This is a genomic window from Pseudomonas sp. NFACC13-1 (assembly GCF_900104425.1).
Taxonomy (GTDB): domain Bacteria; phylum Pseudomonadota; class Gammaproteobacteria; order Pseudomonadales; family Pseudomonadaceae; genus Aquipseudomonas; species Aquipseudomonas fluorescens_AA.
Genome location: NZ_FMXV01000004.1, coordinates 173,015 through 288,357 on the forward strand (window position 1 = coordinate 173,015; position 115,343 = coordinate 288,357).

The 115,343-nt window shown below is 59.9% G+C and carries 103 protein-coding genes, 2 tRNA genes and 1 pseudogene (2 of these 106 running past the window's edge); 50 read left to right on the plus strand and 56 right to left on the minus strand.

Annotated elements, in window-relative coordinates; genetic code table 11:
• A protein-coding gene (locus BLQ55_RS07480) for a methyl-accepting chemotaxis protein (protein WP_092253169.1) crosses the window boundary here: on the plus strand, positions 1–759 show its 3' end. It extends 1,158 nt beyond the left edge of the window; the window shows 759 of its 1,917 coding nt (coding positions 1,159–1,917); its start codon lies off the left edge, out of view; it ends in the stop codon at positions 757–759.
• A 535-nt stretch (positions 760–1,294) separates the two neighbouring features.
• On the opposite strand, the gene BLQ55_RS07485 is transcribed toward BLQ55_RS07480, so the two are convergent.
• A complete protein-coding gene (locus BLQ55_RS07485) occupies positions 1,295–1,732 on the minus strand; it encodes a VOC family protein (RefSeq protein WP_092253171.1) in 438 nt (145 codons plus the stop codon).
• 525 nt (positions 1,733–2,257) lie between these two features.
• On the opposite strand from BLQ55_RS07485, the gene BLQ55_RS07490 reads away from it, so the two are divergent.
• From BLQ55_RS07490 to BLQ55_RS07510, 5 genes are all read left to right on the plus strand, one after another.
• Positions 2,258–3,670 carry a phenylacetate--CoA ligase family protein gene (locus tag BLQ55_RS07490; protein WP_092253173.1) on the plus strand — a complete coding sequence of 471 codons (1,413 nt, stop codon included), beginning with the start codon at positions 2,258–2,260 and terminating at the stop codon, positions 3,668–3,670.
• Positions 3,671–3,672: 2 nt separating this feature from the next.
• A complete protein-coding gene (locus tag BLQ55_RS07495; RefSeq protein WP_092253175.1) occupies positions 3,673–5,136 on the plus strand; it encodes an ATP-binding cassette domain-containing protein in 1,464 nt (487 codons plus the stop codon).
• A gap of 78 nt (positions 5,137–5,214) precedes the next feature.
• Positions 5,215–6,225, plus strand: coding sequence for an ABC transporter ATP-binding protein (locus BLQ55_RS07500; RefSeq protein WP_092253177.1), 1,011 nt, complete (start codon positions 5,215–5,217; stop codon positions 6,223–6,225).
• Between the two features lie 2 nt (positions 6,226–6,227).
• Positions 6,228–7,016, plus strand: coding sequence for an ABC-2 family transporter protein (locus BLQ55_RS07505; RefSeq protein ID WP_092253179.1), 789 nt, complete (start codon positions 6,228–6,230; stop codon positions 7,014–7,016).
• Positions 7,017–7,787, plus strand: coding sequence for an ABC-2 family transporter protein (locus tag BLQ55_RS07510; RefSeq protein ID WP_092253181.1), 771 nt, complete (start codon positions 7,017–7,019; stop codon positions 7,785–7,787). It abuts the gene before it with no gap.
• A 214-nt stretch (positions 7,788–8,001) separates the two neighbouring features.
• Here BLQ55_RS07510 and BLQ55_RS07515 read toward each other — a convergent pair whose 3' ends face one another.
• Together BLQ55_RS07515 and BLQ55_RS07520 are read right to left on the minus strand one after the other, a co-directional pair.
• Positions 8,002–8,937 (minus strand): NAD(P)-dependent oxidoreductase, encoded by a 936-nt coding sequence (locus BLQ55_RS07515; protein ID WP_092253183.1) that lies wholly within the window; start codon positions 8,935–8,937, stop codon positions 8,002–8,004.
• Positions 8,934–10,124 (minus strand): aminotransferase class I/II-fold pyridoxal phosphate-dependent enzyme, encoded by a 1,191-nt coding sequence (locus BLQ55_RS07520; protein WP_092253185.1) that lies wholly within the window; start codon positions 10,122–10,124, stop codon positions 8,934–8,936. The genes BLQ55_RS07515 and BLQ55_RS07520 overlap by 4 nt, the downstream gene beginning before the upstream one ends.
• 507 nt (positions 10,125–10,631) lie before the next feature.
• Between BLQ55_RS07520 and BLQ55_RS07525 the strand changes: the two genes are divergently transcribed.
• Complete coding sequence (locus tag BLQ55_RS07525) at positions 10,632–11,618, plus strand: RHS repeat-associated core domain-containing protein (protein ID WP_092253352.1); 987 nt, start codon at positions 10,632–10,634, stop codon at positions 11,616–11,618.
• Positions 11,619–12,146: 528 nt separating this feature from the next.
• Positions 12,147–12,488, plus strand: a complete 342-nt coding sequence (locus tag BLQ55_RS07530) for a DUF6124 family protein (protein ID WP_092253187.1) — start codon at positions 12,147–12,149, stop codon at positions 12,486–12,488.
• 125 nt (positions 12,489–12,613) lie between these two features.
• Here the strand turns inward: BLQ55_RS07530 and BLQ55_RS07535 are convergent, their stop codons facing one another.
• Complete coding sequence (locus BLQ55_RS07535; protein WP_092253189.1) at positions 12,614–13,762, minus strand: PheS-related mystery ligase SrmL; 1,149 nt, start codon at positions 13,760–13,762, stop codon at positions 12,614–12,616.
• Between the two features lie 478 nt (positions 13,763–14,240).
• On the opposite strand from BLQ55_RS07535, the gene BLQ55_RS32435 reads away from it, so the two are divergent.
• Positions 14,241–14,750, plus strand: a complete 510-nt coding sequence (locus BLQ55_RS32435; protein WP_256326547.1) for a CgnE/CgnB domain-containing protein — start codon at positions 14,241–14,243, stop codon at positions 14,748–14,750.
• Between the two features lie 231 nt (positions 14,751–14,981).
• Here BLQ55_RS32435 and mdoH read toward each other — a convergent pair whose 3' ends face one another.
• The 17 genes from mdoH to hutC all read right to left on the minus strand — a co-directional run bounded on the left by mdoH (position 14,982) and on the right by hutC (position 36,648).
• Positions 14,982–17,552 (minus strand): glucans biosynthesis glucosyltransferase MdoH, encoded by a 2,571-nt coding sequence (gene mdoH, locus BLQ55_RS07545; protein ID WP_092253191.1) that lies wholly within the window; start codon positions 17,550–17,552, stop codon positions 14,982–14,984.
• Positions 17,545–19,317: a glucan biosynthesis protein G gene (locus tag BLQ55_RS07550; RefSeq protein WP_092201394.1), complete on the minus strand. Its 1,773-nt coding sequence runs from the start codon at positions 19,315–19,317 to the stop codon at positions 17,545–17,547. Before BLQ55_RS07550 ends, mdoH begins: the two co-directional genes overlap by 8 nt.
• A 320-nt stretch (positions 19,318–19,637) precedes the next feature.
• Complete coding sequence (gene dtd / locus BLQ55_RS07555) at positions 19,638–20,075, minus strand: D-aminoacyl-tRNA deacylase (protein WP_092201114.1); 438 nt, start codon at positions 20,073–20,075, stop codon at positions 19,638–19,640.
• Positions 20,072–21,043: a prolyl aminopeptidase gene (gene pip / locus BLQ55_RS07560; protein WP_003196909.1), complete on the minus strand. Its 972-nt coding sequence runs from the start codon at positions 21,041–21,043 to the stop codon at positions 20,072–20,074. The genes dtd and pip overlap by 4 nt, the downstream gene beginning before the upstream one ends.
• A gap of 105 nt (positions 21,044–21,148) precedes the next feature.
• Complete coding sequence (locus BLQ55_RS07565) at positions 21,149–22,060, minus strand: alpha/beta hydrolase (protein WP_256326548.1); 912 nt, start codon at positions 22,058–22,060, stop codon at positions 21,149–21,151.
• A 153-nt stretch (positions 22,061–22,213) separates the two neighbouring features.
• On the minus strand, positions 22,214–23,161 hold the full coding sequence (locus BLQ55_RS07570) for a choline ABC transporter substrate-binding protein (protein ID WP_092253193.1): 948 nt from the start codon (positions 23,159–23,161) through the stop codon (positions 22,214–22,216).
• Positions 23,162–23,411: 250 nt separating this feature from the next.
• The gene (gene hutG / locus BLQ55_RS07575) at positions 23,412–24,215 is read right to left on the minus strand and encodes an N-formylglutamate deformylase (protein ID WP_092253356.1); all 804 of its coding nucleotides are present in this window, start codon (positions 24,213–24,215) and stop codon (positions 23,412–23,414) included.
• 11 nt (positions 24,216–24,226) lie between these two features.
• Positions 24,227–25,429 carry an imidazolonepropionase gene (hutI, locus tag BLQ55_RS07580; protein WP_092253195.1) on the minus strand — a complete coding sequence of 401 codons (1,203 nt, stop codon included), beginning with the start codon at positions 25,427–25,429 and terminating at the stop codon, positions 24,227–24,229.
• A 109-nt stretch (positions 25,430–25,538) separates the two neighbouring features.
• Positions 25,539–27,071: a histidine ammonia-lyase gene (gene hutH, locus BLQ55_RS07585; RefSeq protein ID WP_092253197.1), complete on the minus strand. Its 1,533-nt coding sequence runs from the start codon at positions 27,069–27,071 to the stop codon at positions 25,539–25,541.
• Positions 27,072–27,199: 128 nt separating this feature from the next.
• Entirely contained in the window at positions 27,200–28,723 is a 1,524-nt protein-coding gene (hutH, locus tag BLQ55_RS07590; protein WP_092253199.1) for a histidine ammonia-lyase, read from the minus strand.
• A 170-nt stretch (positions 28,724–28,893) separates the two neighbouring features.
• The gene (locus BLQ55_RS07595) at positions 28,894–29,724 is read right to left on the minus strand and encodes a quaternary amine ABC transporter ATP-binding protein (RefSeq protein WP_092253201.1); all 831 of its coding nucleotides are present in this window, start codon (positions 29,722–29,724) and stop codon (positions 28,894–28,896) included.
• A complete protein-coding gene (locus tag BLQ55_RS07600) occupies positions 29,721–30,572 on the minus strand; it encodes an ABC transporter permease (protein ID WP_003196893.1) in 852 nt (283 codons plus the stop codon). The genes BLQ55_RS07595 and BLQ55_RS07600 overlap by 4 nt, the downstream gene beginning before the upstream one ends.
• A gap of 71 nt (positions 30,573–30,643) precedes the next feature.
• The gene (locus BLQ55_RS07605; RefSeq protein ID WP_092253203.1) at positions 30,644–31,612 is read right to left on the minus strand and encodes an ABC transporter substrate-binding protein; all 969 of its coding nucleotides are present in this window, start codon (positions 31,610–31,612) and stop codon (positions 30,644–30,646) included.
• Positions 31,613–31,682: 70 nt separating this feature from the next.
• Positions 31,683–33,149 carry a purine-cytosine permease family protein gene (locus BLQ55_RS07610; protein ID WP_092253204.1) on the minus strand — a complete coding sequence of 489 codons (1,467 nt, stop codon included), beginning with the start codon at positions 33,147–33,149 and terminating at the stop codon, positions 31,683–31,685.
• A gap of 150 nt (positions 33,150–33,299) precedes the next feature.
• Positions 33,300–34,988 carry a urocanate hydratase gene (gene hutU / locus BLQ55_RS07615; RefSeq protein ID WP_092253206.1) on the minus strand — a complete coding sequence of 563 codons (1,689 nt, stop codon included), beginning with the start codon at positions 34,986–34,988 and terminating at the stop codon, positions 33,300–33,302.
• Between the two features lie 383 nt (positions 34,989–35,371).
• Positions 35,372–35,941: a HutD/Ves family protein gene (locus BLQ55_RS07620; RefSeq protein WP_092201132.1), complete on the minus strand. Its 570-nt coding sequence runs from the start codon at positions 35,939–35,941 to the stop codon at positions 35,372–35,374.
• On the minus strand, positions 35,938–36,648 hold the full coding sequence (gene hutC / locus BLQ55_RS07625) for a histidine utilization repressor (RefSeq protein WP_170842365.1): 711 nt from the start codon (positions 36,646–36,648) through the stop codon (positions 35,938–35,940). The genes BLQ55_RS07620 and hutC overlap by 4 nt, the downstream gene beginning before the upstream one ends.
• Before the next feature lie 143 nt (positions 36,649–36,791).
• Here hutC and BLQ55_RS07630 point away from each other — a divergent pair, with 143 nt between their 5' ends.
• Positions 36,792–38,156, plus strand: coding sequence for a formimidoylglutamate deiminase (locus tag BLQ55_RS07630; protein WP_092253208.1), 1,365 nt, complete (start codon positions 36,792–36,794; stop codon positions 38,154–38,156).
• A 120-nt stretch (positions 38,157–38,276) separates the two neighbouring features.
• Here BLQ55_RS07630 and BLQ55_RS07635 read toward each other — a convergent pair whose 3' ends face one another.
• Together BLQ55_RS07635 and BLQ55_RS07640 are read right to left on the minus strand one after the other, a co-directional pair.
• Entirely contained in the window at positions 38,277–38,846 is a 570-nt protein-coding gene (locus BLQ55_RS07635) for a lipocalin family protein (protein ID WP_092201136.1), read from the minus strand.
• A gap of 31 nt (positions 38,847–38,877) precedes the next feature.
• Positions 38,878–39,132 (minus strand): hypothetical protein, encoded by a 255-nt coding sequence (locus BLQ55_RS07640; RefSeq protein WP_003186715.1) that lies wholly within the window; start codon positions 39,130–39,132, stop codon positions 38,878–38,880.
• A gap of 283 nt (positions 39,133–39,415) precedes the next feature.
• On the opposite strand from BLQ55_RS07640, the gene BLQ55_RS07645 reads away from it, so the two are divergent.
• Complete coding sequence (locus BLQ55_RS07645; RefSeq protein ID WP_218130102.1) at positions 39,416–41,308, plus strand: methyl-accepting chemotaxis protein; 1,893 nt, start codon at positions 39,416–39,418, stop codon at positions 41,306–41,308.
• Positions 41,309–41,420: 112 nt separating this feature from the next.
• On the opposite strand, the gene BLQ55_RS07650 is transcribed toward BLQ55_RS07645, so the two are convergent.
• From BLQ55_RS07650 to BLQ55_RS07670, 5 genes are all read right to left on the minus strand, one after another.
• Positions 41,421–42,017, minus strand: coding sequence for a DUF924 family protein (locus BLQ55_RS07650; protein WP_092253211.1), 597 nt, complete (start codon positions 42,015–42,017; stop codon positions 41,421–41,423).
• A 3-nt stretch (positions 42,018–42,020) separates the two neighbouring features.
• Positions 42,021–43,031 carry a class 1 fructose-bisphosphatase gene (locus BLQ55_RS07655; RefSeq protein WP_092173410.1) on the minus strand — a complete coding sequence of 337 codons (1,011 nt, stop codon included), beginning with the start codon at positions 43,029–43,031 and terminating at the stop codon, positions 42,021–42,023.
• Positions 43,032–43,266: 235 nt separating this feature from the next.
• The gene (locus BLQ55_RS07660; protein WP_092253213.1) at positions 43,267–44,649 is read right to left on the minus strand and encodes a DUF3999 domain-containing protein; all 1,383 of its coding nucleotides are present in this window, start codon (positions 44,647–44,649) and stop codon (positions 43,267–43,269) included.
• Positions 44,646–48,269 (minus strand): DUF2339 domain-containing protein, encoded by a 3,624-nt coding sequence (locus BLQ55_RS07665; RefSeq protein WP_092253215.1) that lies wholly within the window; start codon positions 48,267–48,269, stop codon positions 44,646–44,648. The genes BLQ55_RS07660 and BLQ55_RS07665 overlap by 4 nt, the downstream gene beginning before the upstream one ends.
• 288 nt (positions 48,270–48,557) lie before the next feature.
• Positions 48,558–51,008 (minus strand): glycogen/starch/alpha-glucan phosphorylase, encoded by a 2,451-nt coding sequence (locus BLQ55_RS07670; RefSeq protein WP_092201146.1) that lies wholly within the window; start codon positions 51,006–51,008, stop codon positions 48,558–48,560.
• A gap of 252 nt (positions 51,009–51,260) precedes the next feature.
• On the opposite strand from BLQ55_RS07670, the gene BLQ55_RS07675 reads away from it, so the two are divergent.
• Positions 51,261–51,698 (plus strand): YkgJ family cysteine cluster protein, encoded by a 438-nt coding sequence (locus BLQ55_RS07675; RefSeq protein ID WP_092201148.1) that lies wholly within the window; start codon positions 51,261–51,263, stop codon positions 51,696–51,698.
• A 226-nt stretch (positions 51,699–51,924) separates the two neighbouring features.
• Here BLQ55_RS07675 and typA read toward each other — a convergent pair whose 3' ends face one another.
• Positions 51,925–53,745, minus strand: coding sequence for a translational GTPase TypA (typA, locus tag BLQ55_RS07680; protein ID WP_003186725.1), 1,821 nt, complete (start codon positions 53,743–53,745; stop codon positions 51,925–51,927).
• A gap of 138 nt (positions 53,746–53,883) precedes the next feature.
• Entirely contained in the window at positions 53,884–55,338 is a 1,455-nt protein-coding gene (gene thiI / locus BLQ55_RS07685; protein ID WP_092253217.1) for a tRNA uracil 4-sulfurtransferase ThiI, read from the minus strand.
• A 328-nt stretch (positions 55,339–55,666) separates the two neighbouring features.
• Between thiI and glnA the strand changes: the two genes are divergently transcribed.
• The 6 genes from glnA to ntrC all read left to right on the plus strand — a co-directional run bounded on the left by glnA (position 55,667) and on the right by ntrC (position 61,862).
• Entirely contained in the window at positions 55,667–57,073 is a 1,407-nt protein-coding gene (gene glnA, locus BLQ55_RS07695) for a type I glutamate--ammonia ligase (RefSeq protein WP_092253219.1), read from the plus strand.
• Between the two features lie 120 nt (positions 57,074–57,193).
• Positions 57,194–57,757: a chorismate mutase gene (locus BLQ55_RS07700; protein WP_092253220.1), complete on the plus strand. Its 564-nt coding sequence runs from the start codon at positions 57,194–57,196 to the stop codon at positions 57,755–57,757.
• Between the two features lie 194 nt (positions 57,758–57,951).
• A complete protein-coding gene (locus BLQ55_RS07705) occupies positions 57,952–58,470 on the plus strand; it encodes a DUF4124 domain-containing protein (RefSeq protein WP_092253222.1) in 519 nt (172 codons plus the stop codon).
• Positions 58,467–59,090: a DUF4124 domain-containing protein gene (locus BLQ55_RS07710; protein WP_092253224.1), complete on the plus strand. Its 624-nt coding sequence runs from the start codon at positions 58,467–58,469 to the stop codon at positions 59,088–59,090. Before BLQ55_RS07705 ends, BLQ55_RS07710 begins: the two co-directional genes overlap by 4 nt.
• Before the next feature lie 253 nt (positions 59,091–59,343).
• Positions 59,344–60,429: a nitrogen regulation protein NR(II) gene (gene glnL, locus BLQ55_RS07715; protein ID WP_053117539.1), complete on the plus strand. Its 1,086-nt coding sequence runs from the start codon at positions 59,344–59,346 to the stop codon at positions 60,427–60,429.
• A complete protein-coding gene (gene ntrC, locus BLQ55_RS07720; protein ID WP_060739603.1) occupies positions 60,426–61,862 on the plus strand; it encodes a nitrogen regulation protein NR(I) in 1,437 nt (478 codons plus the stop codon). The genes glnL and ntrC overlap by 4 nt, the downstream gene beginning before the upstream one ends.
• 550 nt (positions 61,863–62,412) lie before the next feature.
• On the opposite strand, the gene BLQ55_RS07725 is transcribed toward ntrC, so the two are convergent.
• Positions 62,413–62,853, minus strand: coding sequence for a hypothetical protein (locus BLQ55_RS07725; protein WP_092253226.1), 441 nt, complete (start codon positions 62,851–62,853; stop codon positions 62,413–62,415).
• On the opposite strand from BLQ55_RS07725, the gene trmL reads away from it, so the two are divergent.
• The gene (gene trmL, locus BLQ55_RS07730) at positions 62,852–63,307 is read left to right on the plus strand and encodes a tRNA (uridine(34)/cytosine(34)/5-carboxymethylaminomethyluridine(34)-2'-O)-methyltransferase TrmL (protein ID WP_053117534.1); all 456 of its coding nucleotides are present in this window, start codon (positions 62,852–62,854) and stop codon (positions 63,305–63,307) included. The genes BLQ55_RS07725 and trmL overlap by 2 nt on opposite strands.
• Positions 63,308–63,466: 159 nt before the next feature.
• Here trmL and secB read toward each other — a convergent pair whose 3' ends face one another.
• The 3 genes from secB to BLQ55_RS07745 are packed head-to-tail and all read right to left on the minus strand — an operon-like array spanning position 63,467 to position 64,658.
• Positions 63,467–63,949, minus strand: coding sequence for a protein-export chaperone SecB (gene secB / locus BLQ55_RS07735; RefSeq protein ID WP_060739605.1), 483 nt, complete (start codon positions 63,947–63,949; stop codon positions 63,467–63,469).
• A 39-nt stretch (positions 63,950–63,988) separates the two neighbouring features.
• Complete coding sequence (gene grxC, locus BLQ55_RS07740; protein ID WP_092201159.1) at positions 63,989–64,243, minus strand: glutaredoxin 3; 255 nt, start codon at positions 64,241–64,243, stop codon at positions 63,989–63,991.
• 1 nt (position 64,244) lies between these two features.
• Positions 64,245–64,658 (minus strand): rhodanese-like domain-containing protein, encoded by a 414-nt coding sequence (locus BLQ55_RS07745; protein WP_092201161.1) that lies wholly within the window; start codon positions 64,656–64,658, stop codon positions 64,245–64,247.
• Between the two features lie 152 nt (positions 64,659–64,810).
• Here BLQ55_RS07745 and gpmI point away from each other — a divergent pair, with 152 nt between their 5' ends.
• The 4 genes from gpmI (at position 64,811) to BLQ55_RS07765 (ending at position 69,977) form a co-directional block, all read left to right on the plus strand.
• Entirely contained in the window at positions 64,811–66,340 is a 1,530-nt protein-coding gene (gpmI, locus tag BLQ55_RS07750) for a 2,3-bisphosphoglycerate-independent phosphoglycerate mutase (protein WP_092201163.1), read from the plus strand.
• A 214-nt stretch (positions 66,341–66,554) separates the two neighbouring features.
• Positions 66,555–67,847: a murein hydrolase activator EnvC family protein gene (locus BLQ55_RS07755; RefSeq protein ID WP_092253228.1), complete on the plus strand. Its 1,293-nt coding sequence runs from the start codon at positions 66,555–66,557 to the stop codon at positions 67,845–67,847.
• Positions 67,848–67,879: 32 nt separating this feature from the next.
• Entirely contained in the window at positions 67,880–69,196 is a 1,317-nt protein-coding gene (locus BLQ55_RS07760) for a S41 family peptidase (RefSeq protein WP_060739610.1), read from the plus strand.
• A gap of 1 nt (position 69,197) precedes the next feature.
• Entirely contained in the window at positions 69,198–69,977 is a 780-nt protein-coding gene (locus BLQ55_RS07765; protein WP_092201167.1) for a divergent polysaccharide deacetylase family protein, read from the plus strand.
• 293 nt (positions 69,978–70,270) lie between these two features.
• On the opposite strand, the gene BLQ55_RS07775 is transcribed toward BLQ55_RS07765, so the two are convergent.
• From BLQ55_RS07775 to BLQ55_RS07805, 7 genes are all read right to left on the minus strand, one after another.
• Positions 70,271–71,017, minus strand: a complete 747-nt coding sequence (locus BLQ55_RS07775) for a substrate-binding periplasmic protein (protein WP_092201169.1) — start codon at positions 71,015–71,017, stop codon at positions 70,271–70,273.
• A 63-nt stretch (positions 71,018–71,080) separates the two neighbouring features.
• Positions 71,081–71,851, minus strand: coding sequence for an imidazole glycerol phosphate synthase subunit HisF (hisF, locus tag BLQ55_RS07780; RefSeq protein ID WP_003196830.1), 771 nt, complete (start codon positions 71,849–71,851; stop codon positions 71,081–71,083).
• Positions 71,852–71,860: 9 nt separating this feature from the next.
• Positions 71,861–72,598 (minus strand): 1-(5-phosphoribosyl)-5-[(5-phosphoribosylamino)methylideneamino]imidazole-4-carboxamide isomerase, encoded by a 738-nt coding sequence (gene hisA / locus BLQ55_RS07785; RefSeq protein ID WP_092201171.1) that lies wholly within the window; start codon positions 72,596–72,598, stop codon positions 71,861–71,863.
• A gap of 42 nt (positions 72,599–72,640) precedes the next feature.
• A complete protein-coding gene (locus tag BLQ55_RS07790) occupies positions 72,641–72,895 on the minus strand; it encodes a DUF2164 domain-containing protein (RefSeq protein WP_092201172.1) in 255 nt (84 codons plus the stop codon).
• Entirely contained in the window at positions 72,895–73,533 is a 639-nt protein-coding gene (hisH, locus tag BLQ55_RS07795; RefSeq protein WP_092253232.1) for an imidazole glycerol phosphate synthase subunit HisH, read from the minus strand. Before hisH ends, BLQ55_RS07790 begins: the two co-directional genes overlap by 1 nt.
• On the minus strand, positions 73,533–74,126 hold the full coding sequence (gene hisB, locus BLQ55_RS07800) for an imidazoleglycerol-phosphate dehydratase HisB (protein ID WP_003186751.1): 594 nt from the start codon (positions 74,124–74,126) through the stop codon (positions 73,533–73,535). Before hisB ends, hisH begins: the two co-directional genes overlap by 1 nt.
• Before the next feature lie 297 nt (positions 74,127–74,423).
• Entirely contained in the window at positions 74,424–76,085 is a 1,662-nt protein-coding gene (locus BLQ55_RS07805; protein ID WP_092201176.1) for an OFA family MFS transporter, read from the minus strand.
• Positions 76,086–76,501: 416 nt separating this feature from the next.
• Here BLQ55_RS07805 and BLQ55_RS07810 point away from each other — a divergent pair, with 416 nt between their 5' ends.
• The 10 genes and pseudogenes from BLQ55_RS07810 to BLQ55_RS07855 all read left to right on the plus strand — a co-directional run bounded on the left by BLQ55_RS07810 (position 76,502) and on the right by BLQ55_RS07855 (position 85,048).
• Positions 76,502–78,727, plus strand: coding sequence for an AsmA family protein (locus BLQ55_RS07810; RefSeq protein WP_092253234.1), 2,226 nt, complete (start codon positions 76,502–76,504; stop codon positions 78,725–78,727).
• Positions 78,724–79,791: an A/G-specific adenine glycosylase gene (gene mutY, locus BLQ55_RS07815; RefSeq protein WP_072409095.1), complete on the plus strand. Its 1,068-nt coding sequence runs from the start codon at positions 78,724–78,726 to the stop codon at positions 79,789–79,791. Before BLQ55_RS07810 ends, mutY begins: the two co-directional genes overlap by 4 nt.
• Positions 79,788–80,060: an oxidative damage protection protein gene (locus tag BLQ55_RS07820; protein WP_092201180.1), complete on the plus strand. Its 273-nt coding sequence runs from the start codon at positions 79,788–79,790 to the stop codon at positions 80,058–80,060. The genes mutY and BLQ55_RS07820 overlap by 4 nt, the downstream gene beginning before the upstream one ends.
• A gap of 102 nt (positions 80,061–80,162) precedes the next feature.
• A tRNA-Phe gene (locus BLQ55_RS07825) sits at positions 80,163–80,238 on the plus strand.
• 116 nt (positions 80,239–80,354) lie between these two features.
• A complete protein-coding gene (locus tag BLQ55_RS07830) occupies positions 80,355–80,684 on the plus strand; it encodes a DHCW motif cupin fold protein (RefSeq protein ID WP_092201182.1) in 330 nt (109 codons plus the stop codon).
• Positions 80,685–80,745: 61 nt separating this feature from the next.
• Positions 80,746–81,153 (plus strand): hypothetical protein, encoded by a 408-nt coding sequence (locus BLQ55_RS07835; protein WP_092253236.1) that lies wholly within the window; start codon positions 80,746–80,748, stop codon positions 81,151–81,153.
• A gap of 89 nt (positions 81,154–81,242) precedes the next feature.
• A pseudogene (locus BLQ55_RS07840) lies at positions 81,243–81,652 on the plus strand (DUF1016 N-terminal domain-containing protein); the annotation flags it as partial.
• A 73-nt stretch (positions 81,653–81,725) separates the two neighbouring features.
• On the plus strand, positions 81,726–82,331 hold the full coding sequence (locus BLQ55_RS07845; protein ID WP_092201184.1) for a biliverdin-producing heme oxygenase: 606 nt from the start codon (positions 81,726–81,728) through the stop codon (positions 82,329–82,331).
• On the plus strand, positions 82,328–84,580 hold the full coding sequence (locus BLQ55_RS07850) for an ATP-binding protein (RefSeq protein WP_092253238.1): 2,253 nt from the start codon (positions 82,328–82,330) through the stop codon (positions 84,578–84,580). The genes BLQ55_RS07845 and BLQ55_RS07850 overlap by 4 nt, the downstream gene beginning before the upstream one ends.
• 21 nt (positions 84,581–84,601) lie before the next feature.
• On the plus strand, positions 84,602–85,048 hold the full coding sequence (locus BLQ55_RS07855) for a hypothetical protein (RefSeq protein ID WP_092253240.1): 447 nt from the start codon (positions 84,602–84,604) through the stop codon (positions 85,046–85,048).
• Between the two features lie 9 nt (positions 85,049–85,057).
• Here the strand turns inward: BLQ55_RS07855 and BLQ55_RS07860 are convergent, their stop codons facing one another.
• Positions 85,058–85,507, minus strand: a complete 450-nt coding sequence (locus BLQ55_RS07860; RefSeq protein WP_092201190.1) for a hypothetical protein — start codon at positions 85,505–85,507, stop codon at positions 85,058–85,060.
• Between the two features lie 396 nt (positions 85,508–85,903).
• Between BLQ55_RS07860 and BLQ55_RS07865 the strand changes: the two genes are divergently transcribed.
• The 7 genes from BLQ55_RS07865 to BLQ55_RS07895 all read left to right on the plus strand — a co-directional run bounded on the left by BLQ55_RS07865 (position 85,904) and on the right by BLQ55_RS07895 (position 91,429).
• On the plus strand, positions 85,904–86,677 hold the full coding sequence (locus BLQ55_RS07865) for an ABC transporter ATP-binding protein (RefSeq protein ID WP_092201192.1): 774 nt from the start codon (positions 85,904–85,906) through the stop codon (positions 86,675–86,677).
• 13 nt (positions 86,678–86,690) lie between these two features.
• Positions 86,691–87,446 carry an ABC transporter substrate-binding protein gene (locus tag BLQ55_RS07870; RefSeq protein ID WP_060739627.1) on the plus strand — a complete coding sequence of 252 codons (756 nt, stop codon included), beginning with the start codon at positions 86,691–86,693 and terminating at the stop codon, positions 87,444–87,446.
• 78 nt (positions 87,447–87,524) lie between these two features.
• On the plus strand, positions 87,525–88,220 hold the full coding sequence (locus BLQ55_RS07875; protein WP_092201194.1) for an ABC transporter permease: 696 nt from the start codon (positions 87,525–87,527) through the stop codon (positions 88,218–88,220).
• Positions 88,217–88,906: an ABC transporter permease gene (locus tag BLQ55_RS07880; protein WP_060739629.1), complete on the plus strand. Its 690-nt coding sequence runs from the start codon at positions 88,217–88,219 to the stop codon at positions 88,904–88,906. The genes BLQ55_RS07875 and BLQ55_RS07880 overlap by 4 nt, the downstream gene beginning before the upstream one ends.
• Positions 88,887–90,122 (plus strand): methyltransferase, encoded by a 1,236-nt coding sequence (locus BLQ55_RS07885; protein ID WP_092253242.1) that lies wholly within the window; start codon positions 88,887–88,889, stop codon positions 90,120–90,122. Before BLQ55_RS07880 ends, BLQ55_RS07885 begins: the two co-directional genes overlap by 20 nt.
• 331 nt (positions 90,123–90,453) lie before the next feature.
• Entirely contained in the window at positions 90,454–91,278 is an 825-nt protein-coding gene (locus BLQ55_RS07890; RefSeq protein WP_092253244.1) for an FkbM family methyltransferase, read from the plus strand.
• Positions 91,279–91,353: 75 nt separating this feature from the next.
• Positions 91,354–91,429, plus strand: a tRNA-Thr gene (locus BLQ55_RS07895).
• Positions 91,430–91,593: 164 nt separating this feature from the next.
• On the opposite strand, the gene BLQ55_RS07900 is transcribed toward BLQ55_RS07895, so the two are convergent.
• Together BLQ55_RS07900 and BLQ55_RS07905 are read right to left on the minus strand one after the other, a co-directional pair.
• Complete coding sequence (locus BLQ55_RS07900) at positions 91,594–92,235, minus strand: BRCT domain-containing protein (RefSeq protein ID WP_092253246.1); 642 nt, start codon at positions 92,233–92,235, stop codon at positions 91,594–91,596.
• A gap of 141 nt (positions 92,236–92,376) precedes the next feature.
• Positions 92,377–92,586: a hypothetical protein gene (locus BLQ55_RS07905; RefSeq protein ID WP_092253248.1), complete on the minus strand. Its 210-nt coding sequence runs from the start codon at positions 92,584–92,586 to the stop codon at positions 92,377–92,379.
• A 473-nt stretch (positions 92,587–93,059) separates the two neighbouring features.
• Between BLQ55_RS07905 and BLQ55_RS07910 the strand changes: the two genes are divergently transcribed.
• Together BLQ55_RS07910 and BLQ55_RS07915 are read left to right on the plus strand one after the other, a co-directional pair.
• Entirely contained in the window at positions 93,060–93,338 is a 279-nt protein-coding gene (locus BLQ55_RS07910) for a DUF3077 domain-containing protein (protein WP_060739638.1), read from the plus strand.
• Between the two features lie 331 nt (positions 93,339–93,669).
• A complete protein-coding gene (locus BLQ55_RS07915; protein ID WP_092253250.1) occupies positions 93,670–95,277 on the plus strand; it encodes a methyl-accepting chemotaxis protein in 1,608 nt (535 codons plus the stop codon).
• 54 nt (positions 95,278–95,331) lie between these two features.
• On the opposite strand, the gene BLQ55_RS07920 is transcribed toward BLQ55_RS07915, so the two are convergent.
• Positions 95,332–96,009 carry an RES family NAD+ phosphorylase gene (locus BLQ55_RS07920; protein ID WP_060739640.1) on the minus strand — a complete coding sequence of 226 codons (678 nt, stop codon included), beginning with the start codon at positions 96,007–96,009 and terminating at the stop codon, positions 95,332–95,334.
• Positions 96,009–96,419, minus strand: a complete 411-nt coding sequence (locus tag BLQ55_RS07925; RefSeq protein WP_072409138.1) for an MbcA/ParS/Xre antitoxin family protein — start codon at positions 96,417–96,419, stop codon at positions 96,009–96,011. The genes BLQ55_RS07920 and BLQ55_RS07925 overlap by 1 nt, the downstream gene beginning before the upstream one ends.
• A 343-nt stretch (positions 96,420–96,762) precedes the next feature.
• Here BLQ55_RS07925 and BLQ55_RS07930 point away from each other — a divergent pair, with 343 nt between their 5' ends.
• Entirely contained in the window at positions 96,763–97,689 is a 927-nt protein-coding gene (locus BLQ55_RS07930; RefSeq protein ID WP_092253251.1) for a LysR family transcriptional regulator, read from the plus strand.
• Here BLQ55_RS07930 and BLQ55_RS07935 read toward each other — a convergent pair.
• The 8 genes from BLQ55_RS07935 to BLQ55_RS07970 form a co-directional block, all read right to left on the minus strand.
• Positions 97,606–97,923 carry an AzlD domain-containing protein gene (locus tag BLQ55_RS07935; protein WP_072409143.1) on the minus strand — a complete coding sequence of 106 codons (318 nt, stop codon included), beginning with the start codon at positions 97,921–97,923 and terminating at the stop codon, positions 97,606–97,608. The two genes, BLQ55_RS07930 and BLQ55_RS07935, sit on opposite strands and share 84 nt — an antisense overlap.
• The gene (locus BLQ55_RS07940) at positions 97,902–98,615 is read right to left on the minus strand and encodes an AzlC family ABC transporter permease (RefSeq protein ID WP_053117411.1); all 714 of its coding nucleotides are present in this window, start codon (positions 98,613–98,615) and stop codon (positions 97,902–97,904) included. The genes BLQ55_RS07935 and BLQ55_RS07940 overlap by 22 nt, the downstream gene beginning before the upstream one ends.
• Positions 98,612–99,049, minus strand: coding sequence for a GNAT family N-acetyltransferase (locus BLQ55_RS07945; protein ID WP_176814193.1), 438 nt, complete (start codon positions 99,047–99,049; stop codon positions 98,612–98,614). Before BLQ55_RS07945 ends, BLQ55_RS07940 begins: the two co-directional genes overlap by 4 nt.
• A 13-nt stretch (positions 99,050–99,062) precedes the next feature.
• Positions 99,063–99,809, minus strand: coding sequence for a 2OG-Fe dioxygenase family protein (locus BLQ55_RS07950; protein ID WP_092201224.1), 747 nt, complete (start codon positions 99,807–99,809; stop codon positions 99,063–99,065).
• A 292-nt stretch (positions 99,810–100,101) separates the two neighbouring features.
• A complete protein-coding gene (locus tag BLQ55_RS07955; protein WP_092253253.1) occupies positions 100,102–101,388 on the minus strand; it encodes an OprD family porin in 1,287 nt (428 codons plus the stop codon).
• A gap of 537 nt (positions 101,389–101,925) precedes the next feature.
• Positions 101,926–102,126, minus strand: a complete 201-nt coding sequence (locus tag BLQ55_RS07960; RefSeq protein ID WP_057449186.1) for a hypothetical protein — start codon at positions 102,124–102,126, stop codon at positions 101,926–101,928.
• A 243-nt stretch (positions 102,127–102,369) separates the two neighbouring features.
• Positions 102,370–103,476: an agmatine deiminase gene (gene aguA, locus BLQ55_RS07965; protein WP_092201228.1), complete on the minus strand. Its 1,107-nt coding sequence runs from the start codon at positions 103,474–103,476 to the stop codon at positions 102,370–102,372.
• Between the two features lie 253 nt (positions 103,477–103,729).
• Positions 103,730–106,642, minus strand: a complete 2,913-nt coding sequence (locus tag BLQ55_RS07970; protein ID WP_092253255.1) for an aminotransferase — start codon at positions 106,640–106,642, stop codon at positions 103,730–103,732.
• A 207-nt stretch (positions 106,643–106,849) separates the two neighbouring features.
• On the opposite strand from BLQ55_RS07970, the gene rfbB reads away from it, so the two are divergent.
• From rfbB to BLQ55_RS08005, 7 genes are all read left to right on the plus strand, one after another.
• A complete protein-coding gene (rfbB, locus tag BLQ55_RS07975; RefSeq protein WP_092253257.1) occupies positions 106,850–107,932 on the plus strand; it encodes a dTDP-glucose 4,6-dehydratase in 1,083 nt (360 codons plus the stop codon).
• Positions 107,929–108,804 carry a glucose-1-phosphate thymidylyltransferase RfbA gene (rfbA, locus tag BLQ55_RS07980; protein ID WP_092253259.1) on the plus strand — a complete coding sequence of 292 codons (876 nt, stop codon included), beginning with the start codon at positions 107,929–107,931 and terminating at the stop codon, positions 108,802–108,804. Before rfbB ends, rfbA begins: the two co-directional genes overlap by 4 nt.
• Positions 108,801–109,346 (plus strand): dTDP-4-dehydrorhamnose 3,5-epimerase, encoded by a 546-nt coding sequence (gene rfbC, locus BLQ55_RS07985; RefSeq protein ID WP_092253261.1) that lies wholly within the window; start codon positions 108,801–108,803, stop codon positions 109,344–109,346. Before rfbA ends, rfbC begins: the two co-directional genes overlap by 4 nt.
• Positions 109,343–110,227, plus strand: a complete 885-nt coding sequence (gene rfbD, locus BLQ55_RS07990) for a dTDP-4-dehydrorhamnose reductase (protein WP_092253263.1) — start codon at positions 109,343–109,345, stop codon at positions 110,225–110,227. The genes rfbC and rfbD overlap by 4 nt, the downstream gene beginning before the upstream one ends.
• A gap of 68 nt (positions 110,228–110,295) precedes the next feature.
• Positions 110,296–112,104 (plus strand): sensor histidine kinase, encoded by a 1,809-nt coding sequence (locus tag BLQ55_RS07995; RefSeq protein WP_092253265.1) that lies wholly within the window; start codon positions 110,296–110,298, stop codon positions 112,102–112,104.
• Positions 112,101–113,492: a sigma-54-dependent transcriptional regulator gene (locus tag BLQ55_RS08000; protein WP_092253267.1), complete on the plus strand. Its 1,392-nt coding sequence runs from the start codon at positions 112,101–112,103 to the stop codon at positions 113,490–113,492. The genes BLQ55_RS07995 and BLQ55_RS08000 overlap by 4 nt, the downstream gene beginning before the upstream one ends.
• Before the next feature lie 37 nt (positions 113,493–113,529).
• Positions 113,530–113,985: a thioesterase domain-containing protein gene (locus BLQ55_RS08005; RefSeq protein WP_092253269.1), complete on the plus strand. Its 456-nt coding sequence runs from the start codon at positions 113,530–113,532 to the stop codon at positions 113,983–113,985.
• Between the two features lie 74 nt (positions 113,986–114,059).
• Here BLQ55_RS08005 and cysQ read toward each other — a convergent pair whose 3' ends face one another.
• Positions 114,060–114,887 carry a 3'(2'),5'-bisphosphate nucleotidase CysQ gene (gene cysQ, locus BLQ55_RS08010; protein ID WP_092253271.1) on the minus strand — a complete coding sequence of 276 codons (828 nt, stop codon included), beginning with the start codon at positions 114,885–114,887 and terminating at the stop codon, positions 114,060–114,062.
• A protein-coding gene (gene nudE / locus BLQ55_RS08015) for an ADP compounds hydrolase NudE (protein ID WP_060739656.1) crosses the window boundary here: on the minus strand, positions 114,884–115,343 show its 3' portion. Its footprint extends 107 nt past the window's final position; the window shows 460 of its 567 coding nt (coding positions 108–567); the start codon falls outside the window, past its right edge; the stop codon is at positions 114,884–114,886. The genes cysQ and nudE overlap by 4 nt, the downstream gene beginning before the upstream one ends.

Sequence of the window (115,343 nt, forward strand, 5' to 3'; positions counted from 1 at the left end):
GGGGTCAACAGCCAGAAAGTGGAAACCGATCAGGTCGCCACCGCCATGCACGAAATGACCGCCACGGTGCAAGAAGTCGCCCGCAACGCCGAGGAAGCCTCCGAAGCCGCCGTCGCAGCCGACCAACAGGCCCGCGAAGGTGACAAAGTGGTGGGCGAGGCCATTGCCCAGATCGAGCGGCTGGCCAAGGAAGTGGGCAACTCCACCGCCGCCATGGGGGATTTGAAGCGCGAAAGCGACAAGATCGGCAGCGTCCTGGACGTGATCAAGTCCGTGGCCCAGCAGACCAACCTGCTGGCGCTCAACGCAGCCATCGAGGCAGCCCGTGCCGGCGAGGCAGGACGAGGCTTCGCCGTGGTGGCCGATGAAGTCCGCAGCCTGGCCCAGCGCACCCAGAAGTCCACCGAAGAAATCGCAGAACTGATTGTTGGCCTGCAAAGCGGCACCGAACAGGTCGCGACCATCATGGACAACAGCCGCAGCCTGACCGACAGCAGCGTCGAACTGACCCGCCGCGCGGGAGGCTCGTTGGAGAACATTACTCGCACGGTTTCGGCGATCCAATCGATGAACCAACAGATCGCGGCCGCGGCCGAACAGCAGAGCGCCGTGGCCGAAGAAATCAACCGCAGCGTGCTGAACGTACGCGACGTGTCAGAACAAACTGCATCATCCAGCGAAGAAACCGCCGCCTCTAGTGCCGAACTGGCCCGGCTGGGCGTGCACTTGCAGACGTTGGTGGGACGATTCAGGGTCTAGGGGCGAACAAGGACCGGCAAGCGCCTGGGCAAGCTCCAAGAGAGCGTACAAGCGCCCTGATCGTGGGCTCGCGAAGCGACACCGACCAGGTCGCGGCGATCCAGGCGATAAACCGGCGGACCGCCGCCGCGGCCGAGCAGCAGAGCCCTGTGGTTGAGGAATCAATCGCAGTGTACTGAACGTCCGCGATGTGTCCGAACAGTCCTCCGCCGCCAGTGAAGAGACCCCGCTTCCAGCGCCGAACTGGCTCGGCTTGGGGGCATTTGCAGACGTTGATGGGGCGCTTCAAGGTTTAGCGGAACCTTTCGCGGGTTTTGCATATTTGGGTGGGTCCATATCCGCCGCTGCGGTAACGGCCACTTCGAAAAGCTTGAATACCGGCCCGACGAAAGTAACCAAAACGTGTTTACCCCTCGCCCCCCGCCTAGGCGGAGCGGTGCCCTCACTGCAGCATCGCTCCGGGCTACCGGATAGGACCATTCATGGCCCATTCGGATGTCTCAGCCCTATTCGCAAACGGTGTGCAACCCAGACCTCAAAGTTCGTCTCGCGACAAAGGTCTGCGACCTAAATCCTGAGCAAAGCGAAGCAAATAACCATCTGGATCCTGCACAAGGAAATTGCTCTCTCCTTGAAGATGTTTATTTTCCCTATACCAAAATTCCTCTATGGGCTTTCGCAACGTATGCCCGGATAGCACGAGCGTTCTCGCCAAAGCGTTGACATCAGGGCATTCGATTGAAAGGTTTATCCCGCGCCCATAGGGTTTTTCAAGCGGCTCAACTCGCCAGGGGGATACATCGGGACGGCCCTGTTCCAACATCAATTGACTTCCATGATATGAAATGAAAGCAAAGCCGTCTTCCGGCCTTTCATACTCAATATTAAAACCGATCACTTTGCAGTAAAACTTTAGGCTATATTTAATATCAGAGACTATCATCTCTGGCAGAAGCGCATTGAAGTCAACCATAAAACCCTTTCATCCTTGAATTAATTAGCTCAGCCAAAAATCATTATTGGCCACACCTAGGAAAAACCCTTTTTAACGAACACTCCTTGAAGACTCAGTTTTTCCCAGGTAGAAAATGTAGACGACTATCAAACGAAAGAAAACCCTTTGCTTTGTTTCTAATTAAGACCGACAAAATCTGTCTGTAAGCCAGACAAAATTTGACATTTAATGTAACAAATCAAAAAAGTTACAAGCCACGTCTGAAATAAATTTTATACTTTTCGATTTGCGAATATTTATAGTTTTCCTTAGATTCGCCTCCGCCCAAAAACGGAGTAGAACATGGCCGAAATTATTATTGGCTCCGACCAACCCACCGGATTGGTTTTGAATGAGCGTAAAGCTATATCTCCTTTACTCATTGGCATGTTCACCGATTGCCGATGCAACTCCGCGCCCATTCTAAAATAACTTCGATATCAACAGCCTTCTTCATACAGCCCCAAAATCCAAACTACGACTCAGCACAGGCAGACTAGGAAAATGGACAACTTCGTCGCGACAGAAGAAACTTATGACTGGAAGCGAGAACACGGCACTTCACCAACGATTAAAAAAATGGCACACCAAGTGCGCATGCGAGGTACCGACAATCAAATACTTCAAGGTAGAGCCTTGGGGCTTTGGTCCAAAAACACAGAACAAATGAACGCGTTTTTGCGTCAATCAGTGGAGGAGATAAGAAAATTCCAGTTACTGAAAATAAAAAAACTGGTTGATAATGCCTTCGCAAATGTCCCCTTCTATCGTGAACTTTATACCGCCTGCGGCTACGAACTTGGGAGCATCTCCAGCTTCTCAGACTTCGAACGACTTCCCATCGTAAACAAGTCTCTCCTCAATAGCTTTGAACCAAGCAAGATAGTCAACGACGCTGAACACCTTGAGCATGCCAACACCTCTCGCACATCAGGGTCCAGTGGAAGTCCGTTCACCGTATATAGCGACGATAACGACATCATCCTCGACCACTTACAAGTGCTCCGTTTCTACAGTTCATGCTTGAAAACTCCGTTACAAGAGAGCGATTGGATATATCTGCTCCACCACGAAGGCTTGGCGTTCTCTTCCCTTCATGGCAAATATAGAACGTTCCAACTACCAGACCTGCTACCTGACACACCGTTAGGCGAACACCTGTCCTATCTGCGTCCCAGGTTACTTGTAACACTGCCAAGCTACCTTCCTTTGATACTTCAACACAAAGAACATGTGAAAAGCAGCGGGGTGGAGGCCATCTTGACTAATTCCGAGTCCAGTACTCAGCAAGAGCGTGACTATTATTCTAAAGCGCTAGGTCTCCCAGTGTATGACGAGTACAGCTCCGAAGAAATAGGAATGATCGCGACCCAATGCACTCACGGCAATTATCATGTCATTGAGGACGGTGTGTATTTGGAAATTGTGAATGCCGATAGCCGGGGCTTCGGTAATGTCGTCTGTACGGATCTCAATAATGAGCTCATGCCATTGATTCGATTCGATCATGGCGATGTGGCCAAAAGAACTACCTCTAATAGCCTTTGCGAATGCGGCAGTGCATGCACCTCCTTGGAAGAAATAAATGGCAGGCGTGATGATACCTTTCGCACTCGGGGACTGGAGGTCGTTCCAAGCGCTTCTCTGTTGGCCGCTATAGATGACATATTGATTACACCTGACAAGACCTTGAAGCACTTCCGTCTGATACAAAAAAACTCAGAGACCGTGGAGTTAATTACCCAATATTCAGGCGCCCCGCATAAAAGCATGCCGAAAATATTACAGGAGCTTAGAGATCGAATTTCCTTATTATTTGGCTATTCAATTACGCTGCTACACCGAGAGGTACATGAATGGCCCATGCAGAAATCCTACAAACGCAGAAGCATTGTTCGAGAATGGGAAATTAATTAAACATGTCATTGATCAAGGTGATAAATGCTTCCTTATCCATTCACGGAAAAATATTTTTCTCGAATCTGAACCTGACCATTAACAGAGGCGACCAGCTGGGTATCGTTGGAGATAACGGAGCTGGAAAAAGCTCACTGCTTCGCAGCATCGCGAAACAACAAGATGAATATGAAGGCGACATAATACATGCTCGAGGGTTACGCTGCCTCTATGTAGAACAGGGATACCCTGCTCAATGGGACGAGTCAACTGCGACTGAAATATTGGAAAATAGTTTATCTGACGCAACGAAAGAGCAATGGAAAGTCAGCTATGCCCTTGAGCTGTTTAACTTTCCAGAAGGCTACCGAGCACTCCCATTCGGCCAACTAAGTGGTGGTTGGAAAAAAATAGTAATGATTGCCGAAGCGGCTATCTTGCAACCAGATGTATTGTTACTGGATGAACCAACAAACCACTTAGACCGTTGCCACATAGAGAACCTTATTCGTCTGCTTAGGGAAAAACACATTGCAGATACATTTGCTGTAGTCAGCCACAACCGTGACTTCCTGGATTTAGCTACGAAGAGTACGCTTTTTCTCCATGACCAGCGTTTTTCCCACTTCAAAACCAGTTTCACTCATGCAAGAAAACTGCTTTCAGAACAGGAACAGGCGTTGGCTGAATACAGATCAGTCAAACTCAATGAAATTCAAAGATTAAAAAAAAGTGCACACTTTCAACGTCAACTGGGTGTAAACAATCATAGTGACAACGCTTCTCAAAAGGCAAAAAAAATAGAGCGCAGGGTCAAGAGCCTTGAAGCCAACATGCCCATCGCGAGTTTTTTGCGCAAACAAGACATTACATTGGCCACTGATGAATTAAATGTAAAAAAAATTCTCCATATAGAAAACTTCAAGTTACATTCACCCCTAGGACATTTTCTATTTTCTATAAAAGCGCTCGTCATCAACAGAGGCGATCGAATCGTTATTTCTGGCAACAACGGTTCCGGTAAAAGCACCTTGCTAAAGGCCATTATTGACGGCACGGCCACGGAGATAAAGCGCAATCCCTCCATAAAAATAGGCATTCTTGACCAAAATTTCTCTACATTACCAAAATCATCCAGCGCACTGGAGTTCTTCTCAAGCAATTTTGAAATTGATCAGCAGCAAGCAATCAATAAACTCGCCTCCGCGGGATTCTCCTATTTGAGTACCCAAAAAAAAATTAGGCAACTCAGCTACGGCGAACGCAGTCGACTCGCTCTATTGGCATTGAGCTTGAACAACCCAAATTTTTTAATTCTGGACGAACCTACAAACCACTTGGACATAAAGTCCCAGGAGACACTGGAAAGCGAAATCCAGCGACTGAATCCCGCTGCGATAATAGTTTCCCACGACGCAAGGTTTATTAAGAACATTGGAAATCGCTATTTTGAAATAACCAACGGCGCACTCAAAGAATGTTACTAGAGCACGAATACATAGATACGTAGCTCACGCCTCATACCTGCTAAACACTCCAAACACTTGCACAGACCTGTATTATCCATGAACGATTTAATCAGTTTGAAGTCAGTCTGCAAAAAATACTCTTTAGCCAGAGAAACCAAAGGTATAACGGCATGGAGCAAGCAACTAATAAAACCACAATATGACATATTTCAGGCACTGGATTCGATAGAGCTCACGATTAAAAATGGCGCCGCCGTTGGATTTATTGGACCAAACGGCGCGGGCAAATCCAGCTTGATCAAGATACTGTGTGGCATACAAAAACCTTCGTCCGGACAAGTAAGGGTCCTCGGCTGCGATCCAAGTCTTCGTGAAAAAAAATTTCTCAAGCAAATAGGAGTGGTCTTCGGCCATAAAACATCACTCTGGTGGGATCTACCAGTCAAAACAAGTTTTGATACCTATAAAGAAATTTATGGTATTGCAGACACTGACTATCTTCGTCGGCTTTCAGAACTATCTGATGCTTTGAATCTGGTCAAGGTCCTTCACAAACCCGTTCGCAACTTAAGCTTGGGCGAACGCGTAAAATGCGAGCTAACCCTTAATCTCTTGCATTCTCCAAAACTGATTTTTCTGGATGAGCCAACGGTCGGTCTGGACGTAACGTCCAAATATGAAATACGCAGATACCTGAACCACGAAAGAAAAACAAATAACCTTTCGGTATTTCTAACGAGCCATGACCTCGGCGATATAGAAGCCTGCTGTGACGACGCCATTATCATAGACAAAGGCCGCATTCGCTTTGACGGCTCCATGCGCGAATTAAGCAGGACTTTTAGGACTAATGTAAAACTAACCGTAAGCACTCAAGACATCACTAATAGCGAGAAAGGGCTTCTGGCATTCAAAAAAGCAATTGAAAATTTTCCAGAGTTCAGCATTCTCAATGATGGATCAAACCAGACCTCCTACATCGTACCACGGTCATCAATCAGCGCCATCTTCAGTTTATTCAAGGAGGGAATCTACGACTTGGAAGTCTCTTCATTGGATTTTGAGAATAGCGTGGTCAATCTTTTCAAAACCTGGTCTGACGAGTGATCATGAACATTACCGCCTATTACAAGCTCATTCAAACAGGGTTGCTCTCGGCGTATCGAGACAGGTCCATGTTAATCACCGACCTACTCATCGCCACGGGCGTACCATTTTTTATACAGTTTGCCATATGGAGTTTTGTTTACCACGGAGGCACCGCAGAAACGCTTCCGCAATATACGTTAAAGGAAACCTATCTTTATTATGTTTCGGTGCTAGCGCTAAATCGATTGAACAACACCTACGACCTGATTTTTAGAGTCTCCACAAATGTACATGAGGGGCAACTGGAAGGTATTTTCATTAAGCCTATAAGCTATTTTAAGTACAACCTGTTTATTTTTCTGGGTGAAAGCATTCTTTATTATGTTCCAATATTGATTATCGCTGCTTTCGTCATGATTTCAGGCTCTATAGGCCCTGGAGTCATAGGCTTCATAATATTGAGCCTGATCAATCTGTTGTTCTGTTTTCTACTCGGATTCCTAATGTCATTGTCTACGTTTTGGCTAACTCGACCCGACATGACACTCAGTTTCCAAGCTATTTTGGCGAATGTAATTGGTGGAACGTTGCTTCCGCTGTCGTATTGGCCGGAGTTTCTTCAGCCTTTGATGCGATACAATCCATTTAGATTACTCATCAGTGGTCCAGCAGAATTCTTGCTGCGCCCAAGCAGCGAATTACTTATAGAGCTTCTAAGTCTTTATGCTGCCTGGTTTCTGATTATGTTGGCGGCCTGCAAGATCGCCTTTAAGTTCGCTAGCAACAGATACTCGGGAGTAGGAGGTTAAATGCACGCACTCATATTGATCAGAAACGCGGCAAAAGAAGCAGGCAAATACAAAACCAATCTTTTCGGCAGCACGCTTGCGCTAGTAACACTTTATACTTTACAGTTTGTTTTTTTTGATGTCATCAGTACTTTCGTTGTCACTGACGAAATAAACACCAACTGGTTACTCATTTTCTTCATGTCATACACGTTGGGAGGTTTGCTAACCAGCTTCTTTAGTTCCGCTATTGCCGGTTTTTTTCGGCAGCTCACACAGGGCCGGATTGACATGTTGCTGGTGCGTCCAGTTAACCTGCTGACACTGATTTTATTCCGCTGGTGCCAAGTTCATTATCTATGGAGCGCATTACTCATGACGGCCATTTGCGGGCTTTCGAATAAAATAGATTTTTCACCGTTCTTAGCGAGTCCATTAAACTCTGGCTTGTATTTGCTTGTCATGCTGACGGGAGTGGTCGCAAGCGTTACCTTTATTATGGCGCTAAACTCGTTTTCATTTGTTACCCAGCGCGACCTACCTGTTGACTACATTCATTCGTCTATCTTTACGTTTGCTCTGTTGCCCGCAACGTTCTATTCCAGGATCTTACTATATTTTTTGATCGCAGCCTTACCAATGATCGTATTTGCATCTGTTGCATTAGATGCTTTATTTAATGGACTCACGCTGTTCGTATCAGCCTTTATTATGGTGGTAACCCTCACGTTTTTTGTGACCATCAAGCAGGTTTACAATCTATTTAGACGATTCGACAGCATCGGTGGATAACAGATAGCGATTAGACAGCGGAGGTTTTCAATCAAGCCCATGAAAGCGTTAGCTCATGGGCTATTTAAAGGAGTGTCTAGATAACAAATCGGGGGCATCAACGACGCCCCCCGGATTTACCTTTATATACTTCAAGTCACAGCTAGAGCAATTATTATCAGAACAGTCGCTTACGAAACCGGGTAGCTGTGCCCATGCCCTTCAGTATCTACCTTCAGGGAAAATCAATAACTTGCTTCACCGCCTTGGCAAAGATAGCACTGATTGTTCCTTGCTCTTGCGCGGCCAAGTGAGACGTTACCACTAGGTTTTTAGTAGACAGAGAAAGCAGGCCATACGGATCTTTAAATTGACCTTTATTTTCTACCCACTCATTGTAATAACCATCGATATAGCAAAACGCTTCCGGGCGAGTACAAAGAAAGTCTTTAAGCGCCACTGGACAAATGATCCAAGGACTGGACATATTAAAGATTTTAATGGTTGGGCTCGCACTTTTCAATACATCCTCATTAATCAAATATCGCGTTTCAGAACATCCTGCAAGATGAATGCATACAACGTCCATAGTGCCCACAATGTCCTTCACAGATGCATACGTCATGCTCAGTTGTTTTTCAATTCCGGGCTTTCTAGTTCGAGACCAGTAGGTCATTCTCGAACAACCACGTAGACGCAGCTGATGCGCCATCTCGGTGCCAATAGCGCCCATCCCCACAAACCCGATGCTCAAGTCTGATAGAGAAGGCCTCGGTGTTTGTATCCAGCCCCCCCCCTCTTTCACGCCCTCAATACTTTCAGGAACCTTTGCCAGGCAAATGGTGAGCATGGCCAATGTAAACTCTGTCACTGCCTGGACATTCATATAAGGAGTATTAGTCAGGTGTATAGATTTTTTTGTAGCGTAGTCAACATCCACAAAACCTGCTATCCCCGTCCCCATGACGACCACGTGCCTCAGTTGAGTGGCCTTATCAATCAATCGAACCGATAAATACTCCGGCCCGCCCAAAATATAAGCGTGCACGTCGGGTAATAGCTCTAAAAGCTGTTGCTCGTCAACAGGACGTCTAATATGGATGGGTTCGATGTTGTGTGGAAATACCGCTCTATCGATGTCAAAATCCCCTGTAATCAGGACCTTTTTCATTCTGAAACCTTCTCTGCAGTGTTGATTCTATTGGCCGGCTTCAGTTCGAGTAGAGCTTGCCTCAAGCGTGAAATAGAATGATCGAACTGATCATCAGGCTTCAATAAAGCAATTCTTATACGGTCGCTCCCTGAAACCTCATGGCTGCTCCAATAGAAATACCTTCCTGGCAGTACGGCCACGTCATAAGTTGCTAGGTATTCCGTTAACTCAAGATCCGAGAGACCCGTTTGCTTTATATTAAGCCACATGACCGTCATGACCGATTGCGGATGTTCTGCATCAATATAAACCCTTGTCCCTACGAGTTGCGAGCGGACCATTTCCGAGTTTTTGGCAATAATCGAATGCATGTAAGCGAGGCCGCCTTTTCTCAATGTCGCTTCGATGAATTCGATGATTACTCTCAGTGTAAAACTTGAACAGCAAAGATAGATTTCCTCGTATATGGTTCTGATATCCTGAGCCAAATCATCGCTGTATGAGAGCAGACTGGCTTTGGCATCCAATGTCGGCCACTGTTTGCCGGTATCCTCTAGGACGATAAACGATGCATTCTTTTCAAGCAGAAGTGCATACTCGTCAAGCGGAGCTTTATGGCAAAAGCGAAAGGAGGTGTCGAGTATTAATACTATATTTAGCCTGCAACATAGATCAGTGATATTTTCCATCATGACCGCGTCGAAGACGAAACCTGTGGGATTATTCGGATTGACGATGAACAGAGCATTCAGATCTTTGTCTCGAATGACCTTCTCTAGGAGCTCTATATCGTAGAACATTTTTTCCGGAAGAGCTTCAAGTTCGACTTCCCTACGTCGAAGTAGTTGGGCGAGGTTATCAAATGTCGGTTCTATCAAACCGATTTTAAATTTTTTTGAACGCGCCCATGCACCCACTATATCTATACTGTTTGACGCAGTGGGACAGACCGAAAAATATTTGTGTCGCTTTAAACCTGCCAGCGCGAAATAATCTGCAAAAACATCTTTAAAGGCCATTTCCATTTGCGGGATAGACGTCTCGACCGCAGCATCCCATAAATCCGGCAAATTGAATAACACGCCTCTAAAATGCTTCTTCGCGGAAATATAACTATGACCGTCTGCAAGGTTATACTTTACCGACAGCCCAAAAACCTCATGTTCAGTGAGGCTCTGGCTTTTGTAATCAGGCAAATAATTCATCAGACTTCCACCGGGTAATTTCAAATATTAACCTAACCTTAGTTTCCTGATTTGCCCTCCATGACGTGCCGAACCTTAATAACCAGACGCCTACATGTAAAGTTCATCTACCAATAACTAGTTATCTAAATATGTCCTACTTTTACCACCCTGAGCGGAGCAATACCTCAAGAAATGTATTTTGTAACATTGCTTGCTCGCACAGTTGCGAACCTTGAAATAAAAACACTATGGTCAATTGCGTTTTGCCAGCACTCATATAGTCAGTATCAGTAGTTTTTTAAAAAAATACCCCCGTTAGTGTCTCTAAATATATCAAAGCAACACCTTGTATATCTTTAGCTCTCTGAAGTCTGCCATTACAGACTTCCAACCCATTATCTTCGGCGAAGGCGCTTGAGATTTTTAAGTTACACGTTACATCCAGAAACCTAACAGTTCTGATAGTAGACAACCTGTTCATATAGACAGAGACTGAATGAGTCGTCTGGCTTCTGGAAAATGATCATGGATACCACTCCCGACAGGCTTCTCATTGAATATCGATACGATGCTCTCGATCGCTTGGTCGGCTACGTGCCCGGCGATCAGTCCCAGGGCAGTCGTTTTTATCAACGAGACCGGCTGACTACGGAAATCCAAGGACCCCTTCAGCTTCAGATTTTTCAAGGCATGGAAGGGCTATTGGCGGAAAGCCACAATGGAAACAGCCTGGTCACTTCGTTGTTGATGACCGACCAACATGGCTCTGTACTGACGGCCTTCGGCAGGAGATCAGCTTATACACCGTACGGTCATCGGCCGAAGGCGGGAGGCTTGACCAGTATTATGGGCTTCAACGGCGAACGGGCTGATTCAACCACTGGTCACTACCTGCTGGGAAACGGACACCGTGCTTTCAATCCGCGGCTCATGCGCTTCAACAGTTCCGACAGCTTGAGCCCCTTTGGGAAAGGTGGCTTGAATAGCTATGCGTATTGCGGGGGTGACCCGGTCAACCGTAGCGATCCCACGGGAAGATGGTTTGGATGGGCTTGGTTTACCAGTAATCTTGTCCAAATGGCTGCTGATTACCTGCCCCCCTTTATCCCCCAACGAGTCGCAAGGTGGATCCCGGGAATAGAAAATCCCACGTTAGGGTGGTGGGCTAAACATATTCACAACGTGAGCAGTTTTTCTTCGTCGGCTAGTTACATACCCGTGAGCTTGATTGACAATGTGGCTTTTACTGAAACTCGCTATGGCATAACTTTAAGCATCCATTTGGGGATTACGGCCGTTTCCGTTGTCAGCGGTACTGTGCTGACTCTGCACAAAGCAGCTATTAGGGGGAGAGAACTAGTGCAGCTCACGGCAGTTCGAACTCCTGGGGATTTAGCCAACGCTACCGCAGGCGTCGCCTCTCCAACCCCGGGGCGTTCAAGCCCGCGGGCATCAGGGCAAACGAGGGTAATGACAAATGCTAATGAGATACGAACGGGCAGCCTGACCTAAGGACAACAATGTATGACGATGGAAAACAACTCAGTCCATCGGCGTGTTCATCCGTTCCCCTGCCACGCCACCCGGCATGCGGGTACGCTCCCCCAATCGGCCGCCCTCATGCAGTTGCGCTTCACTTCGTTCCCTGGGGTCAGCTTACGGCGTGACTTTCACCCACACGTTCGCACCAATGCTAGGGGCACCAAAACTCGCCCTTCAGCACAAGGCCACACAACCTTGCGCCATTGCCTACAACTACGCCAGAATCCGCCGGCTTGTACGCCTTGGGCCTGGGCTTTAACGTTTGCGGGTCGCTGTCAGTTCAGCGATCGGGTTTAGCAGCCTGGACATCCTAGACGTACGCTCTCCACATGCATGAGCAGGCTTCAGCGCTTGCGCATCTATGCCATGGCGGTTGTGCGTGGGAGACCTTCGGGTCTGCCGGGTTCTAGGGTCCCGGTCTGCTAACCCGCGTACAGTCGCCACCATTCTCGTTTAGCAGCGATATCTGGCGGCTCCACTACCCTAGGAGCGTCAACCATGTACAAGGTCACACCCAACCCACCCGAACCAGAAACAGACCCCAAGAAACTCCAGGAAGCCTCTGATCGCGCGCTCGATTACTACTTGAACCCCAAACAGGCCAAATCCGAGAATAAACCGTCGCCAGGCCAACTCTTCACCATCGTCGACGGCATCGACACCGAAAGCCTGCTGGCCAACCTCAGCGAAACCCTGGCCTCAGCCGATGCCATGGTCAGCGACCTTGCGTTCGACCTGAAAGGCTCACGACGCCATGTTGCCCTCGGCATCCTGCAACTGATAGAACTGAGTGGTTTGTTGGCGAATCGACTATTGGATAACGTCAACCCGCAGCACTGACCAACATCGCCGCAAAACTCAGCACCGCAGATAAAAACTCGCCCAACAAAAGGCCCCGCGTTCTTTCAGAGGCGGGGCTATTTTGATTTATCTGGGAGACGGAACCAGCACGATTGGCGAGTGCATTAACGTACCGTCAAATCCATTCGGTAGCCTGCCCCCGGAGCACCTTCGTGCAACGCCGACTGAATCCTTTCATACAAAGCATTGGCCTCCGCAGTCGTTATTGACCGAGAACAATCACGCAGTACGACGTGCAGTAGAACATTCTCCTGATCGGCCAGGAGGCCAAGTCGCTCAATAGCTTGCGGCGGCAATTCAGATGAAACCCAACGTCCTTTGATCTGCATTTCCTCGATCCAGCCAGAACAGTCCCCGGCCGCCTGAAGCATCCTCTCCGTCAGCACCTCCTCGCTCAATCCAGGAGACACCGCCACCGAAATATCTCGAGAAATCGAAGGCAAGCGCGAAACGGCGCTCCATGGCCGCAGATCTTGCATTTGAGCCTGCACTCGTTCGTTAGAGTCTCGCAACAAACGGATATCTGGAATGCCCTTGCGTAGCATCGTCAACCGATCCAGGCCCATTCCCAACACTAGTCCACCATGGCTCCGAGGATCAATTTTTAATCGCCTCAGTAGCGAAGTGGCGATGAGGCCGCATTCGAGTACTTCAACATTGGTGCCGTCGTTCAATACATTCACTTCGATTCCACCCTCGGTGTAGTGATGCGGGCTGTCGCTGTAGACCCAAGGCTTATCGGGTACCGCAGCGCCGAGAATATCGCCGACCAGACGCAACAGATGCTCACGATCCGAAAGTTCTGGATCGCCCAGAACCCAAACATCCATTTGATGCGGTTCGGCGCAATGCCACCTATCCCGACTGTCGCGGCGAAATGTGATGCCCGGAGCGGCGAGCAGGATCATTTCCCCCGTCTTGCGCTCTTGAGCAGCCAGTTGAAGGGCGACGGGAATCTGGCTGGTGGTTTGCGTGCGCAATAGCGAATGTTCGCTCACCCAGCGCGTGTGTTCACTGCCCAAGGTGATCTCTGCCGGGTCATAGCCCAGTAGCCCATAGTTTTCTTCGGCAGACACGATACGCGGGCCAGTCTGAATACGTGCCCGAGGCCAGCCGTTACGAATCAATCCCTCGACAATCTCATCGACCATCAGCCGAACCGCGTGGACGGGTGTATGTGTTTCCGTCAGGTCTGTTACGGACAGCGCCTGCTGGAGGGCTGTATCAGACAAATATTTTTTTGTACCTGACATTTCCGCCCCCTTAGTTTAAAACATCAAACGAACAGCAATAAAACCTATCAACACTAGACCACCCAAACAACGCCAGCGGGTCATTTACTTAAATTTCAGAAAACTGCTACAGACACTTCCCACACAAATAACCTCTTCGCAGCCAACAAACAAAAAAACAGCACAATCCACTCTAAAAAACTCAAAAAAACCTATTCCAAACATTAGAATACTTGAATTAATCACACACTTTTTGGAGAGGAAGAATTCTGGGGCATTGCAGACTCACAGGAATTCCTTGATGAATGCAGTCATCAAGGATTAAACACTGCGCACATTCACGAGCTCAGTACTCTTCCTCGAAATAGCATAATTTTCTCGTTCAGCGACAACGCGGCCAGGCTCACGGTAGAGATTGCCAAGGCCACCCCAGTCAAGAAGAGCGTTTTCTGCGCAGCACAGGTCTTCGATTCGTCTTTCAGTAGCGCTGAACTACGGTTTGCGCTTACTGCTTAACAGCGATTTCAGAAGAGCGTTAGAAAGACAGCGTTTCTTTTTAAACATGCTTAACTCCTATGACTCATTTCTCCTATCAGGCGAAGACACTTTCGGAAAAGTCACACTCAACCGCCAGGCTGAGCCCTACGCTTTGATAGAGGAGGACATTTCAGAGAACTTCATACACTCAGCAGCCGAATTTTTCGAGGTGCACTATGCCCACATGAATATTCATGAACGCTGCCCATTCTGTTTGAACGGAAAACTTAAGATTTCTGGAATCTTAACGGTATTAAGAAAAGCCAACCCACAATTACCCAACAACATTCGAGCCAGGCTTGCGCTGTTATCAGATTCGGTAGCCAAGGCGGGAGGATTTCTGACAGTCGTAAAAAACAAGGTCACGTCTTTACAAGCCGACAACGAGGAGCATATCGAAACATTGAAATTAGCTGCCGGGCTCGAGGACTCGGACTCACCGAATTCGCCATCGGCGTCAACGAAGAAATAGCGACCTTCATAGATTACAAGGTGAACTCTCAAATGAATGAGGGCATCAACGGTGTCCACTTGGCTATCGGGGATGGTTCCAGCGGCTTTCACATTGACTTCCTCAGTCCAGACGTCAATGTCACTCCAGTTGTTCAATAACGCTAGTCACTCGAAATCCAGAAGTCCCAAGTACAAATCCTCAGGCCAACAAAAAGCCCCACTTCCTTTCAGAAGCGGGGCTTTTTGTGTATCAGGCCACTTGGGGCTGCACGCTCACCGGCTGTAGCGGTAGCAGCGGTGCATGAGGGTCGGCCTTGACCGACTCACGCCATGCCGCCAGCCACTCGGGATGCGCCTCGCTCCAGACCTGCTCGTGCAGGCGAGACAAGGCCACCGGGTCGCTCAGCAGGGCCAGCCGCTCGGCATTGCTGAGACCGGCAGGGCCGACTTTCAGGGCGTGACGAACGCGTTCGACCCGCAGCCATTCGATCGGCTCGGCCTTGCCGTGACGGGAAGTCGCCAGCGCATACGCCAAGGCGTTCTGTTGTGGATCGACCACCGCCCGGATGAAACCGTCGTTCAGGGCATGCCAACGGTTCTCATGGGTGTACTGGTCTGTCGACAGCAGTTCCTGGGGCGGTGCGTATTCCTCAGGGATCAGGAACAGGCTTTCATCACGGGACTTCAAGCCCAGGCCCACGCGGCTGGAGATCACCGACACCGGGATCGACAGCATCAGCGAACCCACGATCGGCACCAGCCACCAGAGGAAGCTCGGGTTCAGCCAGATCACCAGCAAGGCCCAGAAGAAGCCCAGCAAAGTCTGCGGGCCGTGGCGCTTGACCGCTTCGCTCCATGGCGTGGAGTCATCGTCCCGCTTGGGCGAGTTCCAGGTCGCGGCCCAGCCCAGGAAAGCGGCGAGCACGAAGCGGGTGTGGAAGATCATCCGCACCGGCGCCAGCAGCATGGAGAACAGCATCTCCAGCAACATGGACAACGTCACCTTGAACTTGCCACCGAACGCCTTCGCGCCCTTGGCCCATATCAGCACGATGCTCAAGAGCTTGGGCAGGAACAGCAGCACGATGGTCGTCGAGAACAGCGCGATGGCCTTCTCCGGATGCCATTGCGGCCACAACGGATAAAGCTGGCGTGGCTCGAGGAAGTACTGCGGCTCCATCAATGTGTTCACCGCCAGCAGCGCGGTGGACAGCACCAGGAAGAAGAACCACAACGGCGCCGACAGGTAGGACATCACGCCGGTCAGGAACACCGCACGGTGCACCGGGTGCATGCCCTTGACCAGGAACAGCCGGAAGTTCATCAGGTTGCCGTGGCACCAGCGACGGTCACGCTTGAGTTCGTCCAGCAGGTTCGGTGGCAGCTCTTCGTAGCTGCCCGGCAGGTCATAGGCAATCCACACGCCCCAGCCGGCACGACGCATCAACGCGGCTTCGACGAAGTCGTGGGACAGGATCGCGCCGGAGAACGCGCCTTTACCCGGCAACGGCGCCAAGGCGCAGTGATCGATGAACGGCTTCATGCGGATGATCGCGTTGTGCCCCCAATAATGGGATTCGCCCAATTGCCAGAAGTGCAGTCCGGCAGTGAACAACGGACCATACACCCGGGTGGCGAACTGCTGCATGCGCGCATACAGCGTGTCCATGCCCGAGGCTCGCGGCGCGGTCTGGATGATGCCGGCGTCCGGCGTGGCTTCCATCAGCCGGACCAGGCTGGTCAGGCATTCGCCGCTCATCACCGAGTCCGCGTCGAGCACGACCATGTACTTGTAGTCGCTGCCCCAACGCCGGCAGAAGTCGTCGAGGTTGCCGCTCTTGCGTTTCACGCGACGGCGACGACGGCGGTAGAAGATCTTGCCGAAGCCCCCGGTTTCACGGCAGACATCCAGCCAGGCCTGCTGTTCGGCCACGCAGATATCGGTTTCGTTACTGTCGCTGAGCACGAAGAAGTCGAAGCGATCCAGGTCGCCGGTGGCGGCCACCGACTCGAAGGTCGCGCGCAAACCGGCGAATACCCGCGGCACGTCTTCGTTGCAGATCGGCATCACCAGCGCAGTGCGGGCGTCCTTGGGAATGGGCTCGTTGCCAGCGCTGGCGCCGGAGATGCGGTATTTGTCATGGCCGGTGAGCAATTCGAGAAAGCCCATCAGCGCCGTCCAGAAACCCGCCGACACCCAGCAGAACAGGATCCCGAACAGAATCAGGATGCTGGTCTGCAACGCATACGGCAGCACTTGCGTGGCCGTCTGCAGCAGCGGTTGGTGCAAGACTTCGTCCAGATCCACCAGCGACCAGCCCTGGTACGGCATGATGCCTTTCATGTACCAACCGGCAACGATGGTCTGGCCGAGCATCAGGATCAGCAGGATGTAGCGGCGGATCGAACCCACGGTACGCCAGCGAGCATGAGGCAGCACGCGCTCATCCTTGGGCGGCTTCGGCGGGTTGGTACGCCCGGTCAGGCGCCGCCAACCGCGCACCAGGATATTGGTGCGCCACGGTTCCGGCACGACCTTGGTCCGGCGAATCGGCGGCGTCGCCTTCAAGCACACCCGGCCGTTGGCATCGAGGGCCAGCATTTCGGCGTCCTCGAGTTCCTCGGCGGTGCTCAGCGTCAGGCGACGGCCCACCGAGGCTTGCGCGGCCTCGTTGGGTGCGTCGAATGTCGAAGAAGCCAGGCGCTGGTGCAATTCGCTGAATGACGTGCAGTCCGCCAGCTCGGCGCGCTGCTCGTCGGTCATCGGCAAATGGGCCAGATACTCACTCAGAGATTCTGGTTGTACGGACGTATTACTCATCGGCAGGCAACTGGTAGCTCCAGGTCTCGGTCAGGACTTGTTCAGTCTGCTCCGGTTCCTGTGGGGTTGGGGTCGGCTCGGCGGCAGCGGCGGACGACTTGACGGCCTTGGCCTCTTTCGGCTCGCCGGCCTGCTCGTTGGCTTGCTCTTTTTCGCTCTGCTGCTTGGCGACCTTGTCGGCCTTGGCCAGCGTGGTCACGGAATGCGTGGTGGCTGGCAGCTCGACAGGGACAAGCGGCCTGACCAATGCGGCACGCATCTCGGTCGCTTTGCTCGGGTCCTTGATCTTCAGGCGCAGCGTCAGGCGCCAGCCCTTGGTTTCAGGGTTGTAGCGCACGCTGTTCTCGACGATCTCGGCGTTGTCGCCAACGCTCACCTGGCTACGCACCTCGGCCTCTTCAGGCAGCGCTTGCAGGGACGGCCCTTCGAAATCCACCAGGTAGGCCACGCTGCCGTCCGGTTGACGGATCAGGTTGGACTGCTTCACGTCACCGGTCGAACGCAGGGTCTGCTTGACCCAGGCGCTGTCCGGCGAGTGTAGGTTGGCTTCGTCGAGGGTCCAGTGCAGACGGTAGGCGAAGTCCAGTGGCTGGCCTGGTTCAGGCAGTTTTTCCGGGCTCCAGAACGCAACGATGTTGTCGTTGGTTTCGTCGGCGGTAGGGATTTCAACCAGATCGACAGTCCCTTTACCCCAGTCGCCTTTCGGTTCGATCCAGGCGCTTGGACGTTTTTCGTAACGGTCATCCAGGTCTTCGTAGTGGCTGAAGTCACGACCACGTTGCAGCAGGCCGAAACCACGCGGGTTTTCTACCGAGAAGTTGCTCACGGCCAGGTGTTTGGGGTTGTTCAGCGGACGCCAGATCCACTCGCCGTTGCCGGCATGGATGGAAAGGCCGCTGGAATCGTGGAGTTCACGACGGTAGTTCAGCACCTTGGACGGCTGGTTGGCGCCGAACAGGAACATGCTGGTCAAAGGGGCGATGCCCAGCTTGTTGACCCGATCACGCAGGAACACCCGTGATTTCACGTCGACAACGGTGTCGGTGCCCGGACGCAAGGTCAGGCGATAGGCGCCAGTGGCCCGTGGCGAATCCAGCAGGGCGAAGATCACCAGGTGCTTGTCGGTCGGTTTCGGACGCTGGATCCAGAACTCGCGAAAGCGTGGGAATTCCTCACCGGACGGCAGCGCGGTGTCGATGGCCATGCCACGAGCGGACAAGCCGTAGACCTGGCCCTTGCCGATGACGCGGAAATAACTCGCGCCCAGCATGGTCATGATTTCGTCTTGCTTGTCGGCCTTGTTGATCGGGTACAACACGCGGAAACCGGCGTAGCCCAGCTGTTCGGTGGCCTTGGGATCGAACTTCACGTCGCCGAAATCGAAACGCGTCGGGTCGTACTTGATCTCGTCGACGGTGGTCGCGGTGATTTCGTTGATCTTCACCGGCGTGTCGAAATGCATGCCCTGGTGATAGAAGGACAGCCGGAACGGGGTCTTCTGGTCAGCCCATTCAGCTTTTTCGGTGCGGAAACGAATTTTCTGATAATCGGCGAATTTCATTTCGCGGAATTCGTTCGGCAAATTGCTGCGCGGGGCTTCGAACTTCTGCCCGGCCAATTCTTGTGCCTTCGCCGATACATCATCCAGGCTGAATGCCCACAGTTGGCCCGCGCCGAGCAGGCACAACAGGGCCGAGCCCGTTACCAGGGCGCTTCTCAACCGTTTGGCCGTCATTTTTGGTGCATTACAGGGACTAACAATCACGAGCAACCCTCGCCGAAAACTGATCAAAAAACCAACGGCCAGATAAAGTATCTGCACGGTAACGGCGCTGAAAAACCGCTCCTGCTGACCACTCTTGCCAAGTTGGCGAGCATTGTTCCGACTCCGACGGGGCAAAATGATTCCCCAAACGGTCCAGGACAACTCTCTACCTAAGTCAAATGGACCAGCGAACGCTGATCCCCCGTAGCGCGCGATTATCTAGTAGCCCGCGTGACAACGCATCAGGGGTAGCAAAGTATTTATCGAGAAAACTCACCGTTTTACCTCGAAACAGAACCGAAAAGATGTTTCTAACGCTTTCAGGACTGTAACAGGAAGGTTACCGGGCCATCATTGACCAGATGAACCTGCATGTCGGCGCCGAATCTACCTGATGCCACAGTGCCATGCACCTGTTTCGCCTGACTCAACAAATAGTTGAACAATTCTTCGCCCAGGGCCGGAGGCGCAGCCGTGGAAAAACTCGGGCGCAGACCGCTCTTGGTGTCCGCCGCCAGGGTGAATTGCGACACCAGCAGCAATCCACCACCGACATCCGCCAAGGACAGGTTCATCTTGCCCTCAGCGTCGCTGAACACTCGATAGTTAAGCAGCTTGTGCAGAAGTTTGTCGGCGCTGGCCCGGGTATCTCCGGGTTCGACGGCCACCAGCACCAGCAAGCCCTGGTCCACGGCCCCGACGATCTCGCCTGCCACCTCGACCCGGGCGCCGCGCACCCGTTGCAACAGCCCCTTCATGCTTCTTCGGGCGGCAAGTCGAGCAGGCGTCGGGCCATTTGCGCGGCAGCGCGCACCAACGCGTCGGTAATCCCCGGCTCCGAGGCGGCGTGGCCGGCGTCGCGGATCACCTGCAGTTCGCTGTTGGGCCAGTTCTGATGCAGCTCCCAGGCATTGTCCAATGGGCAGATGACGTCGTAGCGGCCGTGCACGATGACGCCTGGCAGATGGGCGATCTTGCCCATGTCGCGAATCAACTGGTTGGGTTCGAGGAAAGCGTTGTTGGTGAAGTAGTGGCATTCGATCCGGGCGATCGACAGCGCCCGCTGCGGCTCGGAGAAGCGATCGACCACCAGCGGGTTCGGACGCAGGGTGGCGGTACGACCTTCCCAGGTGGACCAGGCCTTGGCCGCGTGCATCTGGGCGATCTGGTCGTTGCCGGTCAGGCGCTTGTGGAAAGCGCTGAGCAGGTCGTCGCGCTCGTCCAGCGGGATCGGTGCGATGTAGTCCTGCCAGTAGTCGGGAAACAGGCGACTGGCGCCAGCCTGATAGAACCACTCGATTTCCTGTGGACGGCAGAGAAAGATCCCACGCAGGATCAGGCCATGCACCCGCTCCGGATGAGTCTGGGCGTATGCCAGGGCCAGGGTCGAGCCCCAGGAACCGCCGAACAGCACCCATTTCTCGATCCCCAAATGCTTGCGGATACGCTCCAGGTCTTCGACCAGATCCCAGGTGGTGTTGTTTTCCAGGCTGGCGTGGGGGGTGGACCGACCGCAACCGCGCTGGTCGAAGGTGACGATGCGGTACAGGTTCGGATCGAAGTAGCGACGGCTCTGCGCATCGCAGCCGGCACCCGGGCCGCCGTGAATGAACACCACTGGCAGGCCTTCTGGGGAACCGCTTTCATCGACATAGAGCGTGTGGGTGTCATCGACAGCCAGATCGTGCCGGGCATGGGGTTTGATCTGCGGGTACAAAGTCTGCATTGCGCGCTCCGTAAGGGGTCGAGTCATCCCTGTAGGGACTTCTATTTAGTCTGCCGTCCGGCATCATAAACCCGAATGACCTTAATGAGCATGTCCCCTGCGCAGTCAAAGCATGTCAGCCAGATACGCCAGCAGCGCCCGATACATCCGATCGACCTCCGGCACCTGGCCCCGGCCACGCAGGCAACCGTGGACCAGCCCGTCGCCGACATACAGCACGGCGTCCCCCCCTGCGGCGTTCAGCCGCTCGCGATAAAGGACGCCGTCGTCGCGCAGCGGATCCCATTGCGCGACGACAATCAGCGCTGGCGGCAAGCCGTCCAGGTTGTCGGCGAGTAACGGCATGGCATAAGGCGAGGGGCAAGCGCCACCCAGGTACAGCGCCTCATAGCGCTCCAGGTCGCGACTGCTCAGGAGCGGGGCATCGAAGCACTCGTGACGCGACGGCAGATCCGCGGGGCCACCGAGCGCCGGATAAATCAAGACCTGGGCCCGGGGCAACGGTTGCCCGGCATCGCGCAAGGCCAGGCATAACGCGGCGGCGAGATTGCCGCCGGCGCTGTCACCGACCACCAGCCGGCGACGGGGGTCGATGGCAAACGGAACGTCCGCCAAATGGCGCCACACCGCGAGGCAATCTTCGAAACCGGCCGGAAACGGATGCTCCGGGGCCAGCCGGTAATCCACCGCCACCACCAACGCGCCCAACTCAGCGGCCAGTTCCATGCAGATGAAGTCATGGGAATCCAGGTCCCCCACGACCCAACCGCCACCGTGCAGGTAAAGCATGCATGGCCAGCCGGCGAGCGGCGCCGCACGTTGCGGGTAATAGGCCCGCACCGCCACGCCGGCCAGTTCGAAATCCTCGATGGCCAGCGTCGGCGGGCAAGGCGCAGTGAACGCCCGGCACATCTGGCTGTAGGCCTGGCGCGAACCGGCGAGGCTGTCGTCCGGGCTGGTGAAGCTCAGGGTTTTGTCGATGAAGGCTGACATTGCCTGGGAGAGTGGGTAGGTCATCGTGGTTTGCCGTGGTGTGGCTCGGAGGCTTTTGTGGCGAGGGAGCTTGCTCCCGCTGGGTGGCGCAGCCGCCCCAAGAATCTTGTGAGCGCTGCGCACTCAAGCGGGAGCAAGCTCCCTCGCCACAGGGTTATCAGTGCCCGGAAAATCGCCTCAGTCCTTGAGACTGGCCTGCACCGCCGCCACACCGTCCTTGCCGTCGAAGCTGGTCACGCCGGCCAGCCAGCGCTGAAGATCCTCGGGATGCTCGCGCAGCCATTGGCGGGCGACGTCCTGAGGTGTCTTGCGCTCCATGATCGGCACCATCAACTGACTCTCCTGGGCAGCGGTGAAGGTGAGGTTTTCCAACAGCCGGCTCACATTCGGGCAACGCTGGGCGTAGTCCGGCGCGGTCACGGTGGACACGGTCGCGGCGCCTTCGTTCGGACCATAGACGTCCTCGCTGCCGGTCAGGTAGGTGATGTTCATGTTGATGTTCATCGGGTGCGGGGTCCAGCCGACGAAGACCACGAACTCCTTGCGGTTCACCGCCCGCTGTACCGCCGCCAACATGCCTGCTTCACCGGATTCGATCAGCTTGAAGTCCTTGAGGCCGAAGTGGTTGGTCTCGATCATGGTCTTGATGGTGGTGTTGGCACCGCTGCCCGGCTCGATGCCGTAGATCTTGCCGCCAAGCTGATCCTTGAACCGGGCGATGTCGGCAAAGGTCTTGAGCCCCGCCGCCGCCACGTAATCCGGTACGGCCAATGTGGCCTGGGCGTCAGCCAGGCTTGGTTTGTCCAGTACCTTCACCTGGTTGGCCGCCAGGAACGGGGCGATGTTCTTGTCCATCGCCGGCTTCCAATACCCCAGGAAGATGTCGAGCCGCTTGTCGCGGATGCCGGCGAAGATGATCTGTTGCACGGCGCTGGTCTGCTTGCTGTCGTAGCCCAGGCCGGTGAGCAGTACGTCGGCCATGCCGCTGGTGGCGATCACATCGGTCCAGTTGACCACGCCCATGCGGACGGTCTGGCAGGACGCAGGCTCAGCGGCCATCGCCCCGGTGCTGAGTAGAACGGTACCGCAGAGGAACGACAGACAGCGTTTGAACAGTCTTTTCATCGCGAGGGTCTCGTGCGGCAGCGGATTATTGTAGGGCGGTGTCTTCGCGCACCGTGACCGGAACATTACGCAGCGTCGAGGGGGTCAAGATGAACTGTGGCGACTCGGTTTTGCACGGTGGCGACTAGACCTGTAGGAGCTGCCGAAGGCTGCGATCTTTTGATTCACTTGAGACTCAAGCGCTGATGAAAAAATCGCAGCCTCGTTGCACTCGTCAGCTCCTACAGTCCAGCGGGGAGCCGCGTGGTGTTTATTTCTTGTAAGCCTGCTGTCCCCACGCCAGGAAACCTTCCAGCAATTCCTTGAGCACCACCTGGGTCGGCGCCGCCAGATCCGGGCGGTAGTTGAACGGTTCGAATTCTTCCATGTAGGTGCTCTGGCACAGTTCCAGTTGCACCGCGTGGATGTCTTCGGCCGGGTTGCCGTAGTGCCGCGTGATGTGTCCGCCCTTGAAACGCCCGTTGAGCACATGAGTGAACTGGCCGTGGCGGGCGCAGATGGCTTCGAGCTGGCTGGCCAGGGTCGGGTCGCAACTGGCACCGTTGAACGTACCGAGGTTGAAGTCCGGCAGCTTGCCGTCGAACAGGTGCGGGATCACCGAACGGATCGAGTGGGCGTCGAACAGCAAGGCGTAGCCGAACTCGTCCTTGAGCCGCGCCAGTTCCTGCCGCAGCGCTTGGTGGTAAGGCATCCAGACTTGCTGCAGATACGTCGCCCGCTCCTCGGCCGACGGTTCCAGCCCTTCGCGAAACAACGGCACGCCATCGAACAGCGTCGCCGGGTACAAACCGGTGGTGGCGCCGACATACATCGGTGTGTCATCGGAAGGGCGATTCAGGTCGACGACGAACCGTGAATACTCGGCGGCCAGGGTGCTGGCGCCCAACTCATTGGCGAACTCATAGAGCTTGGGAATGTGCCAGTCGGTGTCCGGCAGGCTCTGGGCTTCGGGAATCAACCCGGCCTTCACCGCCGGGGTCAGGCGCAGGCCGGCGTGGGGCATGCTGACCAACAGCGGCACGCGCCCTTGCTTGAAATTCAGGACCTTCTCCACAACCATTCTCCTCAATCGATTTCCACGCCGTGACGCACGACGCGTTTTTCCAGATCGCCACCGAGCCAGTACGCCAGGTCGGCCGGGCGGTCGATGTGCCAGGCGACAAAATCCGCGGCCTTGCCGACTTCCAGCGAACCGTGGGTGGCGGCCATGCCCAAGGCCTGGGCCGCATGAATCGTCGCCCCTGCCAGGGCTTCTTCCGGGGTCATGCGGAAACAGGTGCACGCCATGTTCAACATCAAGCGCAGCGACAGCGCCGGCGAGGTGCCGGGGTTGAGGTCGCTGGCCACGGCGATCTTCACACCGTGCTTGCGCAAGGCGTCCATGGGCGGCAGTTGGGTTTCCCGCAGGAAATAAAACGCCCCCGGTAGCAATACCGCCACGGTGCCGGAAGCGGCCATGGCCTTGGCGTCGTCCTCGGTCATGAACTCCAGGTGATCGGCCGACAGCGCCTGGTAACGCGCCGCCAGGCTGGAACCGTGCAGAGACGACAACTGTTCGGCATGCAGCTTCACCGGCAGGCCCAGTTGTCGCGCGGTGATGAACACCCGCTCGACCTGCGCCGGGGAAAACGCCAGGTATTCGCAAAAGGCATCCACCGCGTCCACCAACCCCTCGGCCGCCAGGGCAGGCAGCATCTCGGTGCAGATGTGTTCGATGTAGTCATCGGCGCGATCCTTGTACTCCGGCGGCAAGGCGTGGGCCGCCAGGCACGTACTGCGCACACTGACCGGCAATGCGTCACCGAGGCGACGGATGACCCGCAGGATCTTGCGTTCGCTGGCCAGGTCCAGGCCGTAGCCGGACTTGATCTCTACCGTGGTCACGCCGTCGCGCATCAGGCTTTTCAGGCGTTTGGCGGCGCTGGCGAACAGTTCGTCTTCACTGGCGGCGCGGGTGGCGCGCACGGTACTGGCGATGCCACCGCCGGCCGCCGCGATTTCGGCATAGCTGACGCCTTGCAGGCGCTGTTCGAACTCACCGCTGCGGTTGCCGCCAAATACCGTGTGGGTGTGGCAGTCGATCAACCCCGGCGTGACCCAGGCGTCCTTGAGGTCGTTGACCGCCGGGTAGTCCCCCATCGGCAATTCGGCACGCGGGCCGATCCATTGAATGTGCTCGCCCTGAGTGACGATGGCGGCGTCTTCGATGATCGAGTAGACGCCCTGGGCCATGGTGGCGGCGTGGCAGTTTTGCCAGAGGGTTTTCATCCCGGTTTCCTCGTCGCGTTCAAAATCGAATCGCGAGCAAGCTCGCTCCCACAGGGGTTTTGAGTGCATCAGAAACCGTGTGGGAGCGAGCTCGCTCGCGATGAGGCCCTTACAGGCTCGGCAACAACTGCGCCGTGACCAATTCGTTCAGGCACCGACTCGCCAGCAACTCAGTGGCGGCATTGATGTCCGGCGCAAAGAACCGATCCTTCTCATAAAACGGCACTTCTGCACGCAACAGACCACGGGCCCGCTCCAGTTTGGAAGAGGTCTTCAAACCGCCGCGCAGGTCCAGCCCCTGGCATGCCGCGAGCCATTCCACGGCCAGAATCCCACGGGTGTTCTCGGCCATTTCCCAGAGGCGCTTGCCGGCGGCCGGGGCCATGGAGACGTGGTCTTCCTGGTTGGCCGAGGTCGGCAGGCTGTCCACCGAATGGGGGTGGGACAGCGCCTTGTTTTCACTGGCCAGGGCCGCCGCGGTGACCTGGGCGATCATGAAGCCGGAGTTCACCCCGCCATTGGCCACCAGGAACGGCGGCAACTGCGACATGTGCTTGTCCATCATCAACGAAATCCGCCGTTCGCTCAGGGAGCCGATTTCGGCAATCGCCAAGGCCATGTTGTCGGCGGCCATCGCCACCGGTTCGGCGTGGAAGTTGCCCCCGGAAATCACGTCACCCTCGGCGGCGAACACCAGCGGGTTATCCGACACGGCGTTGGCTTCGATCACCAGCACTTCGGCGGCCTGGCGGAACTGGGTCAGGCAGGCGCCCATCACTTGCGGTTGGCAACGCAGGGAGTACGGGTCCTGGACCTTGTCGCAGTTCTGGTGCGAGTCGGAGACTTCGCTGCGCTCGCCCAGCAGGTCACGGTAAGCGGCGGCAGCATCGATCTGGCCTTTCTGGCCGCGAGCGGCATGGATGCGCGCGTCGAACGGCGAGCGCGAACCGAGCACCGCTTCCACCGTCAGGCTGCCCAGGGCCAGGGCACCGGCAAACAGGTCTTCGCCTTCGAACAGGCCACGCAGGGCAAACGCAGTGGAGACCTGGGTGCCGTTGAGCAGCGCCAGGCCTTCCTTGGCGGCCAGGGTCAACGGCGCGAGACCGGCGATTTTCAGCGCCTCGACGGCCGGCAGCCATTCGCCCTTGTAGCGGGCCTTGCCTTCACCCAGCAGCACCAGGGACATGTGGGCCAGCGGCGCCAGGTCACCGGACGCACCGACCGACCCCTTGAGCGGAATGTGCGGGTAGACCTCGGCATTGATCAGCGCAATCAGCGCATCGATCACCTGCCGACGGATGCCGGAAAAACCCCGGCTCAGGCTGTTGACCTTGAGCACCATGACCAAGCGCACCAGCGCATCGCTGATCGGCTCGCCCACGCCGGCGGCATGGGACAGCACCAGGGAGCGCTGCAGGTTTTCCAGGTCCTCGCTGGCAATGCGGGTCGAGGCCAGCAAGCCAAAACCGGTGTTGATGCCATAGGCGGTGCGGTTCTCGGCGAGGATCTGTTCCACGCAGGCGACGCTGGCCTCGATCTGCGCCGAGGCACTGGCGTCGAGGCTCAAGGTCACCGGGTGCTGATAGATGTCACGCAATTGAGCCAGGCTCAATTGGCCGGGAATCAGGTTTAAGGCAGTCATGTATTGCTCCTTTTGAGAGTTTTGTTTTTTCACCCGCCAGTCGCTCCGGAATGTTCCGTTATCCGTCACCTTCGCTTTGGGCGATGCCTTGTGGGCAATGGGTGTCTTGGCACGCTGGCGCTTTTCGATCAATTCAAATCAGGTAAAGCGTTGTGCAGCACAAAGGGATCCTTGAGCAACCCGGCGGCACTGGCGATGTCCGGCGCCAGCCAGCGGTCCTGATCGTAGGCCGGCACGCGCTCGCGCAGCAGTTTCCAGGCGATGTCGGTACCGACGCCGAAACGCTGGGCCTTGAGAAACTCAAAGGCCTGGGCCGCCAGCAGGTATTCGATGGCGAGGATCTGCGTGCAGTTTTCCAGGGCCCGGTGCAGCTTCAGGGCGGCGTTGGTGCCCATGCTCAGGTGGTCTTCCTGCAAACCGGAGGTGACGAAATTGTCCAGCACCGCCGGTTGCGCCAGTTGCTTGTTCTCCGCGCACAGCGACGCGGCGACGTATTGCACGATCATCATCCCCGAGTTCACGCCGGGATTGGCCACCAGGAAGGCTGGCAGGCCGCTGACGTGGGGGTTGATCAGGCGGTCGAGGCGACGCTCGGCGATGGAGCCGATTTCGGCCATGGCAATCGCCAGCAGATCCGCCGCCAAGGCCACCGATTGGCCGTGGGGATTGGCCTGGGACATGACCCGGAAGTTTTCCGGCGTACCCAGCAACAGCGGGTTATCGGTGACTGCGTTGAGTTCGGTTTCGATCTGTTGCCGGGCGTGGGCCAACTGATCGCGAGCCGCGCCGTGCACTTGGGGAATCGAGCGGATGCTCAAGGCATCCTGGGTGCGAATGCCCAGGCTCGCGGCGATGACCTCGCTGCCGTCGAGCAAGGCCCGCAAATTGCTCCCGACCTGCTGCATGCCCGGGTGTGGCTTGAGGGCGACGATCTCGGCATCGAACGCGGCAATCTGGCCACGCTGGGCCTCGAAGCTCATGGCGCCGATCACATCGGCCCATTGCACCAGCCGCGTCGCATCGGCCAGGGCCAGGCAACTGAGGCCGGTCATGCACGGCGTGCCGTTGACCAGGCACAGACCGTCCTTGGCCCCCAGTTGCACCGGTTGCAAACCCTCGGCGGCCAAGGCCTGTTGCGCCGGGACTATTTGTCCGCGATAGCTGACCTGACCAACCCCCAGCAGCGCGATGCCGATGTGGGCCATGTGGGTCAGGTAACCCACCGAACCCTGGGATGGCACTCGCGGCGTGATGCCGCGATTGAGCAGTGCGAGCAACGCCTCGACCACCCGACGATGGATGCCGGATTTGCCCTGGCTGTAGTTGAGGATGGCGGCGCAGAGGATCGCCCGGGTCTGTTCATCCGTCAGCGGCGCGCCGACGCCACAGGCATGGCTGAGCAGGGTATTGCGTGACAGTTGGCTGAGCTGTTCGTCCTTGAGCGAGACATTGCACAAGGCCCCCAGGCCGGTGTTGACACCGTAGGCGCGCTCGCCACTTTCGACGATGCGCTGGACGATGGCCTGGGCATTGTCGATCCGCGCCCAGGTCTGGGCCGACAACTCGAGCTCGGCACCGAAGCGGGCGACGGCGACGACGTCTTGCCAGCGCAACGGAGCGCCGGTGATTACGATTTTTTCAGCCTGGGACATCCTCAACCTCGTCTGTACAACTTGAATATTGATGCAGCTGGGCCGGTCCTATCGCGAGCAAGCTCGCTCCCACAGGGATTTCCTTTGGACACAAAATGTGCGGGCAAAAGAGATCCCATTGTGGGAGCGAGCTTGCTCGCGATGAGGCCAGCCCTGCCACCACAAACCCTTCAAACCACCGCAGCCCTGCGCTGCACGAACCGATCGACATACTCATCCGCCGGCGAGTGCAGGATCTCCCGCGGCGTGCCGACCTGGATCAGCTTGCCATCCTTGAGGATCGCAATGCGGTTGCCGATGCGCACGGCCTCGTCGAGGTCGTGGGTGATGAAGACGATGGTCTTGTGCAGGGTCTTTTGCAGCTCCAGCAACTGGTCCTGCATTTCCGCACGGATCAGCGGGTCGAGGGCGCTGAAGGCTTCGTCCATCAGGATGATATCGGTGTCCGCCGCCAAGGCCCGGGCCAGGCCGACGCGCTGGCGCATGCCACCGGAGAGCTGGTGCGGGTATTTGTTCTCGTAGCCCTTCAGGCCCACGGTGTCGATCCAGTGCAGCGCCCGCTCGGTGCACACCTGCTTGCTCTCGCCACGCACTTTCAAGCCATAGGCGACGTTGTCCAGCACGCTCTTGTGGGGCAGCAGGCCGAAGCTCTGGAACACCATGCTGATCTTGTGCCGGCGAAATTCGCGCAGGGCGTCCATGTCCAGCTGCAGGATGTCTTCGCCGTCCACCAGGATCGCGCCGCTGGTGGGGTCGATCAGCCGATTGAAGTGGCGCACCAGGGTGGACTTGCCAGAACCCGACAGGCCCATGATCACGAAGATCTCGCCGGTTCCGATGCTCAGCGACAAGTCGTTCACGCCGACTACGCAACCGGTCTCGGCCAGCACCTGGTCCTTGGTCTTGTTCTGGTGGATCAGCGCCAGGGCTTCCTTGGAGCGATTGCCGAAAATCTTGAAGACGTTCTTGACTTCGATCTTGCTGATGGCTGCGTTGCTCATTTGCTCACCTCATGCCGAGGACGACCATAGGCCTGGGTAATGCGGTCGATGACCACGGCGAGAATCACGATGGCTAACCCGGCTTCCAGGCCACGGCCGACGTTGAGGGTCTGGATGCCCACCAGCACGTCTTCGCCCAGGCCACGGGCACCGATCATCGAGGCGATGACCACCATCGACAGGGCCATCATGGTGGTCTGGTTGATCCCGGCCATGATGCTCGGCAGGGCCAGGGGCAGTTGTACGCCGAACAGCTGCTGCCAGCGGTTGGCGCCGAAGGCGTTGATGGCTTCCATCACTTCGCCGTCCACCTGGCGGATGCCCAGGTCGGTCAGGCGGATCAATGGCGGCGCGGCATAGATCACCGTGGCGAAAATCGCCGGGACCTTGCCCAGGCCGAACAGCATCAACACCGGAATCAGGTACACGAAGCTCGGCATGGTCTGCATGATGTCCAGCAACGGCATCAGCACCGAACGCAGGCGGTTGCTGCGCGCCGAAAGAATGCCCAGGGGAATGCCGATCAACACCGAGATCAGCGTCGCCACCAGCATCAGGGCGAGGGTCTGCATCAGCTTGTCCCACAGGCCTACCGCACCCACCAGGAACAACAGGCCGACGATGACTGCCGTGGCCACGACCTTGCGGGTGGCGTGCCAGGCAATGCCGCCGACGATGGCCAGCATCAGCCACCAGGGCGCCATGCGCAACAGGCCTTCGAGGTTGACGATGGCCCACAGCAGGGTGTCGGAGATGTGCCGGAACACATCGCCATAGTTGGTCACCAGGGAGTCGACCCAACCGTTGACCCAATCGGCGATGGAGAAGGTAAAGCTTTCGGGAAACATAAGAGACTCTCGATCAAGTGGATGCGGTGAACGTCCCGGCCAGCCCCACGGTTGGCCGGGAAAGATTCGACCTACAGAGCCGCGTCGATTTTCTTGGCAGCGTCTGCACTGACCCAGGCATGCCAGACTTCAGGATGTTCCTTCAGGAAGATCTTCGCCAGTTTCGGCGACTCGATCCGATCTTTGGCCATGCGCCCGAGGTTCTGGTTCAGGATATCGATCGGCAGGTTCACCTTTTCCAGCACCGCCACCAGTTCCGGGGCTTCGTCGTGGAAGGTCTTGGACAGGCCGACCTTGATGCTCACGCTTTTATCCACGCCGGGTTTTTCTTCCAGTTTCACCAGGTCCACCTGGCCCATCAGCGGCGTTGGCGACCAGTAGTAGAACAGGATCGGCTCGCCACGCTTGTAGCTCGACAGCACCGCCGCATCCAGCGCCGGGCCGGTGCCCGGACGGAAGTTAGTGTAGGTTTTTTCCAAGCCGTAGCTTTTCAGCATTTCGCTGTTGTCCAGTTCACAGGTCCAACCGGCCGGGCAGTTGTAGAAACGGCCTTTGGACGGCTCTTCCGGATCCTTGAACACGGCGGCGTACTGGCCCAGGTCAGCGATGTTCTTCAGGCCCGGCGCCTTGGCTTCAAGCTTGCGCTTGGCGTCGCCTTCAACCACGTAGCGTGGCACGTACCAGCCTTCGATGGCGCCCACCACCGGCGCGCCGACGCCGACCACCTTGCCGGCCTTCTCGGCCTTGTTCCACACCTCGCTGCGGCCGACCCACTCTTCAGCGAACACCTGGATGTCGTTGCTGCTCAGGGCGTTCTCCATGGTGATGGAGTTGCCCGGCAGGCTGTCGGTCTTGCAGTCGTAGCCTTTTTCCAGCACCACTTGCAGGACGTCGGTCAGCAGCATGGCGCTTTCCCAGTTCAGGCCGGCGAACTTCACCGGTTTGCCCGACTCGCACCAACCCGCCGCTTGCGAGGCGCCGGCGCTGGCCAACAGGCCCATGGAAAGCAATGTGGTCAGCAGGGTCTTGTTCGACTTCATTATGTGACGCTCCTAATCAGTTGGATTGGCTTACGGCAGTCAAGAGGCATCCAGCCCTGTCAACGTCCCATCAGGCCGCTTGAATGCGGCCCGCCCTGCTCGGTTGTGCGTCAACCGCGTCCTGCTCGAACGGCAGGATCAATTGATCGGGTACTACGCTGTGCCACTTCCTGGCGAGGACGTAGTACAGCGCCGCCGGGACCACCAGGCCGATGATCCAGGAGATATCCACACCGCCCATGGCTCCCACCAGCGGACCGGTATAGAACTTGGTGGCGATGAATGGCAATTGAACCAGTACACCGAAGACATAGACGCTGATACCCAAGGCGTTCCAACGACCGTAGCGGCCGTTCGGATCGGCCAGTGCCGGCACGTCATAGCGCTCGCGCGTGATGCAGTAGTAGTCCACCAGGTTGATCGCGCTCCAAGGGGTAAAGAACGCCAGCAAGAACAGGATGAAGGACTTGAACGCACCGAGGAACGAGTGCTGGCCGAGCAGCGCGATCAGGGTCGCGGCGCCGACGATGACCAGCACGAAGACCAGACGCTGCAAGCGCGTGACGTTCAGGTGCCCCCGGAAACCGCTGATGATGGTGGCAATGCACATGAAGCTGCCGTAGGAGTTCAGCGTGGAGATGGTGACCTTGCCGAACGCGATGCTGAAGTACAGCAGCGCAGCGGTGGCGCCGGTGCCCCCCAGGCCCACGATGTAAGCCACTTCGTGACCGGCGAACTGCCCGTTGGCCGAGGCGGCGGCAAACACGCCGAGGATCATCGCCACCTGCGCGCCGATGACCGAACCGGCGCCTGCGGCGAAAAAGGTTTTCACCGAGGACGTCTTGCTCGGCAGGTAACGCGAATAGTCAGCCACGTAGGGGCCGAAGGCGATCTGCCAGGAGGCCGCGAGCGACACCGCCAGCAGGAAACTGCTCCAGCTGAAATGGCGGATTTGCAGGAGTGCGCCAACGTCCGTCTGGCTGATCAGGCGAGCGAACAGGTAGACAAAGGCAATCACACCAATGACGCTGGCGACCCGGCCGATGAAGTGAATCACCCGATAACCGAGCACTGTGACCAGCACGATGACGCTGGCGAAAATGAGGATACCGGCACTGTCGCTGACGCTGAACAACTGCCCCAGCGCCTGGCCGGAAAGCACGGTCCCCGTCGCGGTGAAACCCAGGTACATCAGGCACACCAGCACGATCGGGATGGCCGCGCCATACACACCGAACTGCACCCGGCTGGAGATCATCTGCGGCAAGCCAAGCTTGGGCCCTTGCGCGGCATGCAAGGCCATGACCCCACCGCCGAGCACTTGGCCGATCAGCAAACCGATCAACGACCAGAACACATCACCGCCCAGCACCACCGCCAATGCACCGGTGACAATGGCAGTGATTTGCAGGTTGGCCCCCATCCAGAGGGTGAACTGGCTCAACAGCCGACCGTGTCTCTCCGCTTCCGGGATGTAGTCGATCGAGCGCTTCTCGATCAACGGCTTGCTGCTTGCGCGTGTGCTGGTGACAGCCATGGTTCAACCTCTGTGGATTGTTCTGGGGGTGACGCTGGTACTGCTTTTCTGTGGGAGCGAGCTTGCTCGCGATAGCGGTGTATCAGCCGATGCCTGTGTCGAATCTGATGACGCCATCGCGAGCAAGCTCGCTCCCACAAGGGGGGCGGGTTACTTGCCGGTGATCATCGGCAGGTCCAGCCCCTGTTCCTTGGCGCAATCGATGGCGATCTGGTAACCGGCATCGGCATGGCGCATCACCCCGGTGCCCGGGTCGTTGTGCAGTACGCGAGCAATACGTTCGGCCGCTTCGTCGGTACCGTCGCAGACGATCACCATGCCCGAATGCTGGGAGAAGCCCATGCCGACACCGCCACCGTGGTGCAGCGAAACCCAGGTCGCACCACTGGCAGTATTGAGCAAGGCGTTGAGCAGCGGCCAGTCGGAAACGGCGTCGGAGCCGTCCTGCATGGATTCGGTTTCACGGTTCGGGCTGGCCACGGAACCGGAGTCCAGGTGGTCGCGACCGATGACGATCGGCGCCGACAATTCACCGCTGCGCACCATCTCGTTGAAGGCCAGGCCCAACTTGGCGCGCTGGCCCAGGCCGACCCAGCAGATACGTGCCGGCAAGCCCTGGAAGCTGATGCGCTCGCGGGCCATGTCCAGCCAGTTGTGCAGGTGAGCGTCGTCGGGGATCAGTTCCTTGACCTTGGCGTCGGTCTTGTAGATGTCCTGGGGGTCGCCGGACAGCGCAGCCCAACGGAACGGGCCGATGCCACGGCAGAACAGCGGACGGATATACGCCGGAACGAAACCAGGGAAGTCGAAGGCATTTTCGACGCCCTCTTCCTGGGCCATCTGGCGGATGTTGTTGCCGTAGTCGAAGGTCGGCACGCCCATTTTCTGGAAGGCCAGCATGGCTTTGACGTGGACAGCCATCGATTGCTTGGCGGCCTTCACCACGGCAGCGGGCTCGGTCTTGGCGCGGGCACGGTATTCGTCCCAGGTCCAGCCGGCCGGCAGGTAACCGTTGAGGGGATCGTGGGCGCTGGTCTGGTCGGTGACCATGTCCGGGCGCACGCCACGGCGGACCATTTCCGGCAGGATTTCGGCAGCGTTCCCACACAGCGCGATGGAAATCGCTTTGCCTTCGGCAGTGTATTTCTCGATGCGCGCCAGGGCGTCGTCGAGGTCTTTGGCCTGCTCGTCGACGTAGCGGGTTTTCAGGCGGAAATCGATACTGACCTGCTGGCACTCGATGTTCAGCGAGCACGCACCGGCCAGGGTCGCGGCCAGGGGTTGTGCGCCGCCCATGCCACCCAGGCCGGCGGTCAGGACCCAACGGCCCTTGAGGTTGGAGTCGTAGTGCTGGCGACCGGCCTCGACGAAGGTTTCATAAGTGCCCTGGACGATGCCCTGGCTGCCGATGTAGATCCAGCTACCAGCAGTCATCTGGCCGTACATGGCCAGGCCCTTGGCATCGAGTTCGTTGAAGTGCTCCCAACTGGCCCAGTGCGGCACCAGGTTGGAGTTGGCGATCAGGACGCGAGGGGCGTTGCTGTGAGTCTTGAACACCCCCACTGGCTTGCCGGATTGCACCAGCAGGGTTTCGTCGTCGTTCAGGTTGGTCAGGCTTTCGACGATCTTGTCGTAGCACTCCCAATTGCGCGCCGCGCGGCCGATGCCACCGTAGACCACCAGTTCCTTGGGGTTCTCGGCCACTTCCGGGTCGAGATTGTTCATCAGCATGCGCAGCGGCGCTTCAGTCAGCCAGCTCTTGGCGGTCAGCGTGTTACCGCGAGGGGCGCGGATTTCAACGTCACGGTATTTTTCGGGTTTGCGGGTAGCGTCGGTCACAGCAAAAACTCCTCAGCGATCAATCCAGACCAGCCCGGGCAGTGGGCAGCGATTTAGCGAACGTTGCGTAGAAGATCGGTGACTCATACGCATACGTCTTTACTTGTATGTACAAGCATATGCAATCAAGCGGCCAACTTGTTGGAGGTGGTGTTCAGAAACGGCTGTGAAATTGGCTGAAAGCCTTGTGATTTCAGGGCTGCTAAGCGGCATGAAATTTTTCAAGAGGGTTTTCGAGAGGGAACTCGGAGGGGCACAGATGCATGGTATTGCGCCACGCTGGGGCATTCGGTAACAAATTGGTGCGCAAAGAGGAAACAATGCGTAAGCGCTTTTGTGGCGAGGGGATTTATCCCCTCGCCACACAGTGAGTGAAGCCGATTTCAGTGAGCCGTCAGCTCAATCACGCAGCACTGACCGTGAGTGGAGACATCCACCAACCCGGTGTTACCGCTCAATTGCAAGCAGTCGTAGAGGCCCAGGATAAAGGCGGACTCGCCAATCCTGATGGTCAATCCCGGGGCCGCGCTGAACACCAGCAATGTCTCCGCTTCGCTGAAGAATCGTTGCTGTCCCCCCACCCACTGCAATCGCGCGCGGTAACGCTGCGGTGCATAGATCAGGTTGAAATCCCGAATGGGGCCGCCCAGCAAGGTGCAATGCACATGGCTCTCGCCGCTGAAGGCAAAGGGATCCAGCGGATGCAAAGGTCGCGTGGCCTGGCCATCGACGTTCAGCGTCATGCCGTCCCCCTGCAAGACGCTGATGATCCGCTCGTAACCGGCGAACGTGGAAAAACCACCCGATTCGGCAATATCGGCAATCGACAGGCGCCAGCCGAAGCCGTCCAGGCCAGTGCCGGCATCGCGAGTGATTTCCTCGGTGCTGCCGCCACCGTTTTTCCACGGCATGCGTGGGTAATCGGCAGCGCGTAAAACCTTCAACTGGCTCATTTATGAAAGCGTCCTTCCAGACTGTGACGGGAACCCGGATGGATCAGGCGCGCGGCGGTCACCGGCTGGCGCCCGGACCAGGTGCGGCGGCGGATCAACAGGCACGGCTCGCCTCGCTCGATCTGCAGCAATTTGCACTCGCTCGGCTCGGCCAGAATCGCCTCGACCACATGCTCACCCTCGGTCAGCGGCGCGACCTGGTTCAGATAGGCGTAGGGCGTCTGCAAGGTGAAGTCCTGCTTGAGGTAGTCCGGCGCCACCAGTGCATTGACGAAACGGTCCTCGATTTGCACAGGGATGTCGTTCTCGAAATGCACGATCAGCGAATGGAACACCTTCTGGCCTTCACGCATGTCCAGGGCCAGGGCTCGCTCGGAACCGGCCGCCTCCTCTTCCAGGGTGATGACCTTGCAGGTATGGCGATGACCACGGGAGGCGATTTCGTCGGCGATGTTATGCACTTCGAACAACGCGGATTGGCTCTTGGGCTCGGCCACGAACGTGCCGACCCCCTGCATGCGCACCAACAGGCCGTCGGCGGTCATTTCCCGCAGGGCACGGTTGATGGTCATGCGACTGAAGCCCAACTGGCTGACCAGCTCGCTTTCCGACGGCACGCGGTAATGCGGCGGCCAGTTTCCACTGTCGATCTGCTGGGTGATCATCTGTTTGACGCGGGCGTACAAGGGCGCCGGACTGTCACCCATGTGTGCGGCCAGCGGCGGTTTGGCAGGCGGAGTCGGCACGGCGGTTCCCTGTTCTGCGAATAAGGTTGCTAGCTTGCCGGAGTTTACCGGCCAGGCAAACGTCTGTATATGTATATACAAATCAAGCACGATGAGGTTGAACCATGTCCGCCTTCTTTGCCGAACGCGCGCTGCTGCCTAGTGGATGGGCCCATGATGTACGTCTTGAGGTCGATGCCCAGGGCGTCCTGACCCATATCCAGGCCGGTTCCCACGCAGACGGCGCCGAACGGCTGGGCGGTGCGCTGTTGCCGGGCATGCCGAACCTGCACTCCCATGCCTTTCAACGGGCGATGGCCGGGCTGGCGGAAGTGGCGGGCAATCCCAACGACAGTTTCTGGACCTGGCGCGACTTGATGTACCGCCTCGTCGGAAAAATCAGCCCAGATCAACTCGGCATCATCGCCCGCCAGCTGTACATCGAAATGCTCAAGGCCGGCTACACCTCGGTCGCCGAATTCCATTACGTGCACCATGACACCGACGGCGCACCCTACGCCGACCCGGCAGAGCTGGCCCTGCGCATCAGCCACGCCGCCAGTGCCGCCGGCATCGGCCTAACGCTGCTGCCGGTGCTCTACAGCCATTCCGGTTTTGGCGGCCAGGCGCCCAATGACGGCCAGCGCCGGTTCATCAACAGCACCGAAAACTACCTGAAGCTTCAGTCACGCTTGCAACCGATCCTGGCCGGGCAACCGTCCCAGGCCCTGGGCTTGTGTTTCCACTCGCTGCGCGCCGTGACACCGGGGCAGATCCAGGAGGTGCTGGCCGCCAACGACCGCGATTGCCCGGTGCACATCCACATCGCCGAGCAGCAGAAGGAGGTCGATGACTGCCTGAGCTGGAGCGGCGCCCGCCCGCTGCAATGGCTGTACGAAAACACCGAAGTCGACCAGCGCTGGTGCCTGGTGCATGCCACCCATGCCAACGCCCACGAAGTCAGCCTCATGGCCAAGAGCCGGGCGATTGCCGGCCTGTGCCTGACCACCGAAGCCAACCTGGGGGACGGGATTTTCCCGGCCGTGGATTTCCTCGCCCAGGGCGGGCGCCTGGGTATCGGTTCCGACAGCCATGTATCCTTGAGCGTGGTCGAAGAACTGCGCTGGCTGGAATATGGCCAGCGCCTGCGTGACCAACGGCGCAACCGCTTGTATCGGGCGGATCAGCCGATGGTCGGTCGCACCTTGTTCGACGCGGCATTGGAAGGCGGCGCCCAGGCCCTGGGGCAACCGGTCGGCGCCCTCGACATCGGCAAGCGCGCCGACTGGCTGGTGCTCGATGGCAACGATCCGTACCTGTCCACGGCCAAGGACGACGGGATTCTCAATCGCTGGTTGTTTGCCGGCGGCGATCGTCAGGTGCGGGATGTGATGGTCGGTGGACAGTGGGTTGTGCGTGATGGGCGTCATGCCGGCGAAGAGGAAAGCGCCCGGGCATTTACCCAGGTATTGCGCGAACTTCTAGACTGACCCTATCAAATCTGTGGGAGCGAGCTTGCTCGCGATGAGGCCTTCACATTCAACACTGAAGTTGGCTGAAAGTCCGTCATCGCGAGCAAGCTCGCTCCCACATGGGTTCTCAGGGGCCGATCAATTCGAAGTCTTGGCCATCTGCCGATCCGACGCGCGCCAGATCAGTCGTGTCGTGTCATAGCCCTGCTGGCGCGCCTTGCTCAGCAGCTCCTCGCGCACGACGCTATTGACGGTCGGTGTGCGGGACAGCAGCCACATGTAGCGGCGGCTCGGGTCGCCGACGATGGCGGTCTTGTAGTCATCGCTGACGTACAGCACCCAGTATTGCCCTTTCGCCACCCCCGGCACGATCCGTGAAAACCAGTTGTCGAACTCGACCCAGAGCTTGTCGGTCTTGCCCGGCACCTGCGGCGTGGCCGTGCCCCTGGCCTCCTCCCACTGCCAGTCCGAGGTCAGGCAGCGATTGAGCACACCCACATTGCCGTCTGGCTTGAGGAGGTAGTGAGCTTCCGATTGCGCGCAATTGCGCTGGAAATACATGGGCAGACGGGCCAACTCATACCAGGTCCCTTGGTAACGCTTGAGGTTGACGCTGTTAACCGTCTTGGGCGCCAACGGATCCACGCCAGAAGTGGCGCAGCCGGCCAATACCAGGCCAGCCAAAAGCACAAACACTAACCGCATCATTATTTTTCTCCCGCAGGCCTCTGGCCTCGGTTTACTTCAGGCCTTGGCCGGAAAACATCAACACTTTGTCACCGGCGTACTGCACGCTGATAAAGCTTTTCTGATCGCCCCAGGTACAGCTGGACATGCCGAGTGCGCCTGAACAATCGGTCGGTTTCCCCAGCAACGTTTCGACTTCGGCCTTGGGCATGCCAGCCGACAGTTTCGAATAGTTTTCCTGGTTGACCTTGCTGCATGCGGTCAACACGACGCACATAAACAGCAGAGCGATAGATCGCAGCGACATGGTGTAACTCCTGGAGCGGAAGGGAGGTGGCAGGGTGCCAACCTGATCCTTAGAAGAGAAAACCCCTATCTGGTTCCCTGACGCCCCCAGTATTTATTGGCTGTGCAGAGGTGTTTCATCGATGAATCACCCGGTTTGTGACGCCGTCGTACCTTTCGTCGGGACTGAGACCCTGGCGCCTGATGGACCGGGCTTTTACGCCGATAAAAGTCACAGCGCAAAATCCTGCGCTATGGCAAATTGACAGCCCTTCCTGACCCGTCCCTCCGCGGTAGTGTTCTTAATGACCAGAAACATGAAATTCAGCCACAAAATCCTGCTGGCTGCCGCCCTCGTGGTGGCCGTTGCATTCGCCTGTTTCATCCTGTTCAACGACTATCGTCAACGCCAGAGCCTGCACGCCAGCACCGAGACCTCCATGCAGGAGCTCGGCAACCTGACCAGCCGTAACATCCAGACGTGGGTCGACGGCCGTATCCAATTGCTGCAGTCGCTGGCCCAGCAGATCGCCGTGGACGGCAACAGTGCCGACAGCCTCAAGCGTGCCGTGGGCCTGCCGGCGTACACCGGCAACTTTCAGCTCAGCTATTTCGGCGGCACTGACGGCGTGATGTTCTCGGTACCGGCCGGCAATCGCGCCGCCGACTACGACCCGCGCGCCCGTGGCTGGTACAAGGCCGCCAACAGCGCACAGCAAACCATCGTCACCGAACCGTACATCGCCGCCTCGTCGGGCAAGCTGGTGATCACCGTCGCCACGCCGGTACAGCGCCAGGGGCAGATGATCGGCGTGGCCGGTGCGGACATCGACCTGTCCAGCGTCAGCGCCATCATCAACTCGCTGAACTTCGGCGGCCACGGCCACGCGTTCATCGTCAGCGCCGACGGCAAGATCCTGATCCATCCCGACAGCAAGCGCGTGCTCAAGACCCTGGCCGAGGCCTACCCCAACGGCGCGCCGCAAATCAGCCCGGGCGTGAAGGAAGTCGACCTCGACGGCCAGACCCAATTCATCTCCTTCACCCGCGTCAACGGCGTGCCGGGCACCGACTGGTACGTGGCGCTGGTGCTCGACAAGGACACCGCCCTGGCGATGCTCAGTGAGCTCCGTACGTCGGCGCTGATCGCCATGGTCATCGCGGTGGTGTTCATCATCGCCCTGCTGGGCATGTTGATCCGCGTGCTGATGCAACCGCTGCTGACCATGGGCCGCGCCATGCATGACATCGCCGAAGGCGAAGGCGACCTGACTCGCCGCCTGGTCATTCACGGCCATGACGAATTCGGCGCACTGGGCACATCGTTCAACCGCTTTGTCGAACGCATCCACACCTCGATCCGCGAAGTGGCCTCGGCCACCGGCCAGGTCAACGAAGTCGCCTTGCGCGTGGTCAGTGCGTCCAACTCGTCGATGTTCAATTCCGACCAGCAGGCATCACGCACCAGCAGCGTGGCCGCGGCCATCAACCAGCTTGGCGCCGCTGCCCAGGAAATCGCCCAGAACGCCGCCCTCGCCTCGCAACATTCCAGCGAGGCCCGCAACCTGGCCGAAGACGGCCAGCACGTGGTGGATAAAACCATTGCGGCCATGCAGCAGTTGTCGGCCAAGATCAGCGATTCGTGCGGCAACATCGAAACCCTGAACAGCAACACAGTGAACATCGGCCAGATCCTCGAGGTGATCACCAGCATTTCCCAGCAGACCAACCTGCTCGCCCTCAACGCCGCCATCGAAGCGGCCCGGGCCGGTGACGCCGGGCGCGGTTTCGCGGTAGTGGCCGATGAAGTGCGCAACCTGGCGCACCGCACCCAGGACTCGGCGCAGCAAGTGCAGAAGATGATCGAAGAGCTGCAAGTCGGCGCACGGGAAGCGGTGCTGACCATGACCGACAGCCAGCGCCAGAGCGAAAGCAGCGTCGGCATCGCCAACCAGGCCGGCGAGCGACTGGGCAGCGTGACCCAGCGTATCGGTGAAATCGACGGCATGAACCAATCCGTGGCGACCGCCACTGAAGAACAGACCGCCGTGGTGGAGTCGATCAACGTCGACATCACCGAGATCAATACCCTGAACCAGGAAGGCGTGGAAAACCTGCAAGCCACCTTGCGGGCCTGTGCCGACCTCGAGCAGCAGGCGGCGCGGTTGAAGCAGTTGGTGGGTAGTTTCCGGATCTAGCGCTTTCAAGGCCCCATCGCGAGCAAGCTCGCTCCCACAGTTGACCGCGTTCGCAGTCATCAATGTGGGAGCGAGCTTGCTCGCGATAGCGGCATCAGCCGCGCAGGAAAAATCAGAACCTGGACCCAGGCCTGTTCAAAAACTCGATTTCCTCAGCCGTGGACTCGCGCCCCAACACCGCATTGCGATGGGGGAACCGTCCAAATCGGGCAATGATCTTCTGGTGCCGTTCGGCATAGTCCAGGTTGTCTTCAAACACCGCCCGTTCCGCCTCCGGTTGCTCTCGGACCAGGTCGATGAACCGCGACACGGCTTCGTTCTGCACCGCCAGGTTCTCGCAGTGTTCGAGTACCAGATAGATAAATACCCGCTGGATCGGTTTGAGTTGCCGGTCGAACCCCGCGGCCATGCCCTGGGCCACCAGCGCTTGGGCACGCAGGTCGCCGGAAAAAGCCTTGGGGGTGTCGCGAAAGATCATCCGCGGGAGTTGATCGAGCAGTAACACCAGGGCCAGCCACCCTTCCGGGCGTTGCGCCCAGTCGGTCAATCCGCCGGCCAGTGCCTGCTCGACCCGATCGCCGAAGCGCTCTTGCGCCTGGCGATCATGGCCTTTGCCAAACCACAGCTTGCCCTTGTCGGCCGCTATTTCGTCCGGTGTTTCGCCTGAACCAAACCACCAATCGAGCAACGGCTGCCAGGGCTCGGCCATGATTTATTCCTTGTGGTAGGCCGTGGCGCGGGCGACTTCTTCCTTCGAACCAAGGAACACGGCCACGCGCTGGTGCAGACCTTCAGGCTTGATATCGAGGATGCGCTGGTGACCGTCGGTGGAAGCGCCGCCCGCCTGCTCCACCAGGAACGACATTGGGTTGGCTTCGTACATCAGGCGCAGCTTGCCCGGCTTGGACGGCTCGCGGCTGTCGCGCGGGTACATGAACAAGCCGCCACGGGTCAGGATCCGGTGCACGTCGGCAACCATCGCGGCGACCCAGCGCATGTTGTAGTTCTTCTTCAGCGGACCTTCTTCGCCTGCCAGCAGCTCTTCGACGTAGCGTTTTACCGGGGCTTCCCAGTGACGCTGGTTGGACATGTTGATGGCGAATTCCTGGGTGGATTCAGGAATGGTGATGTCTTCATGGGTCAGGACGAAGCTGCCCATCTCGCGGTCCAGGGTGAAGCCCTTGACGCCGTCGCCCAGGGTCAGCACCAGCATGGTCTGGGGGCCGTAGATGGCATAACCGGCGGCGACCTGCTCGGTGCCCGGCTGCAGGAAGGCCTTTTCATTCAGGGCTTCGTTCTGGCTCAGGTATTCGTTCGGGCAGCGCAGTACCGAGAAGATGGTGCCGACCGGCGCGTTGATGTCGATGTTCGACGAACCGTCCAGTGGGTCGAACACCAGCAGGTAGGCACCCTTGGGGTATTTGCCCGGGATCTGGTAGGCATTGTCCATTTCCTCGGACGCCATGCCGGCCAGGTGACCGCCCCATTCGTTGGCTTCGAGCAGGATTTCGTTGGACAGCACGTCGAGCTTCTTCTGCACTTCACCCTGCACGTTTTCGGTGCCCATGCTGCCCAGGACACCACCCAACGCGCCTTTGGAGACGGCGTGGCTGATTTCCTTGCACGCACGCGCCACCACTTCGATCAAAAAGCGCAGATCGGCAGGGGTATTGTTGCTGCGGGTCTGCTCAATCAAATAGCGACTCAAGGTAACGCGGGACATGGACGGCTCCGAAGAATAGGGGGCGGAAAAACCAGCGCAGTTTAGCGCGAGTCGGGACTTAATTCCTCCTATGAGACGGGATATGGAGGATTGAGTTCACGGGGTGGCGGCTCGCTTGGATATTTCTGTCGATTGAGAGGACGCCATCGCGAGCAAGCTCGCTCCCACAGTTGACCGAGTTGTTTCGACGAACGCGGTCTATTGTGGGAGCGAGCTTGCTCGCGATGAACGCACCTCAGCTCTTGACCGGCGGCTTGCGAAGCAGGCTGAACGCCATCGCCGCCAGGAACAGCACACTCAGCAGCAACACCGCCCACAAGCCGACTTTCTTCCAGTTGGTATCGACCGCCGCAGGCGCGCTTGCGGTGGCAGGGAGCGCCGCCGGCGTCGACGTGGCCGCGCCGTTCACCGTCGCCGTCCCCAGCGTCGCCAGGCGCGACGGTTTGTAATCAGGCACCAGCGTGCTCAATGGCAAGTTGGCCGCTTTGACTGTCGCGCTGCCCAGTGCCAGGCGGTAAGGCCCTTCGCCCCGCGCCAGGAACACCACCTGGGTCGGGCGCACGGCAAAGCGCAGGGCCGGGGCTTCGGCTCCCAGGCCGCCGCCACGCTCGTCCACGGTCAGTTTCAATTGCTGCACGGTCTGGCCGGACAGTTGCAATTGGTTTTGCAGCACATCCTGGCCGTTCTGGGTCAGGCGATAGAGCAAGCCACTGCCCATTGGCTGCCACGGATGGCTGCTTTCACGGCGACCGGCCAGGGTCACCGGCGCCAGGCTGTTGGCCTGGCTCAGTTCGACCTGCACTTGCTCGATGTTCAGCCCCATGGGCAACTGCCAGGTGTACTCACCGGCCTTCGTCGTGCTGCCGGCCAACGGTTGCGACCAGACCAGCGGCAACGGCAGGCTTTCGCGGCTGGCGCTGTGCAGCTGGGCCGAGGTCAGCACCGGCGCGGAGGACGGCGAATCCCACAGCAACCGCAGATAGCGCGCCGGTTGCCCCGGCAGGTTCACTTCATGCTGCTCGACCCGCTCATCGGCAAAGGTCAAGCGCGCCACCTGGCCTTCACCCCAGGATTGCCAGTGCTGCAAGTCGTCACTGGCTTCGATAGTGAACCGTTGGAAGCCGTCGCGCTCGCTGGTCCAGTCGAGGATCAACTGCTGCAACGGTGCCTTGATCGCGCTGGCATCCAGCAACCAACCGCGCAGCTCCTCCTCCCCCGCTTCGAGCCGACTCGATGGCTGGACTTCCACCAGTGTGCCATTGGCGTTCGACTGCACACGTACGCTGGGCGCGCGCTCGTGATCATCGGCGGCGTTGTACAGCGGGAACCACTTCACGTCGGTGAGGGTGCGGTTTTCCCGGCTCTGGGCCGACTCGCGCACCAAGGCGTAGGCCTGGGGCTGGCCGGCGGCGTTGAAGACACGCAGGTCGCTCAGGTCGGTCTGCCGCGCCTGCAACTGCACGTCCAGTGGCAACGGCAGGCGATACCACGGCCCTTCGCCGCTCAGGGCCAACGGCACTTGATGGGCGAAATCCGCCGGTTGCTCCTGGGCCGTAGCCGACAACGCCACCCACAATCCGACCACGCCCAGCCCGATCCGATTCAACTTGCGACTCAAGATGACACTCCCTCACTGACAGGCATAGGCGGCTCATCCTGGGCGACCGTCTCCGGGCGCTTGGGCGGCAGCGGCGCGAAGTAGCCCACCACCAATAGCAATACACCCACGCCGATGAACGACACGATCCGCGCCAGACCGCCACGGTTACTCAATTCGACAAAGAACAGCTTGGCCACGACCACGGCGATCAACGCCGCACCGATCAGCCACACTTCACGGCGATGACGCAGATGCCCTCCGATCATCAGGCCCAGGGCGATCAAGGTCCAGACAATGGACAACCCGGCCTGCACGAACATCGACTCGAGCAGCGCGTCCAGCTCGTAGGGCACCCCCATCCACTGATGGGCCGTGCGCATCACCAGGGCGGTGAAGAACGCGAACAGCGACACACCGGCGATCAACTGGGCGACGTGCCCGACGCGATTCCAGCCGTTCGTCGATTGCTCCACGGCGTTGCGAGCCCACACATAGATACCGAACAAGGCGAACAGCAGGCCCAGCTCCAAGGGATTGAGCAACGGCACATAAGACAGTGGCTCTGAGTTGCCATCACTGAAGGTGTTGGTCAGCCAGAACCAACCGAGCATCAACAGCGCCATGGGTGCCGCCGCATAGACACGATATTCCCGCGGTTGTGCCGAAACCGGCCATGGCAAGGTACGCGGCGTGGCCATCAGCACCAGATAAAGCCCTGGCAGGATCGCCCAGGCCAACCAGCGCCAGGCGTTGTACTGCTCGGACAGCAACAGCAGGCCGTAACGCAATTCCAGCATCAACACCGCCATCAGCAACCAGCAACCGAGTACGTGGGCCGTGCTGCACGCCCGGGCCGGCAGCATCGGCGCCAGGCGCTTGAGCGAGAGGAAATGCACGGCAAATACCGCCAGCCAGGCCAGCCAGCCAAAATTCGCGACCGGGTGATAGTGGCTGTGCCCCGTCGCCACCAATACGCAGCCCGCCGCCGGGATCAACAGGGTGCATAGCAGCCCCAGCGCCGGCCATTTCAACCGCAGCGACAAAACGCTCCACACCGCCACGCTGATGGCCGCAACCAACAACAGCAAGCTGCCTTGCAGGTTCGCCGGGGCAAAGCGCAGCACTTCGCTGACCCACGCCAGCGCCCACCAACCCGCGCCCCAGATCAGCAACAGCTCGGACAGGCGCTGCAAGCTCAAGGCGTCCAGCTCCTGCGCCGCGTGCGCCCGCTGCAGGCGCCATGCGCCCACCAGCGCCGCCAGCCCCAGGACCAGCGGCGTCCAGAAGCCGCTATGGGCCAGGGGCCGCAGATCCTCGGCATTGAGCGGCCCCAACAGCGCCGGCCCCGCCGTCAGGAATGCCGCACCGCCCAGCAGTTGCAACAGCAGGCCGAAGACAAAGCTCACGCGTTGTTTCAGGTACAGGCTCAGCCAGATGATCAACAGGCCACTGGCCGCCCACACCCCGCTCGCCGTTTGCCAGGGCAGGACGAACAGCACCGCGAGGTTGATCAGCACCAGCCCCGCCAGCAGCACCACCGACAAGCCGCGCAGCAACCGGACATCGTTGCGCACCATGTCGTCGCGCGCCGCCAGCAACATGCCACCGATCAACGCCAGACCGATCAGAGAAGCACTGAGCAAACCGCTCCAGCCCGCACTGAACACTGCCGCCGAATCGCCCTCGGCGCCTTGCAGGCGCAACAGGAACAGTGCGCCGCCGAGCAATTGCACCGCGAACGCCGTGAACAGGAAGCTGCGCGATTGCAGGCGCAGGCCGACAAACAACGTCGCCAATCCGGCCAGGGCCCAGGCGATGGCCGTGCCGTGGGTGAAGAAGAACAACGGTGCCAGCAGATAGAGGAAGCTCAAGCCCAGCACCGCCAGCACCGGCAGGCCTTGGCGCTCCCAAGCCGCAGTGTGTTCGGGGGCTGCCTTGCGCAGTTGGTAGAACGTGAACAGCAAAGCGCCGCCGAGCATCAACGCCCCCAACGGTGAGCCGTCGAGCAGGCTGCCTTCGCCAGATCGCAATTCGCTGAGGAAGGCCAGCGCCGAACCCAATTGCAGCAACAAAGCAAAGACGCGTGCGAAAGGTCGTTGCTGGCGCAGGCCCAGCCAGAAGATCCCCGCGCCTTCCACGGCCCAGGCCGCCGCAGTCCAACGGGCGTCGAGCCCCAAGGGGATTGCCAGGCTGGCAAAAATCACCCCCAGGGCCAGGCAGGTTTCCGCCAACAGCAGGGCGCGGCCGCCCATCAATAGCCGCGCCAGGCCCATGTAGATCATGCCCAGGGCCAGGGCGCTGAAGGCAGCGGCGAACTCCAGGTGCTGCACCAACGCAAACTGCAGGCCGAAGCCCACCAGTGGCGGGCCGAACAGCATGCTGCCGTCGACGTAATCGCCCTTGCGCGCCGACCAGCGCAACAACGCGTCGCGGCTACCATCTTCGGGCACATCGCTCATTTCCAGCAGCTTGCGGCGGGTGAACAGCAAGCCGATCGCCAGGTAGATGAGGAAGAACAGAATCAGGAACGGTTCGGTGCTCCAGAGCAGCTCTGGCGTGTAGGAACGCAGGCCCCAGGCGAAACCGATGCCGAAGGTGCCGACAAAACCGATCAGGTTGAGCAGGCGCCAGGCCTTGAACCAGGCTATCGCGAGGATGCCGGCATTGAGCAGGATGAAATAGCTGAACAGCGCGACATGGTTGCCGCTGCCGGTAGAGGTCAGGATCGGTGCGGCAAACCCGCCCAGGGCCGCCGCCGCGGCCAGGCCCAGGGCATTCTGGGTCACCGCCAGGATCGCCGAGAACACCGTCACCGCCACCAGCAAGCCCAGGGCCGCCTTGGAATCGAGCAACGGATGCAGGCGCATAGCGGCGAACACCGTCAGGTACAACACGGCGATCCCGGTGCCCTGGAGCATCAGCGCATAACTGTTGTTGCGCTGGCGCAACCACCAGCCCAGGCCCAACAGGCCCAGCGCACTGGCCGCGACGCCGGCGTAACGCAACTCGATCGGCACCACCATGCCTTCGGTGGCATAGCGCAGCAGGAACGCCAGGCCGAGGAACAACAGCACCACACCGACCCGCAGCACGGTATTGCCGCCGAACAGCCAGTTGCGCGCACCGATAATGGCGCGGTCGAACAGATTCGGACCACGTGGGGCCGCCGGCTCCGCCACCATCGGCTCCAGGGGCAGAGGGGCAAAATCGCGCTCGGCACGCCGACTGGACGTCTCTGGCGCGGGTTTCCAAATGTCATCGGGCAACGGCTGGCTGGCCTGGGTGGCCATCGCGGGCGCGGGTTCGAGATCTGACGGCAACTCCCAGACGAGCTCCGGTTCGGTGCGCGTTGCGGGCTTCGCGGCCTGGGGCACGACAACCTCGGGCGCGGGGGCCGGATCACTCGGTTCGGCCACCTTGCCGCGTTCGAGTACCGCCAGGCGGCCCTCCAACGTGAGCAAGCTCTGCTGGGCCTCTTGCAACAAGATCTGTTGCTTGGCCGCCTGGACACCCAGGCGCCCCAATCGAAACGCCTGGGCGATGCCAAGCCCCACCAGTGCGCCTATCAGCGCATCGGCGAACGACTCGTCCACCACCCAGCCGAGTGCCAGGCCCAACAACGTCAAGATCCATTGCATGGTTGATATCCCTAAGCGGCCCGTTGCGGGCATGACCGGGGCGATGCGATGCCTGGATCAGTCTAGTGGCCCCCAAACCCTGTGGGAGCGAGCTTGCTCGCGATAGCGGCATGACAGACACCTTAAGGCTGACTGATACACCGCTGTCGCGAGCAAGCTCGCTCCCACATTGGAATGTTGGCGCTGCCAATTGCTGAGTCCGGCCACACCGCCCGGCGAAACTGGCGCCTAGTATATCGACGAAGCCCAACCGCCGTTGGGCTTCACTCACATTTCTTGCAGCAAATGCTACTCCAGGGCTTTCCAGATGTCGGTGGCGTATTCACGGATGGTCCGGTCCGAGGAGAACCAGCCCATGCGCGCGGTGTTGAGCACCGCCGAACGCCACCATTGCTTATCGTCGTGCCAACGCTCTTCGACCCGGGCCTGGGCGTTCCAGTACGAGTCGAAATCGGCACAGACCAGGAAGCGGTCGTAGTCCACCAGCGAGTCGACAAGCCCGGCGTAGCGCATCGGATCATCCGGCGAGAACACCCCGCCGCGAATCGCCTGCAATACATCGTTCAGGCGATGGGAGGCGGCGATGTCCGGCGCAGCGCTGAACTCACCGTTTTGCTTGCGCGCTTCCACTTGTTCAGCCGTCAGGCCGAAAATGAACATGTGCTCGCCACCGACGCGCTCATGCATCTCCACGTTGGCGCCGTCCATGGTACCGATGGTCAGCGCGCCGTTGAGGCCGAACTTCATGTTGCTGGTGCCCGACGCTTCGAAGCCGGCCGTGGAGATCTGCTCCGACAGGTCCGCCGCGGGGATGATGCTTTCGGCCAGGCTGACGTTGTAATTGGGCAGGAACACCACTTTGAGCAAGCCACGCACGGTCGGGTCGTTGTTCACCACTCGGGCGATGTCGTTGGTCAGCTTGATGATCAGCTTGGCCTGGTGGTAACTGGCGGCGGCCTTGCCGGCGAAAATCTTCACCCGTGGCACCCAGTCCACTTCCGGCTCGGCGCGAATCGCCTGGTACAACGCCACGGTGTGCATCAGGTTGAGCAACTGGCGCTTGTATTCGTGGATCCGCTTGACCTGCACGTCGAACATCGCCGCCGGGTTCACGGCAATGCCCAGTCGTTCGTGGATCAGGTAAGCCAGGGCTTTCTTGCTGTGCAGGCGCTGCTCGGCGAACTGCTTGCGAAACGCCGCCTTGTCGGCAAACGGTTCCAGCTCGATCAGGCGCTCCTCGGGGTTGTCGAGCACGCTCGGGCCGAGGGCGTCCACCATCATCGAGGTCAATTCGGCGTTGGCCTGGAACAACCAGCGGCGGAAGGTGATGCCGTTGGTCTTGTTGTTGATCCGATCCGGATAGAGCTTGTGCAGCTCGGAGAACACCGTGCTGCGCATCAGTTGGGTGTGCAACCCGGACACGCCGTTGACACTGTGGGAACCGAGGAACGCCAGGTTACCCATGCGCACCCGGCGGCCGTTGTCCTCTTCGATCAGCGAAACCGAGCGCAGCACATCGAAATCGTGCACGCCTTTGGCCCGCAGCGAATCGATGTGCTGGGCGTTGATCAGGTAGATGATCTGCATGTGCCGGGGCAACATGCGCTCCATCAGCCCCACCGGCCAGGTCTCCAGGGCTTCGGGCAGCAGCGTGTGGTTGGTGTAGGACAGCGTGTCCTGGGTGATCTGCCAGGCCGCATCCCAGGCCACGTCATAGACATCCACCAGTTGCCGCATCAGCTCGGCCACGGCGATGGACGGGTGCGTGTCGTTGAGCTGGATCGCCGCGTGATCGCCCAGGGTCAGCACCGAGGTGTGCATGTTGCGATGGCGGCGCAGCAAGTCCTGCAACGAGGCGGCGACAAAGAAATATTCCTGGCGCAGGCGCAGTTCCTGGCCGGCTTCGGTGCTGTCGGCCGGGTAGAGCACGCGGGAAATACTTTCGGCCCGGGCCACTTCCGCCACCGCGCCCAAGTGGTCGCCGGCGTTGAAGCGTTCCAGGTGCAGGTCTTCCACGGCCCGGGCGCGCCACAGGCGCAGGGTGTTGACGCTGGCACCGCGCCAACCCACCACCGGGGTGTCATAGGCAATGGCCCGCACGGTTTCGGCCGGGGACCAGACTTGCCGGGTCTTGCCGGTGTCGTCGGTGACGGTCTCGACGCTGCCGCCAAAGCCGATCGGGTAGACCACCTCCGGCCGCTCGAACTCCCACGGGTTGCCGAAATCCAGCCAATGCTCGGTCTGCTCCTGCTGCCAGCCATCGACAATCGCCTGGCGGAACAGGCCGTGCTCATAACGAATGCCGTAGCCATGGCCGGCGATGCCCAGTGTGGACATGCTTTCCATGAAACACGCCGCCAAGCGACCAAGGCCACCGTTGCCCAGCGCCGCATCGGGTTCGAGCAGGCGGATGCGCTCCAGGTCCACGCCCAGCTCGGTCAGGGCCTCGCGCGCGGTGTCCAGCAGGCCGAGATTGCTCAGGCTGTCGTAGAGCAAGCGACCGATGAGGAATTCCAGGGAGAGGTAATAGACGCGCTTCTGGCCCTTGCGGTAGATCTGCCGCGTGTGATCCATCCAGTGTTCGACCATGTGGTCGCGGGCGGCCAGGGCAATGGCTTCGAACCAATCGTGATCAAACGCATGATCCGGGTCCTTGCCGACGGCGTAAGTGAGTTTGGTCAACACGGCGTCGCGAAATGCAGCGACTTCAGCTTCGCGAACAAGTGGTTCTTGAGTCATTGATGAGACCTCGAACGAGCATGGAATTGTCTGAGCCTAGTCGGTCTGACAGACGGCACAGGCTCTGGTTCGGTGGTTTTTCCCTGTGACGGAGAATCGTCGTCAGAGAATTGCCGGATAAGCGAATGAATGCAGGGGCCGTGCCGGTCCGGGAGCGGTTTGTCCCGAATGAAAAAAAACTGGCGGATGGTCGTTCAAAATTTCACCAGTCCCGGTATGATCGCGCGCCCTGATGCATGCTGGTAAACCGTGATGATGAAGCCCAACCTGATCGCCGCCGCGGAGATCGACCGACTCGATACCTGGGCCAAGTACTCCGCCCCGATGTGCGGTTCCTGCGTGTCGAGCTGCTGCACACTGCCGGTGGAAGCCAAGATCAAGGACCTGATCCGTATCGGCATCGTCGATGAGTTCGAACTGGGCGATCCGCCGAAGAACATCGCCAAGCGCCTGCAAAAGGAAGGGATCGTCGAGCGCTACAACCAGAAGTCGGAAATTTTCACACTCCAGCGCATGAGCAACAACGATTGCCTTTATCTGGACCGCAAGAGCCGGTTGTGCACCATTTACGAGAAGCGCCCGGACACCTGCCGCAACCATCCGCGGATTGGGCCGCGACCAGGGTATTGTGCCTACAAGCCCAAGGAAGTGGAGCGCGAGCGGAATTCGCGGACGTTGGACAAATTCTGATCTACTGATGATTCAGCGGCGCTCGTAACCATCGCCATCGCGAGCAGGCTCGCTCCCACAGTTGATTTTCAGCGGATAAAGATTTTGTGTCCGACATAAATCCACTGTGGGAGCGAGCCTGCTCGCGATGGGGCCCTGACAAAGCACCGCACAAATCCCAGGCATAAAAAAACGCCCCCGATCTCACAATCAGGGGCGTTTTTTCAGCTACTAATCAAGTCGAAACTCAGTTGCCGCTTTTCTTGGCAGCGCGGGTACGCTCGCTTTCGCCAAGGATTTTCTTACGCAGGCGAATCGACTTCGGCGTCACTTCGCACAGTTCGTCTTCCTGCACGAACTCCAGCGCTTGCTCCAGGGTGAACTTGACCGGCGGAACCAGGGCGATGGTTTCGTCTTTGCCCGAAGCACGCATGTTGTCGAGCTTCTTGCCTTTGGTCGGGTTCACGCCCAGGTCGTTGTCGCGGCTGTTCAGGCCGACGATTTGACCTTCGTAGATATCCTGGCCGTGCTCGACGAACAGCTTGCCGCGCGCTTGCAGGGTTTCCAGCGAGTAGGTCAAGGCCTTGCCGGTCGCAACCGATACCAGCACGCCGTTCTGACGGCCGGACATGTCGCCGGACTTCATCACGTCGTAACGATCGAAGATCGAGGTCAGGATGCCGCCACCGGAGGTCAGGGTCAGGAACTCGTTACGGAAACCGATCAGGCCACGGGCCGGGATGTTGTACTCAAGGCGCACACGGCCCTTGCCATCCGGAACCATGTTGGTCAGGTCGCCTTTACGCAGGCCCATCTGCTCCATGATCGCGCCCTGGGATTCTTCCGGCAGGTCGATGGTCACGTTTTCGTACGGTTCGTGCTTGACGCCATCAACCATGCGGATGATCACTTCAGGACGACCCACGCCCATTTCGAAGCCTTCGCGACGCATGGTTTCGATCAGTACCGAGAGGTGCAGCTCACCACGGCCGGAAACCTTGAACTTGTCGGCCGAGTCGCCTTCTTCAACGCGCAGGGCAACGTTGTAGAGCAGCTCTTTGTCCAGGCGCTCCTTGATGTTACGGCTGGTCACGAACTTGCCTTCTTTACCGCAGAATGGCGAGTCGTTGACCTGGAAGGTCATGGAAACGGTTGGCTCGTCGACGGTCAACGGTTTCATCGCTTCGACGTTCAGTGGGTCGCACAGGGTGTCGGAGATGAACAGTTGCTCGAAGCCGCTGATGCAGACGATGTCGCCGGCCGCTGCTTCTTCAACGTCGATGCGGTGCAGGCCGTGGTGACCCATCAGCTTGAGGATACGACCGTTGCGCTTCTTGCCGTCGGCGTCGATGGCAACCACCGGGGTGTTCGGCTTGATGCGACCACGTGCGATGCGGCCAACGCCGATCACACCCAGGAAGCTGTTGTAGTCCAGTGCCGAGATCTGCATCTGGAACGGACCGTCACGGTCGACTTTCGGCGCCGGTACGTCGTCGACGATCGACTGGTACAGCGGGGTCATGTCTTCAGCCATGGCGGTGTGGTCCAGACCGGCAATGCCGTTCAGGGCCGAGGCGTAGACGACTTTGAAGTCCAGCTGTTCTTCGGTGGCACCCAGGTTGTCGAACAGGTCGAAGATCTGGTCCAGGACCCAGTCCGGACGCGCGCCTGGACGGTCGACCTTGTTGATGACCACGATCGGACGCAGGCCGGCTTCGAAGGCCTTCTTGGTCACGAAACGGGTTTGCGGCATAGGGCCGTCCTGGGCGTCAACCAGCAGCAGCACGGAGTCGACCATCGACATCACGCGCTCTACTTCACCACCGAAGTCGGCGTGACCCGGGGTGTCCACGATGTTGATGTGGTAGCCGTTCCAGTTGATGGCGGTGTTTTTCGCCAGGATGGTAATACCGCGCTCTTTTTCCTGGTCGTTGGAGTCCATCACGCGCTCGTCGTTGAGCTCGTTGCGCTCCAGGGTGCCGGATTGACGCAAGAGTTTGTCTACCAGGGTGGTCTTACCATGGTCAACGTGAGCAATGATGGCGATGTTGCGTAGATTTTCGATCACTTGTGTATCTCGATCAGAGGATTCGGTGTGCTGACAGGTCGTGGCAGCGATTTACGTTGAGTCCGACAAAGCCGTTACAGCCTGTCGGCGGCGTCGGGGGGCCGGTGACGCAGGCCACAGGCAAACAGCCCCGGGCACTTAGCTCGGTCGATAAACGCGCACATTGGCATGCCCCTCACTGAGCAAATGGTGGGCATGCAGGCGACTCATCACGCCTTTGTCGCAATACAGCAGGTACTGGCGAGTAGGGTCCAGTTCCTTGAAACGCGCGTTCACGGCATAGAACGGCATCGTTTTTACCTCGATGCCGGCGACACTCAGCGGGTCGTCTTCAGCGTCATCCGGGTGGCGGATGTCGATGATGATCTGACCGGCCAGCGCTTCGCCGACTTCTTCAACCTTGATGTCCTGGCCCAATTCGTCGATGACGCGATCGATCGGCACCAGCCTGGCGTTTTGGAGCGCTCGCTCGAGCACCGCCATGTCGAATTCTTTCTCTTCGTGCTCCACCCGCCCGCGCTTGGCCGCCGTCTTCGGATTGACCGAGATGACGCCGCAGTATTCCGGCATGTGCCGGGCAAACTCGGCGGTGCCGATTTCGTTGGCCTGGTCGATGATGTCCTGCTTGTGGCTGGCGATCAGTGGACGCAAGACCAGCTTCTCGGTCACGCAGTCGATCACCGACAGGTTCGGCAACGTCTGGCTCGACACCTGGGAGATCGCCTCGCCGGTCACCAGCGCATCGATCTGCAGGCGGTCGGCAATTCGTGAAGCGGCGCGCAACATCATACGCTTCAAAATGACGCCCATATGACTGTTATCGACTTTGCCGAGAATCTCGCCCAGGACTTCCTCGAACGGCACACTCACAAATAACACGCGTTGGGAGCTGCCGTACTTCTTCCAGATGAAGTGCGCCACCTCCATCACACCCAGTTCATGGGCACGCCCGCCGAGGTTGAAGAAGCAGAAATGGCTCATCAACCCGCGACGCATGATCTGGTAGGCGGCCACCGTGGAGTCGAAGCCACCGGACATCAGCACCAGGGTCTGCTCCAGCGAACCCAGCGGATAACCGCCGATGCTGTTGTGCTGGCTGTGGATCACGAACAGCCGCTGGTCGCGAATTTCGATGCGCACTTCGATTTCCGGGTCTTTCAACGAAATACCGGCCGCGCCGCATTGCCGGCGCAACTGGCTGCCGACGAACTTCTCCACATCCATCGAGCTGAACGCGTGCTTGCCGGCGCGCTTGCAACGCACCGAAAAGATCTTGCCGGCCAGTGCGTCACCATAATGAAGCATGCATTTGGCAAGGATGTCGTCGAAATCCCCCAGCGGGTACTCATCGACTTGCAAAAAATGCGCGATGCCCGGCATGCAACTCAGGCGCTCGGTCATTTCCTTCAGAAGCTTGGGTTCGCTGACACGGGTTTCCAGTTCGAGGTTGTCCCACACACCATTCACCACCACGGCCGGATCCAGGTCTCGGAGCACGGCACGGATGTTCTTGGCCAACTGGCGGATGAAACGCATCCGTACCGGGCGGCTCTTGATGGTGATCTCGGGGAAGACTTTTACGATTAGTTTCATGAAAACAGCGCGCGAACGGCCAGCCGAAAAAGGGGGGCGCGGATTATAGCGGAAATTGCTCAAGGTTTAACCAGTTAATGTGCAGATGGTTTTGAATGCACCAAAACAGGTCGTTATCGATTGACGGCGCCACATTGCAGTGCGTTATTGTCTGACAATCTTTGATTTACGCCTTTAAAAGCGTGGATTTGGTGCAAAAAACCCATGCTGGGGCACTGGCATGCAAATTGCTCCCTTGTGAGGCAGGTTGCCATGGCAGAGTATTCGCGCCGGCATCACCCATATCTAAGGGCACTCCACTACCCGCCCGAAGCCACCCGGAGGACATATGTCGAAGTCGGTTCAACTCATCAAAGATCATGACGTCAAGTGGATTGATCTGCGCTTCACTGACACCAAAGGTACTCAACATCACGTGACCATGCCGGCCCGTGATGCGATGGACGACGAATTCTTTGAAATCGGGAAAATGTTCGACGGCTCCTCCATCTCCGGCTGGAAAGGCATCGAAGCCTCCGACATGATCCTGATGCCGGACGACGAAACCGCCGTCCTGGACCCGTTCACCGAAGAGCCGACCCTGATCCTGGTCTGCGACATCATCGAACCTTCGACCATGCAAGGCTATGACCGTGACCCACGCGCCATCGCCCACCGCGCCGAGGAATACCTGAAGTCCACCGGTATCGGCGACACCGCTTTCTTCGGTCCTGAGCCTGAGTTCTTCATCTTCGACTCGGTCAAGTTCAAGTCCGACATCTCCGGTTCCATGTTCAAGATCTTCTCCGAGCAAGGCTCGTGGATGTCCGACCAAGACGTGGAAGGCGGCAACAAAGGCCACCGTCCAGGCATCAAAGGCGGCTACTTCCCGGTTCCACCGTTCGACCACGACCACGAAATCCGTACCTCCATGTGCAACGCACTGGAAGAGATGGGCCAGACCGTCGAAGTTCACCACCACGAAGTGGCGACTGCCGGCCAGAACGAAATCGGCGTGAAATTCAACACGCTGGTCAAGAAGGCTGACGAAGTCCAGACCCTGAAGTACTGCGTACACAACGTTGCTGACGCCTACGGCCGCACCGCGACCTTCATGCCGAAGCCTCTGTACGGCGACAACGGTTCGGGCATGCACGTCCACATGTCGATCTCCAAGGACGGCAAGAACACCTTCGCAGGCGAAGGCTATGCCGGTCTGTCGGACACTGCCCTGTACTTCATCGGCGGCATCATCAAGCACGGTAAGGCCCTGAACGGCTTCACCAACCCGTCGACCAACTCCTACAAGCGTCTGGTACCAGGCTTCGAAGCCCCGGTCATGCTGGCCTACTCGGCTCGCAACCGTTCCGCCTCGATCCGTATTCCTTACGTGAACAGCCCTAAAGCCCGCCGTATCGAAGCACGCTTCCCGGATCCGGCTGCCAACCCGTACCTGGCCTTCGCTGCACTGATGATGGCCGGCCTGGACGGTATCCAGAACAAGATCCACCCTGGCGATGCCGCTGACAAAAACCTGTATGACCTGCCGCCTGAAGAGGCCAAGGAAATCCCACAGGTATGTGGCAGCCTGAAAGAAGCCCTGGAAGAACTGGACAAGGGCCGTGCGTTCCTGACCAAAGGCGGCGTATTCAGCGATGACTTCATCGACGCTTACATCGCGCTGAAAAGCGAAGAAGAAATCAAGGTTCGCACCTTCGTACACCCACTGGAATATGAGCTGTACTACAGCTGCTGATCCGGTAGCGCCGTCACGTACGGCGTGAAACAAAGAGAGGCCTCCTTCGGGAGGCCTTTTTTATGGGCGCCGGTTACGTGCATGATGCCCCGTCGCTCCCCCTAGAAGACGAGACTGCCCATGACTTTGCGCTTCAAGCTCTGCCTTGCCCTGTCTGCCGCGCTGCTGGCCCCCACCGCCGACGCCGCCTCGACTCCCGCCCCCGAGGCCCTGACCCCGCTGCTTAACGCCATTGGCGAACGCCTGGCCATCGCCGATCAAGTGGCGCTGAGTAAATGGGACAGTGGCAAACCCGTAGAGGACCGTCAGCGCGAGCGTGAAGTCATCGCCGCCGCCGTCGCCCAGGCACCGGCCTACAAACTGAGCGGCGAAACCGTGGAAGCGTTTTTTGCCGCCCAGATAGAAGCCAACAAAATGGTGCAGTACATCAACTTGTCCGACTGGGCCCTGGACGGCAAGGCCCCGGACCTCCCGCGCCCGGACCTGGTGGGGCAGATCCGCCCGCAGCTCGACCGCCTGCAAAAACGCCTGCTGCAACAACTGGCCGACTTCGCCCCCTACCGCACCGATCCGCAGTGTCCGCAATGGCTGGCCCGTGCCACCCACCACGACAAACAGCACCCGGTGCACCGGCTCGCCCTGATCCGAGCGACCGGGGAGCTGTGTATCTCCCCAAAAGCTTAAGCCCCCCTTCCCCTGTGGGAGCGAGCTTGCTCGCGATGAGGCCGGCACATTCAACACCTCAGTGCCTGACACTCCGCCATCGCGAGCAAGCTCGCTCCCGCAGGACAGGTCATGGCCCAACACACAACAACTTGGGCCAACCCTCCCCCCTGACCTATGCTGCAACTCAACACTTTCAGTTTTCGGTCGATTTTATGGGGCGCGGTTTTTCAATCATCCTGTTGTCGCTGCTGGCACTGCCCGCTGCCGCGCAGATCTACAAGTACACCGACGCCGAGGGCAATACCGCCTACAGCAACCAGCCGCCCCAAGGCGTCCCAGCCCAGACGGTGGAGTTGCCGCCGCTCAACAGCATCGAACGCCAGTCTCCGGCCAACCCGGGCACACCGACGCCTCCCGCCAACAGCGAAAAGCCGCGCGATGCCTACGAAACCCTGGAACTGACCGACATTCCCACCGAAGAAGCCCTGCGCGCCAACAACGGCACCTTCACCGTTGGCGTACACGCTCAACCGCGCCTACGCGGCCCGCATCTGTTCCGGCTGCTGCTGGACGGCCAGCCCTACGGCCAGCCGAGCAACGTGCCGCGCCTGCAATTGGTGAATATCGACCGGGGCGAGCACAGCCTGGCGGTTCAAGTCATCGACGGCGACAACCTCGTGCAGCAAAGCGAAACCGTCACCTTCACCGTCCAACGGGTACACCAGCCATGATCCGCTGGCTGCTCGCGCTGGGCCTGGCGCTGGCGGCGATGCCCGGCGTGGCGCAGGTCTACACCTACATCGATGCCCAGGGCAATCGCGTGTTCACCGATCAGCCGCGCCCCGGCAACGCAAAGAAAGTCCAACTGCCACCCGGCAACCGGATGCCAGCGCCGCCCACGGGTACAGCCCCGGCGCCCGCGACCGAAGCCCAGCCAGAACCCTTGTTTCATTACGAAATGCTCAGGCTGTTGATTCCCGAGCCGGACGCGACGATACGCAGCACCGCAGGCGAATTGATCGTCAGTGTCACCAGCGAACCGGGCCTGAAAAAAGGCCATCGCTACCGCCTGCTGCTCGACGGCAAGCCAACGGGCGCGCCGGGGCCGAGCCCGGTATTCGCCTTGAGCGACATCGATCGAGGCACCCATCACCTGGCGGTCGAAATCCTCGACGAACAGGACCGTATCGTCGAACGCACCGCCAACCAGCCCTTCCACATGCAGCGCATATCCCTGGCGCAGAAGCGCCGCATCAAGCCCTGTGCCGCGGCCGATTACGGTCAACGCCCCGAGTGCCCTCGCGCCGAAAAACCTGAAGAAGAAAAAAGCAGCATCTTGCCGTTCTTCTAACACCACGCAGGCCATCGCACTATATTGGTGCAATAGCTTGCACGCCACCCAGCCCAAAAACCCATTTTGGTTCGAAAGTACCCGAAAAAGCTGGCAGAACGCCACGCAAGCGAGCGTAAAACACCCTTTTGAGGCTCTAAACGCTTCTTTTCGGAGCCTTGGTTTGGTTTTTGCATTTTCCTTGTGACAGCGCATTAATCGCGCGCGCAATTTGGGACCGGTCCCGAGTTGCTACGCTCCAAAAGAGGTCCTGATGACCATTAGCGACGCACTACACCGCTTGCTGCTCGACAACCTCACCACCGCGACCATCCTGCTGGACGCCGAACTGCGTCTGGAGTACATGAACCCGGCGGCGGAGATGCTCCTGGCCGTCAGCGGCCAGCGCAGCCACGGGCAGTTCATCAGCGAGTTGTTCACCGAATCCGCCGAAGCGCTCAATTCCCTGCGCCAAGCGGTGGAGCAGGCTCACCCGTTCACCAAGCGCGAGGCGATGCTCACCGCCCTGACCGGCCAGACCCTGACCGTGGATTATGCGGTCACACCGATCCTGAACAACGGCGCCACCTTGCTGCTGCTGGAAGTCCACCCGCGTGATCGCTTGCTGCGCATCACCAAGGAGGAGGCGCAGTTGTCCAAGCAGGAAACCAGCAAGATGCTGGTACGCGGCCTGGCCCACGAGATCAAGAACCCTCTCGGCGGAATACGTGGCGCGGCACAGTTGCTCGCCCGCGAGCTGCCGGAAGAAAGCCTCAAGGACTACACCAACGTCATCATCGAGGAAGCCGACCGCCTGCGGAACCTGGTGGACCGCATGCTCGGCTCGAACAAGCTGCCATCCCTGGCGATGTGCAACGTTCATGAGGTACTGGAGCGCGTCAGCAGCCTGGTTGAAGCGGAAAGCCAGGGCTGCATCACTTTGGTGCGCGACTATGACCCGAGCATTCCCGACGTCTTGATCGACCGCGAGCAGATGATCCAGGCGGTACTGAACATCGTGCGCAACGCGATGCAGGCCATCAGCAGCCAGAACGAACTGCGCCTGGGTCGCATCAGCCTGCGCACCCGCGCCATGCGCCAGTTCACCATCGGCCACGTGCGCCATCGCCTGGTGACCAAGATCGAAATCATCGACAACGGTCCGGGCATCCCTGCCGAACTGCAGGAAACCATCTTTTTCCCCATGGTCAGCGGCCGTCCGGACGGTACCGGGCTGGGCCTGGCCATTACCCAGAACATCATCAGTCAGCATCAGGGCTTGATCGAATGTGAAAGCCACCCCGGCCACACCACTTTCTCGATCTTCCTGCCACTGGAACAAGGAGCCACATCGACATGAGCCGTAGTGAAACCGTGTGGATCGTCGATGACGACCGTTCTATCCGTTGGGTCCTGGAAAAAGCCTTGCAACAGGAAGGCATGACCACCCAGAGCTTCGACAGCGCCGATGGGGTGATGAGTCGCCTGGCGCGTCAGCAACCGGACGTCATCATCTCCGACATCCGCATGCCCGGCGCCAGCGGCCTGGACCTGTTGGCGCGGATTCGCGAACAGCATCCGCGGCTGCCGGTGATCATCATGACCGCCCATTCCGACCTGGACAGCGCCGTGGCGTCCTACCAGGGCGGCGCTTTTGAATACCTGCCCAAGCCATTTGACGTCGACGAAGCCGTATCGTTGGTCAAGCGCGCCAACCAGCACGCCCAGGAACAACAGGGAATGGAAGAGGTGCCGGCCCTGGCCCGCACCCCGGAAATCATCGGCGAAGCACCGGCGATGCAGGAAGTGTTTCGCGCCATCGGGCGCTTGAGCCACTCCAACATCACTGTGCTGATCAACGGCGAGTCGGGCACCGGCAAGGAACTGGTGGCACACGCCCTGCACCGTCACAGCCCACGGGCGGCGTCGCCGTTCATCGCGCTGAACATGGCGGCCATTCCCAAGGACTTGATGGAGTCCGAGCTGTTCGGCCACGAAAAAGGCGCTTTCACCGGCGCGGCCAACCTGCGGCGCGGGCGCTTCGAGCAAGCCGACGGCGGCACGTTGTTCCTCGATGAAATCGGCGACATGCCGGCCGACACCCAGACCCGCTTGCTGCGCGTGCTGGCCGATGGCGAGTTCTATCGGGTCGGCGGCCATACACCGGTCAAGGTGGACGTACGCATCATCGCCGCGACCCACCAGAACCTGGAAACCCTGGTTCACGCCGGCAAATTCCGTGAGGACTTGTTCCACCGCCTGAACGTCATCCGCATTCATATCCCGCGCCTGGCGGATCGTCGCGAAGACATCCCGACCCTGGCCCGGCACTTCCTCAGCCGCGCGGCCCAGGAACTGGCGGTCGAGCCCAAGTTGCTCAAGAGCGAAACCGAGGAATACCTCAAGAACCTGCCGTGGCCGGGCAACGTCCGCCAGTTGGAGAACACCTGCCGCTGGATCACGGTGATGGCTTCAGGTCGCGAAGTGCACATCAGCGACCTGCCGCCGGAACTGCTGAGCCTGCCGCAGGATTCGGCCCCCGTGACCAACTGGGAACAAGCCCTGCGCCAGTGGGCTGACCAGGCCCTGGCTCGCGGTCAGTCGAGCCTGTTGGACAGCGCGGTACCGGCCTTCGAGCGGATCATGATCGAAACCGCCCTCAAGCACACCGCCGGCCGCCGCCGCGACGCCGCCGTGCTGCTGGGCTGGGGCCGCAATACCTTGACCCGCAAGATCAAGGAATTGGGGATGAAGGTCGACGGTGGGGATGATGATGACGGGGATGAGGGCTGATCGGTCTTTAGCCCTTCGCTGAATTTGAAGGCCCAATCGCGAGCAAGCTCGCTCCCACAAGGGAAATGCAATTCCTGGACGGCCCCCAAAAGTCATATTGGTGTCCAACTTTTTGGGGGGCAGTCCATCCTGTGGGAGCGGGCTTGCTCGCGATGCTTTTAAAGGCTTCATGCACCGCATCAATGCACTGCGAACCGCAATTGCACATGCACCACCCGCCAAAGCCAATCGGCCCAGCTCGAAAAAAACCGCACAAACAAAAGCAAAAGCCCCGGAATACGGGGCTTTTGCGTCAAAGGAAGCATTTTTGTGACAAATAATTTAAAACTGGCACGCCCCCTGCAATAGCTAGATCACTACCCAGTTTCGGGGACCTTGGTACAGGCAGGCCGGGGATTCCCCCTTTTATACCGGGCTCAACGAGCCCACTGTTTTGGGGGCCTTGATACAGGCAGGTCAAGGTTTCCCTTCTTTACACCAGGGCTGTGCGCCAACCGCGAGCCCTCCCGTTTTGGGGACCTTGGTACAGGCAGGCCGGGGATTCCCTCTTTTATTGCTCCTGGAGACGGACCTCCAGCCGCCAGCGATCATCCACCTCGCTGCCGGTCCACTCCCCTCGCAATGGACGCGCCGCCACCAGCGTCAGCAACAACCCCTCGTCACTCGAACGCACCCGCCAGTTCACATCCTTGCCGTTGAGCTTGAGCTGGCCCTTCTGCGGCCGGCCTTCTGCCTGGAACAGCAGCGCCACTGAGCCGTCGACAATTTCTCCATGGAGCTTGGGTTCGTTGTTGAACCAGGCCACCAGCGTTCCGTCTGTCACCTCGATCTGTTGCAAGGCGCTCGGGTCGGGCGTGGTCAAGCGCCCGATCATCAGCCCGATCATCATGCCGACAATCGCCAAAGAGCCCATCACCCGAGGCATTAGCTTCGAACGTCGGTCGGTTTGCGGCGTAGAATGCCGCTCATCTTTATCTGCGGAGCCGTGCATGTTTCACGTCATCCTTTTTCAACCGGAAATTCCGCCGAATACCGGCAACGTCATCAGGCTGTGCGCCAACAGCGGCTGCCACCTGCATTTGATCGAACCGCTGGGCTTCGACATGGACGACAAGCGCCTGCGCCGCGCCGGCCTCGACTACCACGAGTATGCCACCTTGCAGCGTCACGCCGACCTCGCCAGTTGTCTGGAAAGCCTCGGGCATCCGCGTCTGTTCGCCTTTACCACCAAGGGTTCGCGGCCGTTCCATGACGCCAGCTTCGTCGCCGGTGATGCGTTCCTGTTCGGCCCGGAAAGCCGTGGCCTGCCGGCCGACGTACTGGACGCCCTGCCCGCCGAACAGCGCCTGCGCCTGCCAATGCGCGAAGGCTGCCGCAGCCTGAACCTGTCCAATACCGTGGCGGTGGCGGTTTATGAGGCGTGGCGGCAGAACGGCTTCGCCTGAGCCCTTCCTGTCAGCCAGAAACACCTGTGGGAGCGAGCTTGCTCGCGATGGCGGTGGATCAGCCGACTTTAATGTTGACTGATGCACTGCTATCGCGAGCAAGCTCGCTCCCACAGGTTTTGTGCCTGGCCGTCGAGCGCTATGCCTGGCAGTGGACGCTTACTGAACGGTCGCGCCGCCTTCTTGTTGCATGCGCTGCAGCTCTTGCGCATACAGGGCATCGAAGTTCACCGGCGCCAGCATCAGGGCCGGGAACGAGCCGCGGGTCACCAGGCTGTCCAGGGTTTCCCGGGCGTAAGGGAACAGGATGTTCGGGCAGAACGCGCCCAGGGTGTGGCTCATCGAAGGGGCATCCAGGTTCTTGATCAGGAAGATCCCGGCCTGTTGCACTTCAGCGATGAACGCCACTTCGTCACCGTTCTTGACGGTGACCGACAGGGTCAGCACCACTTCGTGGAAGTCATCTTCCAGGGCTTTCTGACGGGTGTTCAGGTCCAGGCCTACGCTCGGCTCCCACTGCTGGCGAAAGATCGCCGGGCTTTTCGGGGCCTCGAAGGACAGGTCACGTACATAAATGCGCTGCAAGGAGAATTGCGGTGCGGCTTCTTCTTCGCTGGCAGCTGTGTTCTGTTGGTCAGTCATCGCAGATCCTTCTTACTTTCAGGTTCTTTAGTGGGAAATTCAGGCCTCGAGCAGCGCGTCGAGCTTGCCAGCGCGCTCCAGGGCATACAGATCGTCGCAACCGCCCACGTGGGTGCTGCCGATCCAGATCTGCGGCACGGACGAACGCCCGGCCTTCTGGGTCATTTCGGCGCGCAGTTGCGGCTTGCCGTCGACCTTGATCTCTTCGAAGGCCACGCCTTTGTTCTGGAGCAGGAACTTGGCTCTGGAGCAATAGGGGCAGTAATCGCTGGAATAGACAACAACGTGGGGCATTTCACTTCACCAGGGGCAGATTGTCGGCTTTCCAGCTGGCAACGCCGCCGGACAGCTTGGCGGCGGTGAAACCGGACTTCATCAGTTCGCGGGCGTGGGTGCCGGCGTGCTGGCCTTGGGCGTCCACCAGGATCAGCGTCTTGGCCTTGTGTTTTTCCAGCTCGCCGATCCGCGCCATCAGTTTGTCCTGGGGAATGTTCACCGCCCCGACAATGTGACCGGCGGCGTAATCCTTGCTCGGGCGGATGTCCACCACCACGCCGGCATCCTTGTTGACCAGTGCGGTCAGCTCGCCAGTGCTCAGGCTGCGACCGCCGCCCTGCATCGTGTGGGCAACCAGCAACGCCAGCAGCACGACGAAGATACCGACGAGAATGTAGTGGTTAGTGGCAAATTGAATCAGGTGAGCAACCATCGAAGGAGGTTCCAGGGCGTTAAAATGTCGGCCAGTATACACAGCACGCAAGGCCGGCCAAACCCCGCCCGGCGGTGACGCCGCCGGAACTTACCTTTAAACTGCCCGTCCCTTTTCCATCGTCTTCTTTTAACCCGCCACGAGTGGATTCCATGACTACCACGCCTAAACCTTTGGTCCTGATGATTCTCGACGGCTTCGGTCACAGTGACAGCCACGAATCCAACGCCGTGTATTCGGCCAACAAGCCTGTGCTGGACCGCCTGTGGGCCACCGTGCCCAACGGCCTGATCTCCGGCAGCGGCATGGACGTCGGCCTGCCGGACGGGCAGATGGGCAACTCCGAAGTCGGCCACATGAACCTCGGCGCAGGCCGCGTGGTGTATCAGGACTTCACCCGCGTGACCAAATCGATCCGCGACGGCGACTTCTTCGAAAACCCGACCATCTGCGCCGCCGTGGATAAGGCCGTGGCCGCCGGCAAGGCCGTGCACTTCATGGGCCTGCTGTCCGACGGTGGCGTGCACAGCCACCAGGACCACCTGGTCGCCATGGCCGAACTGGCTGCCAAGCGCGGCGCCGAAAAGATCTACCTGCACGCGTTCCTCGATGGCCGCGACACCCCGCCGAAAAGCGCCACCTCGTCGATCGAGCTGCTGGACGCAACGTTCCAGGCCCTCGGCAAGGGGCGCATCGCCAGCCTCGTCGGCCGCTACTTCGCCATGGACCGTGACAACCGTTGGGATCGCGTGGCCCAGGCCTACAACCTGATCGTCGACGGCAAGGCCCAATTCAATGCCGCCACCGCCCAGGAAGGCCTGCAAGCCGCCTACGAGCGCGGCGAAAGCGATGAATTCGTCAAGGCCACCACCATTGGCGAACCGGTGAAGGTCGAAGACGGCGATGCCGTGGTGTTCATGAACTTCCGTGCCGACCGCGCCCGCGAGCTGACCCGCGTGTTCGTCGAAGACGATTTCAAGGAGTTCGAGCGTGCTCGCCAGCCAAAACTGGCCGGTTTCGTCATGCTGACCCAATACGCCGCCAGCATTCCCGCGCCTTCGGCCTTTGCCGCCGGCAGCCTGGAAAACGTACTGGGGGACTACCTGGCGAAAAACGGCAAGACCCAGCTGCGCATCGCCGAGACCGAAAAGTACGCCCACGTGACATTCTTTTTCTCCGGCGGCCGTGAAGAACCGTTCCCGGGCGAAGAACGCATCCTGATCCCCTCGCCGAAAGTCGCCACCTACGACCTGCAACCGGAGATGAGCGCACCGGAAGTGACCGACCGCATCGTCGACGCCATTGAAAACCAGCGTTACGACGTGATCGTGGTCAACTACGCCAACGGCGACATGGTGGGCCACAGCGGCATATTCGAGGCGGCGGTCAAGGCCGTGGAGTGCCTGGACACCTGCGTTGGCCGCATCGTCGAGGCCCTGGAAAAGGTCGGCGGCGAAGCACTGATCACGGCCGACCACGGCAACGTCGAGCAGATGTCCGACGAATCCACCGGCCAGGCCCACACCGCCCACACCACCGAGCCGGTGCCGTTCATCTATGTCGGCAAGCGGGACTTCAAGGTCCGCGAGGGTGGCGTGCTGGCTGACGTGGCGCCGACCATGCTGATGCTGCTGGGCATGGAAAAGCCGGCGGAAATGACCGGTACTTCGATCCTGGTCTGATTCCGCAAACCCTGTGGGAGCGAGCTTGCTCGCGATAGCGCCGGATCAGCCAACCTTGATGTTGACTGATGCACCGCCATCGCGAGCAAGCTCGCTCCCACATGGGTTCTTGGTGTTTTTCGGGCCAGTTATCACACAGCCCCAAATGGGCGTTTTTTTTGCAGCGTGGGGCGGGCATACTAGGCCGTCCCTTTCCCTGGTGTCGCCCGCCTCTATGCTTCGCGTCCTGATAGCCCTCGTTCTGACCTGCTTGCTCCAACCGGCCTTTGCCGACGAGCGCGCGCAAACCCAACAGCAGTTGGAAGCCACGCGCCAGGACATTGCCGAGCTGAAAAAGCTGCTGGGCAAGTTGCAGGAAGAAAAATCCAGCGTGCAGAAAGACCTGCGCGGCACTGAAACCGAGATGGGCAAGCTGGAGAAGCAGGTCGACGCCCTGCAAAAGGAACTGAAGAAAAGCGAATCCGAGCTGCAGCGGCTCGATGGAGAGAAAAAAAAACTCCAGAGCGCGCGCACTGAACAGCAAAAGCTGATCGCCATCCAGGCCCGGGCCGCCTACCAGAACGGCCGCCAGGAATACCTCAAGCTGCTGCTCAACCAGCAGAACCCCGAGAAATTCGCCCGGACCCTCACGTATTACGATTACCTGAGCCAGGCCCGCCTGGAACAACTCAAGAGTTTCAATGAAACCTTGCGCCAGCTGGCCAATGTCGAAAAAGACATCGAGCTGCAGCAGGCCCAGTTGCTGGTGCAGAAAAGCAGCCTCGACACCCAGCGCGAAGAACTCGAGAAGGTTCGCAAGGAACGCCAGGTGGCCCTGGCCAAGCTCAATGACGACGTGAAGGCCCGCGACAGCAAGCTCAAGGCCCGCGAGCAGGACCAGGCCGAACTGGCCAATGTGTTGAAAACCATCGAAGAGACCCTGGCCCGCCAGGCCCGAGAGGCGGAAGAAGCGCGCCAGAAAGCGCTGATCGCCCAGCAGGAAGCCGAAAAAAAGCGTTTGCGTGAAGCCCAGGCCGACGCAGACGCCGGCGACGCACCGCGCAAACCGGCAAAATCCACCCCCGGCGCACTGGTTTCCAGTGACGGCGAAACCTTTGGCGGCGCTTTTGCTTCAGCCCGAGGCAAACTTCCTTGGCCGGTCAATGGTCGATTGCTTGCGCGCTTCGGTGAAACCCGCGGCGACGACACCCGCACCAAGTGGGACGGGGTGATGATCAGCGCCTCGGCCGGCAGCCAGGTACATGCCGTGCATGGCGGACGCGTGGTATTCGCCGACTGGTTGCGCGGCGCCGGCCTGCTGGTGATCCTCGATCATGGCAACGGTTACTTGAGCCTGTATGGCCACAACCAGACGCTGCTCAAGTCGGCGGGCGACGTGGTCAAGGCCGGAGAGTCCATCTCCACGGTCGGTAACAGTGGCGGGCAGGATACGCCAGCACTGTATTTCGCTATTCGTCAGCAGGGTCGCCCCAGTGACCCGGCCCAATGGTGTCGTGCGCAAGGATAAGCGCGCCCATCCTATTAAGGAGTTCGTTCGACATGCTGCATTTGTCCCGCCTTACCTCGCTGGCCCTGACGATCGCCCTCGTGATCGGTGCACCCCTGGCTTTTGCCGCCGAACCGGCCCCTTCGGCCCCCGCCGCCACGGCCGCAACCACCAAGGCGCCGCTGCCGCTGGACGAACTGCGCACCTTTGCCGAGGTCATGGACCGGATCAAGGCCGCCTACGTGGAACCGGTGGATGACAAGATGCTGCTGGAGAACGCCATCAAGGGCATGCTCAGCAACCTTGACCCGCACTCGGCATACCTGGGCCCGGAAGATTTCGCCGAGCTGCAGGAAAGCACCAGCGGCGAGTTTGGCGGCCTGGGCATCGAGGTCGGCAGCGAAGACGGCTTCGTCAAGGTGGTCTCGCCAATCGACGACACACCTGCTTCCAAGGCCGGCATCCAGGCCGGTGACTTCATCGTCAAGATCAACGGCCAGCCGACCCGCGGCCAGAGCATGACCGAAGCCGTGGACAAGATGCGCGGCAAGATCGGCCAGAAGATCACCCTGACCCTGGTACGCGACGGTGGTACACCGTTCGACGTGACCCTCACGCGGGCGGTCATCCAGGTCAAGAGCGTGAAAAGCCAGTTGCTGGAGTCGGGCTACGGCTACATCCGCATCACCCAGTTCCAGGTCAAGACCGGCGAAGAAGTCGCCAAGGCCCTGGCCAAGATGCGCAAGGACAACGGCAAGAAACTCAACGGCCTGGTCCTGGACCTGCGCAACAACCCCGGCGGCGTGCTGCAATCGGCCGTGGAAGTGGTGGATCACTTCATCACCAAGGGCCTGATCGTCTACACCAAGGGCCGCATCGCCAATTCCGAGTTGCGCTTCTCGGCCACTGGCAACGACTTGAGCGAAGCCGTGCCACTGGTGGTGCTGATCAACGGCGGCAGCGCTTCGGCTTCGGAAATCGTCGCCGGCGCCCTGCAGGACCAGAAGCGCGGCGTGGTCATGGGCACCACCAGTTTCGGCAAGGGGTCGGTACAAACCGTGTTGCCATTGAACAACGATCGTGCCCTGAAGATCACCACCGCGCTGTACTTCACGCCCAACGGCCGCTCCATCCAGGCCCAGGGCATTGTCCCGGACATCGAAGTGCGCAAGGCCAAGATCACCAACGAGCAGGACAGCGAGTACTTCAAGGAAGCCGACCTGCAAGGGCACCTGGGCAACGGCAACGGCGGCGCCGACAAACCGACCGGTTCCGGCGCCAAGGCCAAGCCAATGCCCCAGGATGACGACTATCAGTTGGCCCAGGCCTTGAGCTTGCTCAAAGGGTTGAACATCACGTCCGGCCGCTGAGATGGGCCTGCGTTTCACCTTCGTCCTGCTATGCCTGCTGGCGGGGGCCGTTAACGCGGCGCCCGCCACGCCCTCTTCGCCGCACAAGGCGTACCTGAGCCTGATCATCGACGACCTGGGGCAAAACCTGCCTCGGGACCGTCGGGTTCTGGCCCTCCCCGGGCCGGTCACCGCCGCGATCATGCCCGACACACCCCACGCCGCCGAATTCGCCCGCGAAGCCCATCGCGCCGGCAAGCTGGTCATGCTGCACATGCCCATGGACCCGGCCACCGGGCCGTTCGCCTGGCATCCGGACCTGTCCATCGAGGAACTGGGCAAGCGCCTCGACGCCGCGTTCGCCGCCGTGCCCTACACCAGCGGGATCAACAACCACATGGGCAGCCGCATGACCGCCCAGCCCGAGGCCATGGCGTGGTTGATGGCGAGCTTGCAGCAACGCCACAAGTTTTTCGTCGACAGCCGCACCAGCGCCCAGACCGTCGCCGCAGCCGAAGCGCAAAAGATCGGCCTCGCCAGCGTGTCGCGGGATGTGTTCCTGGACGACGAGCGCACCGAAACCGCCATCGCCCAACAGCTGCAAACCGCCATCGACCTGGCCCGCCGACAAGGCTCGGCCGTGATGATCGGCCATCCCTATCCGCAGACCCTGGCGGTACTCGAACGCGAGCTCCCCAAGCTCAAGGCCCAAGGCATCGAATGGATCGATATCAAGTCGATGATCAGCCTGCGCAGCAATCGGGCGATGGCTGGGCATGGGAAGGATGGGGTTTATCGGTAGCGACGACCGCGTCGCCGCCATCGCGAGCAGGCTCGCTCCCACACAGTTCTGCATCGGGCACAAGATTGGTGCTTACAGCGCCCCCCTGTGGGAGCGAGCCTGCTCGCGATGACGGCTGCACATTCACCATCCCGGCAAGCTGACCCACCGCTATCGCGAGCAAGCTCGCTCCCACACAGTTCTGCAACGGGCACAAGATTGGTGTTCACAGCAGATCCCCTGTGGGAGCGAGCTTGCTCGCGATGAGGGCCGCACATTCAATATCTCCGCAAGCTGACCCACCGCTTTCGCGGTCAGAGATACCGCGCCATGATGGCGTCCACCGCCCCTTCCTTGCGCAGCTCATCCAAGGCAGCCTGGAGCCGGGCGACCACGTCGTCGGGCACGTCCTTGTTCAAGGCCAGGTACAGCTCGGCACTGTTGAAGCGCAGCACGGTCTTGAGATCGGTCACCCCTTCCTGGCGCGCCAGGTAACGCCCGGCCGGGTCCCCGGTGGCCCACAGGTCGATCTGGCCGTTGACCAGTTTCCTGGCGTTGTCCTGATCGCGCAACACGACAATCGGCTTGAGTCCCTGCTTGGCCAGCGTCTCGGCGATTGCGTCGCCCTTGTAGGCACCGATCTTGTATTGACGCGCCTGCTCCAGCGAGTCGAGCGCGATCTTGCTGTCGGCCTTGGCGAGCATGATCCAGTCGTCAGGACCGATGGGGCCGACCCATTTGAAAAGCTTCTCACGCTCCGGCAACCGCGCCATGACAAACACACCGTAACCCGGATTTTCCAGGGCGAGTTTGTAGATGCGCTCCCAAGGGAAACGTAGCGTCAAGCTGTAGGAGATATCGGCGCGCTTGAATATTTCGCGGACGATGTCCACGGCGATGCCATGGATATTCTCGTCCTGGGCGAAGTTCTTGCCGTTCTTGGCCATGTTGTACGGGGGGAAGTTTTCCGTCAGCAACACCAGCGATGTATCAGCGGCGCGGACAGTACCTGCGAGCAGCAACGTGGCACCGGCAAAGGCAAGAACGAGGCGTTTGAGCATGTCGGGCTACCGCAATCCATGGTGTGCCCAAGAGTGCCTTGGGCCCGCCATGGTGTCCAGCGATCAGCGAATGCAGATCCCGCGATGAGCCATATAGGCCTTGGCTTCCGGCACGGTGTATTCGCCAAAGTGGAAAATGCTCGCCGCCAGCACCGCACTGGCATGGCCTTCCAGGATGCCGTCGGCCAGGTGTTGCAGGTTGCCGACGCCGCCGGACGCGATCACCGGAATGCCCAGGGCATCGCTGATGGCGCGGGTGACGCCCAGGTCGAAACCGTTTTTCATGCCGTCCTGGTCCATGCTGGTCAGCAGGATTTCACCGGCGCCAAGGCCTTCCATCTTCTTCGCCCACTCGACGGCGTCCAGGCCCGTGGGCTTGCGACCGCCGTGGGTGAAGATTTCCCAACGCGGGGTTTCGCCCGGGCCGGAGACCTTCTTGGCATCGATGGCCACGACAATGCACTGCGAGCCGAAGTGCTGGGCCGCTTCGCCGACGAACTCCGGGTTGAACACCGCCGCAGTGTTGATCGACACTTTGTCCGCTCCGGCATTGAGCAGGTTGCGGATGTCCTGCACGGTGCGCACGCCACCGCCCACGGTCAGCGGGATGAACACCTGGCTGGCCATGCGCTCGACGGTGTGCAGGGTGGTATCGCGGCCGTCGACGCTGGCCGTGATGTCGAGGAAGGTGATCTCGTCCGCACCCTGTTCGTCGTAGCGACGGGCGATTTCCACCGGGTCGCCGGCGTCACGGATGTTCTCGAACTTCACACCCTTGACCACCCGGCCGTTGTCCACGTCCAGGCAAGGGATGATGCGTTTGGCCAGCGCCATGGTGAGTCCTCAGCCTTTGTAGGAGTCGCAGAAGGCCTGGGCCTCGGCGACGTCCAGGGTGCCTTCGTAGATCGCGCGACCGGTGATCGCACCGATGATGCCCGGCGCCTTGGCGTCGAGCAGTGCCTTGATGTCACCCAGGTTGTGGATGCCACCGGAGGCGATCACCGGAATCTTGGTGGCGGCAGCCAGGGCCGCGGTGAACGGGACATTGCAGCCCTGCATCATGCCGTCTTTGGCGATGTCGGTGTAGACAATGGCAGACACGCCGTCGGCTTCGAAACGCTTGGCCAGGTCGATCACCTGCACGGTGCTGACTTCAGCCCAACCGTCGGTGGCGACGAAACCGTCCTTGGCGTCGAGGCCAACGATGACCTTGCCCGGGAACGCGCGGCACGCTTCGGCAACGAACCCAGGCTCCTTCACCGCCTTGGTGCCGATGATCACGTAGCTCACGCCGGCCTTGACGTAGTGCTCGATGGTTTCCAGCGAGCGAATGCCGCCGCCGATCTGGATCGGCAGGTTCGGATAGCGCTTGGCAATGGCCGTGACCACCTCGCCATTGACCGGCTGCCCTTCGAAGGCGCCATTGAGGTCGACCAGATGCAGGCGACGGCAGCCGCCCTCCACCCACTTGGCGGCCATGCTCACCGGGTCATCGGAAAACACCGTGGAGTCTTCCATGCGGCCCTGACGCAGACGTACGCAAGCGCCGTCCTTGAGATCGATAGCGGGGATAATCAGCATCTGGCAAACCTTCAAATACGAATATTCAGCTTGGCTCGAAAATCAATTTTTCTCGAGCGCCCACAAGTCGCTTTCAATGCTGTCGAACCTTTCTTTAAGGTGCGTCTGCACATCGAAAATCGCCCTGTTGTAATAGTGCGGCGCAATTTCGCGGGTAAACAGGTCAAGAATTTCCGCCGCTTCAAACGAACCCAAGTCCAGTTCGAAACGCTCCTCCATGAACCGCTGGATCTTGCGGTTGGCCTCACTCTCCTGCTCGGGCGTGAGGGTGAGGATCGGCGGTTTCTTGCGGGCCATTACCAGCGCCCGTCCCACGCCGCGAAGTTCTGCAACAGTTGCAGGCCATGGGTATGGCTCTTCTCCGGGTGGAACTGCACGGCGAAGCGCGAACCATCGGCCAGGGCCGCGGCGAAATCGACGCCATAGTGACCGCTGCCCACCACCTGCCGTGCATTGCCGGCGGCGATGTAATAGCTGTGCACGAAATAGAAGCGCGCCAGGTCCGGGATGTTGTGCCACAGCGGGTGATCTACCGTCTGCTTCACTTCGTTCCAGCCCATGTGCGGGACCTTCAAGTGCTCGCCGTCTTCGTGCAGGTCCTTGCCAAAGAACTTCACCTGGCCCGGGAACAGCGAGATGCAATCGACACCGTCGTTCTCTTCGCTGCGGTCGAGCAAAGCCTGCATGCCCACGCAGATGCCGAGGAACGGACGATCCTGGCTGACTTCGTGCACCAGTTTGTCGAAGCCCAGGCGACGAATCTCGGCCATGCAATCACGAATCGCGCCGACACCGGGGAACACCACCCGGTCGGCTTCGCGAATCACATCGGCATCGCTGGTGATCAGCACCTTGCCGGCGCCCACGTGCTCGAGGGCCTTGGCCACCGAGTGCAAGTTGCCCATGCCGTAGTCGATAACCGCGACCGTCTGCATTACAGGACGCCCTTGGTGGAAGGCATCTGGCCGGCCATGCGGTCATCGAGCTCCACGGCCATGCGTAGCGCGCGGCCGAAAGCCTTGAACACGGTTTCGATCTGGTGGTGGGTGTTGTGCCCGCGCAGGTTGTCGATGTGCAGGGTCACGTTGGCGTGGTTGACGAAGCCCTGGAAGAATTCCTGGAACAGGTCGACGTCGAAGCCGCCGACGGTGGCACGGGTATACGGCACGTGCATCTGCAGGCCCGGGCGGCCGGAGAAGTCGATGACCACCCGCGACAGCGCTTCATCGAGCGGCACGTAGGCATGGCCGTAGCGACGGATGCCCTTCTTGTCGCCGATGGCTTTGGTAAAGGCCTGGCCCAAGGTGATACCCACGTCTTCCACCGTATGGTGGTCGTCGATATGCAGGTCGCCCTTGCTGACGATGTCCAGGTCGATCAGCCCGTGACGGGCGATCTGGTCCAGCATGTGCTCAAGGAAAGGCACGCCGATATCAAACCGGGCCTTTCCGGTGCCATCCAGGTTGATCGAGGCTTTGATCTGGGTTTCCAGAGTGTCGCGCTCGACAGACGCCTTACGTTCGGCCATCACCAGCTCCGCAAAATCATTGGGCGAAAAAGGCAGCCATTATAGGGGCGCGAGCGGCAAACAGAAACACAAGAGGTGACATCACTGACGGGCTGAATCCCGGGCTGTCGGTGATAGACATGTCCATACAAGCCTTTGCCATCACCCAAAACGACTGTGGGAGCGAGCTTGCTCGCGATGGCGGTGGGTCAGCAGACCATGATGTCGACTGACATACCTTCATCGCGAGCAAGCTCGCTCCCACACAAGCTCGCTCCCACAAGGGTTGCCCTGGCCCGATGAGTCAGGGCAACGGTCTTAGCGGAACAGCACCGCCGTCTTCTGCAGGGTCACCCACACACCCCACGCCAACGGAATGCCCACCACCAGCCAGGCGGCGATCGCCATGAGCTTGGTGCCCGGCGCGGCTTTCCACTCCAGCGACGTGGTGCTGTCGGCACCCTTGTCGTGGCCCAGCGCCTGTTCGGCGGCCAGTTCGGCGTCGCTCATGAAGTACTTGTCGGCGACCGGACGGACCATCAGGTTGCACAGGAAGCCCAGCACCAGCAGGCCGGCGAGGATGTACAAGGTGATGTCATAGGCCGCGGCGCGTTCAACGCCGATGCTCAGCTGATACTCACGCAGGTAGTTCACCAACACCGGACCCAGCACGCCCGCCGCAGCCCAGGCGGTCAGCAGGCGACCGTGGATCGCACCGACCATTTGCGTACCGAACAGGTCCGCCAGATAGGCCGGCACGGTGGCGAAACCGCCGCCGTACATCGACAGGATGATGCAGAACGCCGCCACGAACAGCGCGACGCTGCCCAGGTGACCCAGGTTCGGGATCAGCGCGTACAGGGCGAAGCCCAGGGCGAAGAACACGAAATAGGTGTTTTTACGACCCAGGTAATCCGAGAAGGACGCCCAGAAGAACCGGCCGCCGATGTTGAACAGGCTCAACAGACCGGTGAAGCCGGCCGCGATGGCCGCGATCTGGCCCAGTTGCGTAGCGTCCAGCTGGCCGAACGGCAGGTCGTTGCCGAGCAACTTGCCACCGAACACTTCCTGCAACAGAGGCGAAGCCATGCCCAGGATGCCGATACCGGCCGATACGTTCAAGCACAGCACCAGCCATACCAGACGGAATTGCGGGGTTTTCCAGGCCACGTTCACGTGGACATGGCGATGGGTGATCATCGCGTTCGCGGCTTTCTTCGGCGCCGGGGTCCAGCCTTCAGGCTTCCAGCCGGTCGGCGGGACGCGGTACGACAAGGCGCCACCGATCATGAACACGAAGTAGATCGCGGCCATGACCAGGAAGCTCTGCCATACGCCCACGCTCGTCGGCGAAGCGAAATGGTTCATCAGCGCCGCGGCCAGTGGAGCACCGACCATCGCACCACCGCCGAAGCCCATGATCGCCATGCCGGTCGCCATGCCGCGCTTGTCCGGGAACCACTTGATCAGGGTCGATACCGGGGAGATATAGCCCAGGCCCAGGCCGATACCACCGATCACCCCGGAACCGACCCACATCAGCCAGATCTGATGGGTATAGATACCCAGCGCGGAAATCAGCAGGCCACCGCACCAGCACAGGGCCGATACAACGCCGGCCTTGCGTGGCCCGGCGTGTTCCAGCCAGCCACCCCAGATGGCTGCCGAGCAACCCAGGAAGATGAAGAACAGGGTGTAGATCCAGCCGAGCATCGAGATCGGCCAGTCACATTGGGACGAAAAGACTTGCGAGATGAAACTCATATCCGGTGCACAAGCCACAGGCTTGGTGATACCCAAGGCCTTGGACAGTGGCAGCCAGAACACCGAGAAGCCGTAGGCCATGCCGATGCACAGGTGAATGGCCAGTGCGGCCGGTGGAACCAACCACCGGTTGAAACCGGGCTTGGCGATGATGCGTTCCTTGGAGAGGAACGCAGGCTGGTCGGCGACGCCGCCCGCCGTGATGCTCGTGCTCATTGTGTATCCCCCAGTTATTGGAATGGTCCGTCAGCCACGCGTCACCCTCAGCCTTCATTGCACGCAGGCATGGCTGTATTTTCCGGTGAAGCTCCATAGTGTGCGACATCAAGTCGCAGAAGGGCGGACGAACGGACAAAGATTATCATTTGATCGCAAAAGAAGAATCAAAGTGACATCACCTTTTTCGTGTCATCTGTCTTATCGCACGCTTGCTCGCTTTCTGTAGGGGGCGAACGGTTTATTTTTCAGCCATGCCTGCAAACTGGCCCCGGCGTGCGCCTGCAAGCCAGAGCACCGGGACAGCAATGGCCTGGCTGGCGGCGAAGATCGAAAAGCGATCGCCCAACGCACCGGCAATCCACAGCGTTATACTCCCAGGCTAAATTTTGAACTCAACCTACAAGGATTCGCCCATGAAAGCGTTCGGCAAAATCCTGGGTCTGGTACTTCTCGGGCTGTTGCTGATCATCGTGGCCCTGGGCTTTGCCCTGACCCACCTGTTCGATCCCAACGACTATAAGGAAGAGATCCGCCAGATAGCCCGCGACAAGGCCCACATTGAGCTGACCCTCAATGGCGATATCGGCTGGAGCCTGTTTCCATGGCTGGGTCTGGAATTGCACGATGCCAGCGTCGCGACCCTGGCCAATCCGACCCAACCTTTCGCCGACCTGCAGATGCTCGGTCTTTCGGTCCGGGTGCTCCCGCTGCTGCGCCGGGAAGTGCAGATGAGCGATGTGCGCGTCGAAGGCCTGAACCTGCGGCTCAACCGTGACAAGAACGGCCATGGTAACTGGGAAGACATCGGCAAGGTGCCGGCCTCGGCGACGACGGCGAACGCACCAGCAACGACGGAACAGTCCGCTCCCACCACCAGTGCCCCGGCGGAAAAACCGGCCCAGCCGACCCGCCTGGATATCGACAGCCTGACGGTGAACAACGCCCGGGTCGAATACGCCGACGAGCAGACCGGCAAGCTGTTCACCGCCGAAAGCATCCAGCTGAGCACCGGCCCGGTCCATGACTCCACCAACATCCCGGTCACCCTGACCGCGTTCCTGTCCAGCAACCAGCCGGCCGTGCGCGTGCGCACCGAGGTCACCGGCGAACTGCGCTACGAACGCGCCTTGCAGCGCTACAAGTTCGAAGACCTGAAACTGTCCGGCGAAGCCACGGGCGATCCCTTGCAGGGCAAGTCACTGAACTTCGCGGCCCAAGGCCAGTTGTTCCTGGACAAGGCAGCCAACGTCGCCGAATGGACCGGCATCAAGCTGTCTCTCAACCAGCTGCGCGCATTGGGTGAACTGAAGGTCAACGACCTCGACAAGACCCCACAATTGAACGGCGGCCTGTCGATTGCCCAGTTCGACCTGGCGAACTTCGTCGACAGCATCGGCCAGACGCTGCCGGCCATGGCCGAAGGCAGCCTGAGCAAGGTCGAACTGGCCAGCCGCATTGCCGGCACGCCGACCAGCGTCGAATTCAACGACATCAACCTGAAGCTCGACGACAGCACCTTCAGCGGTCGTATCGCCGTGGAAGACTTTGCCAAGCAGGCCCTGCGCGTACAGCTCAAGGCCGACACGTTCAATGTCGACCGCTACCTACCGCCAAAATCCGCCGAAGCCGACAGCTCCAAGGCGGCCCGCGAGGCCGAAGTCAGCAACACCGAAGCCAGCGCCATGGCCGGTGCAGGCAGCACACCGTTGCCGAGTGCTCCAACCCAGGGTGCCTGGAGCAACGACCGGCTGTTTCCGGTGGAGCGCCTGAGCAAGCTGGACCTCGATGCCGACCTGACCTTCGGGCAACTGACCCTGGATAAACTGCCGATCCAGAACGCCGCGCTCAAGGCCACCGGCCTGGGCGGCCTGCTGACCCTGGAGAACCTGCGGGGCGATCTGTACAGCGGCAACTTCGAAACCAAGGGCACCCTGGACGTGCGCCAACCTGCCCCGCTGTTGAGCCTGCAAACCCGCATCAACCGGGTCCCTGCCGAAAAGATCATCGAAAGCCAGGGCAAGAATCCGCCGGTCAAAGGCCTGGTCACCGTCAACAGTGCGATCACCGCCACCGGTAATAGCCAGAAGGCCCTGATCGACAGCCTCAACGGCAACGCCGGGTTCGTCATCAACGATGGCGTGCTGCTCAATGCCAACCTCGAACAGCAATTGTGCAAAGGCATCGCCACCCTCAATCGCAAGTCCCTCAGCGGCGAACCCCGGGGCAAGGACACGCCGTTCCAGCAACTCAACGGCAATCTCACCTTCACCAACGGCGTCGCCCACAACCCGGACCTGAAAGTCCGCGTCCCCGGCATGACCGTCAACGGCAACGGCGATATCGACCTGCGGGTGCTGGGCATGGATTACCGCGTCGGCGTCATCGTCGAAGGCGACAAGAGCGACATGCCCGACCCGGCCTGCCAGGTCAACGAACGCTACGTCGACGTCGAATGGCCATTGCGCTGCCGCGGTCCCCTGGAGCTGGGGGCGAAGGCCTGCCGCCTGGACAACGACGGGCTGGGCAAGGTCGCGGCGAAACTGGCCGGCGACCGCCTCGGCGACAAGATCGAGGAGAAGCTCGGCGACAAGGTCAGTCCCGAGCTGAAAGATGCGCTAAAGGGGCTGTTCAAGCGATGAGAGCCGAGCAGTTTTCCACCGCCGTACTGGACTGGTTCGACCGCCACGGTCGCCACGATTTGCCTTGGCAGCAAGACATCACCCCTTATCGGGTGTGGGTCTCGGAGATCATGTTGCAACAGACCCAGGTCAGTACCGTGCTCAACTACTTCGACCGGTTCATGGCCTCGCTGCCCACCGTTCAAGCCCTGGCCGCCGCGCCGGAGGACGAAGTGCTGCACCTGTGGACCGGGCTGGGTTATTACACCCGCGCGCGCAATTTGCAGAAAACCGCGAAAATCGTCGTCGAGCAGTACGGCGGCGAATTCCCCCGGGACGTGGAAAAACTCACCGAGCTGCCGGGGATCGGCCTGTCCACCGCCGGCGCCATCGCCAGCATCAGCATGGGTCTGCGGGCGCCGATCCTCGATGGCAACGTCAAGCGGGTGCTCGCGCGCTTCACCGCCCAGGAAGGCTACCCGGGCGAACCCAAGGTGGCGAAACAGCTATGGGCCACCGCCGAGCGCTTCACACCGCAAGACCGGGTCAACGCCTACACCCAGGCGATGATGGACCTGGGCGCCACACTTTGTACCCGCAGCAAGCCCAGTTGCCTGCTCTGCCCACTGAAACAGGGCTGCGAGGCTCATATGCTGGGCCTGGAAACCCGCTACCCGATTCCCAAGCCTCGTAAAGAGGTGCCCAAAAAGCGCACCTTGATGCCGATGCTGGCCAACCACGAAGGCGCGATCCTGCTTTACCGTCGCCCTTCCACCGGGCTATGGGGCGGGCTGTGGAGCCTGCCGGAACTCGACGACCTCGACGACCTGCAACACCTGGCCCTGCAACACTCGCTGGAACTGGGCAGCCAACACGAGATGCCAGGCCTGGTGCATACCTTCAGCCACTTCCAGTTGGCGATCGAACCCTGGCTGGTCCGGGTCCGGGAAACCGGCCATCACGTGGCCGAGGCCGACTGGCTCTGGTATAACCTCGCCACCCCGCCGCGCCTGGGCCTTGCCGCCCCGGTCAAAACCTTGCTCGAACGCGCGGCCGCCGTAATGAACGCAGGAGAGTTGCAATGACCCGCACCATCATGTGCCGCAAGTACAAAGAAGAACTGGAAGGCCTGGAACGTGCACCGTTCCCGGGGGCCAAGGGCCAGGACATCTACGACAATGTTTCGGCCAAGGCATGGGCCGACTGGCAGAAACACCAGACCCTGCTGATCAATGAAAAACGCCTGAACATGATGAACGCCGAAGATCGCAAATACCTTCAGGGCGAGATGGACAAGTACTTTTCCGGCGAAGATTACGCCAAGGCCGAAGGCTACGTACCACCATCCGAATAAGCTGTTCAGCGCGGGGGCGGATCGTAAGCGACGGTAATAGTTAAATATTTTTTGAGAACTTGCTTGACGCCCCCCTGAAAAACCCGTTTAATGCGCCCCGTTGCCCAGATAGCTCAGTCGGTAGAGCAGGGGATTGAAAATCCCCGTGTCGGCGGTTCGATTCCGTCTCTGGGCACCAAATACCGAAAACCCCGATCAAGCAATTGATCGGGGTTTTTTATTGCCCGGCATTTCCTTCCTCCGCCTTGTCGACTCAGCTACATTCGTCCGCTCCCCTCTGGCAAGCGAGTCGACATGGACATCACCGGCATCCCCTTCGGTACTACCGATTGGTCAAGCATCGAACCCACCGAGCACAAAGGCGTCACCGGAACCGCCTATTGGCGCACGCGGCAATTCGGGAACATTCGAGTACGGATGGTGGAATACACCGCCGGGTATCTGGCCGACCATTGGTGCACCAAGGGCCACATCCTGTTTTGCCTCAAGGGCGAGCTCAATACTGAACTCGAAGACGGTCGGCAATTTTCGCTCAAGCCCGGCATGAGCTATCAGGTGGCCGACCAGGCCGAGCCTCATCGCTCCTCCACCTCATCAGGGGCTACGCTCTTCGTCGTGGATTGAGATTCGAAGCGCCCGCGCTGAAGCTGTAGGATAGATGGCCTTATCCATCAGGAATCCGACCATGTCATCGGCGAACAAACAGCACAAGCGCAGCCAGCGCGCCAAGGCGAAAGCCAAGCAGAACCGCACTCGGCGTGCTGCTGCGCCGAACGATTTCCTGGACCCGAACGACGAGCGCATCGATCTGGAAACCGTGGACCTGACGGAGCTGTTCCAAATCATGAGTGCCGCCGAAAAGGTCAGCCAGAAGGCGATGTGCGAAGCTTTCCTAGCCCATCCCCTGCTGGCGCTGGTGCTGGAACAGGAAGGTGAGGAAGAAGCGACCGACTTCATCATTACCGCCTTGATCGAATACCGCCGCCTGACCACGGGCGTGGATGAGCAGACCGCGCTGGACTGGGTGGAAAGCAAGCCATTCCAGGCCGATTATGTGGCTGCGTCCCAGGCACTGGCCCAAGGCTCGATCTGACCGTCATTCCGCCTAGCGCTTTTGTGATGAAGGCGCTTGCGGTGGACGACAACCCTCAGGGATAGCTCCTACAAGCCAGGGTCAATCGCCTTGAGTTCGAGCAAGGAGGCGCCGAACGGGCGGCTTATGGAAAACGTCTGCTGCCGTCGCTGGCGAAAGTGCTGACGGCGCGGTTTGGGAAGGAAGTTCCCGATTTGGAACGCAGTGCGTACCGAATTGAGCTGGCCCCATTACCGCACGCTTTTGCGCGTAGAAAACGACAACGCCCGACATTGGTACATGAACGAAGTGGCCATCCAAAAACCGGTCCACCCGCGCCCTGGAACGCCAGATCGGCACCTTCTATTACGAACGCCTGCTGGCCAGTCGCGACAGGCCGGCGGTGGAGCAGGAGGCCCTCGTCAATCTCAAGGAACTGAACCTCGGCCCCAGGGATATCGTCAGGGATCCGGTAGTGCTGGAGTTTCTCCGGCTGCCCAATGCCGGCACTCTTGATGACTGCATCCCCCAAAACCCATGTAAGATTTATGCGTTTTTTTCAGCAACGCTCCAGTCAAAGAACTCTATCCTGCATGTCATCGGCCGCACCCTACCCTTCTCTGATCCAGGCATTGCGGAGCGAAACCGCTGAACTGCACGTCGCCTTGGAAAAACGCCTGCCGTTTTTCTCCGAACAACTGGACTTCGATCTGTATCGGCGCCTGATGGCGGCCTACTACGGTTTCTATCAACCGTTGGAACAACGTCTTCATGTACTTGCACTGACGCCGATCGGACTGGACCAATCCCTACGGATCAAACTTCCGGTGCTGCGGGCGGACCTCACGGCTCTGGGTCTGGAAGCAGCCGCTATCGACGCGCTGCCCACCTGCCAGGCGTTACCGCTGATCGACTCCCGTGCCGCCGCACTCGGCGTATCCTACGTGCTGGAAGGCGCAACGCTCGGGGGGCAGATCCTGCGGCGCAGAGTGGTCGAGAAGCTCGGGCTTGACGCCTCCAGCGGAGCAGCCTTCCTCAACGTGTATGGCGAGCTCACTGGCCGACGCTGGAAGGATTTCCTCCAATACCTGGACGACAGGAACCTTGGCGAGGCCCAGGTGTTCGAAGTCACACGTGCCGCCAAGGCGACGTTCTCCCATTTTGAACACTGGCTGGACAGCCAAAAGGTATTGTTATGAACACGGAAAACCAGGAAGCCTTCGAAGAACTGCTGGCCAATTGCGCAGACGAACCGATTCGCTTTCCCGGGACCATCCAGCCTCATGGCGTGTTGCTGATGCTGTCCGAGCCCGATTTCGTGATCCGTCAGGTCAGCGCCAACGTGTTGCAATTGATGGCGCAGGATCCCCACAGGCTGGTGGGCCAGACACTCGACGCCCTGTTGGGGCTGGAACAGGCCGAGGCGATCCTCATCGCCTGTCGCGCCGCCCCGGAAAGCGACAACGTGCCCGTGGCCATCGTCGTGAACCAGCAACGCTTCGACGCCCTGGTGCATCGCCATCAGGGCGCCCTGATCGTCGAATTGGAACAGCACCTGAGCGACTATCGCCCCGAAGGGGTCAGCGGCGAGGCCAACATGGGCCGCATGTTGCAACGCCTGCAAAGTGCGAAAACCCTCCAGGCCCTGTACGAAATCAGCGTGCGGGAGATCCAGGCCATGACCGGTTACGACCGGGTGCTGATCTATCGCTTCGAGGAAGAAGGCCACGGCCAGGTGATTGCCGAGGCCAGCGCGCCGTCGATGGAGCTCTACAAGGGCCTGTTTTTCCCGGCGTCGGATATTCCCGAACAGGCGCGCGAGCTGTACCGCATCAACTGGCTGCGGATCATCCCCAACGCCGACTACACGCCGGTGCCGCTGATTCCGGAGTTGCGGCCCGACACCCAGGCGCCTCTGGACCTGAGTTTTGCCACGCTGCGCAGCGTCTCGCCGATCCACCGCCAGTACATGAAAAACATGGGCGTGCTGTCGTCCATGAGCATCTCGTTGATGGAAGGCGAACGCTTGTGGGGGCTGATCAGTTGCGGCAATCGCCAACCGCTGCTGGTGCCCCATGAAATGCGCATGGCCTGCCAGACCATCGGCCAGGTGCTGTCATTGCAGATCAGCGCCATGCAAGCCCTGGAACTGACTCGGCAACGGGACGCCAAGCTGGAAGACCTCAAGGTCCTCGCCGCAGTCATGGCCGAGTCCAGCGACAACGTCTTCGATGGCCTGTCCCAAGAGCCGCAACGCCTCATGGAGTTGACCGGCGCCAGTGGCGTCGCGATATTCGAGGACAACAAGCTGCACCGTCACGGCCAGTGCCCGGAACCGGAGCAGATTCGCGAGCTGCACAAATGGATCCTGGAAACCGGCAAGCCGGTGTTCTCTCACCACAACCTGAGCAGCATGTTCCCTGCGGCCCAGGCGTATCAGGACGTGGCGAGCGGCGTACTGGCGATCCACTTGCCCAAGCCTGTGGAAAACGGCGTGCTGTGGTTCCGCCCCGAGGTCAAGCAAACCCTCCAATGGAGCGGCGACCCACAAAAACCCCTGGACCTGGAAAACAGCGAGACCGGTCTGCGCCTGCGGCCCCGGACGTCTTTCGAGATCTGGAAAGTCGAAATGGCCGGCATCAGTACCAAATGGACCCATGGCGATCTGTTCGCCGCCAACGACTTGCGGCGCTCGGCCCTGGAAAACGACCTGGCCCGCCAGGTGCGCAAGGAGCGCCTGGCCGTGCAGGCCCGCGATGAACTGGTGGCCGTGGTGTCCCATGACCTGCGCAGCCCGATGACGGTCATTTCCATGCTCTGCGGCATGATGCAAAAGGCTTTCAGTTCCGACGGCTCTCACAGTTCCAAGCGTATCGCCTCAGCCATCGACACCATGCAACAGGCTACCAGCCGCATGAATGCCCTGTTGGAGGACCTGCTCGACACCTCGCGCATCGACGCCGGGCGCTACACCATCAATCCCCAGCCGATGGACGTCAGCCAGATCTTCGAAGACGCCTGCTCGCTGCTGACGCCGCTGGCCACTGCCAAGGCCATCGACATCTCCTTCCAGGCCGAACCGAACCTGAGAATCAATGCCGACCCCGAACGGCTGTTCCAGGTGCTGTCCAACCTGATCGGCAACGCCATCAAGTTCACCCCGCAGCAGGGCTCCGTGGGCATCAGTGCGATGTCCGTCGGGAACGAGATCGTGTTCAGCGTCCGTGACACCGGTGAAGGGATTGCGCCAGAGCAGTTGCCCCATGTTTTCGAGCGCTACTGGACGACCAAGGAGGGCAACCCGAACGGCACCGGGCTGGGGTTGTACATTTCCAAGGGGATTGTCCAGGCCCATGGCGGTAAACTGCATGCCGAAAGCCAGCCAGGCCAGGGCAGCGAATTCCGCTTCACCGTGCCGAAATCGACTGAGCCGGGCACCACCCCCTAATGAATTGGAAACCGAAGCCCAATGGCCTCACTGAACAAACAGCAAAAACGCGCCAAGCGCGCCAAAGACAAAGCCAAGCAAATCCGCATGAGCGGGCGCAAATCGATCCCGATGTATGGCGATCCGGCCCACGCCACCGCCCAGCCACCGGTCTACGTGCTGGAACTGTTCGCCAAGCTGCGCGAAGCCGAGGCCGTCAGCCGCAGTGAAATGCTCGATATGCTGCTTACGTCCCTGAGCGTGATGATCATCGAACGCCCAGGCCTGCTCGACCTGAAGAACGCTGAAAACGAGGGTATGGCGGCGACCAACCTGGCCGCCGACATGCTGGTGGACTACCGCATGTGGGTCGATGACATGGACCGCGAGACCGCCCAGCGCTGGCTCAGCACTCCGGAGTTCATCAAGGACTTCAGCGAAGCGCTGGACCGCTATCGCCAGACCCAGGAAGAACCCACCAGCGAATAAGCCGCTCGGCTATTCGTCACTGTTCCAATGGAACACCAGGTTGCGCGCGGCCCCGCTGCCTACCTCAGCAGTGTCGCGTCGCGCCTCCCCGTTGCGCGTCGCCACCACGTTGTACTTGCCCGGCGGCAATTGCACATAAACCAGCGGCCCCGCATCGCTGAGCGTCAGCAATGTTTGTCCCGATGCGTTCTGCACGGTGACGTCCACATCCGGGACGTATTTGTTTTCCGGGCCTATCGCGAATGTCATGTGCAGGTTATAGCCATGGGCCTGCCCGATGGCCCGGGCTTCGTCCTCGCCGATACCCCCGGACAGATAAGTGATGCCGTTCTGTTGCTGTGGCTGGACCTGCACGCCAGCACTGTCTACCGGGGCCAGGTTCGTAGCGTTGAGCATGATCGGGAACAACAGCGCGCCGAGCAGAAGAAAGGGCAGTAAAAAGTAATGGTTATGCTTCATGGCGAGGACTCCAAGTACTGGAAACAGCTCATGAGTTCTCTTTTGATTTTGATTACGCGGCAAGATTTAGATCTATTGGCTATGAACGGAAACCGAGAAACCACTCAAAGCACAGCGACACGCTCATCCGGTTAACCCTTCCAACCCCCGCCCAAAGCTGGCACCATCGCGCCTTTTTTCACGCGACTCCCCGGGCTTTTCACCGGTAGACAGGGTTCAAACGGCCGTTCGGTTGTTGATGGCGCGACAGACTGCTGTGCCGATGCGACAACCTGCCACACATCCCCGGTTTACCAGCCGAAGCGCTGTTGGCTGTCATTCGGACGCATGCTAGCTTGGCCGCCTCGCCAAGGAAGGCAGCCAACAGCAAGGGAGCACACACCATGAGGACCGCACATGGCCCAGGCCACGCCCGCGCTTGAAATCCGCAACCTGCACAAACGCTACGGACAGTTGGAGGTGCTCAAGGGCGTCTCGCTGACCGCCCGCGACGGCGATGTGATCTCGATCCTCGGATCCTCCGGGTCCGGCAAGTCCACGTTCCTGCGCTGCATCAACCTGCTGGAGAACCCCAATCAGGGCCAGATCCTGGTGGCCGGCGAAGAGCTCAAGCTCAAGGCCGTGAAAAACGGTGAACTGGTGGCCGCCGACGGCAAACAGATCAACCGCCTGCGCAGCGAGATCGGTTTTGTGTTTCAGAACTTTAACCTTTGGCCGCACATGAGCGTGCTCGATAACATCATCGAAGCCCCGCGCCGTGTGCTCGGCCAGAGCAAGGCCGAAGCCGTAGAAGTGGCCGAGGCCTTGTTGGCGAAGGTCGGCATCGCCGACAAGCGCCACGCCTACCCGGCCGAACTGTCGGGCGGCCAGCAGCAACGCGCCGCCATCGCCCGCACCCTGGCAATGCAGCCCAAGGTGATTCTGTTCGACGAACCCACCTCCGCTCTTGACCCGGAAATGGTCCAGGAAGTACTTAGTGTGATCCGCGCCCTGGCCGAAGAAGGACGCACCATGCTGCTGGTCACCCATGAAATGGGCTTCGCCCGTCAGGTTTCCAGCGAAGTCGTGTTCCTTCATCAAGGCCTGGTCGAGGAGCAAGGATCGCCACAGCAGGTCTTCGAGAACCCGCTTTCGGCGCGCTGCAAACAATTCATGTCCAGCAACCGCTAACGGAGCAGTACAGATGCAGACCTACAAGAAATTCCTCCTGGCAGCAGCCGTCAGCCTGGTGTTCTCGGCCAACGCCATGGCGGCCGATAAACTGAAGATGGGCATCGAAGCCGCCTATCCGCCGTTCAACAACAAAGACGCCAGCGGCCAGGTCGTGGGGTTCGATAAAGACATCGGCGACGCCCTGTGCGCCAAGATGAAAGTCGAGTGCGAAGTCGTCACCTCCGATTGGGACGGCATCATCCCGGCCCTGAACGCCAAGAAATTCGACTTCCTGATTTCCTCGCTGTCGATCACCGAGGAACGCAAGCAGGCGGTGGATTTCACCGACCCGTACTACTCCAACAAACTGCAGTTCATCGCGCCAAAAAGCGCCGAGTTCAAGACCGATAAGGACTCGCTCAAAGGCAAGGTCATCGGCGCACAACGGGCGACCCTGGCCGGCACCTGGCTGGAAGACGAACTGGGTAGCGACATCACCACCAAGCTCTACGACACGCAGGAAAACGCTTATCTGGACCTGACCTCTGGCCGCGTCGATGCGATCCTGGCGGACAAATACGTCAACTATGACTGGCTGAAAACCGAGGCCGGCCGCGCCTACGAATTCAAGGGCGACCCGGTGGTGGAAAGCGACAAGATCGGCATCGCTGTGCGCAAGGGCGACAACGAGTTGCGCAACAAACTGAACGCCGCGCTCAAGGAAATTGTCGCCGACGGCACCTACAAGAAAATCAACGACAAGTACTTTCCGTTCAACATCTATTGATGCTGACGTACCCGGCCGGCGCTGCCACACCGCAGCGCCGGCCCTTAGCAAAGCCTGCCGCGATATGAACACACACCCATGATGATCGATCTCCACGGATTCGGCCCGGCGCTCGCCGCTGGCGCACTGATGACCGTCAAACTGGCACTCTCGGCCCTGTGCCTGGGGCTGGTGCTCGGCCTGCTCGGCGCCTTGGCCAAGACCTCGCCATACAAGCCATTGCAATGGCTTGGCGGCACTTACTCGACACTGGTTCGTGGCATTCCGGAATTGCTCTGGGTGCTGTTGATCTACTTCGGTACCGTCAACCTGATGCGTGCGCTGGGCGAGTACCTGGGCATGCCTGACCTTGCCCTCAACGCCTTCGCCGCCGGTGTCATTGCCCTGGGCCTGTGCTTTGGCGCCTACGCCACGGAAGTGTTTCGCGGCGCGATCCTGGCAATTCCCAAGGGCCACCGTGAGGCCGGCGTCGCCCTGGGCCTGTCGAAGTGGCGAATCTTCACCCGACTGATCATGCCGCAGATGTGGCGCATCGCCCTGCCGGGCCTGGGTAACCTGTTCATGATCCTGATGAAGGACACCGCGCTGGTCTCGGTGATCGGCCTGGAAGAAATCATGCGCCACGCACAGATTGGCGTGACCGTGTCCAAGCAACCGTTCACCTTCTATATGGTCGCAGCGTTCATGTACCTGGGGCTGACGGTGCTCGCCATGATCGGCATGCACCTGCTGGAACGACGCGCCGCCCATGGATTTGCCAGGAGCACCCAATGAACTGGGACGTCATCATCAAGTGGCTGCCGAAGCTGGCCCAGGGCGCGACACTGACCCTGGAGCTGGTGGCCATCGCCGTGATCGCCGGGCTGCTGCTGGCGATTCCGCTGGGCATCGCCCGCTCTTCGCGCCTGTGGCAGGTGCGGGCATTGCCCTACGCCTACATCTTCTTTTTCCGTGGCACGCCGCTGTTGGTTCAGCTGTTTTTGGTCTACTACGGCCTGGCGCAGTTCGATGCCGTGCGCAGCAGCGCGCTGTGGCCGTACCTGCGGGACCCGTTCTGGTGCGCCACGGTCACCATGACTTTGCACACCGCCGCCTACATCGCCGAGATCCTGCGCGGCGCGATCCAGGCCATCCCAAAGGGCGAGATCGAAGCCGCACGAGCCCTGGGCATGTCGCGACCCAAGGCATTGTTCTACATCATGCTGCCCCGTGCTGCCCGCATCGGCCTGCCGGCCTACAGCAACGAAGTGATCCTGATGCTCAAGGCCAGCGCCCTGGCGAGCACCGTGACCCTGCTGGAACTCACCGGCATGGCCCGCACCATCATTGCCCGGACCTACCTGCCGGTGGAGATCTTCTTCGCCGCCGGCATGTTCTACCTGCTGATGTCCTTCCTGTTGGTGCAAGGCTTCAAGCAGCTGGAGCGCTGGTTGCGCGTCGATGCCTGCCAAGGGCGCTGACAGCGGCGTGCTGACGGGCGAGGAGGCATTGCTCGCCCGCTTCACGGCGCTGGACGTTTTTCTCACCACGCACCAGGCGCTGTGGAAACCACGTCCGTTCACCCACCTGCAACTCCCTTGGGAAACGTCCCACCCGGAATTGGCCCGATGGCTACGCCAGCGTTCGCTGGAAGCGGCGGAAAATGATCATCATCAGCCGTGGTTGATGGAAGACGCACCTGCGCCGTTCCCGGAATTGGCCGCTATCTCTCGCACATTGAGCGCTGTCGCAGAATTGCCCGCCAGCACACTCGCTGCCCCAAGCCATCGCCTGAACGTGGACGTGCCCGGGCGCAAATGGCAGCAGATCGAAGCCTTCGCCAGCCGCCTGCACTTCACCGCCCAACCGACCCACTGGCTCGATTGGTGTGCCGGCAAGGGTCACCTCGGCCGACGTCTGTTGCACGGTGAACAGCAACTGACTTGCCTGGAATACGACCCCGCACTGGTCGCCAGCGGCCAACAACTGAGCCAGCGCCATCACCTTCCCGCCACGCACCTGCAACAAGACGTGCTAGCGGCGGACGCCGCCCAGGCGCTCCACCCCGAACACACTCCCGTAGCCCTGCACGCCTGTGGCGACCTGCATGTGCGCTTGATGCAACTGGCCAGCGCCGCTGGCTGTGCACAACTGGCTATCGCACCGTGCTGTTACAACCGCATCAACGCCGAGCACTATCAAGCGCTGTCCGACGCCGCCAAGGGCTCCGCCCTACAGCTATCGCTCGACGATCTCAGCCTGCCGCTGACCGAAACCGTCACCGCTGGCGCGCGCGTCAGAAGGCAGCGGGACCACTCCATGGCCTGGCGCCTGGGCTTCGACTTGCTGCAACGGCAACTCAGAGGACGCAACGACTACTTGCCCACGCCGTCGCTCCCCAGCGCATGGCTGGAAAAATCCTTCGCTCAGTACTGCACCGATCTGGCAGCCCTGAAAGACTTATCCACAGTCGACACGCCTGATTGGCTCGCCCTGGAGGCAGCGGGCCATCAGCGCCTGGCCGAGGTGCGCAACCTGGAGTTACTGCGAGGTCTTTTCCGACGGCCGCTAGAGCTTTGGCTGGTGCTGGACCGGGCACTTTTCCTTACGCAAAAAGGCTACGACGTTCGCCTTGGCACCTTCTGCGAAACCCCACTGACGCCGCGCAATCTGCTGTTGCTGGCAGAGCGTTACTGAGGCGAAACAGCCTGTGGATAACTCTGTTGATGAAATAAACCCGAATCCAAGAAATCCGTGATTTCCTGACCGAATCAGCATTGGTCATTTTTTGTTCATATGGATAAAAAACCATGAAAACAGGCATTTGCGACGAAACGCGAAAGCGGTCACAAAATCGCAAGAGGCCCTGCGCCTCATCGCGCCCGTTGTGCATAAGCGTCCAAGCAAAACGACATAACCGCCGAATTCAGTGCTGCCCCGCGCCAACAATTGCGTCCTCCGCGCCCGTGCTATACAACAGCCCCACGTATCGTGATTGACACAATGCCGACACACTCAAGGACTGGCCGTGACGTTCATTTCCTACGCACAAAACTTCGAAGACATACGCCTGTGGCGCGCCCTTCAATCGGTGGAAAACGGCTTTTACCTCGACGTCGGCGCCAACCATCCGACAGATGATTCAGTCACCCGAGCGTTTTACGACCGCGGCTGGCGTGGCATCAACATCGAACCGGTGCCGGCCTACTACGACGCTCTCTGTCAACAACGCCCCCACGACACCAACCTGCAATGCGTGGCCGGTGAAAACGCCGAAAGCCTGACCTTCTACACCATCGCCGACACGGGCCTGTCCACGGTAGAAGCCAGCGTCGCCCAACAGCACCGCGACGCCGGCATGGACGTGCGCAACCAGACCGTCCAATCCCGCACCCTGGCCTCCATCTGCGAACAATACGCCCAGGACCGCCCCATCCACTTCCTGAAAATCGACGTCGAAGGCCACGAAGAAACCGTGCTGCGCGGCATGGACTTCAGCCGCTGGCGCCCCTGGATCATCCTCATCGAAACCCCGTGGGCCCGCGACCAGACTTGGGAGCACCTGGTCACCGACGCCGGCTACCAGTCCATCCTGTTCGACGGCATCAACACCTACTACCTCGCCGAAGAACACCTGGCCCTCAAACCCGCCTTCGACATCCCACCGTGCAACCTCGACGGCTTCCAACTCTGCAAAGGCCACAAATTCAGCCACCCCATCGACGACACCGACCAACAACTCAGCGCCGCCCTGCAACGCGCCGAACGGGCCGAAGCCCAACTCCACGCCATCCAAAACAGCCGCACCTGGCGCGCCCTGAACAAACTGCGCAACCTGCTGCACCGTGCCTAAGCCGGACCTGCGCAAAAATAGTCAGAATTCAGGGGTTTACAGAACGCACCCAATCGCTATAATCGTCGCCCACACGCCGGTATAGCTCAGTTGGTAGAGCAACTGACTTGTAATCAGTAGGTCCCGGGTTCGACTCCTGGTGCCGGCACCATACAAAACGAAGCCCTCGCAGAAATGCGAGGGCTTTGTTGTTTCTGGGCGTTCACTTTTCCTCCCCCCTGAAAAACCTGTGGGAGCGAGCTTGCTCGCGATGAGGCCATCAACCCCACCGACAATCTTTCAGCCAAGACAACAGGCAGCCTTCCCTGGACCGGCTCAACCAAACATCATCTTTTGCCAGTGTTCCTCACCCACAATGGCAATCGAAGCCCCCGCCTCCCGCAGCTCCACTGCCTTCATGATCTTCGTTCCGTAAGTGCTGTGGCGCCACTGCTCATTACCCACGCTGCCGACCACCAGGTAATGCACCTTCTTACTCACCCCACCACCAATCAAGCCGCCACGCTCCTCGACCAATGCCTGGCAATCTTTGCGAGGCCCAAAGGCCATGACGCCTGTAAATACAAACATTCGGCCATCCCACACCAAGTCGGGGGCTGGGGAATTGAAGGGAAGGTCCGTTGGAGTAATGGCAACAGCTTCGCCGACCTTCGACCTCTCAATGCCCAGGCCAGAAAAGCTACGCAGGATGTTAAGCAGCTCAAGAGACTCGTCCGGGTCCAGAGCATCGTCCTGAAGCATGGACGCCAGACGCGAATACAACAGATTGATCACCGGGTCATTCAGATGGGCGAGGTTGCTTTCCAACCATTGCTTTAGAAAAACCGCTTCGTTGGTGTTCACGACACCGTCCGCCGTAATCCCCGCGGCCAGTCCCACCAAGGCATCGGCGGCGCGTCGATCGATACGGGCGTGGTGGAGGAATTTGCTGTTTTCGAACTCGTTGTGTAGGTCCATTACGGGGTTCCTTAGGATGGGTATCGGTTCAGCACTGAAGCATTACCGGTTGGGGAAATGTTGTGTTCAAACCCAGTACTCCTGCGTACGGCCCCCCATTTTTTGATCGAGGAATAAATCCGTCCCTTTCCGAACTCAGAGCTATAGATCATCCATTGAAATTTTAATCCGTTGTGGAGCGGCAAGCCGCTCTCGCGCCTTAAGGATCAAGGCTACATCATCCTCATTCATCAGGACTGACTTGGAGGACAATTGACCCTTGTACGCCACCACCTGCACGTTTTTTCCCGCTGTCATTTGATGCTCAGAGTCGAACACGTCCTGCTGAAGTTGATCGCATTCATCATCCATTGAAACCTCCTCCAAATATTTGTTTTCGCGCGCGCCGATAGCTAGCGATATCGACAACGACGTAAATTATTGCCTATCCATAAAATCACCTAAACCTCACCGCCAGCATCGCGCCACGATTGCCCCTCCTCCAATCGCTGACTACTCTTCAACCGTCGCTGCCAATTCAGCGACCGGGCCTGAGAACCCGAGTAAGATGCAGGCGCTACAGCGCCCGAACCACGTTTTGCGGCGTTTTTTATGTCCGCATTCCGTGCAATGGCGGCTGTGCGTGGGAGACCTTCGGGTCTGCCGGGTTCCTGTATCTCCGGTTTCTCAGCCTGCGCACAGCTGCCACCCATTCGCCTGAGAACGAACGTGGCAGCTCTCATCTGATATGGGAGTTTATCGATGCATGCCATGGATCTGCTGCAGTCTCGCTTTATCGCTTTGCTAGTCATCGTCCGCTGCCAATTGGCAAATGGAGGTGCGCAATGACCCATCCCAAAGACCTCAAAACCCCAGGCCTAACCCCCTTCTGCTACCACTCCGACCGCCCTTTATTCCGCGTCAACAGCGGCATACCCATCGGCGAAGCCCTGTCCCACGCTTCCGATCTGCTCCACGTTGCCAAGGTGTTGGCCGAGGACGCGGCGATGATTCGCGGTACGGATCGGTATGCCTGGGCGTCGTGTTATTTGCAGGATATGAGCAAGGCCGTCATCGACGACGTGGTGAAGGTGCTGGAGGCGCCGGGGAGTAATCCTGCTTAAGGTCACAGGCCCAATGCTGCCCGCTGGGTCGAGCAGCATTGGGTTTCTTCTGTATGACAGGAAAGGTTGAAGAAAGGGCTTCGCAGCCCAGCGGGAGCAAGCTCCCTCGCCTCGGATTAGGGACAGAACATAATTACTGACTGCAATGAGTTTGTGGAATTTCTGAATGGGCTGTGTTCCCTCCACCCTGCCCCTGTCCAAACAGTTTGCAACGTATTCATCTAATCAAATCCCCCGCCGATATCTCGGATAAGCGCATGGAATACCGCAAGGCTCTGCTCGCGCTCGACTACACTTTCCCAGAATTCCCCCGCTCCAGGAGCAGTAAGCGATGAAGATCCGCACCAAGGTCATAGGCTCGGGGTTGGTCAGTCTTTCCTTTGCGCTGCTGCTCGGCGGCATCGGGTTGTGGGGGTATCACTCCATGACCCACGCCTTGGCCGAGAACGAGACCAGTATTTCGGCCATGCGCAAGCATATGGAGGCGGACATGATGCATGACGCCATCCGTGCCGATGTGTTGGCCGCGCTTCTGGTGACGCCGGGGGATGCGCAGGCGGCCAAGCAGGTGACGGAGGCGTTCGACGAGCATACGCAGCGCATGCGCAAGGTCATTGCCGAGAACGCGGAGGCGAAGTTGCCTAAGGACATCGCCCAGGCGATTGTCGAGTTGAAGCCCCAGGTCGAGACCTATATCGAAAAAGCCAAGCAAGTGATTGGCAAGGCGCTGAGCGGCGCCCAGGACGGCCACGCGTTGCGGGCGGAGTTCGACGTGGCGTTTTCGGCGCTTGAGGAGCGCAACGAGGCGGTGAGTGAGCTGATCGAAAACCAGGCGCAGACGTCCCGCGAACTCCAGGACGGCAGCATTCAAAGCTCGCAGGGTTGGCTGGTCGGGACGTTGCTGGCCACCTGCGTGGCGCTGGCGTTGTTGTCGTGGAGCCTGCTCAAGGCGGTGCTTACGCCGCTGAACAAGATCATCCTCAATACCCAGGCGATTTCCCAAGGGGATCTGCAGCGGTCGATGGGGGCCCAAAGCAAGGATGAGCTGGGCCAGCTACAAGGCGTGATCGAGCAGATGCAGACCAATCTGCGGCAGATGATCGCCACGATCCGCGGCCAGAGCGACGAGTTGCATGGCACGTCCCGGAACCTGGGCGATACGGCGCGGCAGATTGTGTCCAGTGCCGACCAGCAGGCCCAGAGCGCGACCAGTATGGCGGCCAGCATGGAACAGATGATGGCGAACATCAGCCAGATCCATCAGCACGCCGACAGCGCCCGGACGATTTCGGCGCAGTCCGAACAATTGGCGAGCAGCGGCGGCCAGGTGATTCTCGGGGTGGTGGAAGGCATGAACCGGATCGCCGAGGTGGTCAACCAGTCTTCCAGCAAGATCACCGCGCTGGATGCCTCGTCCGAGGACATTCATTCCATCATCCAGGTGATCAAGAGCATCGCCGAACAGACCAATTTGCTGGCCCTCAACGCCGCCATCGAAGCCGCCCGCGCCGGCGAGGCGGGCCGCGGTTTTGCGGTGGTGGCCGACGAAGTGCGCAACCTGGCGGCGCGCACCACCCAGTCCACCCAGGAAATCACCGCGATGATCGAGCGCATCCAGTCCAGCGCACGGGACGCGGTGGCGAACATGCAGGCGTGTGTCAGCCGCGTGGACGAAGGTGTCAACCTGGCCCAGCAGGCCGGGGTGTCCATCAGCGAGATCCGCACCGGTGCCCGGCATGCGGCCGAAGTGGTGGAGGAAATTTCCCAGACCATTGCCGAGCAATCCAAAGCCAGTGATGAAATGGCTCAGCGGGTGGAGTCGATTGCCGAGCAGTCCCGCGAGAACACCCGTTCGATTCACAACCTGACGCAAACGGCGGATCAATTGAACGATGCGGCGGGATCGATGCAGGCTTCGGTGCAGCAGTTCAAGATTTGATCGGATACCCGTGGCGAGGGAGCTTGCTCCCGCTGGGCTGCCTGGCAGCCCTTTTCAAACCTCGCTCACCTCGAACACAAACGAAATCTCCCGCTTCTGGGCACTCCAGACATACCGAATGTGCTTGCCTTGCACCGGAATCGAAACCGCCGGCGGGCGAAACGCGGCCACGCATTCGTGGCCGGGCAGGCGGACACTGTTGTACAGCAGCCCCCAGGACAAGGTTTCACGCAGTTGCCGGGCGAACACCTGGGATGGGCCGTAGGCCGTAGGGTCCGGGTTGTGGAGGTGGGGGTAATCGTGGCGAATGTCGTGCAGGGGTTTGACGACCTTGTTGACGTAGGTGCGCATGGTCAACTCCAGGTCTGGCTCGTTGGTCGCCCCGAGGAATCGCGCCTGGTGGTAGCAGGTCTCGGCGATTGCGGCTTCCTGGCTGCTGGCGGCGTAGTAGACACCGAAGGTGCCGTCGCTGAAACGGCTGCTTTTGCCGATGTGGGTAAATGCCGCCATCACTGGCGAGGAGCCGGGCCCGGAAACGCGGTCCTCGGGACGGACCCGGGACAGCACGCCGGCCTGCTCCATCAGCCGATCATTGGTCAGCGCTTCCAGGGCGTAGGCCGTGGGCAGGTCTTCAGGGTCGAGTACGTCTTCGAACAGCGAAATCGGTGGGAAGCTGCTGTTGACGATCCGATAGGCCCGTTTCCATTGCGGGTCCGCCAGGGGTGGCATCATTAACCGCGCACTCCGTCCAGGTATCGCCGCACATCGGCGATGTCCACCACCCGCCCGGTCAACATGTAGGACAGCGCCGACTGGCCGTTGAACGGTGCCGCGGTATTCGGGCTGCTGACCCACTGATAGGCACGGTCCCGGTTATTGCTGAAGATGATGCTCAGCGCCTTGTGGATACCCATGAGGTAGGAAATGCGCTCCAGCGTATCGCGAGGCAGCCTCACGTTCTCCGGCAACTGTTTGTACTTGTAGAAGGTCGTGTTGCCCACCTTGCCCAGCAAGGTGCGCTGCTGCTCGACGCTGCAGCCCCAGAGCGCCATGAGGTTGAAGAAAAACTTCAACGCGACTCGACCCGCATCCGGGGAATCCAATTGCTGCTGCGCGTTGAGGGTGATGGAGGAAGTCGCCATGGGTTTGGGCTCCTTTTTAGCGGGTGGTGCTGAGAGGATAGTACACATATGGATTATTTTTAAGTTTTTATTCACAAGTGGACTCTATCGACACTGAATTTGAACAATTCTGCATGGCTTCCCAGGTCGCCAAACGTAATCAGCTTCCCGCCAACGGGTCTTGGCCAGCATCTGCTGGGCAAAATCCCCAAATCCCGCATAAGCTCCAACCATCGCCTCCCGGCGCTTTTCGGCACAAAATCGCGACAAGCATGGCAAGGTGCATGATGATAGCCGGCATGGCCACTTGGCCGGCCCAGGTGCACAACAATAGCGAGCCCACTTAAGCAGAGGGCATTACCTCATGGATAGCAGAACCCTACGCAACCTCATGCGTATCGTGCAGACCGGCTCGTTGTCGGCAGCGGCCGAGCATTCGTGCCTCACGGTGCAGGCGTTGGCGGCGCAGTTGAACAAGGTCGAGGAACAGTTCGGTTTCCGGTTGTTCCGGCGCTCGAACAAGGGCCTGACGTTGACGAGCCAGGGCTCGGAACTGACCCCCTTCATGGATCAGGTGCTGATTGCCACCCGGCAATTGGAAGAAAAAGTCGCGGCACTGAAGACACCGCGACAGCGCACGCTCAGGGTGGCGCTCAATACCACCCTGCCGGCGGAGTTCAACCGGCGGATGATCGACCGATTGATCGCCGTGTTCCCCCAGTATCAATTGGAATTCAGCTACGCCGAGTCGATGGAGAACCTGAGCAAGCTCAGGAACGAAGATTTTGACCTGGCGATCCTGATCGGGCAGCAACCGGGCGGTTTTACCAGCATCGCCATGCCGGATGTGCAGGTGCGGGTGGTCGGTGCCCATTGTGGCGACGAAGACGACTCCCTGGGCCTGCTCGGTGACAAGTTTCAGGTGCGTCCGGCAGAAGAATGTCCGTATTCCCACAGCTTCCTGCGCTTTCTCGACGCTGGCCTGGGTGAATACGGGTCGAGCCAGCGCATGGTGTATTCCTGCAGTGAGACGCTGACATTGTCGTTGATCACGCAGCTCGACGGCCTGGGGCTGGTGTCCCGGGAGGCGGCGCTGCGCAACGGCCTGGCGATTTTCCCGGACTTCGAGGATTTCCTCGAGGTCCGCCTGGCGGTGAATAATCCGGAGCTGTCTGGCCAGGCGCTGCACGATGTGGTGGACCTGAGGCTACAGGAACGAACCGAGCGCGATGTACGCCGCCGTGCCCAGCGCCACACTGAGAAACAGGTTGCGGCTGAAATACGCACATAACAGCGTCGGAATCGCGGCATAAAACTCAGGGCGGTCGAGTTGTATCTGCTGGTCCTTGATCAAGAGCGGGGTCAGGCTGATGGCAGCGACGATCGCCACTGGCAGGTATTCCAGGGCACGGGCGACGAAGGGCGGCCAGTGTTCGGTGTTGACCTGCAACGGCAGGGCACGTGGCAGGAAGGTCACGGCCATCATCAGGACCACGACCAGGATCAGGAACGTTTGGTCAGGCATACGCCTACCCCGCAGCCAACGAACGTGGCAATGAAGACATTGAACGGCGAGCTGCCCAGCAGGCTCAGCCCGCCCATGCAGACGACGGCTGCCAGGGCCGCGATCAGTTTGTTACGGGTGTCGCACAACGAAACCAGCACATAGAGCATCATTGCGGTCAGCGCATAGTCGAGCTGGTATTTGATGAGGTGTGCCGCGTATTGCGCACACACCGCGCCCAGCAAGCCACCGAGCACCCAGGACGTATGGCAGAACAGGTTGAAACCGACCAGGTAGCGCACGCTCACCGGCGCCCCGCTGCCGAGCTTGACGCTGTGGAACGCGAATGACTCGTCCGTCAACCCTGCCGCGTAGCACCAGCGTTCGAAACGACTGAGGCCCAGCGCCCGCAGGGCCTTGGCCATGTAGACCGACATCAGCATGTGCCGGGCATTGATCAGGAAGGTGGTGAGCACGATGGTGGTCAGTGACGCACCGCTGGAAATCAACGCCAGCGCCGCGAATTGCGAAGCGCCCGCATAGACGAACAGGCACATCGCCACCGGCAACCACAGGGGCAGCCCGGCGTTGACCGCCATCAGACCGAACACAAACGAAACCGTGAAATAACCCGCTACCACCGGACTGGCTTCAGCAAAGGTACGCGAGGCTTGTGGTTCGACCGCCAGCGGCTGGCTGGAAGTCTTGTTCATAAATCCCTCTCGAAGGTGATTTCACCCCGGGGCTCACAGAACCCCTGGGCGGCCCAGAAACGCTTGCCGGCCAGATTAGCATCGTCGACGAAAAGGAACATGCGCAGCACGCCTACCCGCTTCATGTCAGCCGATGCGGCCTCGACCAGGCGCTGGCCCAGGCCTTTGGTGCGATGCTGCGGGCTGACCGCCAAGTGATTGATCGTGCCACGGGTACCGAGCATGCCGCCGATCACCGCGCCGACCACATCACCGCTCGTATCGATGGCCAGGTACGCGGTGGTGGTGTCCTGCAACAACACACCGCGCAGGAATCGGGCATCCTGCCATTCGCAGAACGACACTTCGTCGAAACCGCGAAAGAACCACTCCAGTCGCTCGGCGTCCCGGACCATGGCCCGGCGCAACAGGACTTGCTGCGTCGGGTCGTCCATGGGTTCGAGCCGCTCAGCGAACAATGTCGAAAGCGGTCCCGGGCCGCGAGAAGGAAATGGCCAGGATCTGCCGGTACGCCATGTCATGCTTGTGGATGTTGCGCGCCGGGGTCACGTAGTGGCGCATGTCGCGGTCCAGGAAGAACGTGGTGTCGAGGATGTCCTCGTAAGTCGTCGCCGCCAGCTGCTCTTCCTGGGCGCTGTACAAACGGCTCTCCGCACCCGCCACATTCTGGCGCCCCCAGAAGTGCACGCCACTGAACGGGTAGCCGTCGCAGTGAATCCCTTCGGGGGTGATTTCCAACTGTTTGCCCGGCTTGATCTCGATGCGGATCTGATGGATCTGGCACTGCCAGATTTGATCGTGCAAGTCCTGGGGCAGGACGTTCTTGTATACCTCGAAATCCGTGTCGATCAGGCTGCGCATCACCGGCGAATTGATCACTTCGTTGGAGAAGTCCTGGAAGTGACGCTCCAGTCCGCCGACATAGCTGTTGTTGGCCTTGGACTGAACGTAGGCCCGGTGTTCGAGCTGCTTGAGCTCTCGGGTCGTGGGGTTGTATTCGAAATCGCTGTAGCGGCGAAAACGCATGCCTGACTCGGCCTGGCCGTAGTAACTGTCGGGCTCCATGTTTTCCCAGCTTTTGGTCAGCCGGACAAAATCGCCGAAATGACCGTAGAGGTTGAAGTCCCCACCGCGAACGTTGACGTATTTGTCACGTCTCAGCGCTTCGCCCACTTCCCTGTTCAGAACGATCATTTTTCATAGGTCTCCACTGCATTGAGCGGCCTAATCTAGTAGGTGCAGGATTTACGTCCATGAGAAAGTATTTGAGGCATTTCAAGCGACGATTGAAACGGAGGGCAACGTTGCATTAATACGACTTTTTCTCGGGAAAACAGGCTGTTTCAGTGGCTTTTCTTGCGCTAAAAGCCAAAAGAACCCGAGTTTGGTGTCGCAACGCTATTCACTTCAGGCGGGTATGAATCAGTTGTGGCGAGGGAGCTCGCTCCCTCGCCACGGTTTTACAAGCTCGTAACCCGTTCAGGCATCAGAAGACGTTGATCGGGTAATCCACGAACACCCGCAGCTCATTGCCGCTGACGTTGTATTCGCTGGACTTCTGCGACACCCGCAACACGGAGCTGCGCAACCTGACGCTCAAGTCCTTGGCCGGGCCGCTCTGGACCACGTACTTGAACTGGTTGAAGATCTCGCGCTCGGTACCGCCTTCGCTGGTGGACGTGGTGATGTTATCGCCACGCACATAAGCGACGTTGTAAGTCAGGCCCGGAACACCGAAGGTTGTGAAGTCCAGGCCGTAGCCCAACTGCCAGCTACGCTCATCCTCGGCGTTGAAGTCGGACCAGTAGGAGTTGGCCAGGTAGATCGTGTTGCCGCCGTCACCCACCCGATTCTGCCCGCGCTGATAGCCGCCGTAGGCGTAGCCCAGGTTGCTGTCGCCGGAGCTGCGCTGGTGGGCGAGCGTGAAGCTGTGCGGGCCGGTGGCGAAAGTAGCGGCCAGGCTCCAGATCTTGTTGTCGTCGCCAGTGACGTTGTTTTCACGAACGTAGCTGTTGTCCAGCTTGGTGCGATAACCGTTGAAGTCCAGGGTCAGGGACTGATCCTTGGCCAGCGGGAACACGTAGTTGGCGTTCACGTATTGCTTCTTCAGTACGTCCTCGACATCCGAGGCGTAGAGCGAAGCCTTGAACTGCTCGGTGAACTGATAGCTGCCGCCCAATACGTTGATCGACTTCAGGCCACCGCTGTCACGGCCTTCGGCGCTCTTGCGCGATTCGGCGGTGAAACGGCCGGCATTCAGTTCCAGCCCCTTGATCTCCTTGGAGGTGATCAGCGTGCCGGTGTAGCTTTCCGGCAGCAGGCGCGAGTTGTCATAGCTCAGCACCGGCAGGGCCGGCATCTGGTCACCGTAGGCCAGTACGGTGTTGGAAACGCGGAACTTGACCGCGGCACCGAACTTGGACAAGTCATCGGCCGCGTTGCCGCTGTCGCCCTGCTTGAAGAAATCGATGCCTTGCGCACCGCTGCGACCTTTGCCGCCGTCCAGACGCAACGCGTACAGGCCGAAGGCATCTACACCCACGCCCACCGTGCCTTGGGTGAAACCGGACGAGAACGTACCGATGGCCGCCTGACCCCATTCGGCCTTGTCCTCGTTGCCGTCTTTGTAGTCGCGGTTGATATAAGCGTTGCGCAACAGCACTTTCAAACTGCTGTCTTCAACGAACCCCTTTGACTCCGCCTGGTCGTTGGCCATGGCGTGTGTCGTGCTCAAGATCCCCAGTGCGATCAAACTAATGCGCTTGTTCAACATGATTATTTTCCTTGTACGGGTTGATACGCACCGCGGCGAGCAGCCGAAATGGCGCTTTCTGCGCTCTTTTTCGGACTCTTGCTCCTGAAAATAATGAAAAGGCCCGCCCACGAGCGAGCGTGTCGGGCCTTTTTATTATTTAAGAGTCATGGCTGTCAGCCACAGGCGTAGGGCGAATCCTAGTCGCGCCTTCAACAGTGTGTCAATTTCGTGAATCGTCTGTAATTAGGCGAAAAACATCTAAGAATCGATCAAACGAACAGCCGTCCAAACCGCGAGTCGCGGAGGGTACGGAGGCCTGCTCCGGCAGGGTTTGCTTGAGCCATTTGAGCGAAGGCCACGGACTTGCCCGGGACACCCTCTGTGGGAGCGAGCTTGCTCGCGAATGGCAGTGTGTCAGTCAACAGCCGTGTTATCGATCCACCGCTATCGCGAGCAAGCTCGCTCCCACAGGGATTTTTGTGTGAATTCGAAAACCCGCGGGCACAAAAAAAGCGCTGCCATCCCGGCCAGCGCTTTTTATCAATCCGTCGAATTCTATCCTTGCATCACATCCCACAACGCTTCCAACTCAGCCTCGCTGAACAAGCCAGCGGGGTAACGCTCAACGATCATCCGGCGCGGATCAGGTTCTCTGATCTGACGCGTTCCGTTGGACTTCAACCACTGCGCCAAGGCTTGAAGCGACTCACCATTAACGGCCAAGGGATGGCATGTGCGCTCGCTTGTCATATTCATTCCAGCGCCCTCTCCTGGTTGATGAGCGGCTAATTTATCCAAGGTTTATGACAAAACAACTCAGCCCCATTCCCGGAACTGCCGCTGATCCGATACAAGAGCTATGCCAATGTATCCACGCCCACCCATGAACAGATACAAAAAAACCCGCGACCCAATCGGGCCGCGGGCTTGCCGGGATGGATCCAAAATCGCCGACCCAGGGCCGGCGCAGGCACTACCAGCGCGCTGTTACATCGCCACTCATTTTACGTACGGCGCGGGTTGCTGTTGGGTAAGGCAATGAATATTCCCGCCGCCCAGTAACAGTTCGCGCCCGGGCACCATGACCACTTCGTGCTGCGGGAACAGGCTCTGCAGGATGTCCCTGGCCGGCGCGTCCAGCGGGTCGTCGAAGCTGGGCGCGATGATGCCGCCGTTGACGATCAGGAAGTTCACATAGGAACCGGCCAGTCGCACGGTTGGGTTGCGCTCCTGGGAACCTTCCACCGCATCCACGCCCGCGCATTCCTCTTCGGTGGCATACATCGGCCCCGGAATCGGCATTTTGTGCACTGTGAACGGGCGCCCCTTGGCGTCAGTGCTGTTTTGCAGCACATCCATCGCCGCATGGCAGCGGGTGTAGTTCGGGTTTTGCGGGTCGTCGGTCCAGGCAAGCAGGACTTCGCCCGGACGCACGTAGCAGCAGAAGTTATCCACATGGCCGTCGGTTTCGTCATTGAACAGACCGTCCGGCAGCCAGATGATCTTGTCCACCGCCAATTGCGCGCTGAGCACCGCCTCGATCTGCTCACGACTCATGTGCGGGTTGCGATTGCGGTTGAGCAGGCACTCCTCGGTGGTGATCAGGGTGCCTTCGCCATCCACATGGATCGACCCGCCCTCGAGCACGAAACCTTCGGTGCGATAACGCGGGCTGCGTTCGATCTCGAGGATCTTGCCGGCCACTTGCGAATCACGGTTCCAGGGCGCATACAGGCCGCCGTCGAAACCGCCCCAGGCGTTGAAATCCCAATCGACACCGCGCACTTCCCCGCTGTCATTGATCACGAACGTAGGGCCGGTATCGCGGACCCAGGCGTCGTCGCTGGACATTTCCACCAGGCGGATATTCGGCAGGTCGAGGCGCGCCCGGGCATTTTCGTACTGGGCCGCGGACACCGCCACAGTCACCGGTTCAAAACGGGCGATGGCCTTGGCGACCGCCACGTGGGCGGCCTGCGCGGGCTTGCCGCCCAGGCGCCAGTTGTCCGGACGCTCGGGCCAGATCATCCAGACCTGGGTCTGGGTCGCCCATTCGGCAGGCATATGGAAACCATCCGCGCGCGGAGTGCTGTGCAACGTTGTCATGGGTCATCTCCTGGGCGATGGGCAGTGGCAACTTTATAAACGATAAATATCGACTAATAAAGCCACAGAAACTAAACACCATCAAAAAACAGCGTAAAACACCGACAAAAATCGATTTGAAAAGTAACACTAAACCCTGTGGGAGCGAGCTCGCTCGCGATAGCGGTGAATCAGCCACGTAGATATTGGCTTAAGCACCGTCATCGCGAGCAAGCTCGCTCCCACAGGAGAACAGCTTGGCGTTCCAGATCGATTACAGCCCCTCGTCCAATACCTTCGCCAGCATATCGACAAAGAAATCCACACTCTGACGCGTGGTCACCATCGGCGGTTTGATCTTGAGGATGTTCAGATAATCGCCCGTCGGTTGCATGAAGATCCCCAACTCCCGCAGGCGATTGCACAGCGCCATGGTCTCTTCAGTGGCCGGTTCCAGGGTCTCGCGATCTCGGATCAGTTCCACGCCCAGGTAGAACCCGGAACCATGCACCGCACCGACCAATGGATACTGGTCGATCAGGGCTTCCAGCCGAGCCTTGAAGTGCCCGCCAACCACCCGTGCGTTTTCCCAGAGGTTGTCTTCTTCCATGACATCCAGCACCGCCATGCCGATCTGGCAACTGACCGGGCTGCCACCGGCCGACGAGAAGAAGTACCCCTCGGCTTCCAGTGCCTCGGCGATTTCCCGGCGGGTGATGACCGCACCCAGCGGCTGGCCGTTGCCCATGCCCTTGGCCATGGTGATGATGTCCGGCACCACGCCTTGTTCTTCGAAGCCCCAGAAAAACTCGCCCATGCGCCCGTAACCGACCTGCACCTCGTCGGCGATACAGACCCCACCGCGCTCGCGCACCATCGCGTAGACCTGCTGCAGGTAACCGGGCGGCAGCGCGATCCCACCGGCGTTGCCGTACACCGGTTCGCAGATGAAGCCGGCGAGCTGACGCTTGCTCTCGGCAATTTTCGCCAGGTTGTGCTCGACGCTGCGCACGTAGTCCGGCGCACTGTCGGGACCGCGGAACTCGCCGCGGTAGGTGTTCGGGGCGGTCACCGGGTGCACCCAGTCCGGGCGGCTGCTCAGGGCCTGGGGGTTATCGGCGATGGACGTCGACACCGCATCGGCGGCCACCGACCAGCCGTGATAGGCCTCCAGCACACTGAGCATGTCCCGTCCGCCGCTGTAGGCCCAGGCCAGGCGGATCGCCAGGTCATTGGCCTCGGTGCCGCTGTTGACCAGGAACACCCGGTCCATGTTGGACGGCGACAGCGCCAGCAGGCGTTCGGAAAACTCGGCGATCGCCGCATAGTGGAAACGCGAGTTGGTATTGAGCAGCGACCATTGCCGGGCAGCCACCGCCGCCATGCGTGGATGGCCGTGGCCCAGCACGGCGACGTTGTTGAGCATGTCCAGATACGAGCGACCCTGCATGTCGATCAGGTGGTTGCGCCAGCCACGCTCGATGCGCGGCGGATCGACGTAATAATGTTTCTGCGAACGGGCGAAGCTCGCATCGCGGCGGGCCAGCAGTGCCTCGGGATCGACCTCCGGCTCGGCATCGCACGCCAGCCCCAGCAGCACCGCCGGCGAAGGGCAAAGCGCCTGCCAGGCCAGGGCCCTGGAGGGCGTGCAGAACAGCGGCGGATTCACCTGGGCGCCCCGGCACAACTGGACCTGCAAAGGCCCAGTCACTTCACCCAGCACCTGCCCCTTGACCAGCGCCGCCCCGGAATGCAGCGGTGACGTCACGCCCCACAAGCGCACGCTCAACTGCGCGCTGTCCAGTTGCAACATGCCGTCGGCGGCCTTGTGCACAACCCCGGCGAACGGCGATTCGAGCGGCGTGCCCTGGGGCACACTCAACGCCACGTACAACGGATAAGTGTCGGGTTCGACGGCGCTGTCCGGCCGGGTGCGAGACAAACGGTACTGCCCGTAGCGACTGGCGGCCAGGCCGTGAAGCCCGGCGGCTTCGTCCAGCAGGCGCTGGTCGATTCCCGGCTGCTCCCAATTGCCGGCCTCGAAATGCGGGCTCAACACACCCAGGTCGATCAGCGCGAACTCACGCCCCACCAAGGTCGGCAACAGCGGCGCAAAACCCTCGCTGGCAATGGCCGGCAGGCTGTGGCCGACGGCGGTGAGAATCGCCGCTTCCATCAGTTCGAAGGGCACCGAGTGAGCCACTCGGAAAATCTCCCATTCATGGGCCAGGTTATCACGGCTGTATTGGTTGTCCGGATCGATGGAAACCTGCTGTTCACCGCTGAGCACCAGCACCGCGGCGCGCGCCACGATCAGTGGCCACAGCGCCAACAGCTCCTGGCGCTGCAAGGGATTGACCGCATGGTAGGCCTTGATCGCCGGCAAGATGAAGAACGGATCGCCGTCGGCGTGATGCAGCAGGGCCGCGCACGTCACCGACAGGTCAGTGATGCGCCAGGTACGGACCAGGTCGCCGAAATCGATGACGCCCTGCAATTGCCACTGGCGCTGGGCATCGCGCTGCCAGACCACGTTGTCATCGGTGATGTCCATGTGGATCGCCTGCACCGGCAAGCTGGCCTTGAGCGGCTGCAAGCGCCGCTCGGCCTGTTGCGCGACCTCGGCGACCAGATGGCGCCGTTGTTCATCCTCGATGACAGGCAACAGGTACTCGACCAGGGCCGGGGCATGGCGCGCGTCCCATTGCAGGGTACGCTCCAGGCCCGGGTGGTCGAATGTCGCCAGGGCCAGGTCCATTTCCGCGCACAGGCGGCCCAGGCCCGTTACAAGCTCGGGTGCCAGGTGCTTGAGTTGCGTGAGGGACTGGCCGTCGATGTACTCCAGCAGGCGCATGTGAATCGCTTGGCCGTCGACGTCCAATGTCAGCAGGTCCAGCCCGTTGCTGGCGCAAATCACCCGCGGGACTTTCACCGCGTCGTGTCCGGCCAACTGCTTGAGGGCTGCGTGTTGGGCCTGTATTTCCGGGACAGCGTAGTCGCCGTGGCAAATTTTCAACACAAAGCGCCCGCGCTCGCTGTCAACGCGGTAGTTGAGGTCCTGGTTGCTGCCAAGGGGTCGCAGGTCGCCGCTGAGTCCGTAATTCAAGCGCAACAGCACCAGCGCTTGCTCGGCACTGATCTGTGGGCTTGGCAAACTGGCACGGTGAACCAACGTAGCGAGTGGCATACAACGACCCCTGAGGTGGTTTTGTTCGGATGCCTATCACGCCACTGAGCCGGAGGATAAGCAACCCCTCTGTTCAAAAATATGCACAGTGCTCCTGAGGCCATATAGGGGGAGAGTGTGTCGGGGGATATTCGCTTGCGCCGCTCCCGCCATGCCGACAAGCTATGCTCCTATGCTTTGTCGTCCCACGGAAAAAGGCTTAACCGGATGCGCATTCTCATCACTGGCGGTGCTGGCTTCATCGGCTCGGCGCTCATACGGCACTTGATTCTCGATACCGAGCACCAGGTCCTGAACCTCGACAAGCTGACGTACGCTGGCAATCTTGAATCGCTGAGCAGCATCGATCACGACAGCCGCTACCAATTCGTCCAGGCCGACATTGTCGATCAAGCGACCGTCAGTGCGGTGCTGGCGCGATTCAAGCCTGACGCCATCATGCACCTGGCGGCCGAGTCCCATGTAGACCGCTCCATCGATGGCCCGGCAGACTTCATCCAGACCAACATCGTGGGCACCTACAGCCTGCTGGAAGCCACCCGCGCTTATTGGCAGGCCCTGGCCGAGCCGCAGAAACGCGCGTTTCGCTTCCACCACATCTCCACCGACGAGGTGTATGGCGACTTGCACGGCGTGGATGACCTGTTCACCGAAACCACCGCATACGCCCCAAGCTCACCGTATTCGGCGAGCAAGGCGGCGTCCGACCATCTGGTCCGCGCCTGGCAACGCACCTACGGCTTGCCCGTGCTGTTGACCAACTGCTCGAACAACTACGGGCCGTTTCACTTCCCCGAGAAGTTGATTCCCCTGGTGATTCTCAATGCGTTGGCCGGTAAACCGCTGCCGGTCTACGGCAACGGCCAGCAAGTGCGCGACTGGCTGTTCGTCGAAGACCATGCCCGGGCGCTGCTCAAAGTCGTCACCCAGGGCGCGGTCGGCGAGACGTACAACATTGGCGGACACAACGAGCAGAAAAACATCGACGTGGTGCGCAGCATCTGCGCGCTGCTCGAAGAGCTGGCGCCACGCAAACCCGAAGGCGTCGAGCACTATGCCGACCTGATCAGCTTCGTCCAGGATCGCCCCGGCCACGACCTGCGCTACGCCATCGACGCCAGCAAGATCGAACGGGAACTGGGCTGGACACCTCGGGAAACCTTCGAGACCGGACTGCGCAAGACGGTGCAGTGGTACCTCGAGAACCTGCTGTGGTGCCAACGTGTCCAGGACGGCAGTTATCAGGGCGAGCGCCTGGGTTCACTCGACAATAAGGATGCAATTGCATGATGAAAGGCATTGTCCTGGCCGGCGGTTCCGGCACCCGCCTGCACCCGATTACCCTCGGGGTTTCCAAGCAGCTCTTGCCGATTTATGACAAGCCGATGATTTATTACCCGATCTCGGTGCTGATGCTCGCGGGCATCAAGGAAATCCTGATCATTTCCACCCCCCAGGATCTGCCGCAATACCGTAACCTGTTGGGCGACGGCCAGCAGTTTGGCGTGCACTTCAGCTATGCCGAGCAACCGTCGCCCGATGGCTTGGCCCAGGCGTTCCTGATCGGCGAACAGTTCATCGGTAGCGACTCGGTGTGCCTGATCCTGGGCGACAACATTTTCCACGGTCAGTATTTCGGCGAGCAATTGCAGACGGCTATCAACCGGCCAAGTGGCGCGACGGTGTTCGGCTACTGGGTCAAGGACCCCGAGCGATTTGGCGTGATCGACTTCGACTCGGAAGGGCGGGCGATGTCCATCGAAGAAAAACCCACTGCGCCTAAATCCAGCTACGCGGTGACCGGCCTGTACTTCTACGACAACGACGTGATCGAGATCGCCAAGGCCATCAAGCCATCCAAACGCGGCGAACTGGAAATCACCGACGTCAACAACGCCTACCTGCAACGCGGCGACCTGCACGTCGAGCGCTTCGGCCGCGGTTTCGCCTGGCTGGACACCGGCACCCACGACAGCCTGCTGGAAGCCTCGCAGTACGTGCAGACCATCGAACATCGCCAAGGCCTGAAAGTGGCGTGCCTCGAAGAAATTGCCTACCAGCAAGGTTGGGTCAGCCGCGAGCACATCCTTGAGCGCGCCCAGTATTTCGGCAAGACCGGCTACGGCCAGTACCTGTTCAAGATCGCCGGAGAAACACGTTGAACGTCATCGCCACCCGTCTGCCGGACATCCTGATCATCGAACCGAAAGTCTTCGGTGACGATCGGGGGTTTTTCTACGAAAGCTTCAATGCCCGGGCATTTGCCGAGGCGACCGGCTGCGCCCTGCCGTTCGTCCAGGACAACCACTCACGCTCCACCCGGGGCGTGTTGCGGGGCCTGCACTATCAAATCGAACAGACCCAGGGGAAACTCGTACGCGTCACTGCCGGGGAGGTGCTGGATATCGCGGTGGACATTCGTCGCAGCTCGCCGACCTTCGGCCAATGGGCAAGCGTTCGCCTGTCGGCGCAGAACCATCGGCAGCTGTGGGTGCCACCAGGGTTTGCCCACGGCTTCGTCGTGCTGAGCGAATCGGCAGACTTCCTCTACAAGACCACCGATTACTACGCCCCCTCGGCCGAACGCTGCATTCGCTGGGACGATCCGCAACTGGCCATCGATTGGGAGCTGCAAGGCGCGCCGATCCTCTCGGCCAAGGACCAGAACGGCAAGGCCTTGCACGAGGCAGACCTGTTCCCATGAATACCCCCCTGCGCATCCTGATCGTCGGCCGCAATGGCCAGGTTTCCCGGGCACTCCAGTCGCGCCTGAGCGGCATGGGCGAGTTGCTCGTACGCGGCAGCGACCAACTCGATCTGGCGCAACCGGACTCCCTGCGCGCGCCCATCGAGGCCCTGAGCCCCGACCTGATCATCAATGCCGCCGCCCACACGGCCGTCGACCAGGCCGAGAGCGAACCGGAACGGGCATTTGCCATCAATGCTACGGCACCGGGCATCCTGGCCCAGGCAGCGCTCGACCTGGGCATCCCGTTGATTCACTACTCCACCGACTACGTCTTCGATGGCCTCAAGCCCGCCCCCTACACCGAGGACGACACGCCCAACCCGCTGAGTGTCTACGGGCGCAGCAAACTGGCCGGCGAACATGCTATCCGCCAGGCTGACGGCCAGCACCTGATCCTGCGCACCAGTTGGGTGTACTCCACCGAAGGACGCAATTTCCTGCTGACCATGCAACGCCTGTTGCAGGAAAAACCGCAGCTGCGGGTGGTGGCCGATCAGATTGGCGCACCGACCTGGGCGGGCACCATTGCCGACAGCACCGCCCAACTGATCGAGCGCTGGCAGGCCGCCCAACCCGGAGCCTGGGGCACCTATCACCTGACGGCCCGGGGCGAGACGTCCTGGTTCGGTTTCGCCCAGGCCATCGGCGAAAACCTGCTCGAACGACACAAGCCGTGTGCGCTGCTGGAGCCCATTGCGTCCAGCGCTTACCCGACGCCGGCCCCTCGACCGCTGAACTCGCGCCTGGACTGCAGCCGCCTGCTCAAGGAGTGGGCGGTGAGCCAACCCGACTGGCGAGACGCGTTGCAGCAGTGTCTTGCCGGACAAGCCTGGTAAGGCCTTACAAATAGTATTTGCGGGGCAACTAGGCATAATACGCCTGTCACCACAGGCGCCCGATGCCCATGAACTCCACCCTTCCCCGCAGACCCCGTTGGCGCAGCCTGGCCTTGCTTGCGCTGTGCCTGGCGCCGTTGTTGTGGCCGCTCGAGCACCTGGCCGAACGTTATTACCGCAGCGAACTGGCCGGACAGAACCGCCAGACCCTCGACCTCTACGTCGCCAACCTGTTGGGCACGCTGCACCGCTATGAGGTGCTGCCACAGATCCTCGGCGACCTGCCGGCCTTGCGCGCTGTCTTGTCGACCCCGGACGACGGCGTGACCCAAGGCAACGCCAACCGGCTGCTGAAAAACATCAGCGGCCAGACCGGCGCGGAAGTCATGTACCTGATGGACCCCACCGGCAAGACCCTGGCGGCGTCGAACTGGGACAAGCACGACAGTTTCGTCGGGCGCAACTTCTCCTTCCGTCCGTACTTCATCGAAGCCATGGCCGGGCGCCTGGGGCGCTTCTTCGGCTTGGGCACCACATCGGCCAAGCGCGGTTATTTCTTCGCCGCCGCCGTGCACGACCGCGAAAAAGTCATCGGCGTGCTGGTGGTCAAGGTCGACCTGGACCACACCGAAAGCCTGTGGGGCAAGACCCCGGAACAGTTGCTGGTGACCGACCACAATGGCGTGGTCATCCTCACGTCGCGCCAGGAATGGCGATTTCGCGCGACTCGACCGCTAGGTGATGACGAGCGCCAGGCCATCAGCGCGGTACAGCCTTATCCGACCCGCGACCCCAAGCCGCTGAACCTGGATGCCAACGCCTGGCTGACCCAGACCCAATCCATCGAAGAAACCGGCTGGAGCGTGAGCATTCTCGCCCCGCGCACGCTGATCGACCGTCCGGTGCGCACCGTGGTCGCCATCGGCGGCGCGGCATTGCTGGTCTTGATGCTGTTGCTCGGGTTGATGATGCAACGCCGGCGCCATTATCTGGATCGGATCGCCTTCGAAGCCAAGGCCCGTCACGAGCTGGAGGGGCGGGTGGCCGAACGGACCAGCGACCTGGAAGGCCTGAACCGGCGACTGCGCCAGGAGGTGCTGGAGCGCGAGCAGGCCCAGCAGGAGTTGGTCCGAGCCCAGGATGACCTGGTGCAGGCCGGCAAGCTGTCGGCCCTGGGCACCATGTCGGCGAGCATCAGCCACGAACTCAACCAGCCGCTGGCGGCGATTCGCAGCTACGCGGAAAACGCCGAGATATTGCTCGACCACCAACGCACCGAGGATGCCCGCGGCAACCTCAAGCTGATCAGCGAACTGACCGGGCGCATGGCATCGATCATCGCCCACTTGCGCGCCTTTGCCCGCCGCGATCGCCATGCTCCGGAAAGCGTCGCCCTGCAACCGGCGCTGGACGATGCCCTGGCGCTGCTCGCCAAACGCCGGCGCAGCATGGAAGTGGAACTGATCCGCGACTTGCCGGCCGCCACACTGTGGGTCGAGGCCGGCGAAACCCGCCTGCGCCAGGTGCTCGGCAACCTGTTGGCCAACGCCCTCGACGCCCTCACGGAAAAAGGCCCGCCACGCAAACTCTGGCTCAGCGCCCAGGCCACCGACACCGGCGTCAACCTGTACATCCGCGATAACGGCCCGGGGTTTTGCATGGAAGCCCTGGGCCGCGCCGGTGAGCCCTTCTACACCACCAAGACGCGCACCCAGGGCCTTGGCCTGGGGCTGGCGATCTGCGACACCCTGATGCGCGCCTTCGGCGGCGAACTGTCGTTCGCCAACCACAAGGAAGGCGGCGCCCTGATCACCCTGAAGCTGCGCGCCGGCGCGCCCGGGGTGAGCCTGCAACCGTCCGAGGACCGAAGTGTATGACCATCGATAACCGGATTGAGGTGGTGCTGATCGATGACGATCCCCATCTACGTCAGGCCTTGAGCCAGACCCTCGACCTGGCCGGCCTGAAGATCCTGCCCCTGGCCGAAGCCAAGGGCGTGGCCGGGCAACTGCCCCGTGACTGGCCGGGGGTGGTGGTCAGCGATATTCGCATGCCGGGCATGGACGGCCTCGAACTGCTGGGCGAACTCCACGCCCAGGACCCGGAACTGCCGGTGCTGCTGATCACCGGCCACGGCGACGTGCCGCTGGCGGTGCAAGCGATGCGCGCCGGGGCCTACGATTTCCTGGAAAAACCTTTCGCCAGCGATCATCTGCTCGACAGCGTACGCCGGGCCTTGGCCTTGCGCCGCCTGGTGCTGGACAACCGCAGCCTGCGCCTGGCCCTGAGCGATCGCCACGAACTCAGCGCCCGCCTGGTCGGCCAATCGGCTCCGATGCTGCGCCTGCGCGAGCAGATCGGTGCACTGGCCGCCACCCGCGCCGACGTGCTGATCCTCGGTGAAACCGGTGCCGGCAAGGAAGTGGTCGCCCGTGCCTTGCACGACCTCTCAAGCCGACGCAATGGCCCCTTCGTGGCGATCAACGCCGGAGCCCTGGCCGAGTCGGTGGTGGAGAGCGAGCTGTTCGGCCACGAGCCCGGTGCTTTTACCGGTGCGCAGAAACGCCGTATCGGCAAGTTCGAGTTCGCCAACGGTGGCACGCTGTTCCTGGATGAAATCGAAAGCATGAGCCTGGATGTCCAGGTCAAGCTGCTGCGCCTGCTGCAAGAGCGCATGGTGGAACGACTGGGGGGAAATCAACAGATCCCGCTGGATATCCGCGTCATCGCCGCGACCAAGGAAGACCTGCGCCAGGCCGCCGACCAGGGACGTTTCCGCGCTGACCTGTATTACCGCCTGAACGTCGCGCCGCTGCGCATACCGCCGTTGCGCGAACGAGGCGAGGATGCGCTCATGCTGTTCCAGCATTTCGCCAACGAAGCCAGTGCTCGCCATGGCCTGTCGCCCCACGAATTGCAACCGGCGCAACGGGCGTTGCTGCTGCGCCACAGTTGGCCGGGCAATGTCCGGGAGCTGCAGAACGCCGCCGAACGCTTTGCCCTGGGACTGGAACTGGCCCTGGACAACAACGCGCCAGACGGCAGCCCCGGCGCACCGGTGGAACTGGTCAGCGGCGGCTTGAGCGAGCAAGTGGAAAACTTCGAGAAAACCCTGATCGCCGCCGAACTGGCCCGCCCCCACAGCTCGGTGCGCAGCCTGGCCGAAGCCCTGGGCATCCCCCGCAAAACCCTGCACGACAAGTTGCGCAAGCATGGCCTGACCTTCGGCGACAGCAGCCAGGGTTCGGCCGATGAGTCCGATTGAATTATTGTCATTTCCCCGTCAAGCAAGAGGCCCCGCAATGAACCGCGACAGCCGTTACCTGGAATCGATCCTGCACCACGACATCCCCTTGACCCGGGACATGGGCCTCAAGGTGCTCGATTGGCAGGCCCGGCAACTGCGCCTGTCCTTGCCGCTGGCGGCCAACGTCAACCACAAGAGCACCATGTTCGGTGGCAGCCTGTATTGCGGCGCCGTACTGGGTGGCTGGGGCTGGCTGCACCTGGCCCTGCGCGAGGAAGGCATCGAAGACGGGCATATCGTGATTCAGGAAGGGCAGATCAGCTATCCGCTGCCAGTGACCCGCGATGCGACGGTTGTCTGCGATGCGCCCGAGGAAAACCTGTGGAAACGCTTCCTGGCCACGTATCGGCGCTATGGCCGGGCGCGGCTGGCGTTGCAGGCACAGGTGATGAACGTGGGAAGCGATGAAATCGCGGTGCAATTCGAGGGGCAATACGTGTTGCACCGCTGAAACACCGCCGGCCCCTGTGGCGAGGTATCGCTGTGTGGGAGCCAATCCCCTTGCCACAAGGGATCGAGCCAGACTTAAGAGCGAGCCAGCTCCAACAGCTTCCCACGCCACGCCGCTTTGGCCGGCAACGCCAGGAATGACGTATTCAGCAGCGACTCCCGCGGTGGATAGCAGAACGCTTCGCCGCTCAAGTCCAACACTTCGCCCCCCGCGCCTTCCAGCACACCCTGGGCGGCGGCGGTGTCCCACTGGGAGGTCGGCGCCAGCCGGGGATAACAATCCGCCGCGCCTTCAGCCACCAGGCAAAACTTCAACGAACTGCCAATGCTGGTCAGTTGCAGCTCGCCCAGGCTCTCGCTCAAGCCCTCCAGCAGGCGTTCCTGCGCCGGGCTGGTATGCCGGCGACTGGCGACCACGGTGAACGTTTCGCCCGGCGCCAATGCATCACGAACCGCGATAGGCAAAGGCACACCGCCCTTGTCGCCACGCCAGGCACCCAACCCTGCGCCGCCGACGTAAAAGCGTCCATTGGTCGGTATCGACACCACACCGAACACCACGCGGCCCTGTTCCACCAAGGCGATATTGACGGTGAACTCCTCGCTGCCGGAGATGAACTCCTTGGTACCATCCAGCGGGTCCACCAGCCACCAGCGTTGCCAGCCGGCGCGCACGCCTTGGGCAATATCGGCGTCCTCTTCGGAGAGGATCGGAATATCCGGGGCCAGCGCCGTCAACCCGGCCACGATCACATCGTGGGCCGCCATGTCCGCGGCAGTCACCGGCGACTCGTCGGCCTTATGGTTGACCTGCACGTTGGCGCGCCAGAACGGCAGGATCGCTTCACCGGCCTGGAGCGCCAGCCCGACTACGGGAGCCATCAACGGATGAGGGAAAGTCATGACAGGAACGCTCCACGCTGGGCCAGCAGGTCACGGGCCAGGTACAGCGCCGCCAAGGCCCGGCCCTCGGTGAATTGCGGGTTCTGCGCCAGGGCCGAGAGCTCACGCAGGTTGACCTTGTCCACTCCCATCGGCTCGGGCTCGTCGCCCTCCAGCCGTTCTTCATACAGATCGGTGGCCAGCACCACCTGGATCTTCTGACTCATGTAGCCAGGGGACAGCGACAACTCGGTCAGGTGTTCCAACTGTCGCGCGCCAAAGCCGGCTTCTTCCTTGAGCTCCCGCTCGGCCGCCGCCAGCACGTCTTCCCCTGGCTCGATCAAGCCCTTGGGCAGGGACAGTTCGTAGGCATCGGTGCCACCGCAATACTCTTCCACCAGCACCGCGTGGTCGGCGTCGAGCATCGCCACGATCATCACCGCGCCGTAGCCCGCACCGTTACTCGCCAGACGTTCA

Coding starts and splice junctions, on each gene's coding strand:
- BLQ55_RS07485 (WP_092253171.1), bottom strand. CDS start 1,732: ATGGTTGACTTCAATGCGCTTCTGCCAGAGATGATAGTCTCTGATATT.
- BLQ55_RS07490 (WP_092253173.1), top strand. CDS start 2,258: ATGGACAACTTCGTCGCGACAGAAGAAACTTATGACTGGAAGCGAGAA.
- BLQ55_RS07495 (WP_092253175.1), top strand. CDS start 3,673: ATGTCATTGATCAAGGTGATAAATGCTTCCTTATCCATTCACGGAAAA.
- BLQ55_RS07500 (WP_092253177.1), top strand. CDS start 5,215: ATGAACGATTTAATCAGTTTGAAGTCAGTCTGCAAAAAATACTCTTTA.
- BLQ55_RS07505 (WP_092253179.1), top strand. CDS start 6,228: ATGAACATTACCGCCTATTACAAGCTCATTCAAACAGGGTTGCTCTCG.
- BLQ55_RS07510 (WP_092253181.1), top strand. CDS start 7,017: ATGCACGCACTCATATTGATCAGAAACGCGGCAAAAGAAGCAGGCAAA.
- BLQ55_RS07515 (WP_092253183.1), bottom strand. CDS start 8,937: ATGAAAAAGGTCCTGATTACAGGGGATTTTGACATCGATAGAGCGGTA.
- BLQ55_RS07520 (WP_092253185.1), bottom strand. CDS start 10,124: ATGAATTATTTGCCTGATTACAAAAGCCAGAGCCTCACTGAACATGAG.
- BLQ55_RS07525 (WP_092253352.1), top strand. CDS start 10,632: ATGGATACCACTCCCGACAGGCTTCTCATTGAATATCGATACGATGCT.
- BLQ55_RS07530 (WP_092253187.1), top strand. CDS start 12,147: ATGTACAAGGTCACACCCAACCCACCCGAACCAGAAACAGACCCCAAG.
- BLQ55_RS07535 (WP_092253189.1), bottom strand. CDS start 13,762: ATGTCAGGTACAAAAAAATATTTGTCTGATACAGCCCTCCAGCAGGCG.
- mdoH (WP_092253191.1), bottom strand. CDS start 17,552: ATGAGTAATACGTCCGTACAACCAGAATCTCTGAGTGAGTATCTGGCC.
- dtd (WP_092201114.1), bottom strand. CDS start 20,075: ATGAAGGGGCTGTTGCAACGGGTGCGCGGCGCCCGGGTCGAGGTGGCA.
- pip (WP_003196909.1), bottom strand. CDS start 21,043: ATGCAGACTTTGTACCCGCAGATCAAACCCCATGCCCGGCACGATCTG.
- BLQ55_RS07565 (WP_256326548.1), bottom strand. CDS start 22,060: ATGACCTACCCACTCTCCCAGGCAATGTCAGCCTTCATCGACAAAACC.
- BLQ55_RS07570 (WP_092253193.1), bottom strand. CDS start 23,161: ATGAAAAGACTGTTCAAACGCTGTCTGTCGTTCCTCTGCGGTACCGTT.
- hutI (WP_092253195.1), bottom strand. CDS start 25,429: ATGAAAACCCTCTGGCAAAACTGCCACGCCGCCACCATGGCCCAGGGC.
- hutH (WP_092253197.1), bottom strand. CDS start 27,071: ATGACTGCCTTAAACCTGATTCCCGGCCAATTGAGCCTGGCTCAATTG.
- hutH (WP_092253199.1), bottom strand. CDS start 28,723: ATGTCCCAGGCTGAAAAAATCGTAATCACCGGCGCTCCGTTGCGCTGG.
- BLQ55_RS07595 (WP_092253201.1), bottom strand. CDS start 29,724: ATGAGCAACGCAGCCATCAGCAAGATCGAAGTCAAGAACGTCTTCAAG.
- BLQ55_RS07600 (WP_003196893.1), bottom strand. CDS start 30,572: ATGTTTCCCGAAAGCTTTACCTTCTCCATCGCCGATTGGGTCAACGGT.
- BLQ55_RS07605 (WP_092253203.1), bottom strand. CDS start 31,612: ATGAAGTCGAACAAGACCCTGCTGACCACATTGCTTTCCATGGGCCTG.
- BLQ55_RS07610 (WP_092253204.1), bottom strand. CDS start 33,149: ATGGCTGTCACCAGCACACGCGCAAGCAGCAAGCCGTTGATCGAGAAG.
- BLQ55_RS07620 (WP_092201132.1), bottom strand. CDS start 35,941: ATGAGCCAGTTGAAGGTTTTACGCGCTGCCGATTACCCACGCATGCCG.
- hutC (WP_170842365.1), bottom strand. CDS start 36,648: ATGGGTGACAGTCCGGCGCCCTTGTACGCCCGCGTCAAACAGATGATC.
- BLQ55_RS07630 (WP_092253208.1), top strand. CDS start 36,792: ATGTCCGCCTTCTTTGCCGAACGCGCGCTGCTGCCTAGTGGATGGGCC.
- BLQ55_RS07635 (WP_092201136.1), bottom strand. CDS start 38,846: ATGATGCGGTTAGTGTTTGTGCTTTTGGCTGGCCTGGTATTGGCCGGC.
- BLQ55_RS07640 (WP_003186715.1), bottom strand. CDS start 39,132: ATGTCGCTGCGATCTATCGCTCTGCTGTTTATGTGCGTCGTGTTGACC.
- BLQ55_RS07645 (WP_218130102.1), top strand. CDS start 39,416: ATGACCAGAAACATGAAATTCAGCCACAAAATCCTGCTGGCTGCCGCC.
- BLQ55_RS07650 (WP_092253211.1), bottom strand. CDS start 42,017: ATGGCCGAGCCCTGGCAGCCGTTGCTCGATTGGTGGTTTGGTTCAGGC.
- BLQ55_RS07655 (WP_092173410.1), bottom strand. CDS start 43,031: ATGTCCCGCGTTACCTTGAGTCGCTATTTGATTGAGCAGACCCGCAGC.
- BLQ55_RS07665 (WP_092253215.1), bottom strand. CDS start 48,269: ATGCAATGGATCTTGACGTTGTTGGGCCTGGCACTCGGCTGGGTGGTG.
- BLQ55_RS07670 (WP_092201146.1), bottom strand. CDS start 51,008: ATGACTCAAGAACCACTTGTTCGCGAAGCTGAAGTCGCTGCATTTCGC.
- BLQ55_RS07675 (WP_092201148.1), top strand. CDS start 51,261: ATGATGAAGCCCAACCTGATCGCCGCCGCGGAGATCGACCGACTCGAT.
- thiI (WP_092253217.1), bottom strand. CDS start 55,338: ATGAAACTAATCGTAAAAGTCTTCCCCGAGATCACCATCAAGAGCCGC.
- glnA (WP_092253219.1), top strand. CDS start 55,667: ATGTCGAAGTCGGTTCAACTCATCAAAGATCATGACGTCAAGTGGATT.
- BLQ55_RS07700 (WP_092253220.1), top strand. CDS start 57,194: ATGACTTTGCGCTTCAAGCTCTGCCTTGCCCTGTCTGCCGCGCTGCTG.
- BLQ55_RS07705 (WP_092253222.1), top strand. CDS start 57,952: ATGGGGCGCGGTTTTTCAATCATCCTGTTGTCGCTGCTGGCACTGCCC.
- BLQ55_RS07710 (WP_092253224.1), top strand. CDS start 58,467: ATGATCCGCTGGCTGCTCGCGCTGGGCCTGGCGCTGGCGGCGATGCCC.
- glnL (WP_053117539.1), top strand. CDS start 59,344: ATGACCATTAGCGACGCACTACACCGCTTGCTGCTCGACAACCTCACC.
- ntrC (WP_060739603.1), top strand. CDS start 60,426: ATGAGCCGTAGTGAAACCGTGTGGATCGTCGATGACGACCGTTCTATC.
- trmL (WP_053117534.1), top strand. CDS start 62,852: ATGTTTCACGTCATCCTTTTTCAACCGGAAATTCCGCCGAATACCGGC.
- BLQ55_RS07725 (WP_092253226.1), bottom strand. CDS start 62,853: ATGCACGGCTCCGCAGATAAAGATGAGCGGCATTCTACGCCGCAAACC.
- secB (WP_060739605.1), bottom strand. CDS start 63,949: ATGACTGACCAACAGAACACAGCTGCCAGCGAAGAAGAAGCCGCACCG.
- grxC (WP_092201159.1), bottom strand. CDS start 64,243: ATGCCCCACGTTGTTGTCTATTCCAGCGATTACTGCCCCTATTGCTCC.
- BLQ55_RS07745 (WP_092201161.1), bottom strand. CDS start 64,658: ATGGTTGCTCACCTGATTCAATTTGCCACTAACCACTACATTCTCGTC.
- gpmI (WP_092201163.1), top strand. CDS start 64,811: ATGACTACCACGCCTAAACCTTTGGTCCTGATGATTCTCGACGGCTTC.
- BLQ55_RS07755 (WP_092253228.1), top strand. CDS start 66,555: ATGCTTCGCGTCCTGATAGCCCTCGTTCTGACCTGCTTGCTCCAACCG.
- BLQ55_RS07760 (WP_060739610.1), top strand. CDS start 67,880: ATGCTGCATTTGTCCCGCCTTACCTCGCTGGCCCTGACGATCGCCCTC.
- BLQ55_RS07765 (WP_092201167.1), top strand. CDS start 69,198: ATGGGCCTGCGTTTCACCTTCGTCCTGCTATGCCTGCTGGCGGGGGCC.
- BLQ55_RS07775 (WP_092201169.1), bottom strand. CDS start 71,017: ATGCTCAAACGCCTCGTTCTTGCCTTTGCCGGTGCCACGTTGCTGCTC.
- hisF (WP_003196830.1), bottom strand. CDS start 71,851: ATGGCGCTGGCCAAACGCATCATCCCTTGCCTGGACGTGGACAACGGC.
- hisA (WP_092201171.1), bottom strand. CDS start 72,598: ATGCTGATTATCCCCGCTATCGATCTCAAGGACGGCGCTTGCGTACGT.
- BLQ55_RS07790 (WP_092201172.1), bottom strand. CDS start 72,895: ATGGCCCGCAAGAAACCGCCGATCCTCACCCTCACGCCCGAGCAGGAG.
- hisH (WP_092253232.1), bottom strand. CDS start 73,533: ATGCAGACGGTCGCGGTTATCGACTACGGCATGGGCAACTTGCACTCG.
- hisB (WP_003186751.1), bottom strand. CDS start 74,126: ATGGCCGAACGTAAGGCGTCTGTCGAGCGCGACACTCTGGAAACCCAG.
- BLQ55_RS07805 (WP_092201176.1), bottom strand. CDS start 76,085: ATGAGCACGAGCATCACGGCGGGCGGCGTCGCCGACCAGCCTGCGTTC.
- BLQ55_RS07810 (WP_092253234.1), top strand. CDS start 76,502: ATGAAAGCGTTCGGCAAAATCCTGGGTCTGGTACTTCTCGGGCTGTTG.
- mutY (WP_072409095.1), top strand. CDS start 78,724: ATGAGAGCCGAGCAGTTTTCCACCGCCGTACTGGACTGGTTCGACCGC.
- BLQ55_RS07820 (WP_092201180.1), top strand. CDS start 79,788: ATGACCCGCACCATCATGTGCCGCAAGTACAAAGAAGAACTGGAAGGC.
- BLQ55_RS07830 (WP_092201182.1), top strand. CDS start 80,355: ATGGACATCACCGGCATCCCCTTCGGTACTACCGATTGGTCAAGCATC.
- BLQ55_RS07835 (WP_092253236.1), top strand. CDS start 80,746: ATGTCATCGGCGAACAAACAGCACAAGCGCAGCCAGCGCGCCAAGGCG.
- BLQ55_RS07845 (WP_092201184.1), top strand. CDS start 81,726: ATGTCATCGGCCGCACCCTACCCTTCTCTGATCCAGGCATTGCGGAGC.
- BLQ55_RS07850 (WP_092253238.1), top strand. CDS start 82,328: ATGAACACGGAAAACCAGGAAGCCTTCGAAGAACTGCTGGCCAATTGC.
- BLQ55_RS07855 (WP_092253240.1), top strand. CDS start 84,602: ATGGCCTCACTGAACAAACAGCAAAAACGCGCCAAGCGCGCCAAAGAC.
- BLQ55_RS07860 (WP_092201190.1), bottom strand. CDS start 85,507: ATGAAGCATAACCATTACTTTTTACTGCCCTTTCTTCTGCTCGGCGCG.
- BLQ55_RS07865 (WP_092201192.1), top strand. CDS start 85,904: ATGGCCCAGGCCACGCCCGCGCTTGAAATCCGCAACCTGCACAAACGC.
- BLQ55_RS07870 (WP_060739627.1), top strand. CDS start 86,691: ATGCAGACCTACAAGAAATTCCTCCTGGCAGCAGCCGTCAGCCTGGTG.
- BLQ55_RS07875 (WP_092201194.1), top strand. CDS start 87,525: ATGATGATCGATCTCCACGGATTCGGCCCGGCGCTCGCCGCTGGCGCA.
- BLQ55_RS07880 (WP_060739629.1), top strand. CDS start 88,217: ATGAACTGGGACGTCATCATCAAGTGGCTGCCGAAGCTGGCCCAGGGC.
- BLQ55_RS07885 (WP_092253242.1), top strand. CDS start 88,887: ATGCCTGCCAAGGGCGCTGACAGCGGCGTGCTGACGGGCGAGGAGGCA.
- BLQ55_RS07900 (WP_092253246.1), bottom strand. CDS start 92,235: ATGGACCTACACAACGAGTTCGAAAACAGCAAATTCCTCCACCACGCC.
- BLQ55_RS07905 (WP_092253248.1), bottom strand. CDS start 92,586: ATGGATGATGAATGCGATCAACTTCAGCAGGACGTGTTCGACTCTGAG.
- BLQ55_RS07910 (WP_060739638.1), top strand. CDS start 93,060: ATGACCCATCCCAAAGACCTCAAAACCCCAGGCCTAACCCCCTTCTGC.
- BLQ55_RS07915 (WP_092253250.1), top strand. CDS start 93,670: ATGAAGATCCGCACCAAGGTCATAGGCTCGGGGTTGGTCAGTCTTTCC.
- BLQ55_RS07920 (WP_060739640.1), bottom strand. CDS start 96,009: ATGATGCCACCCCTGGCGGACCCGCAATGGAAACGGGCCTATCGGATC.
- BLQ55_RS07925 (WP_072409138.1), bottom strand. CDS start 96,419: ATGGCGACTTCCTCCATCACCCTCAACGCGCAGCAGCAATTGGATTCC.
- BLQ55_RS07930 (WP_092253251.1), top strand. CDS start 96,763: ATGGATAGCAGAACCCTACGCAACCTCATGCGTATCGTGCAGACCGGC.
- BLQ55_RS07935 (WP_072409143.1), bottom strand. CDS start 97,923: ATGCCTGACCAAACGTTCCTGATCCTGGTCGTGGTCCTGATGATGGCC.
- BLQ55_RS07940 (WP_053117411.1), bottom strand. CDS start 98,615: ATGAACAAGACTTCCAGCCAGCCGCTGGCGGTCGAACCACAAGCCTCG.
- BLQ55_RS07945 (WP_176814193.1), bottom strand. CDS start 99,049: ATGGACGACCCGACGCAGCAAGTCCTGTTGCGCCGGGCCATGGTCCGG.
- BLQ55_RS07950 (WP_092201224.1), bottom strand. CDS start 99,809: ATGATCGTTCTGAACAGGGAAGTGGGCGAAGCGCTGAGACGTGACAAA.
- BLQ55_RS07955 (WP_092253253.1), bottom strand. CDS start 101,388: ATGTTGAACAAGCGCATTAGTTTGATCGCACTGGGGATCTTGAGCACG.
- BLQ55_RS07960 (WP_057449186.1), bottom strand. CDS start 102,126: ATGAATATGACAAGCGAGCGCACATGCCATCCCTTGGCCGTTAATGGT.
- aguA (WP_092201228.1), bottom strand. CDS start 103,476: ATGACAACGTTGCACAGCACTCCGCGCGCGGATGGTTTCCATATGCCT.
- BLQ55_RS07970 (WP_092253255.1), bottom strand. CDS start 106,642: ATGCCACTCGCTACGTTGGTTCACCGTGCCAGTTTGCCAAGCCCACAG.
- rfbB (WP_092253257.1), top strand. CDS start 106,850: ATGCGCATTCTCATCACTGGCGGTGCTGGCTTCATCGGCTCGGCGCTC.
- rfbA (WP_092253259.1), top strand. CDS start 107,929: ATGATGAAAGGCATTGTCCTGGCCGGCGGTTCCGGCACCCGCCTGCAC.
- rfbD (WP_092253263.1), top strand. CDS start 109,343: ATGAATACCCCCCTGCGCATCCTGATCGTCGGCCGCAATGGCCAGGTT.
- BLQ55_RS07995 (WP_092253265.1), top strand. CDS start 110,296: ATGAACTCCACCCTTCCCCGCAGACCCCGTTGGCGCAGCCTGGCCTTG.
- BLQ55_RS08000 (WP_092253267.1), top strand. CDS start 112,101: ATGACCATCGATAACCGGATTGAGGTGGTGCTGATCGATGACGATCCC.
- BLQ55_RS08005 (WP_092253269.1), top strand. CDS start 113,530: ATGAACCGCGACAGCCGTTACCTGGAATCGATCCTGCACCACGACATC.
- cysQ (WP_092253271.1), bottom strand. CDS start 114,887: ATGACTTTCCCTCATCCGTTGATGGCTCCCGTAGTCGGGCTGGCGCTC.